Raw genomic sequence first — 83,194 nt, 5'->3', positions numbered from 1 at the left:
CTAATAATATTCTAGTTATAAAAAAAAAAAACAGCGGCAATTCAAAAATACGTTTCATTTCCCGCCTCCTCATCACTCATTACTTTAGGCAGCATTTATCCTATATGATTAATTCCAAGACCAAACGTTTCATGTTCAAGGCCTTTTACTGGAGCGCCAATTGTTCCATAAAAAGCGACAGCAATCCATTCTCCTTCATCAAAATGCTCATAAGGTGAGCCACGGACAATCGCAAAACGTAAGCCCACGGTTCGCATCATGTCTCCTGCACCTATCTGGCCACGCATAACCCCTTCTAATGCCTCTAATATGGCATGATATAAGGCATGTGTCTCTCGATAAAGCTCTTCTGAAATAATCTTATTCCTTTTAGCAGATGTTTCAACAGCTGAAATGACTTTCTGCATACTCATCGATCCAGACTTTCCCTGACAATAATCCACATCTTTCAGCTGATGAGAAAATGGTTCTAGCTCTTCAGGAGTTAATGACGCTACGAGCATCGCTAATTTACCAATCAATATCTTTTGTGTCATTTCTCTCACCTGTCCACGTTTCTACTAGTTACTAGTAACTCCTTTTATTGTAAGCGTTATCAACACTGGTGGTCAAGATGATTCCCTTCCTATACCCTTTCGTTTACAAACTCCCGTTATAAAAGAAAGCATCGTATGAACGGCACTTTTTACCCCGATCTCCCCTACATCTTTTCGAGGATCGAGGCAAACGATATCCATCGCCTTTACTTTCGGATGCTCACCCGCTAACTGAACAGCGTCACACAACTCTTCCGTTCTCATACCTCCAGGAGTTGCTGCGGGCGCAGCTGGATTACAAGAAATATCAAGGACATCCATGTCGACCGTTAAGTAAATCGTGTCAACGGTCTTTTCAAGTTGAGCTAAGGCATCTTGAACGATATGATGGATACCCTTTTTCCTTACTGTTTTCATCGTCGTGTAGTGAACGCCATGTTCATCAGCGTAGTTTTTTAACTCTAAACTATTAAAAAAACCGTGAAGTCCGATATTATGCACATGCTTTCCTTCAACTGTATGGCTTTCGATTACCTGCCTTATGGGCGTACCATTTGCGGGGCCAAAATCTGCTAAGTCTCGCAAATCAAAATGTGTATCTAATTGCAAAATGCCAATCGTCTCATTTTGATGCACCAGCTTCCAGCCTTTAATCAACATGGCCGTTATCGAATGATCCCCACCCATCGTTAAAGGTATTGTATGTGGGTGCTGTTCTCTCATCGCTACCATGGCCTGTTGAATTTGGTCATGAGTATACCGTATATCTGTCGCATGCTGTTTGACATCACCAAGATCAATCGCCTTTAAACGAGCTAGATCAATATCTTCATCTAGATTATACGTACGAAATGAACGCCATGCTCTTCGCATCGCATCAGGATTCTCACTTGCTGCGGATGTACTAATCGAAGACTTTGATAAGGGAACGCCGAGAATGGTAATGTCGTAGTCTTCCCAATTTGGTGATGATTCTCCTATCGTTTCAATCCAATCATTCACCGTAAGATCAAATTGTTCGTCCGTTTGCTTTGACCAAATCATGGTTGGGCGATTTAACATTGGGTATGGATATCCCTTCATAAAAGGTGTCCTCCCACAACGAGCGTCACGCCTCCTTTGAGCACTGTATCGACATGGTTCATTCCATATTGATAGGAAAGAGTAAGGTAATTAGGCACATCAAATATGGTGATGTCCGCTTTTTTACCAACCTCCAGACTCCCTGCAGTATCCGCAATGCCAATCGCATGTGCAGCATTAATGGTTGTCGCAGTTAATACTTCTTCAGGGGTCATCCCCATTTTCAAGCAGCCAAGATTCATGATAAAAGGAAGAGAGAGTGTAGGAGATGAACCAGGATTTGCATCCGTAGATAGTGCAATACCTACGCCAGCATCAATCATCTTTCTACTTTGAGCAAAATCAGCCATTAGGAAAAATGCCGTTCCTGGAAGTAGTACTCCCATCACGCCAGCTTCAGCCATGTCCTTTATTCCCTGATCTGATGCTCGTAGAAGATGATCAGCCGAAATAGCCCCAACAGAAGCCGCTAACTCGGCTCCTGCATAAGGTTCAATCTCATCAGCGTGAATTTTAGGGATAAGTCCGTATTCTTTTCCGGCTTCTAGTATTCGCTTTGATTGATCTGGTGTGAAAACACCCCGTTCACAAAAAACGTCATTAAATGTGGCGAGCTTCCGATTGGCTACTTCTGGAATCATTTCTGAAATCACTTTTGACACAAACGTTTCGGGGTTACTCTTTTCTGATAAAGGAATGGCGTGCGCACCCATAAACGTGGAGATCACATCAATCGGATGAGATTCATGTAGTTGTTTCGCAACTTCTAATTGTTTTATTTCATGTTCTAACGTGAGGCCGTAACCGCTTTTCGCTTCTACTGTTGTCACACCGTGCAATAAGAACTGGTTCAGACGTTTTCTAGATTGTTCAAACAATTCTTCATAACTTGCTTTTTGTGTCGCACGCGTAGTGGCATGAATGCCGCCACCAGCTTCCATAATTTCCATATATGTCTTTCCTTGTAACCGCATCGCGTATTCATTTTCTCTCGTACCAGCATGAACAAGGTGCGTATGGGGATCGATTAACCCTGGAGTTACCACTTTCCCCGCGGCATCAATTTGCTCTGTAAGTTCCACTGAATCTTTGTATTTTGCTACCATTTCGTTCGATGATCCAACTTCAACAATGATCCCATCTTCTATATAGACAGCACCTTTTTCAATTAGTCCTATTTGCGACATTTCCTCTTTTATTGCTGGACTGTCCGAGTATCCTGACATTGTGATCAGCTGAGCAGCATTTTTGATTAGTAATCTTGTAGTCATCTCGCTCTACCTCCTATTTCTTTCGTAACATCGGGACATGAATGCCTTTCTCCTCTGCCGTTTTCTTCGCTAAATCATAGCCTGCGTCAACATGACGAACAACACCCATTCCAGGGTCTGTAGTTAAAACACGTTCAATTCGCTGCTCCGCTTCTTTCGTCCCGTCTGCCACAATAACCATACCTGCATGGAGCGAATAGCCCATGCCAACACCACCGCCATGGTGGACGCTAACCCAACTTGCTCCACCAACACTATTAATCATCGCATTTAAAATCGGCCAATCAGCCACAGCATCGCTTCCATCTTTCATGGCTTCGGTCTCTCGATTCGGCGAAGCGACGGAGCCAGAGTCAAGGTGATCACGGCCAATCACAATCGGAGCACTTAATTCCCCGTTTGCCACCATGTTATTAATGATTTTCCCAAACTTTGCTCGTTCCCCATACCCAAGCCAACAAATACGGGAAGGAAGTCCTTGAAAACTAATTTTCTCTCGCGCCATACGAATCCAATGACAAAGGTGCTCGTTGTCACTAAACTCGTTTAAAATCACTTCATCTGTTTTATAAATATCTTTTGGGTCTCCTGAAAGAGCTACCCAACGAAAAGGGCCTTTTCCTTCGCAAAACTGCGGTCGGATATAAGCTGGTACAAATCCAGGAAAATCGAATGCATGTTGAACGCCTTCATCTTTGGCAACTTGGCGAATATTATTCCCGTAATCGAATGTTACGACTCCTTGCTTTTGCATCTCAAGCATTGCCTCTACGTGTATGGCGATACTTTGTTTTGCTAATTTACTATACTGATTCGGATTCTCTTTACGAAGTTCTTCTGCTGCTTTTATATCTAGGTTTATAGGATAATAGCCGTTTAAAGGGTCATGAGCAGAAGTTTGATCCGTTAAAATGTCAGGGATAAACTGATGATCGATCATTTTAGGTAAAATTTCTGCCGCATTACCTAGTAAACCAATAGAAAGAGCTTCTCCTTTATTTCGAGCTTTCTTTGCCATCTCAATTGCATGCTCAAGACTAGCAGTTGACGTATCAAGATACTTTGTATCGATTCGACGCTGTATTCGTTTTTCATCCATTTCGATTGCAATGCAAACGCCTCCGTTAAGAGTGACGGCAAGTGGTTGCGCCCCGCCCATTCCTCCTAAGCCTGCTGTTAACGTAATGGTATTGCTTAAACTACCATTAAAATGCTGCTTCCCACATTCAGCAAATGTCTCATACGTTCCCTGTACAATCCCTTGACTGCCAATGTAAATCCAGCTCCCAGCTGTCATTTGTCCATACATCATCAACCCTTTACGGTCGAGTTCATGAAAGTGGTCCCAATTTGCCCAGGCAGGCACCAAATTTGAATTAGCCATCAGTACTTTAGGGGCATCCTTGTGAGTCTTAAAAACAGCTACTGGCTTCCCAGATTGGATCAAAAGTGTTTCATCATTCTCCAGTTCCTTTAATGAACGAACAATCGCTTCATAGCACTCCCAATTCCTCGCCGCTTTCCCGATTCCACCGTAGACTACAAGATCCTCTGGATTCTCAGCGACATCAGGATGCAAATTATTATTGAGCATTCGTAAAGCAGCTTCCTGAATCCATCCTTTCGTGTGGAGAACTGTGCCTCGATACTGCTCTACTTTGGTTGCTTTTGTATCCGCCATCATCGTCACCCTTTCAGAATCATTTCCTAATAAAAGCGTAGCACCTGATGCAGAAACGATATAGATAACCAGATTTTGATTAATAGGAAATACTTTATAAACAAGAAGACCATTTCGATAAACACTAAATAATTTATAGTATTTTTTTTAGAAAAGTCAATTAAACTATTTATCTCTTATGATTTAAGATAGTGCATCATGGGTAATGGCAATGAGTGATCATTAAAGGAAAAATCATACTCTAAGTAAGCTCATACCCTGATTAAAATGCGACGTTTTCCTTAAACAGCGATCCCTGGATAAATGCATAGAAAATTTGGTGTTAATTATGATGGAATAATGGGAAGAGTATAGATGGTTGCATAATGAAGTTTAGAATTAAAAGGAGTGGAAAAACATGAACAACAGTCAATTCGACAAAATCAAGAACGGAACAGGATTTATTGCAGCGCTTGATCAGAGTGGTGGAAGCACACCTAAGGCTCTTGCAGAATACGGTGTTCCTGAAGATTCCTACTCTAATGAAGAGGAAATGTTTGATCGTGTTCATCAGATGCGAACAAGAATCATTACATCACCTGCTTTCAGTGGAGAGAAAATTCTTGGCGCTATCCTATTTGAACAAACGATGGATCGTGAAATCGAAGGCAAGTATACAGCTGACTATCTTGCAGATAAGGGGATTGTCCCTTTCCTAAAAGTAGACAAAGGACTAGCCGATCAAGAAAATGGCGTTCAGCTTATGAAACCAATTCATGATTTAGATGAAACGCTTGGTCGGGCAAGTGAACGTAAAATCTTCGGCACAAAAATGCGCTCGGTCATTCATGAGCCAAATGAAAGTAGTATCAAGGCTGTTGTGGAGCAGCAATTTGATATCGGTAAGCGAATACTTGCTGCTGATCTTATGCCAATTATTGAACCAGAAGTAAACATACACAGTGAAGACAAAGAGAAGTCAGAAGAAATTTTACGCGAGGAAATCCTAAAACAGCTTAATGATTTGTCAGAAGATCAAAATGTGATGCTGAAACTTTCGATTCCTACAAGAGCGAATGCGTATAAACAGTTAATTGAGCACCCTCGTGTGTTACGAGTTGTTGCGCTATCTGGAGGATATTCACGTGATGAAGCGAACGAAAAACTAAAAGAAAACGATGGTCTTATTGCCAGCTTCTCTAGAGCGCTTGCTGCTGATTTAAATGCGAATCAGTCTGAACAAGAATTTAACGATGCTTTACAGAGCGCAGTGGACTCTATTTACGACGCTTCCGTAAATAAAAAATAATAAGCGCTAAATGGAATGGGTGAGGATACAAAAAGGTATCCTTACCCATTCTTCATATTCACTTGCCCTCTTTTCGATATTCACCAGGTGTTTTACCAGTGGATTCTTTAAAAACCCGGCTAAAATAATTCGGGCTCTTGAAACCTACATGACTTGCAATGGACTGAATGGATTCTTTTGTTGAGGTGAGAAGCTCTTTCGCTTTGTAGATACGTGTAGAACTTAGTATTTCACGAAACGATTGACCGTAATTTTGGGTTAATGTGTGACTTAAGTAAGCTGGATTACGAAGCACATGATCCGCTACTTCATTTAAGGTAAGAGCGGAATCATGATAATGATCATCAATGTATGTTAAGGTTTCTTCGATGACATTTCTTTTTAAAGTAGGACGAGAGTCAATTGAATCATGTAGTAGATTTGTAAGAAATAGGATCAAATCTTGAACGATGCGATAAAGAATAGGACTGTATAAAATCGATTCAAATACCTCTTTATATAAGGCTTCACTTCGATTATCAGTCAATCCTTTACGAATCATAAATCTTCTGATTTGTGCAAGGATACTCGTTAAACGCGTTCGTAAAAGACCTGGCTCTGGATAAGGAGATTCCATTCCATAAAAGTGCTCGTACATCCAATTTTTCAATTCTTCGATTCGACTTTCTTCAAGCATAGTAACCCAATGACGCTGTTCTGTTAACGTTAGAAAAGGGTCGATATCATGCCACTCCTCGTCTTGATTGGAATGAAGAACTTGTTGATAACCAGTAAAAAAAGATATTTCCATTACCTTTCGTAATTTCATATAAATTTGATGCAAGGAATGGTCGGTCATTCCTTGATGCACTGCAATGACAATAGACTCTCCATTCATCTGTTCCCATTCACGTAAAAACCGCTGCGCCTGATGAATAGGTTCATGTATCAGTTGGTCAAAAACAAGGACAATTCGATCCGTTGTTGAGAAAACAAGTGGCGTAGATGAAAAGTTAAACTGATCAATAAATTGGCGTAACTTACTGAGGAAGCTTCTTTCCTCCGTTTTCATTAAGTAAACTGGAGCCCGATAGGTCAATTGATCATCAATAAACAAGGATTTATACCAAAGTGTTTGGTGTGACTTTTCCCCTTTCTCTCTCCTTTTATAATCCGCAACATTCCGGAAGGCTTTCTGTAAAGAGGTTTTTATTTCCATAGGTGATAGCGGTTTCACGATCAAATCTAATGCGCCGATTTCAATCGCTTCTGTGGCTTTTTCAAAAGTTGGCTCGGCTGTTACTGCAATCACTTCTGTAGTATAACGGTCAATAAACGTTTTCATAAGATTCCATTTATCCCGAGGGATCATGTCCAATTCAATAAAAAGGATGTCAGGTAATTCTTTTTCTAAAACCATCATAACCTCTGTCAACTGATTAACCGTTTCCACTGATGAAATAGGAAATGAATACTTTGAGATTAACCATTTCAATCCGATTAACTCCTGGGAATCACGATCTCCAACCACTAGTTTGTACATAAGTCATTTTCCCCTGCTTCCTTATTCCATTTTCGTTCACGCAGAAGAGATTCTTTAGTTTCCTCCTCTATCCACTTTTATTTTGTCAAAACATATCAGAAACCTCAACATTTTTCCTTCCGTTCATTTACATACCTAAACAAAAAAAGGACTTGCTTTCAGCAATGATCCTTTTCTCGTTAGCGAGCCTTCTCTCCATTACCAAGTACAGCTGTAACGCCCCAAACCTTATCGTATGCCCCATATCCATTTAATCCGATATCTAGGTCATGGAAATAACGATGAAGTTTTTGAACATCTCGTGTAGTGCCATGTTCAATATAGTGTAAGGCAATGAATTTAATGTCCTGTAGGTCCTGATTTAGCTGTTCATTTTCCTCTTTGGAATAAGTATTAATGACTGACACTATTTCAATCGCTTTATCAGTTTGATCCGTATGATTGAGCTTTGATATTTCACCAAATCCAGTCGTTTGATTGTAAAACGCATGTGTCGAAGCAACAAAAGCATTCACATTGTCATATGTGAGATCATTCGAAATTGCTGACGCAATTTGTTCAATATCCTCATCCCCGTAATCTGGTCGATCCTCTTTCGGAGGCGCAATCCATTCCTTACTAACAGAGAGAGCGCGTTCGTTAATTGAAAAAAGGACATAGATTGTAATGGCAAGACTCGCTATCGTCGCTAGACCAAGCAAAACGAATTTTGCTTTGGTAGTAATCAAAACATCGCCTCCCTTCTTATATTGATAGAAACGTTGTCTTAACGCCACAAAAGCGATATCTCATCTCTGATTGATATCGCTTTTGTTTATAGAAAATCAGAGAAGCTCCTCATCTTAATGATCCCCAAAGGTTTCGGTTACTCCAAACGTATCCTCATGATCATAGTTGTTCAGAGCTTTGTCGAGATCATGAAAGTACCGATGTAGCGCTCGAACCTCAGTTGTCGTAAGGGTTTGGCTAGAAAGTTCCTTTATGGACATTAAGTCTTTTTTTAGATCTTCATGAGCTACCCCGTTTTCTAAAAATACATCAATATAGGCTACGGAAGCAGTGGCTTGACGCTCCTGTGCTTCTAGATCCATAGGACGGTCAATCATCCCGTAGCCCGTTGTTCGATTGTAAAAAGCATGAAAATCCGCAACGAATTCTTCTACTTGCTCGTATTCTGCTGGGAAAGAAGCGGCAGATACTTGATACTCATTCTCCTTAACGTTTGTCCCATTTACCTCGGTGTGAAGTGAGAAAATATAAATATAGAGAGCCGCGAATGTTGCAGCAACGAGGAGACTGATTATGGAAAACATCACTTTCGCTTGATCCATTTCATCTTCCCCCATTCGAATTTCTCTCTACTCTAATTCTTTATTTAGCAAAACCGAAAATATTTTTGATTTTCGTAACGCCCCACTTCGGATCATGTGCTCTGCTTTCGTCCCGGAAACGATCCTGCACAACCGCCATTAGTCTTTCTTCTCGCGCCGACATCTGTTCATCAGCAATTTGTCTTTCTTTTGTTACTTCAAATTGATAGAATTCACGTTCATCCACTGAGACATCAGCTAAGTGATCAATTTTCTTACCAATCGCATTTAATTCCATTTGGTTAATGGATGCGTGCGCGTCTGAAGCAGTAGCGATTTCTTCATGAACAATTTCATGAACTTGATGAACGATATCTTTTTCCAAACGCTTAACGGTTTCATCCATACTAAGAAGTTTTTTAACCTCTTCCGATTCAACAAAAGAAACTATTTTGGATAAGGAAGTCTGAATATCTACCTGCTCAATAGGTTCGCTAGGAGGCGCTTTTTCTGCTTCCTTACCTTGTAGTTCTAACGTATTGATAATGACTTCATCAGCAGCATGACTTTCTTTCATGTTTTTAATTAATTGAAGGACTTCAATATCGCCAATTGTATACGTACGGGCATTGTTTTCATCACGTGGAATCGTTAGAAATGGCGCAAACTGCTCTTCCCATAATTTCAATGTATGACGAGACACATTCAACATGGAAGCCACCCTGGAAATCATCATTGTATTATTCATTTTCATCATTCCTCCCCGTTGATTTAATAAAGGTATTCCATGCCCATCTAACTATTTTCCTGCAAGATGACAAAGGTTCTTAAAAACAGTCAGAGTCTCTCAGGAAATAGCGTTAATCTACAATAGCACTCGTTTGTTGTAATGTTTTGAAATGGATTATTCGCTTTTCTCGAATTATGACGTGATCTAAACTAGCAGGCTACTTTAGTCTGTTTTGATTTATTTCCAAGCACGAAAGAAAGCGTTATCATTATGAGGTATTATGGTAATATATAGTTAAAACGAAATGGGGGAAGTTATGAATACGGTTGTTACACCTGTAAAACAGCCTAAGTTACAGAAGAGGAAGTGGCCGTATTACCTTACTGGAAGTATCTTATTACTAATGATTATTGCTTTAGCCATCAGTTTTTGGCTTGTGCAGAGAACAGCTCCTGAAACAAATGGAGAAATCACTTTATCAGGCTTAGAAGGTCCTGTTTCCATTTATCGAGATCGTTCAGGCGTTCCTCATATTGAAGCCTCATCTACAAAGGATCTGTTTATGGCTCAAGGATTTGTGACAGCTCAGGACCGCATGTTTCAAATGGACCTAAGTCGTCGTCAAGCTTCTGGAACACTGAGTGAAGTCATTGGTGAGTCCACGATCGACAATGACAAGTTTTTTCGTACGCTAGGCTTAAGAAGGGCTGCAGAAGATTCTTATAACGCCTACTCTGATGAGGCAAAGCAAATACTCGAGTGGTATGCAGATGGTGTCAACGCCTATATGACACAAACAAAAGCGGAGAATTCACTGCCAATTGAATTTACACTTGCGGGTTATGAACCAAATGCATGGACACCACTTGACTCTCTTACAATTGGAAAGTATATGGCGTTTGATTTAGGCGGCCATTGGGAAGGTCAGGCATTTCGCTACTACCTTCTTCAGAATTTCTCAGAAGAAGAAGCAATGGATTTGTTTCCGAGCTATCCTGATAAAGGGTCTACTGTTATTCAAGAAATGAAAGAAAGTCAGTTAGATATCTCAAAAAGTTTTGCTAAAGCGGTTATCCCAGATCCATTTAATGGAAGTAATAATTGGGTCGTATCAGGCGAAAAAACCGCTTCCGGAAAGCCTCTTCTAGCCAACGATCCGCATCTTGGACTTGGTACGCCTCCTATCTGGTACGAAACACATTTAAATTCTCCAGATTATCACGTTAGTGGCGTTATTTTTGCAGGCGTTCCTGGAATTATCGTGGGACGAAACGACTCGATCGCCTGGGGGGTTACAAATGTAGGACCAGATGTTCAGGATCTCTATATTGAAAAAAGAAACCCCGCTAATCCCAATGAATTTCAATATAATGATTCATGGGAGGAAGCAGAAGTTCTTGACGAAAGGATACCCGTTAAAGACAGTGAACCGATTCCCTACGAGGTTGTGATTACACGCCACGGTCCAATTCTTTCTGAATTTGCCCATGATGATCAACCAGATACAGCTTTATCCCTCAAGTGGACTGCATTAGATCCTTCAACCGAATTGGAAGCTGTTCTTAAGATCGATTAAGCGTCTAACTGGGAAGAATTTAAGGAAGCGCTCACTTCTTTTCATACGCCAGCTCAAAATTTTGTGTTTGCTTCCACTGACGGAACGATTGCTTACCGAGCAAATGGACTCATTCCAATTCGTAAAAATGGCGATAGCATGCTGCCAGTCCCCGGTTGGAACGATGACTATGAATGGGAAGGTTATGTTCCCTGGGAAGAACTTCCGACAATCGTAAATCCGGATGAAGGGTTCATTTCTACCGCAAATAATAAAATTACAACAGATGACTACCCCTATCACATCACCCATACGTGGGCTCAACCTTATCGTCAGGAACGTATTCGAGAAGTATTAATTGACGGAAATAACCTTGAGGCTCAAGATATGATGAACCTTCAAAATGATTTCGTGAATTTACAGGGAAAGGAGCTCACTCCCCTATTAACAAAGGAACTTCATCGAGAAAACTTGACCTCAGTTGAAAAAGACGCTCTCTCGCTTCTTCAAGAGTGGAACTATATTGATGGTAGAGATGAAGCTGCTCCCCTCCTCTTTCATCTATGGTTAGTGGAGATGGAAAAGGTGCTATTTGATGGAAAGATTGACAAAGAAATGATGCCCCTTTTTGATGGGAAGAGTCAAGTCATTGATCAGCTCATTAGACGGGCAGTAAATGGTGAAGCTGGACCTTGGATGGAGAAGTCTGGGGGATTTCAATCCGTAGTAACGAAATCCTATCAAGCTGCGGTTGATCGTGCCGTTTCATTACAAGGACAAACACCTAAAAAATGGGCTTGGGGAACGTTCCATTCCGTACCATTTGAACATCCTCTTGGAGCGATAAAACCTTTACATCTTCTCTTCAATCCAGAAGTGAACGCGATGGGCGGTAGCCGCGTAACAGTTGGTGCTGCAGGCTGGAATTCATCAACCGGTACGGTTAACCACGGAGCCCCCTGGCGAGGCGTCACGGATTTAGCCAATATGGAAACAAGCTATAACGTCATATCCCCTGGTCAATCTGGTTACGTATTTAGTGAATGGTACGACAATCAAATTGATGATTGGGTAAATGGACGTTACCACGAAACGAAGATGAGCGGCTATGAAGAAAATGCGAAGCATCTTATTCTGAAACCGTAACAAAAGGCTCTCTCAAACGAATGAGAGAGCCTTTTACTTGCTATTTTACGGATACTGTCCAATTTTGTGTATCTTCTAACTTCCCTGTTTGGATCCCTGTAATGGTGTCATACAATTTCTGAGAAAGCTCTCCAATTTCATGATGATTAATAACCATTTTCTTACCTTGCCAGTTGAGTTCTCCTACTGGTGAGATGACGGCAGCCGTTCCAGTACCAAACGCTTCTTCAAGCTCTCCCTTTTGCGACAGCTCATACAGTTCTTCAATAGATACCTTTCTTTCAGTGACTCTAATATCCCATTTCTTTAACAATTCAATAACGGACATTCTTGTAATGCCGTGGAGAATGCTACCGTTTAATTCTGGCGTAACAACTTCTCCATTAATCTTAAAGAAGATATTCATGCTCCCCACTTCTTCAATATAACGCTTTTCAACTCCGTCAAGCCAAAGAACATCTGCATTTCCGTCTTTATAGGCTTTTGCCTGCGCTTGATAAGCGGATGAATAGTTTCCGGCCGTTTTTGCCATTCCTGTTCCGCCTTTAACAGCTCTAGTGAATTTATCTTCTACGCTAATTTTCACTGGTGTTAAGCCACCAGAAAAATAAGAGCCAACTGGTGAAAGAATGATCAATAGTTTGTACGTATTTGAAGGAGCAACAGATAAATTTGGCTCTGTTGCAATAATATATGGGCGTACATAAAGCGATGTTCCCGGCGTTGATGGTACCCAATCTTGCTCAATGTGAATCAATTCTTTTAAGTAACCCATCACACGTTCTTCATCAATTGGAGGAATGCTCAATCGGTCGCTTGAAAGATTCAAGCGCTGCAGATTTTTCTCCGGTCTAAATAAAAGGATACGATCGTCAGAACGATAGGCTTTTAAACCTTCAAAAACCGTTTGACCGTAGTGAAAAATCATCGCAGCAGGATCAAGAGTAATAGGCTCATAAGGAATGATGCGTGGCTCAAACCACCCTTTATCGGTTTCATAATCCATTACAAACATATGATCGGTAAACGTTCTTCCAAAAGGGATCTGATCCTTTTCAGGCTTCGCTTTTAAATTCGTACTTTTAACAATTTCTAAATCTGTACTCATGGCCAGGACTCCTTACTCATTTAAAATAATATTCATAACTTGTGCTCCTTCCACTTGAAGGCAGCTTACTATCTATCTATTGTACTGCCAAACTCTATTGAATTAAAGCTTTATAGTACAGAAAGATGAAAAAATTCAGTAAAAGATGTTTTTCTTCATAACTATCTTATCTTTCATCGCATTGCAGTAATTTTCAACTGCTTCTCTCAAAAAAAGATATCCTTTATTCACTGTTTTTTGTAAACGATACCAAACATACAATAGCACCATTTTAGTTTTCAAGACTTTGTCTTCTCGATTACGATTAGTGAATTTACTATTGCAACTGATGTCTTTTTCACGTAAATTAATCAAGTATGTTTATTAGGAGGTCTCATCATGAATCAAACACAAAACACGCAGCGCGTGCAAATGGTAACTGCAGATCCATCGGCTATTGGACTGTTTGGTCTTGCAATGGTTACGCTTGTTGCATCATCAGCTAAACTAGGTTGGACAGACGGCGTATCCTTTGTCCTACCATGGGCAATTTTTCTAGGAGGTATTGCTCAGCTTATTGCTAGTTTCCTCGATGCCAAACACAATAACACGTTTGGAACGACTGCCTTCGCAGCTTTTGGTCTATTTTGGCTAGGTGTCGGAACATCCTGGTTAATTCAATTCGGTGTTTTCGGCGATGCAGCAGCGGCAGCTGTTGATCCAAAACAATTAGGCATTGCATATGTCGGATATTTAATCTTCAGTGTCTTTATGACAGTGGGTGCGATGGAAACACATAAAGTTCTTTTCTTTATTTTTGTCTTTATTGACTTCTTATTTATCGGGCTTACATTCTCTACTTTAGGAATTTTCCCTGAAGGAATGCACTTCTTAGCCGCTATTGCTGAGTTCTGTATTGCAATCTTGAGTTTCTACGGTTCAGCTGCTAGCGTATTAAATACCCATTTCGGCAAGGTGACACTACCTGTCGGAAAGCCTTTTGGTATTTTCAAGCAGGCTTAGTATAAAAGACAGATGAAAGTTAACTTTCATCTGTCTTTTTTGTATCACTATTTGCTTTTTGAACGAGCTTATTTATGCTAAACACCGATCTTTCAAACGCTTTCCAAGTAAATGAACATTCTCTTTGCCCTCTAATCATAAATCGTAATCCTTCCCTGCAAACAATTTTCAATGTACTCCTCTATTAGTTTACCATAATATCATTATGTAGAATATTATTCTTTATTAAAAATCGTTTAGCACACTTAGTAGATTATATATGTTTCAATTAATTAAAAAGAGGCAAAGGGGATCCAACTCCCATGCCTCACTAGCTGTTCTTATTCACTTAACTGATTAATCTGATCAATAACATCATTAATCTCTGTTAAAGTTTGAAATGACTTCGTATTTTCAACCATCGAAGGATCCAAATTCCCATCTTCCATATTCTTTAAAAATTGATCAATTGTATTCAAAGCTTTTTCATTTCGATCAACAATGTTCTGGTGGAGTTCCGCTCCAACTTTCGGCGCTTCTAACTCGTTAAATTCCTGTATCTCTTTCTTCATCTCTTCAAGTCGACTTTCAAATTCATTCAATGCCTGTTCATCATTAATCGCCTGTTTGGCTAAAGTAGGAGCTTCAGTGGCAAAATCGCTCGCCTCACTAGCGTATTCACGTGCCTCATCGACATAGTTTAGCGTACTGTTCACATTCTCGAGAAATGAACAGCCGCCGAGAAATAAGATTGTTGTAACAAAAACGATCGCTATTTTCTTCATTTGTATTCCTCCCTTAATTTCCCAAACATACGATAGGCTCAAAACAGATCATCTTTCATGCTTAGCTTTTATACGAATCAGAAAAAATTAGGTTTCATTAGCAGTGAAAATCATCTCATTACTTAGCTAATGTTCCCTGATGAAAGAACAGTTGCCATTGATCGCCATTTTTTCTCCATATCGAACTTCGAAGCGTTTGTTGATTTCTCGTTTTATCATGAACGCGATATGTAGCAAGCATCACATCTTTTGCTAAAGGGTGAATGTCAAAATCAGATAACGTCATTTCTCTTAGCGAAAGGCCTCCTTCTACCGCATCCTTTTTACTCCAAATCGTGCCCGAACTTCCAAACTCAAAGAAATCAGCTGCGAGTATTGAATTTAACTTCAATGAATTCTCCCTTACTTGAGGCGTGAGCAACTCCTTTTCCAATTGAAATATCTGTGTTTTGATTTCATCGATTCTCATATTTTCACCTATCATTTTTTACCATTACCTCCATTTTACTCCTTCAAAAAACCACTAGTAGCAGTAATTTTAACGAAATTATTGATGTAAGCGGTTAAGTGGAAGGCTATGCATTGAAATTCAATCAAGGATAATTTAACCTATTAGAGTAGGTATAAAAGATAACTGGATGATGGACACTTTAAAAGAAAAACACAATGAATTACGTCCCATTTTTCTTCTGTCGCTTGATTAGTGCCTTATACATATAATCAGGCTTTTGAATACCTTAACATGGTTTTGCCTTACGATAGAACAAACAAGCGTAATTGCTTAAAAGAAGGAGAAGTGACTATGTCAGAATCAATCACAACCGAAACAGGCGAAAAACGTGTTCCTACTCAAGACGAGCGCGAACTGCTTGATCAGCTTTTAGATCCTAAAGTTCAGGAGTCACTAAGCGTACTAGTAAAGGAACTACCTAAAGTAACAGAACTTGTCAACATGATGTCTAAATCATATGATACCGTACAAGCTCTCGCAACAGATGATGTATTAAAAAATGATACTGTCGAATTCATGTCTGAAATTCTTCACCCTGTCAAAAATTCAGTAAAAGACGTTGCTGCTAATGCTATTGAAGCAAAGGATGAAGCAGAAAAAAGCTCTGAAGTTATTGGCCTTTTCGGACTTTTGAAAATGCTCAAAGATCCACAAGCTCAAAAACTTTTCAGATTTGTAAATGCCTATCTTAAAGTTTCAGGCGAAAAAAGTAACCAAAAATAATACTGATCTGCTAGAAATGGAGGAACAATCATGTCAAAACAAATAGTCATTTTGGGCGCAGGTTATGGTGGGCTTCTTTCTGCTTTATCCGTACGTCAATACTTAAACGAATCAGAAGCAACTGTTACATTAATCAACAAAACGCCAACACACCAAATCATTACTGAATTGCACCGTCTAGCTGCTGGTAACATCTCTACAGAGGCTGCTGCACTTCCACTCGACAAGTTATTAAAAGGAAATGACATTAACCTTAAAGTAGCAACGGTTGATTCTTTTTCTGTTGATAACAAAGAAGTGAAGCTTTCAGATGGCTCTACACTTTCTTACGATGCACTAGTCGTTGCACTTGGTAGTAAAACAGCTTACTTCGGCATTCCAGGACTTGAAGAAAACAGCATGGTTTTGAAGTCTGCTGAAGATGCAAACCGTATCCACGCTCATGTGGAAGAACGCATTAAGAGCTTTGCAGCATCAGGTGACGAAGCGGACGCTACCATTCTTATTGGTGGTGGCGGTCTTACAGGAACTGAGCTCGTTGGCGAACTAGCGGATGAAACACCGAAGCTTGCTCGTAAATATGGCGTAGATCCTGCTAAAATTAAACTGAAGCTTGTTGAAGCAATGCCAAAAATTCTCCCAATGCTTCCGGACGAATTGATTAACCGTGCAATGACAAGTCTTGAAAAGCGCGGCGTTGAATTCCTAACGAACCTTCCTGTTACAAATGTTGAAGGTAACGTCGTTGAACTAAAAGACGGTCAAAAGATCGTAACAAACACATTCGTTTGGACAGGTGGCGTACAAGGTAACCCACTCGTTGGCGAATGCGGAATTGAAGTCAATCGCGGCCGTGCAACGGTGAACAATTACCTTCAATCCACTTCACATGAGAATGTATTCGTAGCTGGAGACAGTGCTGTTTACTTCAAACCAGGAGATGAGCGTCCTCAACCACCGACAGCTCAAATTGCATGGCAGATGGGTGACTTAATCGGGTATAACTTATATGCTTACCTTTATGATAAAGACTACAAAGAATTTGAACCCGTTAACTCAGGTACATTAGCAAGTCTTGGACGTAAGGATGCAGTTGCTCAAATCGGAGGCAACTCAACTTCTCTTAAAGGACTTCCTGCATCTGTGATGAAAGAAGCAAGTAACGTTCGTTACCTTTCACACATTAAAGGTTTGTTTGCCTTAGCATACTAAATGACGAATCACTTTCTATAAAGATAAAAAAAAGTGCTGGGAGTTCCAGCACTTTTTTCATATATTAAAATCTGGTTTTGTATCTTTTACAATTTGATTTAAAGGATATAAGTCACCTGTAACACCGTGGCAACATACGACATTCATGCCTTTTATAAACATTCGACTCGTAAACACAGTTTCGCCATGATCACAAAATATTTCAATGCTTGAGGAATCTATAAAAAGACGAATTTGATGCTTCTCTTTTTGTTTTCTTAATGCATATCTTTTTGTACCATATTCTTCAGCATAAACTTGGGTCATCTTTGATCGATCAAGACAATACTCTTCTCCATTTGAAGAGAAAACCACGGTTTCATTATCTTCATTTCTAAACACAATTTCAAATTCTTGGTCGACTTCAATGACCATTTCAAATGAACGGGAAGTTAATTGGTGATTCGTTTGCAGATCCTGCCCCTTTGCCCTCAGCTCTCTTAGCTCTTGAAGAGGCTGTTGTACTAAACGATTCCCCTCAATCTTAACTTCTCTCGGCAACGTTAACATGTGAGCCCACATATTTTGGTCTGTCGGATAGATGCTCTTTGAATTGCCTAACCAGCCAATTAGAATCCTTCTTCCACATGCATCCTCATAAGTTTGTGGAGCATAGAAATCAAACCCTTTGTCTAATTCGATATATTCGTAGGCATTCAGTTTACTCTTAGCAACATCTAATACATCACTAATACAATACACCACCGAAAATACATTGTTATACTGATACTTATCTTTATTCAACTCCCCTTGAGGAGAAAAGATAAGAACACCGCAATTATTTTGTTCAAAATAGTTGGGGCACTCCCACATATACCCTGCATCCTTAAAATTCGTCTGGAGAATGCCATGATACGTCATTTCATTTGGTTGGTCTCCTGAATAAAGAGCAATTGCGCCTTTATTCTTACTTGTTTCACCACCCACAAGCATATAGTATTTCTTGTCTCGTTTAAAAACAATCGGATCTCTAAAATTATTGCTGAATTCTGCAGGCGTCCCTTCTATTATCACGTTTTCCTTCGATATCGTTTGATCTTCATTTAAGAATCCATACACTTGACTTGGTATGGCTACACTCTCTTCAGTTAGATGATTTCCTGTATAGAACAGGTGCATCTTATCCCCTTCAACAAAAGCGGATCCTGAGTGACACCCGTGAGAATCATATAACTGATCTGGATATAGAGCGATACCGTGATCTTTAAAATGGATGAAATCTTTCGTTGAAACATGATACCAATGCTTCAATCCATGAACAGGTCCTAATGGGAACCATTGATAGAAGATATGGTGTTCTCCTCTAAAAAAAGCTAATCCATTTGGATCATTCATTAACCCATGATGAGGTGCTATATGATAACTCGGATAATACGGATCCTCTTTTGCAATTTTTTCAATCGTACTTAGATAGTCATTCGAAACATCTGACAATGTAACAAAACGATTCTGGCGGTTAGAAAAATCAATGTAATCAATCATGTAAAGCTTCCCTTCTGTTAAACCTTAAGAAAATGAACATTAGCCATGTTTAATATTTAAATTTAATACAGGTTGTTCCGCAGACGGCTTTTCACGATAAGCAATGAACGTAACGAGAAACGAAGTGGCCAATGCAACTAGAATCACAAGAATGTATTGAAAGAAACCATCGCCTATATACAATAACAATCCTGGTAACATCGTCGAACCAGTACCCGCAGCAGCGATGCCCAAAATCGAAGCAAACCCACCGCCGACTGCGCCACCTAAACAACCGTAAATAAATGGCTTTACTTTCGGTAAGTTAATCGCAAACATCACAGGCTCAGTTATGCCAAAGAAAGCAGGTATAACAGAACCTAACATATTAGATCGCTTAATTTTATCTCTTTGCTGAATAACGACCGCAAGAGCTGCTCCAGCTTGACCGGCGATTGCTGCCGTACCAATTGGATTGATTAAATCATATCCTGTTTCTGCAACCATCTTAACGGTTATCGGAACAATCGTATGGTGCATACCTGTTATCGCTAAAAGCTGAATGGTACCTCCATAAACAAATCCACCGATCCCAAATGGTAATTCAAAGAAATACATGATGCCAGAAGTAAGTAAGTTTTCTATCCCCAAAATCACCGGGCCCACGATAACAAGTCCAAGAATTAATGAAAACAGTAATGTGACAAACGGTGTCAAAATAAGGTCTAGCATCTCAGGAATGTATTTTCTTGCTATTTTTTCCGTTTTGGCAGCTAACCAACCCATAAAGACAGCAGGTAGAATCGAACTTTGCATACCTGTTATTGGAATATCAAATCCTAATATTGTAAGAAGTAGCGGATCTACTTCCCCGAACGATACAGCCCATTTATCCGGTAACTGTGGCGCTACTAGCATTAAGCCGAGGGCTATTCCAATGACGGGTGATCCTCCAAATTTCTTCATAGCAGACCAAGTAATTAACACCGGAATGAATGTAAACGCTGTATCTGTTAGTACTTGAGACAGCACTAAAATGGTTGAGGAGAGTTCCATTCCGAAACCGTTTACAAGTAATCCTCTAAGTCCCATCAATAGACCTGTTGCAATGAGAACAGGGATAACAGGTATAAAAATATCTGCAAAGGTTTTTGTTAGTTGTTGAATCTTAGAATTGTTTGAATTTTTTGGTTCATTAGAGCTGTCTTGATTGTCAGTAACTCCAGCTTTTTCAAGTTCAGCATAAACTTTATTTACAAAACCAGTACCAAGAATGATTTGATGTTGCCCACTTTGATAAAAATATCCGCTTACGCCTTCAATTGAATCCAGTGATTCTTTTTTAAGCAATGTATCATCATCCAGCTCGACCCTTAATCTTGTTGCACAGTGAGAGATGCGATAAATATTCTCTTTTCCACCTAATGCTTGTAATACAGAATGAGCAACTGTTTTAGGATTCTTCGCCATGATCCTACCCCTCCAATAGCATATTCGTTATCCTCACAAAAGCGGAAACGTTTCCACTTTGTCCTAAAAAGAAAATTTCTGATTAAATCCCCTAACTGGAAACGTTTCCAGTTAGGGTGAAAAATGAAAGCGACTCTAGAAATCGCTTTTGAATAACTAAATGATATCGTTTACACACTAGGGAGTCAAGTGTTTTTTTTATTTGTACTATTTCCATCAAAAAAGGTAACTGGAAGAACATTTTTCTTTTCAACTGGCTGTTCCTTAATTAGATTAATAAGCACTTCTACTGCTTTTTCAGCCATTTCAGCAACAGGTTGGATAATTGTTGAAAAAGTTAATTCATCTTCCTTACTGGAAGTAACACCATCAAAACCAATCACTTGCACATCCTCAGGAACTCTTCTTCCTACATTTTTTAGGGACCGCAACAATAATTTCGCCCACTTATCATTCATGGTAAAAAATCCATCCACATCAGGATTTTGTTTTAAAAATCGTTGGATAACCGCTTCAATGTCTGTGACAGGCTCTCTTAATTCGTAAATACAGTGATCAACATTTTTGCTTAAACTCTGAGTTTCAAATCCAAGCCGGCGTTTCATCGATTCATTTTCAATGTTTGAAACACTACCTAAATAAGCAATGCGCTTACAACCCCGTTTTATCAGTTCTTTAGCTGCAAGCTCTCCACCTTTCTTATTATCACTCGTGACAAATACGACATCTTTCGTAAAGTGTCGATCAATACTTACAATCGGTAGGTGACTTGAAATATATTGATCAAGTTCAGCACTATAGGTAATTGCAATTAACCCATCTATTTTATTTTTTTCAAGCATCGAAATATAGCTTATTTCTTTCGCACGTTCATTTTGAGTATTACAAAGGATCATTTTATAGCCAAGATCAGACAATTTCTTTTCAACATGATAGGCAAATTTCGAAAAAAACGGATGCCAGATTGTAGGTACAATTAAAGCGATGGATTGACTTTGCTGCATTTTAAAATTCCTAGCTACTTCATTTTGCTTATAATTCAATGCTTCAATCGCTCGTTCTACTTTTCGTCGCGTTGTTTCTTTAACAAGGCCATTATTATTAAGTACTCGTGAAACAGTACCTAGTCCTACCCCAGCTTCTCTTGCTACATCTTTCATATTTACCAAAGTTCTGATTCACCTGCTTTGTTAATGAATTCATACAAAAATTATTGTAACATAGAAAAAGTTTTCAAGTTGGCCGATAACCTCAGTAAGAAAGTATGATAAGGTTATCCTACTCCACATTCACCTTTATCATCCGATCATCTTCTTTAACGGGATCCCCTCGACCATCTTTATTATTCGTAATCGCATATAAGTTTTCCTCATCTAAAAATAATGAACGAACTCGTCCAATTCCTTCTTTCACAACTGTTGTTCCCTGTCCTTTAAGCTGAAACGACCGAATTGCCTCACCTCGTAAGCAAGCGACATACAATTGATCATTCCAAAAAACCATTCCTGACGGAGCCCAAGTGTCGTTACCAGAATGATAAAGTGGCTGCGTCATCCCATCAGCAACTTCATCACCTTCAATCACAGGCCAGCCGTAATTATTTCCTGGTTCTATTTGGTTGATTTCATCATGTGCAGACTGCCCATGCTCAGAGCTAAAAAGCTGTCCTTCATCATCCCAGGCAAGTCCCTGCGGATTTCGATGGCCATACGAGTACACATAGGAATCCTTAAATGGGTTGTCTTCTGGAACATTTCCCTCTAGATCCATGCGAAGGATTTTACCCGCTAAACTTTCCTTATTCTGAGCTAAATCTGGTTCACCAGCATCGCCAGTTGTAATATAAAGCATGCCATCAGGTCCTAATTTCACTCTGCCACCATTATGAAACTGTGAACCAGGGATGTTAGAAAGAAGTTCGTCCGTTTCTGTCCATACCCCTTCTTTCAACTCAACCTTAACAACTCTATTCAGCGTTTTATTATCTTCTAGGTAAGTATGATAGAGGAAAGCTGTTTGCGATTCCGGAAAATCTACTGATAATGCTAGACCTAAAAGACCACCCTCTCCTTCGCTGTGAATCGCTTTTGCAAGTTGCAGAGACTGCCTCTCCAAACGATTCGTAACGTTTGCCACCATGCCAGAACGTTCCGTTAAATAAAATGTTTCTTCAGATCGTGTGATTTCCCACGGAACATCCAAATTTTCTATAAATGCTTCCTCATCATAATTTTCCTCAGCTACATGCTCATCAGAACGATCGTTAGGTTCATGACTAGAGCATGCTACCAAAATGAGAAATGCTCCGATCACTCCCATTATTCTCACGATGTATGCCTCTTTTCTCATTATTTATAAAATCACTCACAAATCATTAATACATTTCCGTCAGGATCCTTAAAGTTAAACCAATGACCGTTTTCAATTTCCGTCACAAGTTCAATCCCCTTTTCTTTCATAAAGGAAAAGGCAGCTTCAATGTCATTCGTATCAAAATGAAACGCAGGTGTTTGGAATATGGTTTCGGACGAAAAAATTTTACTATCAAGCACAAGTCCAGTCCCCTTCATAGGAACAATATAAAGGTGTCCAGCGATAATATCCCCATCTGCCTCGAGGCCAAGCAAATCACAATACCATTTTTTAGCTTCCTCGATGTTTTTTACTGGGATAAAGACCGCACTAACTCGATTTAAGATTGGTGTCAATTGGCTAACCTTCCTTTCAATATAAATTTCTCATCAACTATATCTCTTCTCGATTCCGTGTGTTGATCCTGCTCAGGAATAATAAATCAAAAAAAGTACTTACTTTTAAAGTACTTTTGCTTCCTATGGTAAAATAATTCAACAAAATTATCCCTCTACATTTTTGCTTTCTAGTCAGTAGCTGAGGTGGGTTAGATATAGAAATATTCCTCAAACAAGAGGAGCCTATCTACGTTCAGATAGGCTCCTCTTCATGTTAAAGGAAAAAATCCTTAATCTTAGTTATAAACACTAGCACATGTGCCAGCTTCTGGTTCATAATAACAATGATTTTTATATTGACCTGCAAAAGGTTGCCCGTACCAGGTAGGAGGACAAGGAGCATAAGGATTGAAATACCAAAGAGCATATTTCCCTGGATGTTCTCTCCAATAATCCAAGTTCTTTTTTGCTAATCGTTTTTCAACAGACCTTGCTCTGTTGTAGAAGACATTGCCTTTTTGGACGGCTTCAAAAGAATAATTTCCTCCTTGCACCTGATAGATGACTTGAGGAATGGTTCTCAGACCGATAAAGTCTAAACATTCTGCGCTAGCACGATTGACAATGACATTCCCTACATACAACATTCCTTGCTTCCCTTCACCTTCAGCTTCCGCTCTCATCATTCTAGCCATTAAATCAACGTCTGAACTTGAGTATTTAACTCTCGGCATATTTTTCACCCCAAGTACATTGTATGAAGGAAATGGACTTTTATGACATTCTTTCTATAACACCATCATCATCGAGAAAGTTCTACTAATTTTTTATATTCGTATAGAATTAGTAGAAGAACGAAATCGCTAAACGTTCATAAATAAAAAAGGGGATAGATCAGTAGCATGCCACTACTTACCTCTCCCCTTCTTGTAATATACAAGTTACATAAACCTACCCCACCAATCTAGGACTGTGGAACAGATTGATCTTTCTGTTTATTCCCGTTATTCTGTAGCACTTTTAAACCACTACCGATGTCTGACGCTAGAATGTAATTTCGATCCACGAATACACCCCACACATCTGATTGCTCTGGTGTGTATTGAGCAATTTCTGTCGGTTTAGAGGGATTTGTAATGTCTACCGCTATAACTCCTCCCGCATAGTGAGAAAGATAAAGGGTATTTCCATGGACTTTTGGATCGTGAACTGTTTTCGCAAAGGTGACATTGTCTTCTTCTGGAATATCATAGGTTAACTCTGTTTTAAATTCACTCAAAAGTTTTGGATTACTCTTATCTTTTATATCAAAAATACGTGTATAACCATATGCATTTTCATACCCTTCTTTAACTGGGTCATAGACTTCTCTTGTTTCAATTAATACCGTCCCACCTTTTGCAAGGGTCGAGGAGTGAGCGGATCCCTGCTGATCAGATGCAAAATCAGTTCTTCCAAGGTACTCAGGTTCCTCTGGATTCGATATGTCAAATATGACTGTGCCAAGATCCCACATCGAGACATATGCGTACTTTCCAGTTTCATCTACCATTGTACTGTGGTTAAAGAGTGGTCTAGTTTTACCATCCGGTGAGTTCCAGTGATAGCCATTGAAATCGTCTGCTACCTCAGGAAGTGTTCTCGGATCAAACTGCCAGAGTGTCTCTGGGTTCGTTGGATCTGTCACATCAACAATTTGAAAGTCTTTTTCTTCTCCATCACTGTAATAATCAGCATAAGGGTTTGCAGCTACGACTATTGCGCGATTACCTTGGGTTGTTAAGTATAACTCATGTGTTCCTCTTGTTTTCTTAGTCACTTCCCAAAAGCCAAGTTTTTTAGGGTTTTCCGGATTCGTTACGTCATATAAAAGAAATCCACCTTTGGAATCGGGATTGTTTTTATTTAGCTGTTGAACGGAAACGACTGCAAGATCACCTTTAAACTCAGGAGTGCTAATGGATTTCACAATTACTTTCTCCTGCCATGTTTCTGGAATATCGTTATTTGCAAATACCGCTACCTCTTCTGGATTTGCAGGGTCTTTCAAATCAAACACCCGAACTCCGCCATTGCCATTGTTCTGCACATGCGTGCCTACATAGGCATATCCTTTGTGAGCGTAAACATCAGCAAAGGAATTTTGCTTACCGTCTTCACGAACAATATCCATCTCTGGTGCTGCCACTTCTTTTAAGAAATTAAGGTTTTTACTACCTTCAAGAACCGGAGCTGCAACATTATCATAATTCGCGCGTTCTCCTTTTTCAATATTCACATCTCCAATTTCATCATGTGCGAGGACCTGTCCTGGAAGAATAATAGAAAATGCCAAAACTCCAGACAATGCCGTGTTAACTATGTACTTACTATTCAACTCATCGCCTCCGATATCTAAATATTCTGATAACGAAATAATGATAACACACTTAATTGTAAATTTAATTCATATTTTGAAAAATGATCCACATGAACCACTTATTATTGAATAGGTCGTGACTAATGGAATACCGCCTTTCACTTTATACTAGATTTAAATCATGACTATACTCCTGGTTCCTTATTATTTCAAATTAATATTTAATAGTTTAAACGTAGTTCTTTCTAAAAGCATGTTTGTCAGAAAGCCTCTTAGTTTCCAAACCAAAACTATTATAAATCGGCCTATTATTCTTATGACTGGGCTATATTATTCAATGAAATTAATCCAGTGCTCATATCTAGTACCATCACCGTTATTTCAAACAAATTCGTGTAACCCAATCTTTAATTCCAGTTAAAAGGAGCCTATCTTACTACAGATAAGCTCCGATTTAATAAAAGGTCTCTACTTTTCACACGCCCTTACTTATCAATAATTTTTCCTTTTTCTATAAATTTTGCAGTTGCTACAGTACCGATAAATGATAATATTCCTACAAGTAATATGACATCATTAAGGGCTGTAGAGGATAACTTAATAGCTAACAAGCCACAAAAAGCTATTATGCTTGTGCCTATTGCATCTAAAGCAACTGCTTTGTCAGCTTCCGTTGGCCCTCTTAATGCTCTGTATAGTAATAAAAGGAGAGAGATGCCTATTATAACCATACAGAAATTCACAGTCATTAAGATGATATTCCCCATCTTCCATAACACCCTCTGCCCATTCAAATTTTTCAATCACTTAATATAAAGTTACTTTTCAGAAAGCTAGGCTGTTTTCAAATTGATTGAAAAAGTTTTTTTAACAGCTCCCCTAACTATCGGTCGTTAGTTAGAAGTGGAAGAAACCTATTAATTCCCTCAATCGTTTTATCAGTCTCCTAGCTCTTAATCTTGCAACAGGGATTATTAGGAGCACTATCTACTCCATAACTATAATCTAATAAATTCACCTTTTATTCACATAAGCTTTTAACAAACTTAGGTAATGCAAAACTTGCATAATGTACTTCTGGTGTGTAGTATTCCACATCTATATTGGTAATTTTGTCCATCGGTAATTCTAAAGGATCGTAAACCTTTGAACCCATAGTAAATGTCCACATGCCACTCGGGTAAGTGGGAATGTTGCAAGTGTATAGACGAGCAATTGGAAAGATTTCTTTCGTATCACGTATAGCGTTTTTAATTAGGTCTGGTTTAAACCATGGATTATCCGTTTGAGCTACAAAAATACCATCCTTTTTTAAAGCCTTTGCAATCCCTGCATAAAAACCTTTTGTAAACAAACCTGCAGCTGGACCAACAGGCTCAGTAGAATCAACCAAGATAACATCATATTTATTTTCACTTTTGATAATATGTTCAAATCCATCTCCAATGATTAATTTAGCTCTTGGGTCACTATATCCAGACGAAATATGAGGTAAATGTTTCTTCGAATATTCCACTACTTTCCCATCAATTTCAACTTGTGCTACTTTTTCTACTTTATTATGCTTAAGCACTTCTCTAATTGTTCCTCCGTCACCACCGCCAACGATTAGAACATTTTTAGGTGAAGTATGTGTAAACAATGGTACGTGAGCAATCATTTCATGATAGACAAACTCATCTTTTTCTGACGTCATAACCATACCGTCTAATAACAACATATTTCCGAATTGCTGAGTTTCTAACATATCTAGCTTTTGGAAAGTTGTCTGTTCACTTTCTAGTGTGCGATTGACTTTTCCTGTGATACCGAATGAAGATGTTTGTTTCTCTGTAAACCATAATGACATAATATGTTCTCCTTCTGTTAACTAATTAGCTTTAGACCGACTGCGGCACTTAATACCATAGCCATAAAGATAATTCTAGCTAAGCTCTTCGATTCTCCATAAAATAGTATTCCTACAACCCCTGATCCCACTGTTCCGATTCCGGTCCATATGGCATAAGCTGTTCCCATTGGTAAAGATTGCATGGCTAAGCTTAAGAATGTAAAACTACTTCCTAAACCTAAAAGGAAAACTGCAAATGATCGGAAGTTTTTTTTACGTAGTATAAGGTTTAACCCTGTCACACCTACAACTTCAAATATTCCTGCAAAAACGAGAAAGACCCATCCCACGATCAAGCACTCCCTTCTTGATTAGGGTTTCCAGTAACAAGTTTAAGGCCCATGACGCCTGCAAGAAGAACAAGAATCAAAATAATTTTTAGAAGTTTAAACGGTTCTCCAAATACTAGCATTTCAACTAATACTGTGCCGGTTGTTCCTAATCCAGTAAATACAGCATAGGCTGTTCCCACAGGAAGTTGGGAAGTTGTTTTAATTAATAAACCAAAAGATGCAACAATAGCAATAAGCGTGCCTGTCCACGTCAAAATATCATCAGCGTGTTTTAATCCCATAACCCAAAAAATCTCAAAAACAGATCCTACAACCAACAAACTCCATGCGCGATTCATATGAATATCTCCTTTTTATTTAGTAACGCCTTGCCAATAAATTTCCCATGAACTAGTTAGACGTTTTTGTAGACGTTCTGGAAATCCATATAAAAGTTCAACTAGTAACCCATCAAGTATTGTTAAAAATGACAGCGCAGCAAACTCAGGATTTATCCCAGGGTTTAAATCATCTCTCTTTTCTTCAAATATGGACAAATACAGTGCCTCTAATTCATCAACAAATTTGTTGGTACCCTTCTTAATTTGTTGTTCAAATTGTACTGGTGGAAAAAAAGAAGTTCTCATAAAGAAATTCATATTATGATCTTTTTGATAACGTTTCAAGTACTCGTTCAAAAAGTTATATAGAATCTCTTTCAGAGATGAAGAACTGTTCTCCAACATGTATTGTTTAATAAAGTACAACTCGTTTACTAGAGAATCATTATACGTGCTAATAAAAAGATCCTCCTTACTCTTAAAATGTGCGTAGATCGATTGTTTTTTAATTCCCACTTCATTAGCAATAGAAGAAAGCGAAGCTCCCTGATACCCATGTAAAGCAAATTGATTTAAAGCAACTTTTTTTAAGTCATTAGATTTCACTTTTTCACCCCTTACGAACGTTCGTAAGTTTATACTAGCAAAGCCTTATTCTCCTGTCAATTATGTAAAAAAAGAGAGTAGAGTTCATACTGGCCTTACATTGTAGAATTTCCTACTCATTATATTTAACTATTTAAATTTGATTTTTTCTTCAACTCTAATCGATTCCCTTAATTCTTCAAGAGTGCTTCATCCTACCGGAGGTGACATACTAATTACTTCGACCTTAACTTTTTCTTCATTTATAGTCCTGAAAAAAAGAACTTCTCCAACCACGCAATCTTTTATGAAAAATAAAGGAGCCTATCTTATTAAAGATAAGCTCCGAGATTGTTGAATATGAGATGATACTTATTTCTGTCGAATTCACCACTCAATTTCTTTATAAATATCAGAGATGAATCTTCCATCAACTTTACCCTCTTCGAACAATTGTGTCGCTGTACTAAACTCTTGAGTAACTGATCCTTTTACTTTTGTTAGGTAAAACCTCTCTTCATCCTGGCTAATCCAATATTCATCATTTCCATAACTGAAATTGTACTCTTCTCCAATGTAAATGCCATTTTGAAACTCTTTGAACTGATCTTTAGTCATTTCACCACTCCATTCAAGAGTCTCAACTAGAGCTTAAAAAAAGATAAATAAAAATATAGCGAACTAGAGATGATATTCCTGTTTTATTCAACATTAGCTCCGATTTAATGGAATAAGTCTTTCTCTTCGTTTAATACCCTTTTGATTGCTCCAACTTTAAATTCAGTATTTTTTAGAATGCTATTTTCATCTGTAAAACCTTGAAGATTATTGTAGTTGATAAGACATTATTACTTGAGAAAGCTCGAAAGTATTGGCAGCAGTTTTTTTCCGTTAACCATATGGTCTTGCTTTGCAAGTTGTACAAACTTTGCGTTTGGAATTGCCTTTGTTAGTTGACGACCAACATCTTTTATTGAGTCCGGGCTTTGTTCGCCAACGATTATTTGTGTAGGTATGGAAATTTGAGTAGCTCGTTCAAGGGGGGGCATATCCTGAGTTAGAGTAATATCATAAGCAAGGGTTGGAGCTAGAGCTTTCGTAGTTCTCCAGCCAGGAAATAACGGCAACAATAAAACAAATACTTTTGGCATCCCAATCCCCTTTAAAAAGGAAAGCATTGCTTCTGAATTTTTTTCGTTATCGAGAAGTTTGTGTATTTTTTGGCTTAATTGTTTGTATTCGTTTTTTTCTTTCTCGTCACGTACATATGGCGCATCATACATAGTTACTTTTTGCACTTTGTTGTCAAGCCGAAGTGCTGCCTCAAGTGCGATCACAGCACCAGAAGAATGGCCATATAAATGTGCCCTGCCACCTGCCGCGTCAATCATAGCTTCAATATCTTCGATTTCACGTTCTTTAGAATAAGGAAGTGTGTTACCACTATCGCCGCGTCCACGGCGGTCGTAATTGTAAACAGTGAATTCAGAGGCAAATATTTTGGCATCTCGCACTATGGGCTTAAATGAGCGATGGCAGCTTGCTCCCGTTATGTAAATGAGCGCTGGACCATTACCGTAGACATCATATGCCAAGGTTGTACCGTCTTTTGACTGGGTTGTTTTCGTATACATCACCCTTTTCTCAAAAAAATGGATATTACCCTTTTGCATTTGTCAAGGCTTCAATCAATTGCCAACACCTACATTTAAATACATAAACGTTAATTTCTGCATCACCAATAAATTTCCTCCTGTTATTTAATAAACTGAACCGAAAAACCTTAATACGCTCCAATATTTTGATACAATTTAATTAACAAGAAATCGAACTATTTGTAGAAAGGACTAATTCACTTTGGTATTTTTTTTAAGGATGATAGCAGCTTTTCTTTCTTCAATTATTGCAGGACTGTATTTTGTAGGTGATCTCTTATCTGGTATATTTATTTTTCTACCGAGTTTTATCCTTGTTGCCGTTCCTGTTTCGCTCTTTGTTGATAGGTTTAGTAAAGAAAGAAGAAGCAGGAATAAAATGTATATTATTAAGCTCTTTTATTACTTTATATCAGGTATTTTATCAGGTTGTTTAATGATTGTGATGTTTGGTATTGGTGGGGATTTTGCAACCGTAGATATGCCTTCGGTCATATTAATCACTCTATGTTGCTCAATACTATATTATCATTTTCTTCTATTGCTTAAAAAATGGCTAAAATGGTATAAAAACGTCCCATTACCTGTTTCAAGATAAGGTAGAGAACATCCTAATTGGATATTCTCTACCTTATTTTTATTCTGGGAAAAACATAAGAACATTAAGGGTTTATAAGTATTCAAGAATTGCTCCGAGATAATTGAACAAAGCAGGTTATAAATATTACTAAAATGAAATCATCAGCAACTTTTTAACCTCTTCATATACCTTCGGATGGTTTTCAATCGAAACATATTTCAACCTGGTACCAGAAGGATCTTGGTAAATGAAAGAACCATCTTCAAACATATTAATAAAATAGGTTTTCCCCTGCAATTTTTCATTCTCTGCTAAAGCAATTATGTAATTACCACTTTCATTTAATAACTTATTCTTCTCTTTGATTTTTTCTGGTTTTTGTTCAGTTACTTCAACACTTTCTATCTTTTGTATAAAGGTACTAATCTTATCAATATCCTCTACTTCTTTTTTAGTCTCTTTACTTACCACTCCATTATTATCTACACCTTGTATAGTGAGAAATTTATACTCTCCTTGAATTTCAATAGTATCGGATCCGGCCCCGCACCCACATAGGATAGTAAAACTTAGCATTGACACTATTATTACTTTCATTAGATTCATTTCAATTCACCTAACTTCCAACAACTGTACTGTGTTCAAGACCAATCATTTCAAAAAGAAGCAAGTTTCTCAATCATTATTTCTAAAAAGCTTATCTATTAAAGATAAGCTCCAATTTAGCTTAATAAAAAACCCTTAATTGATACAAATAATGAGAAGATAAAAACACCAACAAGTAAAATCCCAATTGATTTTCGTTCTTTTTGAAATTCTTCAATTCCCATAACTAACATTGTAAGTCCTAATAGAAATATCATTATATGACTAAACTCAAAATTACTTGTAATCACCCCATAAACAGCAAGTGTAAAAGTTGATATTGATAGAACGTATCGTAAAATTTTCAACCAAATTCTCCCTTTCATCTTCCTCAAAAATACTTTAATTATCTGTAGTGCCAATTATTTCAAATCATTGAGAACAACTCAATCTTTTATTTCAAATAAAAAAAGCCTATCTTATTACAGATAAGCTCCGAGATTGTTGAATAAGTGTTTATGTTAAAAACTCACTTACATCAAATGTTTTGTGCAATTATATAAAGAACAATCCCAATCTCCATTAATATTTTCTAAGATTGTAATCGCGGTATTATCAATATAAGTTTTTTGAAACCTACTGGGGAGTAATTGTTGCAATGTTAGTCCGATTAAAGCCCCATGACTCACTATTAGTATTCGCTTGCCCTTATATGTATGGACCATATCTTTAACAAATTCAATTCCTCTTTTGCCTACTTCTTCAAAACTTTCCATCCCTAGGTCTAAGTTACGCCAATTGCTGCCCCACTTTTCCAGTCGATCTTCTTCTGTCGTTCCTTCGATTTCCCCACAATCTATTTCTCTAATTCTTTTATCATAATGACTTATTGATAAGTTTATTTTACTTCCAATGATTTGTGCCGTTTCAATTGCCCTTGTTAAATCACTTGAAATGATGACATCCCATTTTCCTTCTTCTCGTAGTCTAGCGCCAATATTTGTAGCTTGTTTTCTACCTAATTCGTTTAAAGGAATATCTGACGTGCCTTGTGCTTTACCATGATCATTCCACTCCGTAATTCCATGTCTAATTAGCCCTATGGTTGTCATTCTACCTATCCCCTTTTACTCTTTCTTACATATAAACGCGCAATTATATTTACATAGAGCGCTTACTTTGATCAAACGCTCCGAGGTAACAGAAGACTCGACATCGAGATTTTTCTTAATTGTAAAATAATTTGTTCAAGACTGTTTTTGATTCTGAAAACCGAGCTACAATTTTTTCGAAATAAAAAACACTTCAGCAAAATCATTAGTTATTTGCTTGCCAGGATCTACTTTCAAATCATTTTTCATTTTTTCTAAACCATCTTCATAGTCATCATCGCTTATTAACGTTAGGACAGAGATGTCTCTGTTTTCAGCATGGTGGACGTAATCAGCTACAGCTACTTGTTCCATTCGATATTCCATCCTTAGTTTAACTTCAAAACCCCTCTTAATAAGTTCTTGGTAGATCAATTCCTTATCCCAAAACCTCTTTAGGTCTTCTTCATTAGCAGAAGGAAAGTAATGATAAACCCACCATTTTGGCATCTCGTGAATGACGATATTATGTAATTTATATACTCCCTTTACCTTTAGTACCCTTGATATTTCATCTAGGGCACTTTCCTTATCCACGTAATGGTGAAAAGCATAGTTATTTGAAATAAAGTCAAAGGTATCAGAGTCATATGGCATTCTTTCAACATACCCATGCATTAAATCTACATTTGTTACCTTTTCATTAGCTTTTTTTAACATATCTTTTGAAGCATCAAGGCCATTCCAATTGATATTAATTCCCTGAAAGAGTGGAACCTGCTTTTCAAGGTACAGCCCTGTCCCACAGGATAGATCGAGCATCTTATAATCGGTTTTTTTATGTTCATCAACATAGTCTTTTAAATCCCAGTCTAGTTTTAACTCATCACTTCTAAATTGATTTTTGTCATAATTATCAGCAATTGTAGAATAATTTGTAGTTTTCATAAAAAGCCCACCTTCTTAGTGCGGAATTACGCCCGATTAATAAAGATTGTTCTTTAACGATTAAGCTGCTATGATATTACAGAATTGCTCCGAGATTACGTAATATCTGATTTCGATATGTATTATAAATTACTAACTAACCCACGCTAAACCACCTAAACTGTTAGTCTCGTTACTTGGTTTATATAAACTAAAAGAAAAAATCTAGTTTATTAAATATCTAGATAATAAGAATAGCCAAGGACTAACTAAGAGCAGAACGCTTAGATACATAAATTTGCGTTTACCTAGCCCCATTGCTATAGCCCAACTAAACAAACTACATAGAAACGTGAGGATTAGGGTAGTAATAATTCCATACTCTTGAAAAATAGGTATAGTAAAAGACAAAATACCAACGCCAACTAAAATCCAATACATTACATAAGGTGATTTTTTTGTTTCCATTCCTATTTTCTCCTTTCTAGAATTCTTCTGCCCTTCCTATAATCTAACTGTAAATTAGTTCGTTCGCCTTTATACAATCCTTACTGCAAGCGAATTCGATAGCTGAGTGCTCACTTGAACAATCGCTCCGAGATTCTTGAAGACTTGAAATCGAGATATTGAACCAGATCTTTCCCTAATTGATAGCTTAATTCTCTTCCTTCCAACCAATTTTCTTAATAACAACAGCTATAACTTTATTTTCATTAAACCCAAATTCTATATTTATCTTATTATCTTTATCGAAATATCCAAGGGTATCTAAGCCACTTTCAACCCTTTCATAATAGTTCACACCGTATTCCTTAATTACCTGTTCTTTTGTATCCTCGATTTTAATTTCTTTTGCAGTTTCATATACCTTGGAGTTTTTGTGTGTTCTTCGAATGAATAATCGAATAACCTTGTCATCTACAAAACCAAACTCCACACCATCGTAACTTAAATATTTTGACTTTGGATCTTCTATTACTTCGACTTCAGTTGGTTTTCCAAAGGTTTTTATTACATCGTTCTCATAGGAATTGATTGATATAGAATTGATATTTTCACCAGAGAGGTCAATACTCTCAGTGGTGTCATAAAAATCCATCGTTTCCTTAGCTAATGGTTCACATCCTATTAAAATCAAAAACATAATTATAGTTGAAATTACTGTTGAAGTTTTTAGATTTATCCTCAAAATAATCCCCTCATTTTTACCCACCAGTTTATTTCACCTTAAAATCAAAAATTCTTATTCAATATTGCTGCTCATTTTCACAATAAGAGGTAGCAGCTACGCAACTATCCCTCCGAGATAATGGAAGAGTGTTATTTATAATGAAATACTCATAGAAATTGTTCTGTTTTTAAAGCCTAGATTTTCATATATCTTAATTGCTTGATTTCCATCAAAAACGCTTAAACGAATTTCGGAGTATCCTTCTTGTTTTAATTGTTCAACACCCGTTTTAATCAATTGTTTTGAAATACCTTTGCCTCTGTATTCCTCTATCACAAATAATTCATAAATAAATCCTAGTTTCTTATCTGAAAACTGGTCTTTACTCCCTCCTAAAAGAATCCAACCTGTTATTACATCATTTTTAGTTGATATTAAATAATAACTACTCTTTTTCATAAGAGATTCTACTAGTTGTTTTGCTTTTTCAATCGTTGGCTCAGCTTCACCTAAAGTTCCCTCAAATATAGCCTGTGGAGAAAGTGCTATTATCTTTTCAATTTCTACCTCATTTGGTTTTCTTATATCCACTTATCAACTAACCCCTTCCAATATAGGACGTTTTTTTCAAATTCACTGCTCAACATACCAATTATTTCAAAATAACGCTAGTAAATCCATCCTTATTTCACAGAAAAGAGCCTACCTTATTACAGATAAGCTCCGAGATAACTGAATAACTATTTTTGAATCCCATACCAAGAACTTTCTTTAATCGTTAATTCTTCTGTTATTTCATATTCCGCAACTTTTTCTGTCTTTGGTGATTGATCTCCTATTGAGAAAGCAATAATCCAACTGTCACCGTTTTCAAGGGACGTAAGGTTAATATCTTCTGGATCCTTACCAACTCTATCTTTAAAGTCGCTTTCGAATTCTTCAAAAGCTACCTGAGAAGCCTGACCTAATCGATCAGGTTGATAAAATTCGTATGCCGAAACCAAAATTCCAATTATAACAACAATACCAACGATGAGACTTTTCTTTTTTTTGTTCAAAAGTAAAACTCCTCTCACTGACTAATGAAACGGACACAATTGATTAACCCTCATTTTTACATTTAAAGAACCACTGCACTTCTTCAAGAATCTTGACCAAACCTCTAATACCAATTATTTCAAACCCACCATCGTAACTCAATCTTTATTTCACATAAAAAGGAACCTATCTTATTACAGATAAGCTCCGAGTTAATTTAATAAGACGTGTAGTTTGCTCTGCTTTTGAATAGGAACAAAACCCACCATACTAACAGAAACACATAACCTATACTTGTGAAATATGACCATAAAGCACCTTGTTGTAATTGACTAACTAAATGTTCAAACTCATTCATTTCTTCTGCTCTACCAATACTATTTATGAGGACAATTATTGGAACTGTAACAGTGAACAGAATAGCTACAATTGACAAACCTTTCATTTTCCTTTTCACAACGCTGTATATAGTTGTTCCTAATGTTGTTAATAAAAACAAGTAATATATTACCCAAAACCAATTAGGCAATGTGTCCCAATCCATTTTTTACCCCCCTAATGTTCATTGCTTACTGTTCAACAATCCTGCCCGATTGCTGAACATCACTCCGTTCTATACAATACCATATTTTTCTATTTAATCGAACGATAATATTACCTTACTTATGACATCGAATACTATCTATTCAGTAAAAAAAGAAGTCCAATTCGAAAGGCCTTTTATGATCAGCCTTCCAAATTGAACTACTTCTTTTGTATTATTGTTTTGAAATCGCTGCGTAAATGTCGTAGTCTGCAGGATCAAGTTCGGTTTCTTTACCAATCGCAAGCCTGGCAAGTTCAAGCCCAAGATATGGACCTACAGTGAGGCCAGAGGCGCCCAGACCATTTGCGGCTAGTAAATTATTCATTTCAGGTACATAACCGAATACCGGAAGAAAACCTGGTGTAAAAGGACGAAAACCTACTTTAGCTTCCAAAAAAGTACTCTTTGCTAATCCAGGAGCAATAGCAAGTGCTTTACTAAATATTTCTTGAAGACCGCCTGCCGTTACGCGCCTGTCCATCCCAGCTTCATTTTCATGAGTTGCGCCAATGACGACTCGCCCATCGTCAAAGCTTAATAAATACTGGTCGTTTGGCGGCATCACAACTGGCCACTCGCTTGTAGTTTCACCAGGCACCTCAAGGTGAACAATTTGAGCCTTTTGAGAAGTGACGCTGAACTTTAGTCCTAACGGAGATAAGAGTTCTTCCGCCCATGCGCCAGCGGTAACAATGACTTTATCCGCTTCGAGTGTCTCGCCTTCAATGGTTACTCCTGTGATTTCGCTATTTGTTGACTGGAGTTTTGCATCACCATATTTCAATGTAGCCCCATGCATTTGTGCAGCGCGTAGAAGCGCTTGTCGAAGCGCTGCGCCATTTACTCGAGCGGCTCCGCTCACAAACACAGACTGATACTCTTCCGCTACGTAAGGAAACATTTTTTTTGTTTCATCGGCTGATAACTTCTTAATCTCGCCTATTTCTGGTGCATCTTCTCTCCGTTTTTTTGCTCGATCAATCATTTTATCTAATTTCGTTTCATCCGTGTGGAGGCTAATTGCGCCTACTTTCTTGTAGCCCGTTTCTGTCTCTCCATCCTCCATTAATTGTTCAATTAAATTTGGATAGTATTTTGCTCCACCTTTGGCGAGTCGATACCATATCTTATTTCGGCGTTGAGAAAGCCACGGACATACGATCCCTGCTGCGGCTTCCGTAGCCTGGCCAGGTTCGTTTCTGTCGATAATTGTAACATCTACCCCCATTTTTGCTAAGTGGTAGGCAGTTGAGGCACCAAGAATACCTGAGCCTATAATAATCATTGAATTCATCAGTAACACCTATTTCGTTAAATTCATTTCTTTTTCATTCTACACACAATCATTAAGCCGCTCAAGCAGTTAAAAGACGCTTTGTCTGGAAACAACTTTCTTCTATATAAATTGCTGTCTATGCTAAAATGACACCATTACATTATGAAGGAGTTTCATCATGAAAAAAACATTGGATCATATGGGAATTGCAGTTAGACGATTAGATGAAAGTGTTCAGTTTTATACTGAAGTATTAGGAGGAGAACTATTCGACCGCTATCGCAGTGAAGCTACAGGAGTTGAGAGCGAAATTGCAGTGATTGACCTTAATGGAAGTCGTATTGAATTGCTTATGCCTACAAACAATACAACTTCTCCAATCGCACGATTTATGAAACAAAAAGGAAAAGGCGTTCACCATATTGCATACAGGGTCGAGAACCTTGATGAAGCCCTTAAAGAATTAGAACAACAAAGCATCCGTGTGATGGAAGAAACACTGCGCATCAACAAACATGGTAGAAGGTTAATTTATTTAAATCCCGCTGATACAGAAGGGACAATTATTGAATATTGTGATTACCCAGAAACAAATTAACTTATAATTGAATAAACGCTAGTCGAAAAACAAGAATCATAAATAACAAGAATGTGAGCACAAGAAGTATATTTAGTCTTGAAGGTAAATTATTATTTTGATTGTTTTTATCACTCATGGTAGCTTTCCTCCCGTTGCTAAATTTGTAAAACGATATCGTTCGTGTTATTGCTTCTTAATCGTTATGAGTTTCATTACAAAATCCTCATATCTTTAACATATAGGAAAAACAGCACCTTTACTGAAGGGACATATTCCTCATCGTTTGCATTTTAGCATAATTTCACTTGTTACAAACGAGTTTTTTGGATTCAAAGTTATTTTTTCTTCAAACGCTTCAAGGTAAGAAAGAGCTTTCCTCTCTATTGCTTGATCTTCTTTTACATCATTCGTTTCCTCTTCATTCCTTATGGATGGAGAAATCGCCATTATCTCTAGCCATTCACCTAAATCATTTAATAAAAAAATGCAGCCTAAGCTGCATTTTTTTATTCCATCTATGTTTTCGATTCCTCATTATGAATGCTTCTATACGGCAATTTCCATCCATATCGAAGAGAAAGCATGCGGAGGAACACTATGGTTCCAAATAGTAACATTAATGGAGGCAATTCTTTCGGATAACCAAGGCCGATTAACAGACCAGCCATCATCGCCCAAACAGCATAGACTTCTTTTTGCAACACCGTTGGTTTCCTTCTTGCTAGAAGATCACGAATGATCCCTCCACCTGTTCCTGTCATAGCAGCAGCGACCATAGCTGCAATAAAAGGATGTCCCATCTCCTCTGCAAAGAGTGCACCCTGGATTGCGAATGCTGCGAGACCAATCGCATCAAAGAAACTCCCCCATTTTTCCCAGTAATAGTTAATCCAACTAGCTGGAAAAACAAAGATAACGAGAATTGTAGCGATCGCAATCATAATAAGTATATCTTGATCCCAAATTGAAGCTACGGGAACACCTATTAATAAATTCCGAATAATTCCTCCACCAAATGCCGTTGCAAGTCCAAGAACGATTACACCAAGAAAATCAAACTCTTCTTCAAGTGCGACCAGTGCGCCACTCGCTGCAAAGGCAATCGTACCAATAATATTAAGTATTTCCCAAGTCACACCATTACGCCCTTTCACGATCTATTGAAAGTTAAAGTGTACGTCAGCTTTTGCGTGTTAGCAACCCTTAATAAGAAAAAACCCCCAGCTGGAGGTTTAAGAAGAAAGGTGATAGTGCATTTCGATTAAGTCTTCATCTGAATGTGGAATTTCCTTCCCTTTTACCATTTGAGCGCCGTTGATACATCCACTCGTAAGAAGAATAATATCGTGGTCACGTCCAAGCTGCAGTGACTTTAAGACACCTTCACGTCTTGTGTGTGTACGATAGATATTCGGAGCATTTGGATTCGAAAATCCCGACATTACCTTATCAACAATGACTGACGGCTCATGATAGCCTGGATGGTCCACGGTTACAATCACTTCATCTGCCCTACCTTCGATCGCCTTAGCCATTTTTGGCATTTTTTCAAAATCTCTTATCCCAATGCCAGCAATCATGACGATTAGTTTCCGATGGTCTATTTTTTTCACTTCATCAACGAGACGAGTAAGAGCTACTGGTGTATGAGCGTAGTCCAGAATAATCGTTTCACGATTAGGCCCCGTTATGACTTGAAATCGACCTTCAGGACTTTCTAATCGCGGTAGCACTCCTATAATTTCGGATAATGTATAACCGAGTAATAGTGCAGTACCAACAGCCGAAAGAACATTCGCGACATTATAGTCAGCAAAAACCGGTACAAACACATCATACGACTCACCATGTGAAACAAGTCTAAAAGATGTTCCATTTACTTGATAGGAAATGTCAGTAGCGATGAGGTCAGCCTCAACATATTGGTTTAAGCTATAGCTTACGATTCGATCGTTAAAAGTTCGGATCAGTTCAATTCCCATTTCATCATCTACATTCACGACAGCTGCTTTTGCTTGATCAAATAGTTTCATTTTACAAGCTTTATAATGTTCAAATGTATGGTGGTATTCCAGGTGCTCAGGAGAAATGTTTGTATGAATGGCTACATCAAAATTTATTCCATCAACTCGGTGTTGATCAAGGGCAATTGAAGAAACTTCCATTGCTACTGCCTGATCTTCTACATCGACTAAATCATTAAAAATCCGATGGAGATCGAGTGATTCAGGTGTAGTAGGCGTGCTTTTTTTGTACGGAATCCTCTTTTTGGAAGACCAAATACCTGTTGTGCCAATCGAACCCGTTGGTAAACCAAGTAAGCTTAAAAGAGACCGAACATAAGCGGCAACTGTGGTTTTTCCATTTGTTCCTGTTACCCCAACGGTTCTTAATTTCTCATCTGCGTTATCGTAATATTGTTTTGAAAAGGAAGCCATCGCTTTTCGAACATCATCGACAAGAACAAATGTGCAATTTGGATAGCTGTGTGAAAGACTTTGAGTAAGATCCTCACGGTCAGCTATGACAGCGACTGCTCCATTTTGAATGGCGTCTTCTATGTATAAATGTCCATCGTGATTCTCACCTCTTATCGCAAAAAACACGGAAGACGGCTCTGCATTCTTTGAGTGAAAAGTAAGTTGGGTAATCGTTTGATGGTTTGGCCCATCAATTTGAAAAATAGATGGATAGTGAAGTTTTGAAAAGTTAATCTTCATGGTGAATTCCTCGCTTTAGCCGTATTATTTACTTTTACTGGAAAATTTTTAAAACGAAAGTAAATAATCTAATTTTACTTAAATTCCCCATTATTGCTTGATAAAAAACAATGACGTTACATATAGCATACTCAATTTAACCTATTTTTCATTCATAGGAAATGAACAGACAGCCTTGAAAAACAGCTGTCTGTTATTTCTTTTACTTTTCTGTATTATAGTGATTTCGAACAAGGTCGGTTAGGCTAAGTTCATCTAGAAGATGGACGGGAACTAAAAATGTAATCGTCACTACGCCTGGGTGCCTTCCGATTTCGATTGAACCTGTAATCGTTGCACGGTTCATTACCTCAGGAACGGTAATGCCTAACGTGTCAGCTGCACGCTTCAGTCCATTATCTGTTGCCTCATTAAGATCTGCACCGGTTCCGATAAAAGATAACGGTAATGACTCTTCTAATTTTGAAACACCGTACATATTCGCCACGCGCTTGGCTGCTTCTCTTTCTTTTGAAGTAAATGGCTTTGCCAAATGCGGTAGATCTTCTACTGTAGGGAGTAAAATAGGTCCTTCTATTGTCAGGTCCTTAATGACGATCGCTTGAAGATTTACAATACCCGAAACATCAGCTGTATGACCTGCGATCTCCCCATTCCCTTGCATAGCATGCATGTCCCCGATATAAATACCTCCACCAGGTACTTTAACAGGACAAATCAATACCGCTCCTTCTCTAACACGATTAATGTCCATATGGCCGTCTGTCCGATCTTTCAATTCCTCTTTTGTAACACCATACTCATGAGGTGCATCAATTAGAAATTGACCAAAATCTCCGGCATTATGTGAATCAGGTAATGGGCGGGAAGGCGTTGTTCCAAGCTGGCCGAGAAAAGGACGTAGTCTTGCCATCGTTCCTACTAGATCACTTGGTCCAAACGTAACAATTGGATTTTGGACAGAGTTTTCAGGAGTAGCCATAAAGGATTTACCGTTTTGAGCTATATGAGTAGCTGCAGCTTCATCTACTGTAACACCAACTGTTCGATCAGAGTCAAATGCCATTGTATACCCATTCGTAAAAACAAAAGGTGTTACATCTTCTCCACAATTCGAACAGCGAATCGCCTCTGGTCCGGTTCCTTCAATTTTCGTATCAGGATATAATTCTCCACACCCAGGGCACTTCACCGCTACGAACGGATCACCAACAAACCTTCCATCAACAGGTTGATCGTTTCCTGAAGAAGTTGCCATTGAAGTAACCTGAACCGATTTAATGCGTATTGCAATTGCGTCCCCTACTTCAGCACCTTCTACAAAAACAGGCTTCGTCACTTCATGCCCTCCGCGTAGACATGGAGTGATCATTGGCCCCCAACAACCAGGCGCTGTATTTGCAACAATATGACCACCATCTTTCAATGGTCCAAGCATTTGATTGGTAGGATCGAGTATTCCGTTCGTAAATTCATTCACAAACACCGTTTGTTTTGCTTCCATTGCCTCTCCCCTTTTCATATGTATTCCTTTCTTCATTATAAGAGTAATGTCGATTCATGTAAAAAATTAATTGGCTAAAAACAAAAAAACTTTGAATTCGAAGTTTTATCACTTTCAAAATTGACATATTTTGAAGTGATTGACGAATTCCAAAACGTTGCCTATACTGAATAAACGCAAACATAGAGACGGGTGATGAAATGGAATTTAAAATGCAGTATCTTTCCTTTTACTTAATCCAAGTAGAAGGAAGCGGAGAAAGTGAAGAACGACGCTATAAGCATTATCAAACACTTGATGCAGACAGTTATGAAGATAGCTCTCTCAAAGACTTTCTTAATGGTGAATTAACGAAAATTATGAAACGAAAAGTGGATCGTCATGCTAAATCTGAAGGTGCTCCTACCAAGATTGGCCGATTTATTGTCGAACCTGGTCATGAGCTAACGTCCAATCCCAACTATAATTTATTCGACCGCACCCGCTACGCCGAATCTGCGGATGATTTTGAAACATCTACTGACCAAATTGTACAAATGTATCTTGATACAAGTGCGATAAGAGGCGGGGTTTTGATTGTTGCGACTGCTAAATTAACAAAACTGTTCGATGATCCTTTTCTCTTTATCTTAAAATGTGACTTCGAACCAAAAGTGGCTACCATCACTGACGAAGATACGCTAATCCAAAATGTTGAAATGGCGATTACGACAAAAAGCATGAAATCGGTCCAGTATCCCTACATGCCAGAAGAAGGCATGATCGACAGCGCCGAAATCAAAGTTCACCAGTCCTCTCACGCACGCTACTTCGAAGACTTCTTAAAATGGGTTGAATACGAAAAGTCAATGCCTGAAATCGTGAAAACGCAAACGATGGGGATGGTACAGGAGCATATCCAAGAAACGTACCAGGAAGAAAGCGAAGAACGAGAAGAATTTGAACAGGCAATAGAAGAATGGTCTCAGAGTCCGAAGCGTGAGCTACAGGAGCGCTTTACGACCGAACAGGTCGTTGAAGCGACCTCGCAGATTGTCGAACACTCTCCTGACGTGGAATGGAAGCTAAAGCTAGACCACGTATCCGTGAAAGCGATGCTGTCTGACTTCGGCGAATCGATTCACCTTGCGAAGGTAAACGGGAAGTATGTGCTTGCGATTGAAGCCGATTCCATTACGTTCGAGAAAGGCTTTTCTCCTGTCGAGTTTCATAAGCCTGATACGCTTCAGGAAGTGGTGGAGAGGATTTATAAAAAGAATGAGAATGAGTCATAACAGACATAATAAATAGCCTATTCGTTATGGTGATTGTATTGAGTACGAAAGTTGGCCGTTATGTAACGGATGAGAAGGAATCCAAGGAAGGCTTCCAGATCGGATAAAAGAAGATATTGAAATGATCCAACGCGATATTCCGAAAGCTTTCTGGGATGAATTATTACAGAAGGGGTTTATCTCTCCTGATGCCCCTTTACCTACTACGATTGAATAAGTATCTTAACTAAACAAAAATGGACTTCTCTACTGGAAGTCCATTTTTGTTTATATGCTTTATCCTAATAAAAATTACTTCCTCATCCTCTTGCGTTTATGCCACTTGAAATAGACTTTATTTTCAGGATGAATGCTGATTTTTTTGCGTTGATTTAATCCGTACATGTCATAGTCATCTTCTTGAATACTTGAAGAAATGTGTAATCGCCCCTGGCCGTCAAAGGCTATCAACCCCTCATCATAGAGAGCGGCGTGGTTTTGACAAAGTAGCACCCCATTAAAAGGATCCAATCGCTCGTCGTTTGAACAATCCTTCCATGGTTTAGCATGGCTTGCTTTAAGTAATTCCGGAAGTTTAATGGCACAAAGAGCACACTGACCTTCCCATAACGGAGCAACTTCATTGCGAAACTTTAACTTTCCCCATCTCATTTTCATTTTCGCTTCTGATTCTGTTTCCGTAATGATGGGTATTAATGTATTACGTTCCGTTCTTCTAACTTCATCTACGGTTAACTCTAATTGTTCTTCATTGATACGATAAAAATTGGACTCACTAATTAGCTCAAGCAGCTTAATTGTTAGTGCTTCATGACAAGGGTATAAATACCCAGGATTTCCACTTGCATCAAGTTGAAATGGTGCGTATTTAAGAGGTAATAAAGGTGATATTTCTTCGAATTTTTCTCTTACATTTAGCGGAACGTCCAATTCATGGTATTCTAGCGCCACTAAATATCCTTTATCGGCTATCGTTTGATGCGATAAAGTTGACGGTTTCGCCTCCTCTTTACAGTCACTCTTTGCAAGGCTAACCGCTACAATCTCTCCTTTAACATAGTGGAAAATAGGATCTCCTTTTTTGACTTCTTTCAGCCTCTTCCACGAGTGAGGCTCTTGGCCACCCCTATCTTCTTTCGGTGACCAGATCACCCCTGCTTCTTTTTCTTCAACATATGTATCTCCTTGCATGACAATAAAACTATTCATCTTTCTTCCTCCAACTGTTGTGCTTATTTCTCTAGTTGTTTACACGCTATCCAAGTTAAAGTATATGGGTGATCTGTGAATCATTCAAGTTATTACGTATCTTAAATATATGTTTATGGTTCACTACTCCATAAAAAAAGACCGAGCAGGCTCGATCTTTTTCTAACGAACTATAAAAATAAGTCGCTCCTATTGCTGCATTGGCCGGACAACCACTTCATTTACATTCACATAATCAGGTTGCGTTACTGCATACACAACGGCACGGGCAATATCATCCGCTTGAAGAGCTTTCATTGAAGAGGCTCGATCCTTAAACATGTTAAGCACCTCTTCATCCGTAATATGATGAGTTAGTTCAGTTTCAACGGCACCTGGAGAAATATTCGTGACACGCACACCAGTTTTTGATAACTCTTTTTCAAGTCCCATTGAAAGGGCTCTTACGGCATATTTTGTAGCACTATACACGGCACTTGAAGCAAATACTTCATGACCTGCTACACTCGATACGTTAATAATATGACCACTCTCTTGTTTTAGCATATCAGGAAGCGCTGCATGAATGCCGTATAGAACACCTTTAATATTCACGTCCACCATTTGACTCCATTGATCGACCTCATCATTTTTCATAAATGATAGTAGCATCACTCCAGCATTATTGACGACGATGTCAACCTTTCCAAATTCTTGTTTGGCTTGCTTAACGAGTTGCTCCATATCTTCTTTTTTCGTAACATCCGTTTTTACTACAATGGCTTTTCCATTTGATTGATTCGTGATGAAGCTCGCTAAGTCAGTCAGTTTTTCTTCACGACGAGCTGCAAGCACAAGACTTGCTCCTTCATTCGCTAGTTGTTTCGCTATCGCCTCACCAATACCACTGCTAGCTCCCGTTACTATTGCTACTTTCCCATCAAGTTTCATCGATTGATCGCCTCCGCTTAGTTAAGGTTATTCTTATTGACCATAGCACAACTTTCTGAAAAGTTTGAATGTTATGCTCAATTAATATGTAAATGCTTCATTACTTTTGTAAAATAAAGCACGATCTACCTCCATAAGAAGTTTCCTGCTTATACAAAAACGAAACTAACCAACAAAGTCGATGCTTTGTTGGTTAGTTTCGTAAAAAAGGTACATAAACCGCTAATTGATATACCGATACTCCATTAATCGATTTAGAATATGAACTTCTTGCAGGATTTCTTCTCCAATGTTTGTTTCGCGAACTTTTTTTCTTTCTAATTCCTTATCGACCAATCTTTTTACTGATAATACATCTGCTCCGTGTAATAAAACTTCTTCTTTAGAATTAAATAGTTTATGAGCAACAAGCTGCATGCCGTAAGAATTAAATAATAATGTGTATCCCGCAATACCTGTTGTTGATTGATAAGCTTTCGAAAAACCGCCATCAATGACAATCATCTTGCCATTTGCTTTAATTGGATTTTCTCCATCAATTTCTTTAACAGGCGTGTGTCCATTTATAATGTGACCTTGATCTGGATTAAGATCAAATTCTGCTAGAATCTGGCGACAGATCTCTTCTTCTTCACGCAAATGGTAATAAGGATTTTTTCTTTCTTTATGGCTCTTCTTATCACTTATAAAATATCTCTCAAACGTCGTCATTTCTCTCTTACCGAACAGAGAAGAATACTCGCCTGTCCACAAATACCAAACCATATCCGTCGAAAGGTCAGCTGTTTCTTCAGGATGTGCGAAAGCATGGCGTAAATAATTTTCAAAAATATCAAGTAACTCGCGACCGGCATACGTTTTATTTTCGATGATCATTTTTTCCATATTCCCATTCTCATCTAGTGGGATACATCCATGAATTAACAGATTACCATTGTATCTTAAATAAAGACTGCCTTTTTTCATAAGGAAGTTCATGTGTCTAGCAAGCTTTTCCGAGTGTTGCACTGAAAACAAAAGCTTGTTGATTACTTCCTCCTCCTCCTTTAATAGCTTGTCAGGTTGGTCTGGATTAATGGTTGAAAAACAGGTGTTTTCTAACGGATACGTTTGCCCATGAATCGTAATGGTGTTTTCTTGATAATCAATTTTCTCTAATAAAAGTCTTTCAGACATATTGAAGTAAGATCTTCTCTTGATGATTGGACTCTCTAGTTTAAATTGTATCATCGTGATCGCCTGATGTATTTTCGTGATCTGGCATTTTTCATGACTCGTTTGTTTCTCTTCAGATTCTCTCTTTGGCGCAAATGCGGGATTATCATCATAATATTTTTCCGCGAGATTCAGTAAGGGTCTCAGATTTATGCCATAAACATCTTCAATGATTTCTAAATTGTTGTATCGAGCACAGATACGAATAATATTAGCAAGACATACTTTAGATCCTGCAAACGCACCAATCCATAGGACATCATGGTTTCCCCATTGTATATCTACAGAATGATAGTGAATAAGCGTATCCATAATTTTGTCAGGTTCTGGTCCTCGATCGTAGATATCCCCCACAACGTGAAGATGATCCACAACGAGTCTTTGCGTTGTATAGGCAAGTCCCGTGATTAGCTTATCCGCTTGGTTCAGAGAGATAATTTGTTGAAGTATTTTATTATAATAAGGCTCTTTATTCGTAAGATCAGCCGTTTTATAGAGAAGCTCTTCAATGACATAAACAAACTGATTAGGTAAAGCTTTACGTAGTTTGGATCGTGTATATTTGGAAGAGGCATACGAGATGAGCTTTAACATACGTTCAATCATCACCGTATACCATTCGTATAATTCGTTATCACTACTAAAAGAATGTTTAATTAGGTTTATTTTTTCTTCCGGATAGTAAACGAGCGTCGCAAATTCGTTTAACTCATCTTCTGGTAACTCATCTTTAAACAAGTCAGAGATTTTCTCTTTCACTTTACCTGAACCATTTCGTAGCACATGTTGAAAGGCTTGGTACTCCCCATGTAAATCACTAACAAAATGCTCAGTTCCTTTTGGTAGATTAAGGATGGCTTTAAGGTTTATGATTTCAGTGACAACTTTTTCTTCACTATCATATTTTTGGGCAAGTAAATCCAAATGTTTTGTGTTCAAACTGATGTATCCCCTTTCAAATTACTGCAAGGTTTAAGATGAGAACGATTGCAACTAGCCTTACTAGGATTCGTCTTCATAAATAATTCTTTACATTGATAGTAACATATTTTTAATACTAGAATAGAGAATAAAGCAGTACTCTACTACCTCATATGAAACGAATGATTTGCTATAATGCTAGTTTCTCATTTAATGTAAAACGCACAAAAAAAAAAAAGCAGTTCCATTTGGAGTGCACGATAACAAGGTGCCTCCTCCAATGAAACTACTTTTAACTTTACTTCTTTTTATTGAACTGTTTTTTCAGCTGCATCAACAGTATGTTTTAATAGCATCGCAATTGTAACTGGGCCCACGCCGCCCGGAACAGGTGTAATATAGGACGCTTTCTTAGCAGCCGCTTCATATTCCACATCCCCAACGTTTCCTTTGTTATATCCAGCATCCAGCACAACAGCTCCGTCTTTAACCCAGTCACCTTTAATAAATTCCGGCTTACCCACTGCAGCAATGACGATATCTGCTTGCTGCACATGCGAAGCAAGGTTAGTAGTTCTAGAATGACAAGTTGTTACTGTTGCATTCTGATTTAATAAAAGCGCAGATACTGGTTTTCCTAAAATTGGGCTGCGGCCGATTACAACAGCGTGCTTTCCTTCAGCTTGAATATCATAGTCTTCCATGATTTTCATGATTGCTGCAGGAGTGCAAGATGGATAAGTTCCAAATCCAAGAGCTGTTTGGCCATAGCCAGCACTCGTTACACCATCAACATCTTTCTCGATCGCAATGGTTTCAAAAGCAAGACGTTCATCAATTTGAGATGGAACGGGGTGTTGAAGCAATATACCATGCACAGAAGCATCCCGGTTTAACTCTTCAATTGTCTGTACGAGCGTTTCAGTTGTTGTGTCTTCGGAGAGGTGAATTTTTTTAGAGGTAATTCCTACCCGCTCACACGCATTGCCTTTCATTCTTACATAGGTCTCAGAAGATGGATCATCTCCAACAAGTATAGTCACAAGGCTTGGAGTCACATCCTTTTCTTTAAGAGATGCAACTCTTGTCTTTAACTCTTCTTTTATGCGATTAGCAACTGCTTTACCGTCTAAAATTTTTGTTTCGTTTGTCATATAAACTCCTCCTGAAAATTGGTAAAGAATGAGTTGTCTCATTTCTTCGCCCAGACGACCGGCATAGTCCGTCACAGCTCCCCTATGGTTATTTCCACAATTGTCGTCAGTTACTGCAACGAATGATTTCTACGGATATAGTAGCATAAAACAGAAACAAACGAAAGAAAAATGGGACAACAAACCACTAAAAGTGAACAAATTAATTAAATTACAATTAATCGTTCGGATATAATCTCCTCATCCTCCTTTAAAACAAGATGAATTCCTTTCGATTATCCTTGTCCATTCAGTACCAAATATATCTTTAAATTAGATGCTCTACTCGTTTATTGCAAATGACCTCTATGCTCACTTACTCGTGTGTATAAGAACAAAAAAACCCTTGAATAGAAATTCTATTCAAGGGTTTTTGGTATGCGCCTTAGAGGATTCGAACCTCTGACCCACAGCTTAGAAGGCTGTTGCTCTATCCTACTGAGCTAAAGGCGCATGATATGGAGAAGATTTCTCATCTAATCATTAGTATATCATGATTTAAATTATGATGGAAAGTTCATTCTGGTATTCTTCTCTAAAATATGTAATGGAGCGGGTGATGGGGATCGAACCCACGACATCAGCTTGGAAGGCTGAGGTTTTACCACTAAACTACACCCGCAAATGGCTGGGCTAGCTGGATTCGAACCGGCGCATGACGGAATCAAAATCCGTTGCCTTACCGCTTGGCTATAGCCCAATCATGGTGGAGGGGGACGGATTCGAACCGCCGAACCCTGAGGGAGCGGATTTACAGTCCGCCGCGTTTAGCCACTTCGCTACCCCTCCATGATGAAATTGAAATATGGTAGCGGCGGAGGGGATCGAACCCCCGACCTCACGGGTATGAACCGTACGCTCTAGCCAGCTGAGCTACACCGCCACTTACATTATGTATGGTGCGCCCGAGAGAAGTCGAATCCCTAACCTTCTGATCCGTAGTCAGACGCTCTATCCAATTGAGCTACGGGCGCAAAAAATATATGGTGCGGGTGAAGGGACTTGAACCCCCACGTCGTAAGACACTAGATCCTAAGTCTAGCGCGTCTGCCAATTCCGCCACACCCGCATGTGCTGTGCATCAGCGACGTTTAATAATATACCATTAGATCATTTAAAAAGTCAATCGTTATCCTAAAAAAACAAAGAAAGTTTTTTGCACAAAGAGTGAAAGCGTTGACAGGTCCTTATCCCTTTCATACGATTAGTGGTAGAAAAGGAGCTGTTTCTTATGAGTTTAACACAGTCCATTGAAAATGCTAAAAAATTCGACGAGAAAGATCCACTTGCGAAGTTCCGACGTGAATTTTATTTGAATCCGAACAGGATATATATGGATGGAAATTCTCTTGGTCTTCTTTCAAAAAAAGCTGAATCCTCTCTTCTTCAATCACTAGAAGACTGGAAACACCATGGAATAGACGGCTGGACTGATGGTCAACAACCCTGGTTTTATATGGCTGAGAACCTTGGTGGAATGACTTCTACCTTAATTGGCGCCCATTCTTCTGAAACCATGACAACCGGATCTATAACAACTAACCTTCATCAGATGCTTGCTACATTTTTTAAACCTTCTGGTAAAAAGACGAAAATTCTTGCTGATTCTCTAACATTTCCATCGGATATTTATGCGATTCAAAGTCAATTAGAACTTCACGGGTTATCACCAGATACACACCTTATTCAAGTTACAAGTCAAGATGGTAGAACGCTATTGGAAGATGACATTATTGAGGCGATTGATGAGACAGTTGCCCTAATTCTTCTTCCTTCTGTTCTGTATCGAAGTGGTCAATTACTCGATATTGAAAAGTTAACGAAAGCGGCTCATGATAAAGGAGCGATCATCGGATTTGATTTGGCTCACTCAATAGGAGCCATTCCACATAAACTTCATGAATGGAAGGTGGATTTCGCCGTTTGGTGTACATACAAATACTTAAATAGTGGACCTGGTGGAGTTGGCGGCCTTTTCGTTCATAAGGATCACCTGGGAAGACGCCCTGGACTTGCGGGTTGGTTCAGTTCAAAAAAGGACGTGCAATTTGATATGAGTCATACGCTTACTCATGCAGAAACCGCAGGCGCTTATCAAATTGGAACACCTCATATTTTTAGCATGGCCCCATTAATCGGGTCATTAGAATTGATGAATGATGCAGGAATTGAATCGATACGAGCAAAATCGCTTTCCCTAACCAGATTTTTAATGGAACTTGTTCAAGAGAACTTAATAGAAGATGGCTTTGTGATTACGAACCCATCAGAAGATGATCGGCGCGGTGGACACGTTTGTTTGGAGCATGATGATGCCGCACGTATATGTAAAGCGTTAAAACAACAAGGCGTCATTCCAGATTTCCGTTCTCCAAACGTGATTAGGCTCGCACCGATTGCCCTTTATTCTTCTTATGTAGACGTCTATCACGTTGTAGAGATTCTTAAAACCATCATGCGTGAAAAGACGTATCAACAATTTTCTAACAAACGAAATGTTATCGCTTAAGGTTGTATATTTCCAAACCTCCCCATTCATACTAAACATGATTAAAATGAAGGAGGGAAACTGGATGAGTCAACTTAATGAACTTGAACTTCAAAACTTACGTCATATGATTGGCGGCCACGAAACACTTGCAAACAAACTTGATTCCTACGCGGAGTCGTGTACCTGCCCACAGCTTAAGCAAATGCTACAAAAAGATGCTCAAGATGCACGTCATACACAACAACAACTAATGGGCTTTCTAAGCTAAGGAGGGATCTTATGAACGAAAAAGATATGGTAAACGACTATTTATCAGTGTTAAACAGTAGCTTAAGTAATTACGGAAGCGTGATTTCTCAAGCTGATAATCAGCAACTCCGGCAGGCTCTTCAACAGATCCGTAATACAGATGAACAGAGACAGTATAGCCTTTATCAGTACGCAAAGCAGAAAGGGTACTATCAACCTGCAGCGCCAGCTCAGGTTAATGAAATACAACAAGTTAAGAACCAACTGAGTGGTGCGCAACAGCAACAAAACAATCAGCCACCTCAAATGCATTAAACGGGAGCCGGTGAAAACCGGCTCTATGTCTTTGTACTCATTTTTTCATAATTTTACAAATAGCGTTTCGCTCTCCCACTATATGGATAATTAAACTAGTACTACATATAAGGAGTGTTGGCAATGGACGCTATTTTAAATGCAATAACCGAATTTTCCGCATTCATCTGGGGTTACCCAATGATGATCTTACTTTTAGGAGGCGGCTTGTTTCTAACAATACGGTTAGGATTCTTTCAAATCCTGTTTTTTCCCCACGCCTTAAAACATACGATCGGTAAAGTATTCAAAAAAGAAAAAGGTGATGGCACCATCTCGCCTTTTCAAGCATTTGCTTCAGCGCTTGCATCTACTGCTGGTGCAACGAACATAGTTGGGGTTCCTGTTGCCATCGCTTTCGGTGGACCTGGTGCAATTTTTTGGATGTGGGTCGTTTCCATTATCGGGATGTCCACTAAATTCTCAGAAATTGTACTCGGTATCAAATATCGTGAAGAAGATAAAAACGGTGTCTATGTTGGAGGCCCAATGTACTACATAAGAAAAGGGTTAGGCTGGAAATTTGCCTCTTCTCTCTTCGCTTTTGGATTAATGATTGAAATTATACCAAGTGTCATGGTTCAAACAAATTCGATTTCAACTCTTTCTGAAAGTGCTTTCGGAATGCCTACATGGCTGACTGGTGTTATCTTAATCGTTCTTATTTCCGCTGTTGTACTTGGTGGAATTCGTCGAATCGGTGCAGTTGCTGAAAAAATCGTTCCATTTATGGTTCTTACATATATTGCTGGTGCGATCGGCGTCATGATTATTAATATTGAGGAATTCCCGAACGTAATCAGCCTAATTTTCGTCCACGCTTTTCAACCAATCTCTGCTGCAGGTGGATTTGCTGGTGCAGGATTTGCTGCTGCGGTTAGGTGGGGACTGGCTCGTGGACTTTATTCGAACGAAGCCGGGATGGGTACAGCATCCATTGCCCATTCTGCAGCACACACACCTCATCCATGTAGACAGGGATTATGGGGCATCTTCAGCGTATTTATTGATACAATCGTCCTCTGTACCGTTACAGCATTCACTGTACTTTTGTCAGGAGCTTGGAAAGATGTGAAGCCTTCTAACGCAGCTGATATGGTATCAGATGCATTCTCTGGATTAATGGGACCTACCTGGGGACCCATATTCGTTTCTTCCCTCTTATTGATCTTTGTCATTAGTACGATTGGTGTACTTGTGTTTTACGGTGAAAAACAAGCTGAGTACTTATTTGGGATTCCTTTTTCTAGAGTGATGCGTGTCGTTTATATTCTTTCGATTTTTGTTGGGGCTATTGGTGGCCTTCAATTCGTTTGGGAGCTCGTTGATATTACACTCGCATTGTTTGTTGTTCCAAATGTGATTGCCATTTTATTCCTTAGTAAGGAAGTAAAAGAACTGACTGACGATTATAAATTCAACTTCTTAAAGCAAGCACAAACAAAAGATAAAGGCATTAGTTCCTAGATTTTTTCCTGTGACATTCACCTAATTTAGGTTCTCCTCCGCTCCTGCCTATATCATTTCTAGACGGCAACATACAGTGATAAAGAAAGAGAAATTAAAGGGGGACCTAATACTATGTACCATGCAAACAATGCACCATACGGAAACGAGCCTTATCAGCCGGTAGCTGGAGCTTCATACGGTATGCCTTGTCATCGACCTGCCGGAAATGGATTTGCGCTAATCGTCGTTCTTTTCATCCTGCTTATCATCGTAGGAACTGCTTTTATTAAATGCTAGTCCACTGAGCAAGAACCAATTGGTTCTTGCTTTTTGTATGAGTGGAATTGTTCCATTTTCCATTCGCTGTTATAGTGATAAAGAATGTATAATGAAAGAAGTGATTTAATGAAAACCATTCTAATTGATATGGACTCTGTCATTTGTGATTTGATGTCAGAATGGCACCGCAGATATAACGAAGATTATCAAGACAATCTTTCTGTTGAAAATCTTATGTGCTGGCGCTCTGAAGATTATGTGAAAAGCGAATGTGGTGAGAAGATTTATGAGTACCTGGATCAACCCGGTATTTTCCTTCACTTAAAACCTCTTCCATATGCGATCGAAGTTCTTGAACGACTTTCTTTGAATTATGATGTTCTAATTGTAACTAGCAGCCGTACATATGCTTATACTGAAAAAGAACAGTGGGTTGAGAAAAACCTCCCTTTTATCGGTAAGAATAATTTGATTTTCTCTCATCGAAAAGAAATGATTCGCGGTGACTTATTGTTTGATGATGCCCCTCATAATCTGATGGCCTTTAAAAATACTGGCAGAACAGCGATCGCCATGAATTATCCTTATAATGCTGACATTGATGTTCCTCGTGTTAACAATTGGCTAGAGTTTGAGAAATGGCTTGCAACATGGAAGTGAGGGCACAACTCGTGGACCAGAAAAAAGACCTCTTAATTATCGGGGGAGGACCAGCTGGCATTTCAGCTGCCATATGGGCGAAACGCCTCGGACTAAATCATTTGTTACTTGAAGAAAAGAATGATCTCGGTGGTCAATTAAATACCATCTACAATCAAATTGTTGATTACCCTGGCATGATCGCTCCAAACGGTCAATACCTTCAGAAAAAACTTACTGAACATGCCCATAAAATAGATGTTGACTATGCTTTAAATTCAGCTGTTACGTCAATTGATTGGAAGAAAAAAATTCTTAAAACAACCGCTGATGATACATATGAATTTCGCTCTTTGCTTATTGCCACAGGATCATCACCTCGAAAACTCCATGTTCCCGGTGAACAAGAAATGATCGATCAGAAAGAAGTATATTCAGCTACTAGAGATAAATCTAAATTTATTAACAAGGACGTAGCAGTAATTGGCGGAGGCGATCGAGCTTTTGAGGGTGCCTTATTACTTGCTGAAGCTGGCTCTCGAGTAACCCTTATTCACCGTTCTAATCACTTTAAAGCTCGTCAAGAATATAAAGATCCTGTGATGGAACATGAAAACATTACGATCCTAACCGAAACTGTCGTAACTGGAATGAAGGGAAAAGGTAGGAAAGTTTTATCCTTATCTAACGAAGATCTTCATGAAACAATTGAAGTGGATGGTGTATTTATTCGAATTGGTGTCCAACCAAACACCGGACCTTACAGTGAAGGTATTGCACTTGATGACGATGGCTATATAAAATGCAATGCAGATGGCGAAACATCACTTCCCTACGTGTATGCTGCTGGAGATGTTTGTACGCGCCCACTTTTGTCTAGCATCGCTTCTGCAGTTGGCCAGGGAATGACGGCTGTAAAACAACTTTCGTTTTCTCTAGAAAACTAAAAAGGACCCACAGGTCCTTTTTAGTTTTATTTATGGAAATGTACGATGTCTTTTAACAGAAGTATTGCTTCTTCCAAAAATCAAACAAATGATAATGAAGAGAAAAATGCCAATCCCTAGATAAAGGATCGTGCTACTTGAAAAAATAGATTCTGTTTCCTCATCCTTAACTTGTGCAACAGGTTTAGCTTCAGTTTTTTGCTCTGGAGCATTACTTTCTATAGAAGTTGTGGTTAATAACTCTAAATCAAGATTTGAACGATACGAATTTCCTACACTCACGAGTTGGTTTTCATTTGATAATGTAAGATCGATCGGATGATCGTCATTTTGATACAGTGTAATGTCCTCTGAAAGACTGTATTGCTTTTGATTTACAACGCCCAGTTCAGTTCCTTTCTCAAACTCAACCGGTGTAAAGTCACTAAATCCATAATTAAGAAGATTTAATGTATCCTGATAAGCGATTTTGTCATCAGTTGCTTTCATCGTAACAGCAATTAATTCTTGATCATCTTTCGAAGCAGTCGTAACTAGGGTAAAACCAGATTTTGATACATAGCCATTTTTTCCACCAGTAACGAAATCATAATCAAGTAAGAGGCGATGGTGATTAATAAGAGTCGTTTCCCAGTCTTCCCCGCTCCACCTTAATTGTTTCATTCCAAATAGCGAGCGAAACTCTTCATTTTTCATTGCATACTGGGTGATTTTCGCCATATCCTCTGCAGTCGTCAGATGCTCTTTATCAAAAAGACCGTTAGGATTGACAAAGTGAGTGTTCCGAACGCCTACTTCTTCACTCAAAAATTCATTTAATTCATTAGAAAACGATTCCACATCTCCGCTCAAATGCTCTGCAATAGCAATGGCAGCATCATTTCCTGAATTAATCATCATACCTTTTACTAATTTATCTAAAGGAACTGTTTCTCCTTCCTTTAAATAAACTCTTGTACCTTCTGCTGCCCGTGCATTTTCGCTAACAGTAACCATCTCATCCATTTTATTGGACTTTACTGCCATTAATGCGGTTGCAATTTTTGTAATGCTTGCAGGATACATTTCTTCTGAGCTGTTTTTCTCATAAAGAACCTGTCCTGTCTTTCCATCAATAAGGATCGCAGTCTCACTTCTAATGGTTGGGGCTTCTTTAGCAGATGTTACGACAGGAATAAAACTCGTTGTTATGCAGATAACGACAATAAGATGCGCAATGTGTTTTAAACTCATGGAAGCTCCTCTTTCTTTTACGTGCTAACTACATTATTCGTTCTATTGTTGAATGAATTGTCTAGTAAAAAAGACCTGATCCGCATTTAATTATAGCCTCCTATGCGCCAACTGAAAACAGTTTATTTTTATATACCCTATTTAACAAACTTCTGATGACTTATAATAAATCGTTGCTGAAAATTTAAATAACAAAATAAAAAACCGCTTAAAGCGGTTTTGTTAAGAAGCATAGGAGCCTTTCCATTGTTCTACAATATGTTGTGGCGTACTCCAACATAGCCAGGATACAAGTATTTTATTATCTTCTGTTAACACCATCCAATATTCTACTCTTTTTTTGTCAAAGTTCTGGTAAAATCCTGACTTTTTTATAAAACGATCCATACTCGAATTCCCTCCAGTTTGTTCGTGTTATACATAACTAAATTCGATTAACAGCCTTCTAATCCTCTAAATTTTCAGAAAAATTAGTGCGTTTTTTACCATAATGTCCCTTTAACAAAGTTGTATAGCAAGTCTTTCTCCTGAGCATCATATTAGTCAAGGAGGTGTACACAACATGGCAAACAACAATAGCTCAAACAATCTGGTAGTCCCTGGTGTACAACAAGCTTTAGATCAAATGAAGTACGAAATTGCAAGTGAATTCGGCGTTCAACTTGGTCCAGACTCCACTGCTCGCTCTAACGGTTCTGTTGGAGGAGAAATCACAAAACGTCTTGTCCAAATGGCTGAACAGCAAATGGGCGGCGGGAGCTACTAATCGCTAACTGAATAGTATGGATAAAGGAGGCGGAGAAATCCGCCTCCTTCTTATTCTCCAAGAAGATTAGATGTTTGAATCGCATATTCAATAAGATCACCTAAATCACTAATTTGATCTTCATTAATTTTACGGTTAAATTCTAATAATACTTGAGTGGATAATGAAACATCCTGGTGATCCTCTGCATAAGGAAAAGAAACAGTTTGCCGTATAGTTGGACGATTTCCCCAGATACTTCGAATGTCTTCTTCAATTTCAGCACAAACTTCTTCATCTGATATGAGGACATCGAAGTATATTTTAATTTCACATCCAGGTTCAATTTGGTCTAGCTGTAGCTGTTCCGCACTAAAATTAGCGAGGTCGGCGAATAGCTCGATTGTCACATAAACATCTTCATTTCCAGTAAACTTTATTAGGTATTTTCTTGAAAGCGATGCGAGATCTACCAAATCTTCGCGACTTACGATCGAGATCTCTCCTTCAAGATCCCGATCATAAAGTTCTCCTTCTAAGACTACTTTAACATTTTCATAAATGGTTGGATCAAACATACCGTTACCCCCTATCGTTTCACTATATCATGAATGGTAGAGGGACAAGTAGTTAGGAATGACGCGGGTGAGATTTAGCAAATTGAATAAAGGTTTCTTCATCTCCAATTTCACCACATGCAGCACATTGAACTCGGACATTTGGTCCTTTGTATTGCATATGAAAAGGATCCGCTTTCCCTTCCTCCATAACAGAAACGACTTCTCCTGACTCTGGGTCTAACTTCACTGAAGTTGCTTTTTGCTCAATTTTATTAAATCTCATACGATTCGTCTTACATCTAGGACACAAATATGCTGTCATAAACTCACTCCCTTTTTTATTAGTGTTCCACTAAAAAAGGAAATTTTATTCATTTAGTATGGTATGTGAAATTTAATTATTAAACGGGAATCTCTCCCGTCTCACTTCACTTCCTCCATTAACTTTTCTAACACATATTCAACCGATTGTACCCGCTCATTAAATTTTTTTGGCCCTGTATCTTTTTGCCAGGCTACAACCGAAATCATTTCAATATTTTCAAACGTATTCTTAATTTGAATTGGATACAAATATTTAGGTTTGTTGGACATAACCCATTCCCTCGCTAAAGGCTCCCAATCTTTAAGAAGCATTAATGCTCGATCAGCAAAAGGTTTCACTTCTTCATAGAAATTCACCTTATAGTCCTCAAGGTGAGTGCGCGTTGTATATTGCACTCTTGCTTCTTCATTTATTTCTAATAACTTCTTAGTCAGTTCACGTAATTTTTGTGTATTTTGCATGATCCTCACCCCCACCAATCTATCCTAACACACGATAATCGTTTACATACAAAAACCTTATATCCAATAGGACATAAGGTCAGAAGGGAACCATATTCAACTCTTTCTAGAAACTGAACAGACTCATGATCCAGGGACGCTTTCCTTTGCCCGTCGACTGACCTACTGCCTCTTGTATAGACGTGTGATCTTCAAGCTCAATCAATTTTTCTTCCAACATGTTTATTTTTTGCATTAATTCATCTAATTCTGTTCGGTGCTGTAAAACTTGCACGGTAATCACTTCATTCGCCTTTTCCTCCAACTGACGCTCAAGCTGTTCCAATCTTACTGAAAAACGATCTAGTCTTTGTTCAAACCGTTCTGGAGATATCATAACCTCTTCTTTAGTACCGCTCGTTCCTGATGATTTGATTTTTTCCATTGAGTAACCCCTTCTTAAATCGTTTTTAATCGATTTTAGTTTCTCAACTGTTTCGCTTGAAAAAAGAAAATGTCCGAGTTCATTCTTTTCACATGCTAAATCAAAATACTTTACCCACCTTTGAACAGTAGTAGGGTTTACACCAAGTTCATCTGAAACCTGCTTTGTTTTCAATAACATGCAATCCCATCCCTTCTGTCATTCTCAGGCCTTTGCCTGTAAGTTTGTATACTACATATTCTCTTTCCTCTCTTCATTGCCTTCCTCGCTGACAAAACTAGAACGGTTTCGTCAAAGGTAGTGGTTTACTGCTAAAGGAAAGTAATTTCGACAAAGAAGGGGCATGATTTTGTAACATCTGATCAAACTAAGAGTAGGAGGTGGTACAAATGAACAAAAAACAAAAATTTGATAAACCAAATCAGAAAACAAAACAGCAAGAACCGAAAACTGGGTACGGAAATAAGAAAACGGAAGGCCCCGATCGTCCTTCAACATAAAGCAGGGTTATCTCCTGCTTTTTTTTATGAGCAAATTTTCTATTTCAACAGCAACACGAATTTCACTTCTTTTCTTTTCATACCAATCCGATAAGGCAAGTTCAGCTGGAAGCGTTACGTCATTCTCTAGCATTTTCTTTACGAGTGATTGCCCATGGTACCAATCCTGTCTTTCTTTTCGATGATGATAAATGAGCGGATAAACTTGACGTAGCATTTTGCCTTCTCGCTTTTTATTCATATACCGTTCATAATCAAAACGCGCCCCTGTAGGATACGTGTTTGTCGCGAAACGATAAAACTCTTCAAAATATGTCGGATGAAAGAGCAACTTAGCTAATTTTTTCCCAAGCTCAATGCGATCTTTCGTATGTCGGAAACGACTGACAGACAAACCGTATAACTCACCTCTCATAGTTGGAAAGAGAACCGTACTAAAATGAAACCAATCTTGAATTGTAAAAAAGAAAGAATGAAAAACTTCTTTTGCATAAGTATGATGTTTCATTACTGGTGCTTCAATCACATGCTGTTCATTTATAATTAGTGCCGTCATTAAGCGCTTTTCATCACCAGTTTGAAAAAAATTTTCCCATTCCTTCAAAATAAATTCCGATATATCTAATTTTTGTCCAAGCTCAAAATAAGATCTCTTTCTTCTTTTGCTAAATTCGTATAGCATAAGCTGTGGCGCTGCATCATCAAATATTGTCCAATTGGCGCGTTCATATGTCATGAAGAAATTGATTAATTGTTGCTTCGTTAATGCTTTTGGAAACCACTCTCCCTGTAAATCACACATACTCCAACCCGCATTCCGAGAAACCATTGAAGCTAAAAATGCCCATTTAATTTCTGGATTCCGTTGATAATAGTGATGATAAAATACGGTACGTGAAATATTATCCATATTCCACTTTTTCGTTTCTCTTCTAATTTGACGAATGATCTCCAATGCGTTTTTCACAACATTTTTCACCTGCTTGAAACATTTTTGTCGTACAACTCGTATTAAGTAAAGTAAAATAGATTCAGTGCACCTTCGAAATAGAAAGGATGATTAACGTGCCGATTCGATATCCGAACGGAAAGCCGTACGTCCCTTCGGCTCAGAATCAGCTGGCAAGTCAAAAACAAAAGTCATATAGCAACCGAGGTATGACACTAGAAGAGGATATTAATCAGAGTAATACGTATTATCTCTCAACAGGTAAAGCCGTTATTCACAAAAAGCCTACGCCCGTCCAAATTGTTAATGTTGATTATCCGAAACGGAGTGCGGCTGTTATTAAAGAAGCTTACTTCAAACAGGCTTCGACTACCGATTATAATGGAGTCTATAGAGGAAAATACATCGATTTTGAAGCCAAAGAAACGAAGAACAAGACGTCCTTTCCTTTAAATAATTTTCATGAACATCAGATCAGTCATATGAAACAAGTACAGGATCATGATGGAATCTGCTTTGTCCTTCTCCGCTTTTCAATCACCGATGAGGTTTTTTTACTTGATGCAGTTGCTCTCTTTTCTCATTGGAAATTAATGAAAGACGGCGGCAGGAAATCAATAAAAAAAGAAGAGATTGAAAAAGAAGGCACACGTATCCCATATACCTTTCAACCACGCATTGACTATCTGAAAATTATTGATAAAATGTATTTCAGCTAATGATGTCTTCTATTTAATTCATAAAACAATGGATTCATTCGAATCCTATTACTAGTACAGGTTTGAAAGGCAGGAATATTCATGAGTGAATATCAATCACGTCAAGAAAGACGTAAAACAAGTAGTAAGAAGCAGAAAGCTCCCAAAAAATCAGGTAAGAAAAGCATTTTCAAAAAAATCTTTCTTACATTAGTTGTTTTATTTCTAGTCGGTTTAGTCGCTGGAGGCATAACAGCAATTGCCTATATTAATAGTGCACCGGAGCTTGATCCTGATAAGCTTACGAATCCACAGTCATCTGTCATTCTTGACCGAGATGATGAAGAGGTTCAAACAATCGAAGGCGCTGATGCAAGAGAAGTAGCAAAAATCGATGAAATACCAGATGTTCTAAAAAATGCATTTGTCTCAGTTGAAGATACTCGTTTCTATGAACACTTTGGTATTGACCCAAGAAGAATTGGTGGAGCCGTTCTTGCAAACATTACAAACGGTTTTGGAGCTGAAGGAGCCAGCACAATTACGCAACAGGTAATTAAAAACTCTCTATTAACATCTGAAAAATCATTAGAAAGAAAAGTTCAAGAAGCTTATTTATCCATTAAGCTTGAGCAAGAATATTCAAAAGATCAGATCCTAGAAATGTATTTAAATAAAATTTATTTCGGTAACGGAGCATGGGGCGTTGTCGATGCCGCCGAAACGTACTTTGGTAAAAATATTACTGAAGAAGAATTAACACCAGGTGAAGCTGCACTACTCGCAGGGCTACCACAACGTCCTACTTACTACAATCCATATGAATATCCCGATCAAGCTGAACAGCGTCGAAATGTTGTTCTTAGCTTAATGGAAAAGCAAGGTGTTATTACTGCCGAAGAAGCAGATAAATATCAAGCTGAAAAAGTTAGTGATATGATTGTAGCCCTTACGGAAGAGAAAGAAAACGATCAATACAAAGTCTTTATGGACCAAGTTGTCAAAGAACTGCGCGATCGAGATGATATTTCTGAAAAAGATATTTACTCAGGCGGACTTGAAATTTATACAACGCTTGATACTCGCGCTCAGGATATTACGTCTAACGTGATTGCAAACTATCCCTATTCCAATGAAGATATGCGATCAGGCCTTGTCCTAATGGATACAAAAACTGGTTCCATTCGTGCAATTGGTGAAACTCGGAAAGATGAGAGTGTCATCACGTACGCTACAACTGGCCAGTTTCAGCCGGGATCAACGGCTAAGCCAATCATTGCTTACGGACCTGCCATTGAAAACAAGCAGTGGTCAACTGGCCGATCCATTAAAGATGAGCCATTACAAATAGGTGATGCAAATATCCGAAACTGGGACCGCGAATACCGTGGTCAGGTTTCGATGAGACGTGCTCTTGAAATGTCTTATAACGTGCCCGCTGTAAACACCTTCCTTGAGATTGGAGAGGAACCAGCTCAAGAGTTTGCTAATAAACTTGGTATGGGGCTAAAAGATGAGGATATGGTTCCTACCGCTGCGATTGGAACATTTAGTACTTCTCCCCTTCAAATGACTGGTGCATATGCGGCATTTGGTAATGGTGGAACGTACAACGAACCACATACCGTTCGAAAAGTGGTCTTCCCGGATGGAAAAGAAATTAATGTTGAGCCTGAACCGGAGAAGGCAATGAATGATTATACCGCTTATATGATTAGCGATATGCTAAAATCAGTTGTCGATGAAGGAACAGGAACAGATGCCAAAATACCTGGTCTACCTGTTGCCGGTAAAACTGGTACAACCAACCACGATTCGACTGTCGTTCAGCAACAAGGGTTTCCTACCTCAGGAATTGTAAAAGATGCCTGGTTTGCTGGATACACGACTGAATACTCGATGGCCGTTTGGACAGGATACAACGAACCTAATGCCCACTATCTTGATTCAAATAAAGGGGAAGACGATACGTCTAAACTGATATTTAAAGAAATTATGAGTCAAGTATCAGAAGGCGTTAACACGGCTGACTTCCAGAAACCTGATTCTGTTGTAGAAGTTGGCGTAGAAAAAAGCACAGGGCTTCTTCCAAGTGACTACACACCGAAAGATCAAATCGTGTATGAACTTTTTGTAAAAGGAAGCACCCCAGAAAAAACGTCTACCAAATACGAACAACCTGATGGCGTAAAAGGTCTATCTGCCCAGTATAATGCTGATTCTAATAGCATTGCCCTCTCTTGGCAGCCTGGTGAAGATAAATCCTTCACCTATAAAGTCGAAATGGCTGTAAACGGCGGTGGCTATCAAGGGTTGACGGAAACGGGTGACACTGGATTTACCGTACAAAATGTTGAAAAAGGTAGCGAATATAAATTTAAAGTAACAGCCGTCTCAGATTCAGGCGTTTCAACGAAACCAGCTGAAACTTCTGTATCAGTTCCGAAAGAAGAAGAATCAGAGGAGCCTGAAGAGCCGGCAGAAGAAGAAAATCCTGAAGAAGAAGGCGAAACACCGCCTGAAGAAGGAAATAATGAGCAAGGTGAAGACGGTAGCGGCGACACCGAAAGCAACCAGGGAGATGAAGAACAGCCCCCTGCTGATGATCAAGGTGGAAATGCTGGCGATGGAGAGGATCAAGGGAACCAGGGCAATAACGGTTCAGGAGGTAATGGTGAAGATGGTTCTGGTAACAATGCTGGAACCACTGAGCCTGATAATCCTGAAAATACCGAGAATACTGAAGAACCCGCTCCAGAGGGTAACGCTCCAGCTAATGCTCCACCTGCAAATGAAAACGAATAACGTCAAAAAGCCCACTCTGCGTATACGCAGAGTGGGCTTTTCTTTCTTATTTACATTACTGCTAACTATTAACTATTCTTTACTTACCACGCGCTCGCTGCTTCATTCGTTTTTGTCCTTCTCGACATAGTTCCAATAGCGGACAAATTTCACACTGTGGAGATTGCGCTTTACAATGGTACCTTCCGAAGAAAATAAAGCGATGATGAGACACGGACCACTCTTCTTCTGGAATTTTCCGCATGAGCGTTTTCTCTACTTCAAGTACTGAGTCTTTCCATCTGCAAATTCCGAGACGTTTGCTCACTCTCTCAACATGCGTATCAACAGCAATGGCAGGTACGTTGAAAGCAACGGAAGCAATCACGTTCGCAGTTTTTCGGCCTACCCCTGCTAACGCCATTAATTCGTCTCTCGTCTCAGGAAGGACACCGTTATACTGTTCTACAACGGTTCTTGCTAGCTTTTTAATATTTTTTGCTTTGTTTCGAAACAAGCCAATGCGCCTTATATCATTTTCTAGCTCTTCAATCGGCACATGAAGAAAATCCTCTGGCCCATTGTATTTCTCAAATAGGCCGGGCGTTACCTTATTAACAAGAGCATCTGTACACTGAGCAGATAGCACCACAGCAATGGCAAGTTCAAAAGGTGTCGAATGATTCAATTCACAGTGCGCATCAGGAAACATTTCCCCCATTGTTTCAAGAACAGTTTGTATTTGGGCTTTCGTTAACAACAGTCCAACTTCCTTTCTTCCATTCGAAACGATTTTTATTTCTTCACAAACAAAAAACGGAAGCCACACTTCCGCTTTCTTGATACGTATTTATCGTCCAAGCCAATTATAGATTGGCGCACTTTGATTTGAATCATTTTTCGTTTCTGTTTTAGCAGGCGATTTTTTATCGTACTGATGCTTTCGAAACTTTTCCCCATAGGCCCTCGCCTGTTCTACCGTTTTGATGCCATTTCGTTTCCATTCAAAAAGAATTCGGTCAATGTAGCGGAAGTTTAACTTACCACCGAGCACAGCTTCTTTTAACGCTGCTTTAATCAGCTCTGCATCATGCTTGTCAGCATCAATCCACATCGCAAGCGTCTCACATTCAATTGGCGAAAGCGGCCTTGCAAACTCACGCTCAAACAACGTATAAAGACTTTCTTCCTGCTCCATGTTTTTCGCTGCAGATTTCTCTGCTTCTTCCTGCTCGATTGCTTTAAAAATTCTTTCCCACAATGGAAGAAGCGAATAGGCTTCTGAATAATAACTTTTCAGATCATTTTGGTGTTCTTCAATTGTTAAAACACCTTTTTGCATCAACTGCTGTATTTTATCTAAACAAGCTTGAGGCGAATAGGTCATCGCTGATGCAAGCTCTTCTGGCGTTGGAAAAGTGTTTCCCTGTTCAATAAAACTGTGTAGCTTAATTAAAAAGAAAGTATCCTCTTCTTGCAAACCAATGTGAACATAGTGGTTTAACAACAATCTTGGTACTGAAACATTTCCCTCGTTCATCATATGAATGATTTGTTCCTTCTTCATCCCATCCACCTCTACCTTTCATTATAGCATGCCGGCATTTTGTGATGGGAGTAGAAAAAAATGCCTTTGCTACGTGCAATACATTTTTAATCTATCCTCTAACAATATCCATCTTTGGTACTTTAAATGCTTCTAACTTCGGCAATTTTTCAGATAAAGACGCTTCTCTCATAACGAAAGAAGCGTCAGCTTTGTTAGTTTATCATGGATATAGACGATTTAAAAGACGTGGGAACGGAATTGTTTCACGAACATGTTCCACACCTGAAAGCCAGGCAACCGTTCGCTCTAAACCAAGACCGAATCCTGAATGTGGAACAGAACCATAACGACGCAGTTCAAGATACCACTTATAAGCATCGTCTGTTAAGCCGTGTTCCTCGTAGCGTTTTTCCATAAGAGATAAATCATCGATTCGTTGACTACCTCCGATAATTTCACCATAGCCTTCGGGAGCAATTAAGTCAGCACATAAAACGACTTCTTCGCGTTCAGGATCTGGTTTCATATAAAAGGCCTTAATATCTTTCGGGTAGTTCGTAATAAAGACTGGCTTCTCGAAACTTTCAGCAATGGCTGTCTCGTGAGGTGCACCAAAGTCTTCGCCCCACTCAATATCCGTAAATCCTTTATCTTTCAATAATGTAATGGCATCATCGTAAGAAATACGTGGGAACGGCGCTTGAATTGCTTCAAGTTTTGAAATATCTCGCTCGAGCGTTTTTAATTCTAGTTGACAATTTTCTAGTACTGATTTCACAAGGAAGCTCACATATTGTTCTTGAACCTCAAGACTCTCATCGTGATCCATAAACGCCATCTCAGGTTCAATCATCCAGAACTCTATTAAGTGACGACGGGTCTTGGATTTTTCAGCACGGAACGTTGGACCAAAGGAAAAAACGCGTCCAAAAGCCATTGCAGCTGCTTCCATGTAAAGTTGGCCACTTTGAGAAAGATAAGCATCTTCTTCAAAATATTTCGTATGGAAGAGATCAGTTGTGCCTTCTGCCGAACTTCCTGTTAAAATAGGCGGGTCAATTTTAACGAAATCATTTTCGTTAAAGAACTGATACGTAGCGCGAATAATTTCATTTCGAATACGAAGAATCGCATTTTGACGTCTTGAGCGGATCCATAGATGACGATTATCCATTAAGAATTCAGTACCATGTTCTTTTGGGGTAATCGGGTAATCGACAGCTTCGTGAATAAGCTCCACGTTCGTGACAGTTAATTCATAGCCAGATTGAGATCGGTCATCTTCACGTACCACGCCTGTTACCCAAACGGATGATTCCTGTGTAAGATTTTTCGCTGTTTCCCATGCTTCTTCAGAAACTTCTTTCTTAACCATAACTCCTTGAATAAAACCAGTACCATCGCGAAGCTGAAGAAACTGGATTTTACCACTAGATCGTTTATTATGTAACCAGGCTCCAATTGTAACGGTTTGTTCAACCTGTTTATTTACGTTTGAAATCGTCGTTTTCACTGCTAATTTCCCTCCAACTGATTAGAAAAAATTGGCGCACACTCCCAATTTATAATGAGAATAGCGCCATGCATCTCTTTGTTAAGATGGCTAAATCGAATGTTCGGTACTTATTATACCGATAATTTGTATATTGAACAACTCGCTTAAGCCTGTTTGGACTTTACGAATCGCTCGATACGTTCAATAGCTTCGAGAATGACTTCGAGTGATGTAGCGTAAGATAGTCTTACGTTATCAGGCGAACCAAATCCCGAGCCAGGAACAAGCGCTACTTTTTCTTCTTCTAAAAGTCCTTTTACGAAAGCATCGACATTTTCATACCCTGTTTTCTCTGCTGCTTCTTTTGCGTTAGGGAACAGATAAAAAGCCCCTTGAGGTTTCACACAAGTAAATCCTGGAATATTATTCAGTTTTTCATAAACGGTATTCAATCGTTCTTCAAATGCTGTTTTCATTTCATTGACAGGTTCCTGTGACCCTTCGTAAGCTGCTAAAGCAGCATACTGTGAAATAGATGTAGGATTTGAAGTAGAATGACTTGCTAAGTTCGTCATTGCTTTAATGATTTCTTTTGGTCCTGCCGCATACCCAATTCTCCATCCAGTCATCGAATGAGATTTAGATACGCCATTAATGATAATCGTTTGTTCTTTTAATTCAGTAGAGAGTTCTGCGATAGAAGTATGTTTTGCTCCATCATAAACGAGCTTTTCATAAATTTCATCAGAAACAATAAGAATATTGTTTTCTAAACAAAAAGCACCGATTTCTTTCAACTCATCTGGTGTATAGATTGAGCCGGTTGGGTTTGAAGGAGAATTAATAATAACCGCCTTTGTTTGAGGCGTGATCGCTTTTTCTAGCTGCGCCACTGTTACTTTAAATGCATGATCTTCTTTACCTTCTACATAAACTGGATTTCCGCCAGCTAGCTTTACTTGTTCAGGATAACTTACCCAGTAAGGTGTAGGAATAATGACTTCATCACCTTCATCAAGGATTACCTGAAACAATGTATAAAGCGCATGTTTCGCTCCCGTACACACAATGATTTCATCAGCATTGTAAGCGATATTTTGATCTTCCTGGAACTTTGCGATAATACTTTCTTTTAGAGGGAGAATACCACCCGAAGGCGTATATTTTGTTAGTCCCTCATCCATTGCTTTCTTAGCTGCATTCAGAATATGTAAAGGCGTATTAAAGTCAGGTTCCCCTGCACCAAGTGCGATTACATCATGACCTTCAGCTTTCAACGCTTTTGCTTTTGCTGTAATTTCTAGAGTGGCAGATGGTGTCAGAGCTGCTACACGAGTTGATAATTGCATTTCTTTTCCTCCCTTAAGTCCATTAGCTTTGTTTAATCGACCGTGAGCGCCAGTAGTCCCCATTACTAAAGTAATAATAGGCAAATGTATAGCGATTGTCGGTATCGATAAACGTTGCTTCCCATACGAGTACTTGTTTCTTTTCTTGATTCACTTCAATACCTGGTTTAATATTAATAATCTCTTGTGGAGAAAATTCATTATTCAATTTCTTTTTAACCGTTTCTGCACTAACGCCTTCCTCCACTTTCTTTGTTACAAGAGGTTGATCGTTGTCTGGTACAAAGACGTAAACCTCATCCTTGTTCTTATCGCTTCCTTGTAAGACGACATACGCATCACTCGTCCCATGATATTGGACAGCATTATCAACTTCTTCGATCACTGCTTCAGATTCAGCTCGAGCAATCGCTTTGTCCTCTAACTTATCAGGATGATCCGTAATAGCGTTATAAAAAAAGACTCCTTGCCAAACCATCAGTGCTACAATAACACCAGCAATAATTCCTATCAGTCGCATACTATCACCCTATTATGTACGGTAGATCGTGAAAATCATTTGATCCTGATCTTCTTCATCAAGTGCAAGCCCAAACATAAGGTCTTTTTCTTTTAACGTACGATTTAACGAATCTACAATCTTATAAATATCAAGGGACTTACTCACTTTTACTGTCGATAAAACTTCAATGTTGCTTTCCATTCCTGTCATCTCCCTGTGCTATATGTGTTGATGCCTATGTGGAGTGCTGCGCTTTCTCCGGGATAAATTTACTACTTATAGATGGCAGAAGGTGAGACAAACTATAAGTACCGTCAGAGACGGTGCATTAAATCTGCTCCACTTCCAACAGTGCCTGCGCGATGCGCAGGCTATTTTTTTATGTTGCTTTCTAAACAAACCTTAAAAAAAACATTTTCTCTTCCTATTTTTAAATAAGTTCCGTTTTTTTGCAACAATTTCGATGAGGAAACTTTTATCTTGTTTCTTTTGTAGGAAGAGTGATGACATCATAGCGATCATTTTGAATACGAAGGGTCACACTTCCGATTCGATAAGGATAGTAAACGTCCGTCCAGCTTTCATTCAAACGTTCGAGTACCGATTCACTTACGTCAATGTTGTTATGACGAAAGATAACTGCCATTTGTGGATCAATCGCACTAAGAAATTCGGTTGAACTGCCATTTCCAGCACCAAAATTAGCCACTTTCAAAACTTCTACCGCTCTCCCGGAAGAGGCAATTTCTTCTTCAAGTTCAAGATTTGTTTCCCCCATCATTAATAAATCCTGACTTCCTAAGGATAGCATAAAAGTAACGGAACCTGTCTTAGAGATGTTCAGTATTTCTACATTCACATCCTCCATCAGCTCAAGCTGTTGATTTTCTTGAATGTGCTGTTTTTCAATGTGTGATGGAATAGATGTAAGAAAAGCCGTTTCTACTCCCTTTGATAAAAACACTTCTTTCACATCATAATAGTGAAGCAAGTTGGAAAAATTCCCTGTATAAGCTTCATCCGCATTTGTAAGCCAAACTTTTCTAATTTCCTTTACCTTAAATATTTTCAGACGATCTATTAACTCTTGTTCCGAATGAGAACTACCTGTATTAATTAAAACAGCTCCATTTTCTTTTGATTGAAGAAGAATGGCTTCTCCAATTGAAAGGTCAAGAAACGTCACTGCCACTTCATGATTTCTTAAATGAAGATCAACAGATTGAATTGAGGCTTCAGCACTCGTTGCACCGAGCATAAGACTATAAGTACTTATCATCAACACAAGTAATTTCTTCATCACAATCCCTCCTCATAGAAGTAGTTTGTGATGAAGATGTGCATTATAACCAGAGATCTAATTCATTTACCAATTCTTCTGTTGTCCCTTTAATTAATGGGACATCAGGTAAGGATTTTACAAATAATCGACCGTACCTAGTCGAAATGATGCGGCGATCGAATATAAATACTGCACCTCGATCACGCTGCGAGCGAACGAGCCTTCCAAACCCCTGTTTGAAGCGAATAATTGCTTCAGGTAGCGAAAGTTCCATAAATGGGTTACCACCCGAACTTTTCAATTGCTCCGATCTCGCCTGAAAAACGGGGTTGTCAGGCGGCGAGAATGGAAGGCGAACGATGATAAGGCAACTTAAATCTTCTCCTGGAATATCCACGCCCTCCCAGAAGCTACTCGTACCAAACAAAATCGCGTCTTCACTTTCTTTAAAATTCTTTGTTAGCCTAACCCTGCTTCCGCTATCAACACCCTGACTAATCAACGTTAGTTCATCATGAGCGATTAATTCTTTCATTCGATGATGTGCTTTTTTAAGCATGTCGTAAGATGTAAACAAAACAAGCATTCTTCCCCTCGTGACGCGGGCAATTTGAAGAATCGCATCCGTAATATGTTCAACAAATTGAACATCGGATACATCTTTAATCATAGGCAAATCTGTAGGTATCATCAGTCGTGCTTGCTCACTATAATCAAATGGAGAATGATATTGGTGAATAAGCGGCCCGAATTCTTCCAAACCAAGTCGCTTCGTAATATAATCAAACGAATTCTTTACAGTAAGCGTAGCGGATGTTAACAATATACTTTTTTTCTTTCCGAAGTAGTCGCTTGAAAGTAGGGAACCCACTTCCACTGGTCTACTGAACAAAAATGCCGAATTTAACGATCCTTTAGGATCAATTTCTACCCACTTTACATCGTTTTCACTTTCATTAAGAAGCAGATAATCAACTTTTGAGAGCTCCTCTAAAACAGACGCATGAATGCCTTTAAAGTCAGCAGACGTATTTAACTGTTCTCTCGTTAGCTCATCTTCTTTTAAATCAAGTTCTTTCTCTAGCTTTTTTAATGATTTATCTAGATCTTTCAAATAGAAAACCAAACGATGGGCTGCTTCTTGAATTGCTTCCCATGCTGAGCCATTCTCACCTGTAATCCGATAGCTTAATCGACCAATTTCATTTGAGCGATGAATGTTTTTTTGTACGTAACGATGAAGCATACGAAAAAGTTCATCAACATCTCCAAGAATCGTTTTCACATATGCATCAATTTCATTTTTTGTCTCTTCTACTTCGACTTCCAGGTTTTTTAAAATGCTCAGAACTTTTCCATAAATTCCGTCGCCATCCTTTAGTCCCATTCGGACAAACCCCTGTAGAATCGAGAAATAATCGGTTTTGATGCCAAAAAACTCAGTAGCAATATCTTCAAGATGATGAGCTTCATCAATCACGGCCTGCTGATAAGCGGGTAATAACTGATGCTCATTAATTAAATCACTGAATAATAAAGCGTGATTTGTAATAATTAAATCCGCATTCATCGCAAAGCGTTTTCTTCGATGATAAAAGTCACGCGAAAACCATGGAGAACGGTGATTAGCGGAAACGGCTGCATCACTTTTTACCTGATGCCAGAAAATCTTTCCACCGCTAGAAAGGTTTAACTCTTCCACATCCCCATAATCCGTTTCAAGAAGCCAGACGAGAATTTGTGCCTTCGTTAAAATCGTATCGTAATTGTCTTCTTCAACGTGATGTAGCTGCTGTTCGAATCGGGTTAAGTCTAAATAATGACTTCTTCCTTTGATAATCGTAGCTTTAAAGGAAAATGGCAAAATATCACGAAGAAAAGGCAGATCTCGTTGTAGCAGCTGTTCTTGTAATTGAATCGTATGGGTACTAACAATAACTGGCTTGCCGGAGTTCTTAGCATGAACGACTCCAGGTAGTAAATAACCTAATGACTTACCTATACCTGTACCTGCCTCAATGAGAATATGTTGATTTGTATCAAAGGCATGAGCCACCTGCTTCATCATATCGCTTTGACCTGTTCGCACTTCAAAATCCGGGATTGTTTCAGCCATTTTTTGTTCAAACTCTTTTTGTGCATTCTCAAATTGAATCGATTGATGTGGAGAATCCACTTCACTGGTTTGTTCTTGTAACTTAATCGCAATGTCTCGAAAGATCTCAAAGTTGCCTTCTGGTTCAATCCTATTCTTTTTGTCTTGTATGATCTCATGTAAGACCACTTCCATATCGCTCGATAGTCGAGTGGAAAGTTCCGCTAACTGTTCGAGTGTTACGAGTGGTAAACCATACAGTTTATCAAAAAGAAAGAGCAATAGTTCAGCTGTAACTTCAGCATCACTATCTGCTTGGTGTGGATTGTCATGTTGAATTTCTAAGTATTCTGCAAGTGAAGACAACTTATATGCTTCTGCTGTTGGCAATAAAATTCGAGCAAGTTCCACCGTATCAATCGTTGGTCCTGTAAACGGATCATATCCACTCACATCAAGCTGCGCATTCATAAAGTTAAGATCGAAGCGTACGTTATGGGCAACAAAATAAGCCCCGTCCAATCGTTTGAGAAGCTCTGGAGCCACCTCTTCAAATAATGGTGCATCTTTCAAATCTTCGTCCGTTATTCCGGTCAATTGTTGTATAAATAGAGGAAGTGATTTCTCAGGATTTACAAATGATGCATACCGATCAACGATCACTCCATCTTCAATAACTGCTAATCCTATCTGAATGATTCGATCCCCATTTTTAGGGGAGTTTCCTGTCGTTTCAAAATCTATTATGGTATATCGATTCATACGTTTTCACCTCAGTTGCTTCAACCCTTCAAGCGGTTACCTTCATTACTTTATCATTTTTTCTCTTGAACGGAAAATAATTTCTTATTCATTTGAACTCAATTTACCTAAAAGCTTTCTAAAACATAGTCCCGCTTTGGGTTAGAAGGAAGCGTTCTATATCTGAGAGCACGCATGGGAAAAGAACTTTCCATATCACCCTTCAAAAAAATGCCCTGGACAAAGTCCAGAGCATTTTCTTATAAAATTGTTGCTTCAGGCTCTAGCCCAATCATATCAACGATCGTATTATGCTCATTCATAATGGCTACGCGCGGCGAATATTGTTTCGCTTCTTCCTCACTCATCATAGCGTAAGCAACAATAATCACGACGTCTCCTTCTTGAACAAGTCGTGCAGCTGCTCCATTTAAACAAACAACTCCTGATCCTCTTTCACCAGGAATAATATAAGTTTCTAACCTTGCACCATTATTATTATTTACAATTTGAACTTTCTCATTCGGAAGCATGCCTACAGCTTCAATAATGTCCTCGTCTATTGTAATGCTTCCCACATAGTTTAAATTAGCTTCCGTTACACGGGCACGATGAATTTTACCCTTCATCATTGTTACAAACATCTTCTACACTCCTATCGCAATTTCATTTCTAGTTGTAACCTTGTTATCTATAAGTCGTGCAGCAGTAAATTGAACAGCCACCGCTACAATGATGTTTTCTTTCATCACATCAATGGCTTCTAACGCTGGATATGAAAGAACTTCAACATAATCAATCACTCCAGATGTTTGGTTTAAATAAGAAATAATCATTTCTTTAATACGTACTGGATTCGTTTCCCCTCGCTCAATCGCATTTGCTGCAGCATCAAGACTTCTTGACAACTGAATGGCCTCTTCTCGTTCAGTAGGCGTTAAATATACATTACGCGAGCTTTTCGCAAGCCCATCTTCCTCTCGGATAATTGGACACGGTACGATTTCAACGGGAACGTTAAAATCCTCCACAAGCCCTTTTATCACGGCTACTTGCTGAGCATCTTTCATACCAAAGTAAGCGCGATCTGGGAGAACGATCTGAAGCAATTTCATAACAACGGTAGCTACGCCATCAAAATGGCCTGGCCTTGCTTCACCACATAATGTATCCACACGTTCTTGAACGGTTAATCGTGTGGTACGTTCTTTTGGATACATCTCTTTCACATTTGGATAGAATAGGATGTCTACTCCCGCCTGTTTCGCAAGTTGTTCATCGCGCTTCAAATCTCTCGGATAGCGATCAAAATCTTCATTCGGACCAAATTGCAAAGGATTTACAAATATGCTCATGATAACGCAATCATTTTGTTTTAACGCTTCTTCAACAAGACTCATATGTCCTTCATGAAGATAACCCATCGTAGGTACAAAGCCAATCGTCTTGCCCGATCTTAACGTTTTTTTAGAAAAAGTCTGCATTTCGTTGATCGTCGTTATGATTCTCATGATCTCGTCCCTCCGTACATCCCTGATAGCTGCTCTTCCTTCATATTAAACGAGTGCTTTTGCTCTGGAAATTGACGTTCTTTCACTTCTGCAACATACTCACCAATCGCCTTCGAAATAACGTTTGAAACATGACTATACTGCTTCACAAATTTAGGTACATGACCTGTACCATAACCGATCACATCGTGATAAACGAGAACTTGCCCATCTGCCTGAACACCCGCTCCAATGCCAATGACTGGAATTGAAAGCTCATATGCCACAACTTCCGTTAGCTGTTGAGGGACACATTCCAATACAAGCGCAAAGGCTCCTGCTTCTTCTATTGCTTTTGCTTCTCTAACGAGTAATGCGGCACTATCAGATTCTTTTGCCTGTACTTTATAGCCGCCTAATACGCCTACAGATTGTGGTGTTAGCCCTAAATGTCCCATAACCGGTACACCTGCTGTAGTTAACTTTCTTACTTGTGAAATAACTTCTCCACCGCCTTCAAGCTTAACTGCATGAGCCCCAGCTTCTTGCATAAGTCTTCCTGCATGTGCAAGCGTTTCTTGAAAACTACTATGATAGGTAAGGAAGGGCAAATCTGTTACTACAAATGTATGAGGCGCTCCACGTTTTACTGCTTTCGTATGAAGAACCATATCATCCATCGTAACCGGTACAGTTGAATCGTACCCAAGTGCCACCATGCCTACAGAATCACCTACTAACAAGAGATCCATCCCTGCTGCTTCTGCTAGTTTTGCTGAAGGATAATCATATGCGGTTATCATCACAATTGGCTCTTTGTTTACTTTCATCTTTTTAAAATCGCTTGTCGTTTTCATCTTTTTCCTCCTTTTTTTAGAGGAACATTTCACCGCACAAAAAACCTCCTAACATGGAAATGCAGCAGACAGGGGTATCCCATCAGTCTATGTACGCATAGACTTGCCGCAAAACTCCACGTTAGGAGATTACTTTATCGGTTTTATCCCTCTGTCCCAGTCCATACGGATCAAGGCAGACTATTATTTTAGTAAGAATAAATGGTGCGGCTCTAATCAGATACCGCCCTTACACATGTTAGTATAGCAGAAAATATGACACAATCGTTAACAGATTTCAATATCTGCAGAATAAATATAGTGCATCTTCCCACTTTCATCTTCTAAAAGCAGAACGCCTTCTTCTGTAATCCCTTTTGCAAGGCCTTCGATAACGCCATTTAACGTTCTTGCCTTTATTTTTCGACCTAGACTAACTGCATAGCTTTCCCATAGAAGTTTGATCATCCTAAATCCATTGTTTAGATATTCTTCATAGAGCGTTTCGAGTTCATTTAATATGGCAGCTAGAAGGGCAGAACGGGTTATATCCCTGCCAGACTCAATCTTAAGTGAAGTTGCGGTCGTTAACTCATCCGGAAAATCTTCTTTGCTCGCATTTACATTAATGCCCATCCCAATAATGATTGACTTAATTTGATCTGCTTCAGCCTGAAGTTCTGTAAGTATGCCCACAACTTTTTTTCCATCAATTAAAATATCATTCGGCCACTTAATTTCTGCTTCAAGTCCCGTTTGCTTACGAATCGCATGCACCACGCTAACCGCAGCAATCAGTGTAAACTGTGGTGCCCTCTGAGGTGGGAGTTTGGGACGCAAAATAATACTTGTCCAGATCCCGCTCCCACTAGGAGAGTGCCAGGAGCGACCAAGTCTTCCCTTTCCTGCTGTTTGTTCATCAGCTACAATGATGGTGCCATCCGAAGCTCCTCGATGGGCTAAATCATGTGCAATAAACTGAGTTGATTCGACAGTAGGATACGTATATATGGTTTTCCCTAGAAAATTGGTCGTTAGCTTAAGAGCAATTTCTTCTTTACTAAGCATATCCGGTCTGGAAACGATTCGATAACCTTTTTTTTGAACTGCTTCAACTTCGTAGCCGTTTTTCCTAAGTTCTGAAACGTGTTTCCAAATAGCTGTCCGAGATACATTGAGCGTTTCACTTATCATTTGACCTGAAACGTAGTTTTCTGCATGCTCTTCAAGCATTTGCAGCAGGCGCTGCCTTATTGAGTCTGCCACTGTTTAAGCCACCTTCTAATGCTGGATTTCTCATTTTTAATATCATCATTGATTACGGCTAGCTCAATTTGCTTTAGAGCCTCACCAACCCACGGTCCTGGAGAGCGTTCTCTCCAGTGAATGAGGTCCTCCCCTGTCACAGCAAGCATTTTGGAGGAGGTTATCGCAAGGTCTGAAGTGATTTGTTCCACACTTTCAAGAAATGGACGACGCTTTTCAAACACTGATCGAAGTCTCTCACATGACTTCACTTCTGGAAGTGCATAATAAACGGTTTCCTTATTCCACCCTTTATCTTGTGCATTTTTTACATTTACTAAAAGATGCTCCACTTCTTTAATAATCCGATTTGACAAACGCCACTTTTTTAAAAATTGACTCGGCTTTTCAGTTGTAGAAGATAGCCACGCCCACCGCTCTATTTCTGTCGTTAAGTTCACCAAAAAAGGAATTTCATCAAACGATTGCTCAATTTCTTGAAGTTCTGGTAAAACGAGATGAACATTTGCCTGGACAAGTGCATGAAGTGCTTGGTGTACAGCTTTTCCAGCTAGTAGTTTGCTGAACTCCATTTGAATTCTTTCAATTGCAACATATTGAAGCAAATCCGCTTGTTTCTTTAACGCTTGTTCCGTTTGTTGGTCAAGTGTAAAGTTAAGCGTGCTTTGAAATCGAAGGGCTCTTATCATCCGTAACGCATCTTCTTGAAATCGTTCATCTGGATTACCAACCGTACGAATGAGACGATTTTTAAGATCCTCTTGTCCACTATATAGGTCGATAAGTGTTCCATCTATTGAAAGCGCCAGGCTATTCATAGTGAAGTCACGCCTCGCGAGATCTTCCTCTATTGAACCTAAGAAAGAAACCGCGTTTGGATGCCTAAAATCATCATAAGACACATCAGTTCTAAATGTTGTTATCTCGTATGAAAACCCATGATGAATAACAGTAACCGTTCCATGATCGATCCCTGTTGGAATGACTGTATGAAAACTAGCCATGATTTCTTCAGGTTTAGCTGAAGAGGCAAGATCAAAGTCAGAAACAGGTAAACCTAGTATCGCATCTCTCACTGCGCCACCAACAATATACGCTTCATGTCCGGCGTCCTTCAGAAGTTGTAGCACCTCAAGACAACATTCATAAGCTCTACCCGTTAGTCTAATCAAGTAAGTGCCCCCTGAAGCGTTTTATAATAAATCGCCTCATACTGTTCTAAAATGCGTTGGGAAGCAAATCTAGTTTGAACGGCTTTAACCGCGGCCGAACTCATTTGGTTATGCAACTCTTTATTCGATAGTAACTGCACAGCATAAGCGGAGATGATGTCTATCTCACCAACTTCTGCTATAAACCCGTTCACCTCATGTTCAATGACTTCCGGAATTCCGCCTATGTTCGTTCCGATTGCAGGTACGCCACAGGCCATCGCTTCAAGAGCAACTAAACCAAAACTCTCTTTTTCAGATAACAATAATTTCAAATCACAGATAGAGAGAATTTCAGCTACATTTTCTTGTTTACCGAGAAACTTCACTTTCTCTTTTAACCCTAAATCGTTTACGAGTCGACAGGCAACTTGAATTTCAGGGCCATCACCAATGAGCAATAGCTTTGCAGGCATTTCTTTTTGGATGCGGTGAAAGACCTTAATGACGTCAGGAACGCGTTTTACCGCTCTAAAATTCGAAATGTGAACAATAACCTTTTCCTCTTCCGTAATGCCGTAACTTTTCTTCAAGTCTGCGGGAGGTTTTGGATAATAAATGCGTTCATCTACAAAGTTATATACCGTGTCAATCGGTTTGTCTGTTTCAAGTAATCGGTGTGTTTGATCAACGAGATCGTTTGATACAGCTGTAACGCGATCAGATTTTTCAATACCAAATCGAATTAGTTGTGTTAACGACGGATCATATCCAAGTACTGTAATATCTGTTCCGTGCAGGGTTGTAACAATTTTAATATCTCCTCCAACCATTTCTTTCGCGAGGAAAGCACAAACAGCATGCGGAACAGCATAGTGAACATGAAGGAGATCAAGGTTTTCTCGTTGAATCACCTCTGCCATTTTACTAGCAAGTGTTAAATCATACGGAGGATAACGGAAAACAGCATATTGGTTGACTTCAACTTCGTGAAAATAAATGTTGGGGTGGAACGTATCCAGGCGGAATGGAACGCTACTTGTGATAAAGTGAACTTCATGCCCCTTTTCAGCCATCATCTTTCCAAGTTCTGTCGCAATAACGCCAGATCCCCCCACAGTTGGGTAACAAGTAATCCCTATTTTTAATGTCATCGTCTTTCTCCTAACGGAAATTCTTCCAGGGACAGCAGGTTCTTCGCAATAAACCCTTCTGCATATTCTACTCCTGACTCTTTACCATATAAATATTCTCGATGAATCACTTTATCAACGTACCCATTTGTTAAAGGAGTGGATACACTATCGGGCGTGAGAGTAAATTGACTCTCATACGCTTCAAGCGATTGTCTTTTTGCCTCAATTTGATTACTGATGTTAATCGTAAATTGAGGACGATGGAATCCGTTAATAAAGTAATAATAGATTTGACTTACTTTATGAGCATCTCCTAATTGTGGATGATATTTTCGAATGCCCGCTGAAAAAACGGCTTCTTCCACTAATCGAGCTGCATGACCATGATCGGGGTGGCGATCTTCTGAGTAAGGGACAAAAACAATCCGCGGCTTTTTCTTGCGTATGATTTTAACTAGTGCTGAAAGCTTATCATCTGAAATACACAATCCACGATCAGGAAATTTCATATTTAAACGCGTTGTGACCGACAAAATTTCAGCTGCATGCTGGGCTTCGTGATGTCGAGTGAAAACAGTACCGTTTGAAGAAAGTTCAGCCTCTGTTAAATCACAAATGCCTGTCGTCCTGCCTTCTTCAGCGAATTTCTTTAGTGTGCCACCCATCCCAATTTCAACATCATCTGCGTGGGCACCAAACGCAAGTATATCAAGTATTATTTCTTCCATGTACAATTTCTCTCCAATCCAATTCTCCCCTTGCCAGGGCGTGTACAAGTATTTCCGCACTGCCCATATTTGTTGCTAGCGGGATATCATAAACATCACATAGTCTAATGAGTGCTGTAATATCTGGCTCATGCGGCTGTGCTGTTAGGGGATCTCGAAAGAAAATCACTGCATCCATATCATTCTCTGCAATCATTGCACCAATTTGCTGATCCCCACCAAGAGGACCAGATTGGTAACGATGCACGTTTAAACCAGTTTCATCTATGATTCGCTTTCCAGTTGTCCCAGTCGCATATAGGTCGTGTGGATCTAAAATCATTTTATAAGCTAGTGTAAAACGAACAAGATCGTCTTTTTTCTTATCGTGCGCGATTAAAGCGATTTTCATGAGAACATCCCCTACTCCATTATATTTTCAAGACCGTAAACAAGCTGATCGATTTTCAAAACCGTTTCAACAGCAAGCTGTACACCTGGCATAAAGGACGCTCTGTTCATTGAGTCATGACGAATTTTCAATGTTTGTCCTTCGCCTCCAAAAAGAACTTCTTGGTGGGCAACAAGACCTGGCAAGCGAACGCTATGAATTCTCATGCCTTCATAATCTGCACCACGTGCTCCAGCAAGGTCCTCTCGTTCGTCTTCATGCCCCTGCTTCTTTTCTTCCCTTACTTCTGAAATCATTTTTGCAGTTTTTACTGCCGTTCCAGATGGGGCATCAAGTTTTCGGTCATGATGTTGCTCAATAATCTCAACATCAGAGAAATATTTAGCTGCCATAGTAGCAAATTTCATCATTAACACAGCACCGATTGCAAAGTTAGGAGCAATAATCGCACCTAACTCTTTTTCTGCTGCCGTTCTTGATAGTTCGTCCACATCTTCATTTGAAAATCCTGTTGTTCCTACTACGGGTCGGACTCCATGATTAAAAGCAATTTGCATATGCTTTTTTCCATGTTCAGGCGTTGTTAAGTCAATCAAAACGTCACATTCTACTTCAGATAAACATTGATCTAGATCCGTATAGATAGGTGAATTTAGTGATGGTAGGCCACTAATATCTGCCACCGTTTGTCCAGACGATTTACGGTCCACAACAGCAGTTAACGTGAAATGCGCTGTTCGATCGACAAGTTTTACTGCTTCCATCCCCATATTCCCTCTTGGTCCTGCAATCACAATTTTCACTTCTTGCATCAGTCGCCACTCTCCTTCTCGATTTTTGTCCAACGATCTTTATCTCGTGTTTGAAACTTATTCATCACTCTTCCAAATGCTTCATCAAGATCTATATCTAACGAATTCGCAAAACAAGTAAGCACAAATAAAAGATCGCCCATTTCATCTTCAATGGTCCGTTCTTCTTCCGAATTCTTTTTTGGTTTTTCACCATGGTAATGATTAATTTCACGTGCTAACTCACCAAGTTCTTCTGTCATTCTGGCAAGCATGGCAAGTGGACTAAAGTATCCTTCTTTAAATTGACTTATGTATTGATCTACCTCTTCTTGCATTTCATATATTGTGCGTTCAGACACGAACCATTCCACCTTTCACATCAATTCTTATGTTAGCTAAAAGAAGAACATTTGACAAATGTTTCACACGAATTCCTCTCATTAACTTATAGCGAGTATAACAGAATGAAATTGCTGTCTGCTCGGTATTTGATTATAATGTAGATTGTTGGTTCATACGTTAGGAGTGTCGAATATGGAAGGTATACGAACAAAAAATGTGTTTTTCATTTTATTAGGCTCTGCGATTTTTGCATTTGGGCTTGTGCATTTCAATATGGAAAACAATCTAGCTGAAGGTGGTTTCACTGGCATAACACTATTACTCTATTTTCTATTCAATATCGACCCAGCTATTTCGAATCTTGTTCTTAACATCCCCTTATTTCTCATTGGCTGGAAGCTACTTGGTCGAAAAGCATTTATTTACACGATTATTGGAACCGTTTCCTTATCTCTGTTTCTATGGATCTTTCAGCATTATTCAGCGCTCTCAATACCTCTACAAGATGATCTAACACTTGCCGCTCTGTTTGCAGGCGTTTTCGTAGGAGTAGGACTCGGTATTATTTTTCGGTACGGAGGGACAACTGGCGGCGTAGATATTATCGCAAGACTTGGGTCTAAATATGTTGGATGGAGTATGGGAAGAACGATGTTTGTTTTTGATTTTTGTGTCATTGCCATATCACTTGTTTATCTTAATTACAAAGAGGCCATGTATACGCTTTTAGCCGTTTTTGTAGCCGCTCGCGTAATCGACTTCATTCAGCAAGGTGCATACGCAGCAAAAGCTGCAATGATTATTAGTGAGAATAACAAAGAAATAGCGGATACCATTATGAGCCAGATGGATCGTGGCGCAACCGTCTTAAACGGGAAAGGAAGTTTCTCAGGATTACAAAAAGAAATTCTCTATTGCGTCGTAGCACGTAATGAAATCGTGCGCCTAAAAAACATTATTAAACAGGTAGACCCTCATGCATTTGTCGCAGTAAATGATGTTCATGATGTGCTAGGTGAAGGGTTTACGCTTGATGAAAATAAAAATCCAATTGAACAGTAACCTCATTGCCAAATAGAAAAAATAAATGAACAAAAAAAATCTCGCCATTAGGCGAGATTTTTCATTAATCTTCGTTCATTCCAATAAAGATAAACACAAAGCGTACCAATTCTAATAGCGCAACAACTGCTGCTGCTACATATGTTAACGCGGCTGCATTCAATACTTTCTTTGTTTCTCTTTCTTCGTCATTTCGAATCACACCAGTGGATACAACTTGTTCCATCGCTCTGTTAGATGCATTAAATTCTACCGGGAGCGTTACTAGCTGGAACAAAACAGCTGCACTCATAAAGATAATCCCTAGCAATATAAAGTTTGCAGAAGACATGAGAATACCAGCAAGAATGACAAAATAGCTAAAGTTTGAACCAAGATTCGCTACTGGAACAAGCGTATGACGGAACCGAAGTGGTGCATAGTCTTGCTCATCCTGAATCGCATGTCCTACCTCGTGCGCTGCTATAGCTGCACCCGCTACAGAATGCCCATGAAAGTTTCCTGATGAAAGTCTTACCGTTTTGGAACGTGGATCATAATGATCTGAAAGGTGACCTCGTACTTCTTCTACCCCTACTGAATACAACCCATTTTCATCAAGAATTTTTCTTGCTACTTGAGCACCAGTCATTCCAGAAGAATTAGGAACTTTGGAATATTTTTTATAGGCGCTCTTCACTCTGCCCTGTGCCCAGAGTGGAATGATTAACAAAAGCGCGAAGTATATTAGAAAACCAGCCATTTTCATTCCTCCATCACATGTGTAATTGCTTTTTAAAACTCTTATTAACGTCAATTTTAGTCAAATTCACCTTGAAAGTCAATTACACAGTTTCAGGTTCACAAGATCTTCAAATTTAATCCATCTGTTTCCTTTTTAATGTCTCTTTTTC

Annotated in this window: 87 protein-coding genes, 7 tRNA genes, 1 pseudogene and 1 riboswitch (1 of these 96 running past the window's edge); of the genes and pseudogenes, 19 read left to right on the top strand and 76 right to left on the bottom strand. The window is 38.9% G+C overall.

The annotated features are described in order from the left end of the window. Window positions 1-95: 95 nt before the first annotated feature. From hutP to hutU, 4 genes are all read right to left on the bottom strand, one after another. On the bottom strand, window positions 96-536 hold the full coding sequence (gene hutP / locus PQ578_RS15220) for a histidine utilization transcription antiterminator HutP (protein ID WP_160919676.1): 441 nt from the start codon (window positions 534-536) through the stop codon (window positions 96-98). A gap of 72 nt (window positions 537-608) precedes the next feature. Next, window positions 609-1,619 (bottom strand): agmatinase family protein, encoded by a 1,011-nt coding sequence (locus tag PQ578_RS15215; RefSeq protein ID WP_273835196.1) that lies wholly within the window; start codon window positions 1,617-1,619, stop codon window positions 609-611. Next, window positions 1,616-2,890, bottom strand: coding sequence for an imidazolonepropionase (gene hutI / locus PQ578_RS15210; RefSeq protein ID WP_273835194.1), 1,275 nt, complete (start codon window positions 2,888-2,890; stop codon window positions 1,616-1,618). Before hutI ends, PQ578_RS15215 begins: the two co-directional genes overlap by 4 nt. A gap of 13 nt (window positions 2,891-2,903) precedes the next feature. Further along, entirely contained in the window at window positions 2,904-4,571 is a 1,668-nt protein-coding gene (gene hutU, locus PQ578_RS15205; protein WP_420541562.1) for a urocanate hydratase, read from the bottom strand. 397 nt (window positions 4,572-4,968) lie between these two features. Between hutU and PQ578_RS15200 the strand changes: the two genes are divergently transcribed. After that, window positions 4,969-5,859, top strand: a complete 891-nt coding sequence (locus tag PQ578_RS15200) for a fructose bisphosphate aldolase (protein ID WP_273835190.1) — start codon at window positions 4,969-4,971, stop codon at window positions 5,857-5,859. 58 nt (window positions 5,860-5,917) lie between these two features. Here PQ578_RS15200 and PQ578_RS15195 read toward each other — a convergent pair whose 3' ends face one another. The 4 genes from PQ578_RS15195 to PQ578_RS15180 all read right to left on the bottom strand — a co-directional run bounded on the left by PQ578_RS15195 (window position 5,918) and on the right by PQ578_RS15180 (window position 9,439). Beyond that, on the bottom strand, window positions 5,918-7,381 hold the full coding sequence (locus PQ578_RS15195; RefSeq protein WP_273835188.1) for a helix-turn-helix domain-containing protein: 1,464 nt from the start codon (window positions 7,379-7,381) through the stop codon (window positions 5,918-5,920). Between the two features lie 179 nt (window positions 7,382-7,560). Beyond that, complete coding sequence (locus PQ578_RS15190; RefSeq protein ID WP_273835186.1) at window positions 7,561-8,109, bottom strand: hypothetical protein; 549 nt, start codon at window positions 8,107-8,109, stop codon at window positions 7,561-7,563. A 114-nt stretch (window positions 8,110-8,223) separates the two neighbouring features. After that, the gene (locus PQ578_RS15185) at window positions 8,224-8,712 is read right to left on the bottom strand and encodes a hypothetical protein (RefSeq protein WP_273835185.1); all 489 of its coding nucleotides are present in this window, start codon (window positions 8,710-8,712) and stop codon (window positions 8,224-8,226) included. Window positions 8,713-8,752: 40 nt separating this feature from the next. Beyond that, complete coding sequence (locus tag PQ578_RS15180) at window positions 8,753-9,439, bottom strand: MerR family transcriptional regulator (protein ID WP_273835184.1); 687 nt, start codon at window positions 9,437-9,439, stop codon at window positions 8,753-8,755. 298 nt (window positions 9,440-9,737) lie between these two features. Here PQ578_RS15180 and PQ578_RS15175 point away from each other — a divergent pair. Next, window positions 9,738-12,122 (top strand): annotated as a pseudogene (locus PQ578_RS15175) (penicillin acylase family protein). 40 nt (window positions 12,123-12,162) lie between these two features. Here PQ578_RS15175 and PQ578_RS15170 read toward each other — a convergent pair. Further along, a complete protein-coding gene (locus tag PQ578_RS15170) occupies window positions 12,163-13,230 on the bottom strand; it encodes a branched-chain amino acid aminotransferase (RefSeq protein WP_273835183.1) in 1,068 nt (355 codons plus the stop codon). Window positions 13,231-13,608: 378 nt separating this feature from the next. On the opposite strand from PQ578_RS15170, the gene PQ578_RS15165 reads away from it, so the two are divergent. Beyond that, window positions 13,609-14,232: an acetate uptake transporter gene (locus PQ578_RS15165; RefSeq protein ID WP_202407228.1), complete on the top strand. Its 624-nt coding sequence runs from the start codon at window positions 13,609-13,611 to the stop codon at window positions 14,230-14,232. Window positions 14,233-14,552: 320 nt separating this feature from the next. Here PQ578_RS15165 and PQ578_RS15160 read toward each other — a convergent pair whose 3' ends face one another. Together PQ578_RS15160 and PQ578_RS15155 are read right to left on the bottom strand one after the other, a co-directional pair. Then, window positions 14,553-14,996 (bottom strand): DUF6376 family protein, encoded by a 444-nt coding sequence (locus tag PQ578_RS15160; RefSeq protein ID WP_273835182.1) that lies wholly within the window; start codon window positions 14,994-14,996, stop codon window positions 14,553-14,555. A 118-nt stretch (window positions 14,997-15,114) separates the two neighbouring features. Continuing rightward, complete coding sequence (locus PQ578_RS15155; RefSeq protein WP_273835523.1) at window positions 15,115-15,465, bottom strand: nuclear transport factor 2 family protein; 351 nt, start codon at window positions 15,463-15,465, stop codon at window positions 15,115-15,117. 333 nt (window positions 15,466-15,798) lie between these two features. On the opposite strand from PQ578_RS15155, the gene PQ578_RS15150 reads away from it, so the two are divergent. Both PQ578_RS15150 and PQ578_RS15145 read left to right on the top strand, forming a co-directional pair. Then, entirely contained in the window at window positions 15,799-16,230 is a 432-nt protein-coding gene (locus PQ578_RS15150; RefSeq protein ID WP_159782750.1) for a helical membrane plugin domain-containing protein, read from the top strand. 30 nt (window positions 16,231-16,260) lie between these two features. Next, on the top strand, window positions 16,261-17,442 hold the full coding sequence (locus tag PQ578_RS15145; protein WP_098443838.1) for an NAD(P)/FAD-dependent oxidoreductase: 1,182 nt from the start codon (window positions 16,261-16,263) through the stop codon (window positions 17,440-17,442). Between the two features lie 57 nt (window positions 17,443-17,499). Here PQ578_RS15145 and PQ578_RS15140 read toward each other — a convergent pair whose 3' ends face one another. From PQ578_RS15140 to PQ578_RS15075, 14 genes are all read right to left on the bottom strand, one after another. Next, on the bottom strand, window positions 17,500-18,963 hold the full coding sequence (locus PQ578_RS15140) for a sucrose-6-phosphate hydrolase (RefSeq protein WP_273835180.1): 1,464 nt from the start codon (window positions 18,961-18,963) through the stop codon (window positions 17,500-17,502). Window positions 18,964-19,002: 39 nt separating this feature from the next. Then, on the bottom strand, window positions 19,003-20,412 hold the full coding sequence (locus PQ578_RS15135) for a PTS transporter subunit EIIC (RefSeq protein ID WP_273835179.1): 1,410 nt from the start codon (window positions 20,410-20,412) through the stop codon (window positions 19,003-19,005). A gap of 185 nt (window positions 20,413-20,597) precedes the next feature. Further along, on the bottom strand, window positions 20,598-21,572 hold the full coding sequence (locus tag PQ578_RS15130) for a LacI family DNA-binding transcriptional regulator (protein ID WP_273835522.1): 975 nt from the start codon (window positions 21,570-21,572) through the stop codon (window positions 20,598-20,600). A gap of 118 nt (window positions 21,573-21,690) precedes the next feature. Beyond that, window positions 21,691-22,731, bottom strand: a complete 1,041-nt coding sequence (locus PQ578_RS15125; protein WP_273835521.1) for a PQQ-dependent sugar dehydrogenase — start codon at window positions 22,729-22,731, stop codon at window positions 21,691-21,693. Window positions 22,732-22,772: 41 nt separating this feature from the next. Further along, complete coding sequence (locus PQ578_RS15120) at window positions 22,773-23,120, bottom strand: VOC family protein (protein WP_273835178.1); 348 nt, start codon at window positions 23,118-23,120, stop codon at window positions 22,773-22,775. Between the two features lie 278 nt (window positions 23,121-23,398). Beyond that, entirely contained in the window at window positions 23,399-23,836 is a 438-nt protein-coding gene (locus PQ578_RS15115; protein ID WP_273835177.1) for a cell wall hydrolase, read from the bottom strand. A 230-nt stretch (window positions 23,837-24,066) separates the two neighbouring features. Beyond that, window positions 24,067-25,479 (bottom strand): LVIVD repeat-containing protein, encoded by a 1,413-nt coding sequence (locus PQ578_RS15110; protein WP_273835176.1) that lies wholly within the window; start codon window positions 25,477-25,479, stop codon window positions 24,067-24,069. Between the two features lie 467 nt (window positions 25,480-25,946). Next, on the bottom strand, window positions 25,947-26,228 hold the full coding sequence (locus tag PQ578_RS15105; RefSeq protein WP_273835175.1) for a monovalent cation/H+ antiporter complex subunit F: 282 nt from the start codon (window positions 26,226-26,228) through the stop codon (window positions 25,947-25,949). 254 nt (window positions 26,229-26,482) lie between these two features. Further along, on the bottom strand, window positions 26,483-27,310 hold the full coding sequence (speE, locus tag PQ578_RS15100) for a polyamine aminopropyltransferase (RefSeq protein ID WP_273835174.1): 828 nt from the start codon (window positions 27,308-27,310) through the stop codon (window positions 26,483-26,485). 17 nt (window positions 27,311-27,327) lie between these two features. Next, on the bottom strand, window positions 27,328-27,642 hold the full coding sequence (locus tag PQ578_RS15095) for a DMT family transporter (RefSeq protein ID WP_273835172.1): 315 nt from the start codon (window positions 27,640-27,642) through the stop codon (window positions 27,328-27,330). Window positions 27,643-27,644: 2 nt separating this feature from the next. Continuing rightward, complete coding sequence (locus tag PQ578_RS15090) at window positions 27,645-27,983, bottom strand: DMT family transporter (protein ID WP_273835171.1); 339 nt, start codon at window positions 27,981-27,983, stop codon at window positions 27,645-27,647. Window positions 27,984-27,998: 15 nt separating this feature from the next. Further along, complete coding sequence (locus tag PQ578_RS15085) at window positions 27,999-28,571, bottom strand: TetR/AcrR family transcriptional regulator (RefSeq protein ID WP_273835169.1); 573 nt, start codon at window positions 28,569-28,571, stop codon at window positions 27,999-28,001. A gap of 366 nt (window positions 28,572-28,937) precedes the next feature. Further along, window positions 28,938-29,168, bottom strand: coding sequence for a hypothetical protein (locus PQ578_RS15080; protein WP_273835168.1), 231 nt, complete (start codon window positions 29,166-29,168; stop codon window positions 28,938-28,940). 230 nt (window positions 29,169-29,398) lie between these two features. Then, complete coding sequence (locus PQ578_RS15075; RefSeq protein WP_273835167.1) at window positions 29,399-30,223, bottom strand: alpha/beta fold hydrolase; 825 nt, start codon at window positions 30,221-30,223, stop codon at window positions 29,399-29,401. Between the two features lie 202 nt (window positions 30,224-30,425). On the opposite strand from PQ578_RS15075, the gene PQ578_RS15070 reads away from it, so the two are divergent. Continuing rightward, window positions 30,426-30,803 carry a hypothetical protein gene (locus PQ578_RS15070; protein ID WP_273835166.1) on the top strand — a complete coding sequence of 126 codons (378 nt, stop codon included), beginning with the start codon at window positions 30,426-30,428 and terminating at the stop codon, window positions 30,801-30,803. Window positions 30,804-30,932: 129 nt separating this feature from the next. On the opposite strand, the gene PQ578_RS15065 is transcribed toward PQ578_RS15070, so the two are convergent. From PQ578_RS15065 to PQ578_RS15020, 10 genes are all read right to left on the bottom strand, one after another. After that, window positions 30,933-31,391 (bottom strand): hypothetical protein, encoded by a 459-nt coding sequence (locus PQ578_RS15065; protein ID WP_273835164.1) that lies wholly within the window; start codon window positions 31,389-31,391, stop codon window positions 30,933-30,935. A gap of 116 nt (window positions 31,392-31,507) precedes the next feature. Then, window positions 31,508-31,648, bottom strand: coding sequence for a DUF3953 domain-containing protein (locus PQ578_RS15060; RefSeq protein ID WP_273835520.1), 141 nt, complete (start codon window positions 31,646-31,648; stop codon window positions 31,508-31,510). A 255-nt stretch (window positions 31,649-31,903) separates the two neighbouring features. Beyond that, window positions 31,904-32,482: a histidine phosphatase family protein gene (locus PQ578_RS15055; RefSeq protein ID WP_273835163.1), complete on the bottom strand. Its 579-nt coding sequence runs from the start codon at window positions 32,480-32,482 to the stop codon at window positions 31,904-31,906. Window positions 32,483-32,647: 165 nt separating this feature from the next. Beyond that, window positions 32,648-33,409: a class I SAM-dependent methyltransferase gene (locus PQ578_RS15050; protein ID WP_273835162.1), complete on the bottom strand. Its 762-nt coding sequence runs from the start codon at window positions 33,407-33,409 to the stop codon at window positions 32,648-32,650. Window positions 33,410-33,613: 204 nt separating this feature from the next. Then, window positions 33,614-33,856, bottom strand: coding sequence for a hypothetical protein (locus tag PQ578_RS15045; protein ID WP_273835161.1), 243 nt, complete (start codon window positions 33,854-33,856; stop codon window positions 33,614-33,616). A gap of 187 nt (window positions 33,857-34,043) precedes the next feature. Further along, the gene (locus tag PQ578_RS15040) at window positions 34,044-34,601 is read right to left on the bottom strand and encodes a hypothetical protein (protein ID WP_273835160.1); all 558 of its coding nucleotides are present in this window, start codon (window positions 34,599-34,601) and stop codon (window positions 34,044-34,046) included. 111 nt (window positions 34,602-34,712) lie between these two features. Next, on the bottom strand, window positions 34,713-35,150 hold the full coding sequence (locus PQ578_RS15035; RefSeq protein WP_273835158.1) for a GNAT family N-acetyltransferase: 438 nt from the start codon (window positions 35,148-35,150) through the stop codon (window positions 34,713-34,715). Window positions 35,151-35,299: 149 nt separating this feature from the next. Beyond that, complete coding sequence (locus PQ578_RS15030; RefSeq protein WP_273835156.1) at window positions 35,300-35,617, bottom strand: hypothetical protein; 318 nt, start codon at window positions 35,615-35,617, stop codon at window positions 35,300-35,302. A gap of 197 nt (window positions 35,618-35,814) precedes the next feature. Further along, complete coding sequence (locus tag PQ578_RS15025; protein WP_273835154.1) at window positions 35,815-36,141, bottom strand: hypothetical protein; 327 nt, start codon at window positions 36,139-36,141, stop codon at window positions 35,815-35,817. Window positions 36,142-36,355: 214 nt separating this feature from the next. Beyond that, window positions 36,356-37,477: an NAD(P)/FAD-dependent oxidoreductase gene (locus tag PQ578_RS15020; protein ID WP_273835152.1), complete on the bottom strand. Its 1,122-nt coding sequence runs from the start codon at window positions 37,475-37,477 to the stop codon at window positions 36,356-36,358. 160 nt (window positions 37,478-37,637) lie between these two features. Here PQ578_RS15020 and PQ578_RS15015 point away from each other — a divergent pair, with 160 nt between their 5' ends. After that, window positions 37,638-38,057 (top strand): VOC family protein, encoded by a 420-nt coding sequence (locus tag PQ578_RS15015; protein WP_160919034.1) that lies wholly within the window; start codon window positions 37,638-37,640, stop codon window positions 38,055-38,057. A 497-nt stretch (window positions 38,058-38,554) separates the two neighbouring features. On the opposite strand, the gene PQ578_RS15010 is transcribed toward PQ578_RS15015, so the two are convergent. From PQ578_RS15010 to PQ578_RS15000, 3 genes are all read right to left on the bottom strand, one after another. Further along, a complete protein-coding gene (locus PQ578_RS15010) occupies window positions 38,555-39,175 on the bottom strand; it encodes a trimeric intracellular cation channel family protein (RefSeq protein ID WP_098443910.1) in 621 nt (206 codons plus the stop codon). A gap of 96 nt (window positions 39,176-39,271) precedes the next feature. Beyond that, complete coding sequence (locus PQ578_RS15005; RefSeq protein ID WP_273835146.1) at window positions 39,272-40,759, bottom strand: UDP-N-acetylmuramoyl-L-alanyl-D-glutamate--2,6-diaminopimelate ligase; 1,488 nt, start codon at window positions 40,757-40,759, stop codon at window positions 39,272-39,274. A 202-nt stretch (window positions 40,760-40,961) separates the two neighbouring features. After that, on the bottom strand, window positions 40,962-42,263 hold the full coding sequence (locus tag PQ578_RS15000; RefSeq protein ID WP_273835144.1) for an acetamidase/formamidase family protein: 1,302 nt from the start codon (window positions 42,261-42,263) through the stop codon (window positions 40,962-40,964). 200 nt (window positions 42,264-42,463) lie between these two features. On the opposite strand from PQ578_RS15000, the gene PQ578_RS14995 reads away from it, so the two are divergent. Then, window positions 42,464-43,537, top strand: a complete 1,074-nt coding sequence (locus PQ578_RS14995) for a DUF3900 domain-containing protein (protein WP_273835141.1) — start codon at window positions 42,464-42,466, stop codon at window positions 43,535-43,537. Window positions 43,538-43,828: 291 nt separating this feature from the next. Here the strand turns inward: PQ578_RS14995 and PQ578_RS14990 are convergent, their stop codons facing one another. From PQ578_RS14990 to PQ578_RS14940, 11 genes are all read right to left on the bottom strand, one after another. Further along, entirely contained in the window at window positions 43,829-44,746 is a 918-nt protein-coding gene (locus PQ578_RS14990) for an HNH endonuclease (RefSeq protein ID WP_273835139.1), read from the bottom strand. 189 nt (window positions 44,747-44,935) lie between these two features. Further along, on the bottom strand, window positions 44,936-45,676 hold the full coding sequence (locus PQ578_RS14985; RefSeq protein WP_273835137.1) for an SDR family oxidoreductase: 741 nt from the start codon (window positions 45,674-45,676) through the stop codon (window positions 44,936-44,938). Window positions 45,677-45,898: 222 nt separating this feature from the next. After that, window positions 45,899-47,830, bottom strand: coding sequence for a fructose-1,6-bisphosphatase (locus tag PQ578_RS14980; protein WP_273835135.1), 1,932 nt, complete (start codon window positions 47,828-47,830; stop codon window positions 45,899-45,901). Between the two features lie 290 nt (window positions 47,831-48,120). Further along, a complete protein-coding gene (locus PQ578_RS14975) occupies window positions 48,121-48,966 on the bottom strand; it encodes a bifunctional 5,10-methylenetetrahydrofolate dehydrogenase/5,10-methenyltetrahydrofolate cyclohydrolase (protein ID WP_273835132.1) in 846 nt (281 codons plus the stop codon). Between the two features lie 41 nt (window positions 48,967-49,007). Then, window positions 49,008-49,090, bottom strand: a riboswitch (ZMP/ZTP riboswitch). Between the two features lie 294 nt (window positions 49,091-49,384). Further along, a tRNA-Arg gene (locus PQ578_RS14970) sits at window positions 49,385-49,458 on the bottom strand. A 95-nt stretch (window positions 49,459-49,553) separates the two neighbouring features. After that, window positions 49,554-49,627, bottom strand: a tRNA-Gly gene (locus tag PQ578_RS14965). 3 nt (window positions 49,628-49,630) lie between these two features. Beyond that, window positions 49,631-49,705 (bottom strand) — tRNA-Gln (locus PQ578_RS14960). A gap of 4 nt (window positions 49,706-49,709) precedes the next feature. Further along, a tRNA-Tyr gene (locus PQ578_RS14955) sits at window positions 49,710-49,794 on the bottom strand. Window positions 49,795-49,811: 17 nt separating this feature from the next. After that, window positions 49,812-49,888, bottom strand: a tRNA-Met gene (locus PQ578_RS14950). Window positions 49,889-49,902: 14 nt separating this feature from the next. After that, window positions 49,903-49,979: transfer RNA gene (locus PQ578_RS14945), tRNA-Arg, on the bottom strand. A 10-nt stretch (window positions 49,980-49,989) separates the two neighbouring features. Beyond that, window positions 49,990-50,074 (bottom strand) — tRNA-Leu (locus PQ578_RS14940). A 162-nt stretch (window positions 50,075-50,236) separates the two neighbouring features. Between PQ578_RS14940 and kynU the strand changes: the two genes are divergently transcribed. The 7 genes from kynU to PQ578_RS14905 all read left to right on the top strand — a co-directional run bounded on the left by kynU (window position 50,237) and on the right by PQ578_RS14905 (window position 55,413). Continuing rightward, window positions 50,237-51,514 carry a kynureninase gene (gene kynU / locus PQ578_RS14935; RefSeq protein WP_273835130.1) on the top strand — a complete coding sequence of 426 codons (1,278 nt, stop codon included), beginning with the start codon at window positions 50,237-50,239 and terminating at the stop codon, window positions 51,512-51,514. Window positions 51,515-51,578: 64 nt separating this feature from the next. Beyond that, on the top strand, window positions 51,579-51,764 hold the full coding sequence (locus PQ578_RS14930; protein ID WP_098443920.1) for a hypothetical protein: 186 nt from the start codon (window positions 51,579-51,581) through the stop codon (window positions 51,762-51,764). Window positions 51,765-51,775: 11 nt separating this feature from the next. Further along, window positions 51,776-52,060 (top strand): spore coat protein, encoded by a 285-nt coding sequence (locus PQ578_RS14925; RefSeq protein WP_224880691.1) that lies wholly within the window; start codon window positions 51,776-51,778, stop codon window positions 52,058-52,060. Window positions 52,061-52,183: 123 nt separating this feature from the next. Beyond that, a complete protein-coding gene (locus tag PQ578_RS14920; RefSeq protein ID WP_273835127.1) occupies window positions 52,184-53,566 on the top strand; it encodes an alanine/glycine:cation symporter family protein in 1,383 nt (460 codons plus the stop codon). Between the two features lie 114 nt (window positions 53,567-53,680). Next, on the top strand, window positions 53,681-53,845 hold the full coding sequence (locus tag PQ578_RS22515) for a YjcZ family sporulation protein (protein ID WP_370314233.1): 165 nt from the start codon (window positions 53,681-53,683) through the stop codon (window positions 53,843-53,845). A 108-nt stretch (window positions 53,846-53,953) separates the two neighbouring features. Next, window positions 53,954-54,487, top strand: a complete 534-nt coding sequence (locus tag PQ578_RS14910) for a 5' nucleotidase, NT5C type (protein ID WP_273835124.1) — start codon at window positions 53,954-53,956, stop codon at window positions 54,485-54,487. Beyond that, the gene (locus PQ578_RS14905) at window positions 54,466-55,413 is read left to right on the top strand and encodes an NAD(P)/FAD-dependent oxidoreductase (protein WP_273835122.1); all 948 of its coding nucleotides are present in this window, start codon (window positions 54,466-54,468) and stop codon (window positions 55,411-55,413) included. Before PQ578_RS14910 ends, PQ578_RS14905 begins: the two co-directional genes overlap by 22 nt. Before the next feature lie 30 nt (window positions 55,414-55,443). On the opposite strand, the gene PQ578_RS14900 is transcribed toward PQ578_RS14905, so the two are convergent. Both PQ578_RS14900 and PQ578_RS14895 read right to left on the bottom strand, forming a co-directional pair. Continuing rightward, window positions 55,444-56,646 (bottom strand): D-alanyl-D-alanine carboxypeptidase family protein, encoded by a 1,203-nt coding sequence (locus PQ578_RS14900; RefSeq protein ID WP_273835120.1) that lies wholly within the window; start codon window positions 56,644-56,646, stop codon window positions 55,444-55,446. 222 nt (window positions 56,647-56,868) lie between these two features. Beyond that, window positions 56,869-57,033: a hypothetical protein gene (locus PQ578_RS14895; protein WP_179886227.1), complete on the bottom strand. Its 165-nt coding sequence runs from the start codon at window positions 57,031-57,033 to the stop codon at window positions 56,869-56,871. A 175-nt stretch (window positions 57,034-57,208) separates the two neighbouring features. Here PQ578_RS14895 and PQ578_RS14890 point away from each other — a divergent pair, with 175 nt between their 5' ends. Beyond that, window positions 57,209-57,412, top strand: coding sequence for an alpha/beta-type small acid-soluble spore protein (locus PQ578_RS14890; RefSeq protein ID WP_098443926.1), 204 nt, complete (start codon window positions 57,209-57,211; stop codon window positions 57,410-57,412). Window positions 57,413-57,462: 50 nt separating this feature from the next. On the opposite strand, the gene PQ578_RS14885 is transcribed toward PQ578_RS14890, so the two are convergent. The 5 genes from PQ578_RS14885 to PQ578_RS14865 form a co-directional block, all read right to left on the bottom strand. Beyond that, window positions 57,463-57,969 (bottom strand): hypothetical protein, encoded by a 507-nt coding sequence (locus PQ578_RS14885; RefSeq protein WP_273835117.1) that lies wholly within the window; start codon window positions 57,967-57,969, stop codon window positions 57,463-57,465. Window positions 57,970-58,021: 52 nt separating this feature from the next. Continuing rightward, entirely contained in the window at window positions 58,022-58,273 is a 252-nt protein-coding gene (locus PQ578_RS14880) for a DNA alkylation repair protein (RefSeq protein WP_273835114.1), read from the bottom strand. Window positions 58,274-58,374: 101 nt separating this feature from the next. Next, window positions 58,375-58,737, bottom strand: a complete 363-nt coding sequence (locus tag PQ578_RS14875; protein WP_273835111.1) for a YppE family protein — start codon at window positions 58,735-58,737, stop codon at window positions 58,375-58,377. 106 nt (window positions 58,738-58,843) lie between these two features. Then, the gene (locus PQ578_RS14870; RefSeq protein WP_273835109.1) at window positions 58,844-59,341 is read right to left on the bottom strand and encodes a MerR family transcriptional regulator; all 498 of its coding nucleotides are present in this window, start codon (window positions 59,339-59,341) and stop codon (window positions 58,844-58,846) included. A 327-nt stretch (window positions 59,342-59,668) separates the two neighbouring features. Beyond that, the gene (locus PQ578_RS14865) at window positions 59,669-60,628 is read right to left on the bottom strand and encodes a DUF2515 family protein (RefSeq protein WP_273835107.1); all 960 of its coding nucleotides are present in this window, start codon (window positions 60,626-60,628) and stop codon (window positions 59,669-59,671) included. 98 nt (window positions 60,629-60,726) lie between these two features. Between PQ578_RS14865 and recU the strand changes: the two genes are divergently transcribed. Further along, window positions 60,727-61,329 carry a Holliday junction resolvase RecU gene (gene recU, locus PQ578_RS14860; RefSeq protein WP_420541561.1) on the top strand — a complete coding sequence of 201 codons (603 nt, stop codon included), beginning with the start codon at window positions 60,727-60,729 and terminating at the stop codon, window positions 61,327-61,329. Between the two features lie 81 nt (window positions 61,330-61,410). Then, window positions 61,411-64,113, top strand: coding sequence for a PBP1A family penicillin-binding protein (locus PQ578_RS14855; RefSeq protein WP_273835102.1), 2,703 nt, complete (start codon window positions 61,411-61,413; stop codon window positions 64,111-64,113). Between the two features lie 79 nt (window positions 64,114-64,192). On the opposite strand, the gene nth is transcribed toward PQ578_RS14855, so the two are convergent. From nth to PQ578_RS14765, 18 genes are all read right to left on the bottom strand, one after another. Further along, window positions 64,193-64,852 carry an endonuclease III gene (nth, locus tag PQ578_RS14850; protein WP_273835100.1) on the bottom strand — a complete coding sequence of 220 codons (660 nt, stop codon included), beginning with the start codon at window positions 64,850-64,852 and terminating at the stop codon, window positions 64,193-64,195. A gap of 90 nt (window positions 64,853-64,942) precedes the next feature. Continuing rightward, complete coding sequence (locus PQ578_RS14845; RefSeq protein ID WP_165996257.1) at window positions 64,943-65,659, bottom strand: DnaD domain-containing protein; 717 nt, start codon at window positions 65,657-65,659, stop codon at window positions 64,943-64,945. A 202-nt stretch (window positions 65,660-65,861) separates the two neighbouring features. After that, entirely contained in the window at window positions 65,862-67,154 is a 1,293-nt protein-coding gene (gene asnS, locus PQ578_RS14840; RefSeq protein ID WP_273835097.1) for an asparagine--tRNA ligase, read from the bottom strand. Window positions 67,155-67,300: 146 nt separating this feature from the next. After that, a complete protein-coding gene (locus PQ578_RS14835; protein ID WP_273835095.1) occupies window positions 67,301-68,485 on the bottom strand; it encodes a pyridoxal phosphate-dependent aminotransferase in 1,185 nt (394 codons plus the stop codon). A gap of 22 nt (window positions 68,486-68,507) precedes the next feature. Then, window positions 68,508-69,005 (bottom strand): cell wall elongation regulator TseB-like domain-containing protein, encoded by a 498-nt coding sequence (locus PQ578_RS14830; protein ID WP_273835093.1) that lies wholly within the window; start codon window positions 69,003-69,005, stop codon window positions 68,508-68,510. Between the two features lie 12 nt (window positions 69,006-69,017). Further along, complete coding sequence (locus tag PQ578_RS14825; protein ID WP_098443938.1) at window positions 69,018-69,188, bottom strand: YpmA family protein; 171 nt, start codon at window positions 69,186-69,188, stop codon at window positions 69,018-69,020. A gap of 274 nt (window positions 69,189-69,462) precedes the next feature. Continuing rightward, window positions 69,463-70,287, bottom strand: coding sequence for a ComEC/Rec2 family competence protein (locus tag PQ578_RS14820; protein WP_273835087.1), 825 nt, complete (start codon window positions 70,285-70,287; stop codon window positions 69,463-69,465). Window positions 70,288-70,330: 43 nt separating this feature from the next. Further along, on the bottom strand, window positions 70,331-73,126 hold the full coding sequence (gene dinG, locus PQ578_RS14815) for an ATP-dependent DNA helicase DinG (RefSeq protein ID WP_273835085.1): 2,796 nt from the start codon (window positions 73,124-73,126) through the stop codon (window positions 70,331-70,333). Window positions 73,127-73,365: 239 nt separating this feature from the next. Further along, entirely contained in the window at window positions 73,366-73,749 is a 384-nt protein-coding gene (gene panD / locus PQ578_RS14810; RefSeq protein ID WP_273835084.1) for an aspartate 1-decarboxylase, read from the bottom strand. Window positions 73,750-73,752: 3 nt separating this feature from the next. Continuing rightward, window positions 73,753-74,616, bottom strand: a complete 864-nt coding sequence (gene panC, locus PQ578_RS14805; protein WP_273835081.1) for a pantoate--beta-alanine ligase — start codon at window positions 74,614-74,616, stop codon at window positions 73,753-73,755. After that, window positions 74,613-75,452 (bottom strand): 3-methyl-2-oxobutanoate hydroxymethyltransferase, encoded by an 840-nt coding sequence (gene panB, locus PQ578_RS14800; RefSeq protein ID WP_273835079.1) that lies wholly within the window; start codon window positions 75,450-75,452, stop codon window positions 74,613-74,615. Before panB ends, panC begins: the two co-directional genes overlap by 4 nt. A 267-nt stretch (window positions 75,453-75,719) precedes the next feature. Further along, on the bottom strand, window positions 75,720-76,697 hold the full coding sequence (locus PQ578_RS14795; protein ID WP_160919003.1) for a biotin--[acetyl-CoA-carboxylase] ligase: 978 nt from the start codon (window positions 76,695-76,697) through the stop codon (window positions 75,720-75,722). Further along, window positions 76,682-77,869 carry a CCA tRNA nucleotidyltransferase gene (locus PQ578_RS14790; protein WP_273835077.1) on the bottom strand — a complete coding sequence of 396 codons (1,188 nt, stop codon included), beginning with the start codon at window positions 77,867-77,869 and terminating at the stop codon, window positions 76,682-76,684. The genes PQ578_RS14795 and PQ578_RS14790 overlap by 16 nt, the downstream gene beginning before the upstream one ends. Continuing rightward, window positions 77,866-79,002, bottom strand: a complete 1,137-nt coding sequence (gene bshA / locus PQ578_RS14785) for an N-acetyl-alpha-D-glucosaminyl L-malate synthase BshA (RefSeq protein ID WP_224880740.1) — start codon at window positions 79,000-79,002, stop codon at window positions 77,866-77,868. Before bshA ends, PQ578_RS14790 begins: the two co-directional genes overlap by 4 nt. Further along, window positions 78,999-79,712: a bacillithiol biosynthesis deacetylase BshB1 gene (gene bshB1 / locus PQ578_RS14780; RefSeq protein WP_273835075.1), complete on the bottom strand. Its 714-nt coding sequence runs from the start codon at window positions 79,710-79,712 to the stop codon at window positions 78,999-79,001. The genes bshA and bshB1 overlap by 4 nt, the downstream gene beginning before the upstream one ends. After that, window positions 79,693-80,103: a methylglyoxal synthase gene (mgsA, locus tag PQ578_RS14775; RefSeq protein ID WP_098443948.1), complete on the bottom strand. Its 411-nt coding sequence runs from the start codon at window positions 80,101-80,103 to the stop codon at window positions 79,693-79,695. Before mgsA ends, bshB1 begins: the two co-directional genes overlap by 20 nt. A gap of 11 nt (window positions 80,104-80,114) precedes the next feature. Beyond that, window positions 80,115-80,915: a 4-hydroxy-tetrahydrodipicolinate reductase gene (gene dapB / locus PQ578_RS14770; protein WP_273835074.1), complete on the bottom strand. Its 801-nt coding sequence runs from the start codon at window positions 80,913-80,915 to the stop codon at window positions 80,115-80,117. Further along, entirely contained in the window at window positions 80,915-81,232 is a 318-nt protein-coding gene (locus tag PQ578_RS14765; protein WP_202407199.1) for a nucleotide pyrophosphohydrolase, read from the bottom strand. The genes dapB and PQ578_RS14765 overlap by 1 nt, the downstream gene beginning before the upstream one ends. A gap of 199 nt (window positions 81,233-81,431) precedes the next feature. On the opposite strand from PQ578_RS14765, the gene PQ578_RS14760 reads away from it, so the two are divergent. Beyond that, window positions 81,432-82,301 carry a YitT family protein gene (locus tag PQ578_RS14760; protein ID WP_098443951.1) on the top strand — a complete coding sequence of 290 codons (870 nt, stop codon included), beginning with the start codon at window positions 81,432-81,434 and terminating at the stop codon, window positions 82,299-82,301. 64 nt (window positions 82,302-82,365) lie between these two features. Here PQ578_RS14760 and PQ578_RS14755 read toward each other — a convergent pair whose 3' ends face one another. Together PQ578_RS14755 and PQ578_RS14750 are read right to left on the bottom strand one after the other, a co-directional pair. Continuing rightward, window positions 82,366-83,043, bottom strand: coding sequence for a zinc metallopeptidase (locus PQ578_RS14755; protein ID WP_098443952.1), 678 nt, complete (start codon window positions 83,041-83,043; stop codon window positions 82,366-82,368). Between the two features lie 115 nt (window positions 83,044-83,158). Further along, window positions 83,159-83,194, bottom strand: the 3' end of a protein-coding gene (locus PQ578_RS14750; protein ID WP_273835071.1) for a sporulation protein YpjB. It continues 726 nt past the right edge of the window; the window shows 36 of its 762 coding nt (coding positions 727-762); its start codon lies beyond the right edge, outside the window — the gene reads right to left on this strand; the stop codon is at window positions 83,159-83,161.

This window comes from Guptibacillus sedimenti (assembly GCF_028610665.1).
GTDB lineage: Bacteria > Bacillota > Bacilli > Bacillales > Guptibacillaceae > Guptibacillus > Guptibacillus sedimenti.
Note: the sequence above shows the minus strand (reverse complement) of the source record. Positions and strands in the feature narration are given on the sequence as shown.

Bases quoted from the DNA above. Each gene is read 5' to 3' on its own strand.
- hutI (WP_273835194.1), bottom strand. From the start codon at position 2,890: ATGACTACAAGATTACTAATCAAAAATGCTGCTCAGCTGATCACAATG.
- panC (WP_273835081.1), bottom strand. From the start codon at position 74,616: ATGAGAATCATAACGACGATCAACGAAATGCAGACTTTTTCTAAAAAA.
- PQ578_RS15150 (WP_159782750.1), top strand. From the start codon at position 15,799: ATGTCAGAATCAATCACAACCGAAACAGGCGAAAAACGTGTTCCTACT.
- PQ578_RS14930 (WP_098443920.1), top strand. From the start codon at position 51,579: ATGAGTCAACTTAATGAACTTGAACTTCAAAACTTACGTCATATGATT.
- PQ578_RS14755 (WP_098443952.1), bottom strand. From the start codon at position 83,043: ATGGCTGGTTTTCTAATATACTTCGCGCTTTTGTTAATCATTCCACTC.
- PQ578_RS15025 (WP_273835154.1), bottom strand. From the start codon at position 36,141: ATGGATTGGGACACATTGCCTAATTGGTTTTGGGTAATATATTACTTG.
- PQ578_RS15070 (WP_273835166.1), top strand. From the start codon at position 30,426: ATGATAGCAGCTTTTCTTTCTTCAATTATTGCAGGACTGTATTTTGTA.
- PQ578_RS15215 (WP_273835196.1), bottom strand. From the start codon at position 1,619: ATGAAGGGATATCCATACCCAATGTTAAATCGCCCAACCATGATTTGG.
- PQ578_RS22515 (WP_370314233.1), top strand. From the start codon at position 53,681: ATGTACCATGCAAACAATGCACCATACGGAAACGAGCCTTATCAGCCG.
- PQ578_RS15060 (WP_273835520.1), bottom strand. From the start codon at position 31,648: ATGATATTTCTATTAGGACTTACAATGTTAGTTATGGGAATTGAAGAA.
- PQ578_RS15000 (WP_273835144.1), bottom strand. From the start codon at position 42,263: ATGGAAGCAAAACAAACGGTGTTTGTGAATGAATTTACGAACGGAATA.
- PQ578_RS15160 (WP_273835182.1), bottom strand. From the start codon at position 14,996: ATGAAGAAAATAGCGATCGTTTTTGTTACAACAATCTTATTTCTCGGC.
- PQ578_RS15195 (WP_273835188.1), bottom strand. From the start codon at position 7,381: ATGTACAAACTAGTGGTTGGAGATCGTGATTCCCAGGAGTTAATCGGA.
- PQ578_RS14990 (WP_273835139.1), bottom strand. From the start codon at position 44,746: ATGAATAGTTTTATTGTCATGCAAGGAGATACATATGTTGAAGAAAAA.
- PQ578_RS15015 (WP_160919034.1), top strand. From the start codon at position 37,638: ATGAAAAAAACATTGGATCATATGGGAATTGCAGTTAGACGATTAGAT.
- PQ578_RS15005 (WP_273835146.1), bottom strand. From the start codon at position 40,759: ATGAAGATTAACTTTTCAAAACTTCACTATCCATCTATTTTTCAAATT.
- PQ578_RS14760 (WP_098443951.1), top strand. From the start codon at position 81,432: ATGGAAGGTATACGAACAAAAAATGTGTTTTTCATTTTATTAGGCTCT.
- PQ578_RS15115 (WP_273835177.1), bottom strand. From the start codon at position 23,836: ATGCCGAGAGTTAAATACTCAAGTTCAGACGTTGATTTAATGGCTAGA.
- PQ578_RS15055 (WP_273835163.1), bottom strand. From the start codon at position 32,482: ATGACAACCATAGGGCTAATTAGACATGGAATTACGGAGTGGAATGAT.
- PQ578_RS14975 (WP_273835132.1), bottom strand. From the start codon at position 48,966: ATGACAAACGAAACAAAAATTTTAGACGGTAAAGCAGTTGCTAATCGC.
- PQ578_RS15020 (WP_273835152.1), bottom strand. From the start codon at position 37,477: ATGAATTCAATGATTATTATAGGCTCAGGTATTCTTGGTGCCTCAACT.
- PQ578_RS14880 (WP_273835114.1), bottom strand. From the start codon at position 58,273: ATGACAGCATATTTGTGTCCTAGATGTAAGACGAATCGTATGAGATTT.
- PQ578_RS14845 (WP_165996257.1), bottom strand. From the start codon at position 65,659: ATGAAGAAGGAACAAATCATTCATATGATGAACGAGGGAAATGTTTCA.
- speE (WP_273835174.1), bottom strand. From the start codon at position 27,310: ATGTCATTATGGTTTACAGAGAAACAAACATCTTCATTCGGTATCACA.
- PQ578_RS14895 (WP_179886227.1), bottom strand. From the start codon at position 57,033: ATGGATCGTTTTATAAAAAAGTCAGGATTTTACCAGAACTTTGACAAA.
- panB (WP_273835079.1), bottom strand. From the start codon at position 75,452: ATGAAAACGACAAGCGATTTTAAAAAGATGAAAGTAAACAAAGAGCCA.
- PQ578_RS15155 (WP_273835523.1), bottom strand. From the start codon at position 15,465: ATGAGAATCGATGAAATCAAAACACAGATATTTCAATTGGAAAAGGAG.
- PQ578_RS15075 (WP_273835167.1), bottom strand. From the start codon at position 30,223: ATGCAAAAGGGTAATATCCATTTTTTTGAGAAAAGGGTGATGTATACG.
- PQ578_RS15185 (WP_273835185.1), bottom strand. From the start codon at position 8,712: ATGGATCAAGCGAAAGTGATGTTTTCCATAATCAGTCTCCTCGTTGCT.
- dinG (WP_273835085.1), bottom strand. From the start codon at position 73,126: ATGAATCGATATACCATAATAGATTTTGAAACGACAGGAAACTCCCCT.
- PQ578_RS15140 (WP_273835180.1), bottom strand. From the start codon at position 18,963: ATGATTGATTACATTGATTTTTCTAACCGCCAGAATCGTTTTGTTACA.
- PQ578_RS14825 (WP_098443938.1), bottom strand. From the start codon at position 69,188: ATGGAAAGCAACATTGAAGTTTTATCGACAGTAAAAGTGAGTAAGTCC.
- PQ578_RS15130 (WP_273835522.1), bottom strand. From the start codon at position 21,572: ATGAAAGATGTAGCAAGAGAAGCTGGGGTAGGACTAGGTACTGTTTCA.
- mgsA (WP_098443948.1), bottom strand. From the start codon at position 80,103: ATGAAAATCGCTTTAATCGCGCACGATAAGAAAAAAGACGATCTTGTT.
- PQ578_RS14925 (WP_224880691.1), top strand. From the start codon at position 51,776: ATGAACGAAAAAGATATGGTAAACGACTATTTATCAGTGTTAAACAGT.
- PQ578_RS14830 (WP_273835093.1), bottom strand. From the start codon at position 69,005: ATGCGACTGATAGGAATTATTGCTGGTGTTATTGTAGCACTGATGGTT.
- hutU (WP_420541562.1), bottom strand. From the start codon at position 4,571: ATGGCGGATACAAAAGCAACCAAAGTAGAGCAGTATCGAGGCACAGTT.
- PQ578_RS15165 (WP_202407228.1), top strand. From the start codon at position 13,609: ATGAATCAAACACAAAACACGCAGCGCGTGCAAATGGTAACTGCAGAT.
- kynU (WP_273835130.1), top strand. From the start codon at position 50,237: ATGAGTTTAACACAGTCCATTGAAAATGCTAAAAAATTCGACGAGAAA.
- bshB1 (WP_273835075.1), bottom strand. From the start codon at position 79,712: ATGGAAGAAATAATACTTGATATACTTGCGTTTGGTGCCCACGCAGAT.
- PQ578_RS14920 (WP_273835127.1), top strand. From the start codon at position 52,184: ATGGACGCTATTTTAAATGCAATAACCGAATTTTCCGCATTCATCTGG.
- PQ578_RS14985 (WP_273835137.1), bottom strand. From the start codon at position 45,676: ATGAAACTTGATGGGAAAGTAGCAATAGTAACGGGAGCTAGCAGTGGT.
- PQ578_RS15180 (WP_273835184.1), bottom strand. From the start codon at position 9,439: ATGAATAATACAATGATGATTTCCAGGGTGGCTTCCATGTTGAATGTG.
- PQ578_RS14890 (WP_098443926.1), top strand. From the start codon at position 57,209: ATGGCAAACAACAATAGCTCAAACAATCTGGTAGTCCCTGGTGTACAA.
- PQ578_RS15050 (WP_273835162.1), bottom strand. From the start codon at position 33,409: ATGAAAACTACAAATTATTCTACAATTGCTGATAATTATGACAAAAAT.
- PQ578_RS14875 (WP_273835111.1), bottom strand. From the start codon at position 58,737: ATGCAAAATACACAAAAATTACGTGAACTGACTAAGAAGTTATTAGAA.
- PQ578_RS15065 (WP_273835164.1), bottom strand. From the start codon at position 31,391: ATGAATCTAATGAAAGTAATAATAGTGTCAATGCTAAGTTTTACTATC.
- PQ578_RS14900 (WP_273835120.1), bottom strand. From the start codon at position 56,646: ATGAGTTTAAAACACATTGCGCATCTTATTGTCGTTATCTGCATAACA.
- PQ578_RS15145 (WP_098443838.1), top strand. From the start codon at position 16,261: ATGTCAAAACAAATAGTCATTTTGGGCGCAGGTTATGGTGGGCTTCTT.
- PQ578_RS14910 (WP_273835124.1), top strand. From the start codon at position 53,954: ATGAAAACCATTCTAATTGATATGGACTCTGTCATTTGTGATTTGATG.
- PQ578_RS15105 (WP_273835175.1), bottom strand. From the start codon at position 26,228: ATGGGGAATATCATCTTAATGACTGTGAATTTCTGTATGGTTATAATA.
- panD (WP_273835084.1), bottom strand. From the start codon at position 73,749: ATGTTTGTAACAATGATGAAGGGTAAAATTCATCGTGCCCGTGTAACG.
- PQ578_RS15045 (WP_273835161.1), bottom strand. From the start codon at position 33,856: ATGGAAACAAAAAAATCACCTTATGTAATGTATTGGATTTTAGTTGGC.
- bshA (WP_224880740.1), bottom strand. From the start codon at position 79,002: ATGACATTAAAAATAGGGATTACTTGTTACCCAACTGTGGGGGGATCT.
- PQ578_RS15135 (WP_273835179.1), bottom strand. From the start codon at position 20,412: ATGGCGAAGAATCCTAAAACAGTTGCTCATTCTGTATTACAAGCATTA.
- PQ578_RS14870 (WP_273835109.1), bottom strand. From the start codon at position 59,341: ATGTTATTGAAAACAAAGCAGGTTTCAGATGAACTTGGTGTAAACCCT.
- PQ578_RS14995 (WP_273835141.1), top strand. From the start codon at position 42,464: ATGGAATTTAAAATGCAGTATCTTTCCTTTTACTTAATCCAAGTAGAA.
- PQ578_RS15125 (WP_273835521.1), bottom strand. From the start codon at position 22,731: ATGGGAGTGATCGGAGCATTTCTCATTTTGGTAGCATGCTCTAGTCAT.
- hutP (WP_160919676.1), bottom strand. From the start codon at position 536: ATGACACAAAAGATATTGATTGGTAAATTAGCGATGCTCGTAGCGTCA.
- PQ578_RS15080 (WP_273835168.1), bottom strand. From the start codon at position 29,168: ATGACTAAAGATCAGTTCAAAGAGTTTCAAAATGGCATTTACATTGGA.
- PQ578_RS14855 (WP_273835102.1), top strand. From the start codon at position 61,411: ATGAGTGAATATCAATCACGTCAAGAAAGACGTAAAACAAGTAGTAAG.
- PQ578_RS14765 (WP_202407199.1), bottom strand. From the start codon at position 81,232: ATGCAAGAAGAGGTAGATCAATACATAAGTCAATTTAAAGAAGGATAC.
- PQ578_RS14820 (WP_273835087.1), bottom strand. From the start codon at position 70,287: ATGAAGAAATTACTTGTGTTGATGATAAGTACTTATAGTCTTATGCTC.
- PQ578_RS14905 (WP_273835122.1), top strand. From the start codon at position 54,466: ATGGCTTGCAACATGGAAGTGAGGGCACAACTCGTGGACCAGAAAAAA.
- PQ578_RS14835 (WP_273835095.1), bottom strand. From the start codon at position 68,485: ATGCAATTATCAACTCGTGTAGCAGCTCTGACACCATCTGCCACTCTA.
- PQ578_RS15170 (WP_273835183.1), bottom strand. From the start codon at position 13,230: ATGAGTACAGATTTAGAAATTGTTAAAAGTACGAATTTAAAAGCGAAG.
- PQ578_RS14885 (WP_273835117.1), bottom strand. From the start codon at position 57,969: ATGTTTGATCCAACCATTTATGAAAATGTTAAAGTAGTCTTAGAAGGA.
- PQ578_RS15200 (WP_273835190.1), top strand. From the start codon at position 4,969: ATGAACAACAGTCAATTCGACAAAATCAAGAACGGAACAGGATTTATT.
- PQ578_RS15090 (WP_273835171.1), bottom strand. From the start codon at position 27,983: ATGAATCGCGCATGGAGTTTGTTGGTTGTAGGATCTGTTTTTGAGATT.
- dapB (WP_273835074.1), bottom strand. From the start codon at position 80,915: ATGCAAGAAGTGAAAATTGTGATTGCAGGACCAAGAGGGAATATGGGG.